This window comes from Kineococcus rugosus (genome assembly GCF_050871975.1).
Taxonomy (GTDB): Bacteria; Actinomycetota; Actinomycetes; order Actinomycetales; family Kineococcaceae; genus Kineococcus.
Genome location: NZ_JBJLSJ010000010.1, coordinates 1 through 114,827, shown reverse-complemented (window position 1 = coordinate 114,827; position 114,827 = coordinate 1). Strand labels below are relative to the sequence as shown.

Annotated in this window: 105 protein-coding genes, 1 pseudogene and 1 riboswitch (1 of these 107 running past the window's edge); of the genes and pseudogenes, 48 read left to right on the top strand and 58 right to left on the bottom strand. The window is 75.7% G+C overall.

What is annotated here, in order from left to right:
* The 4 genes from ACRYM6_RS07745 to ACRYM6_RS07730 form a co-directional block, all read right to left on the bottom strand.
* On the bottom strand, positions 1-263 hold the start of the coding sequence (locus ACRYM6_RS07745) for an ATP-binding cassette domain-containing protein (RefSeq protein WP_432542267.1). It extends 3,190 nt beyond the left edge of the window; only the first 263 of its 3,453 coding nucleotides appear in the window; its start codon is at positions 261-263; its stop codon lies off the left edge, out of view.
* A 129-nt stretch (positions 264-392) separates the two neighbouring features.
* Complete coding sequence (locus tag ACRYM6_RS07740; RefSeq protein WP_432542266.1) at positions 393-887, bottom strand: HNH endonuclease; 495 nt, start codon at positions 885-887, stop codon at positions 393-395.
* Between the two features lie 374 nt (positions 888-1,261).
* A complete protein-coding gene (locus ACRYM6_RS07735) occupies positions 1,262-2,047 on the bottom strand; it encodes a C40 family peptidase (protein ID WP_432542264.1) in 786 nt (261 codons plus the stop codon).
* A gap of 56 nt (positions 2,048-2,103) precedes the next feature.
* Positions 2,104-2,273, bottom strand: a riboswitch (cyclic di-AMP (ydaO/yuaA leader).
* Between the two features lie 278 nt (positions 2,274-2,551).
* Complete coding sequence (locus ACRYM6_RS07730; protein ID WP_432542262.1) at positions 2,552-3,235, bottom strand: metal-dependent transcriptional regulator; 684 nt, start codon at positions 3,233-3,235, stop codon at positions 2,552-2,554.
* Positions 3,236-3,362: 127 nt separating this feature from the next.
* Between ACRYM6_RS07730 and ACRYM6_RS07725 the strand changes: the two genes are divergently transcribed.
* Positions 3,363-4,733, top strand: coding sequence for a cryptochrome/photolyase family protein (locus ACRYM6_RS07725; RefSeq protein ID WP_432542261.1), 1,371 nt, complete (start codon positions 3,363-3,365; stop codon positions 4,731-4,733).
* Positions 4,734-4,755: 22 nt separating this feature from the next.
* Here the strand turns inward: ACRYM6_RS07725 and ACRYM6_RS07720 are convergent, their stop codons facing one another.
* Both ACRYM6_RS07720 and ACRYM6_RS07715 read right to left on the bottom strand, forming a co-directional pair.
* Positions 4,756-6,042 (bottom strand): MFS transporter, encoded by a 1,287-nt coding sequence (locus ACRYM6_RS07720; RefSeq protein ID WP_432542259.1) that lies wholly within the window; start codon positions 6,040-6,042, stop codon positions 4,756-4,758.
* A gap of 313 nt (positions 6,043-6,355) precedes the next feature.
* Complete coding sequence (locus ACRYM6_RS07715) at positions 6,356-6,991, bottom strand: TetR/AcrR family transcriptional regulator (RefSeq protein WP_432542257.1); 636 nt, start codon at positions 6,989-6,991, stop codon at positions 6,356-6,358.
* Between the two features lie 35 nt (positions 6,992-7,026).
* Between ACRYM6_RS07715 and ACRYM6_RS07710 the strand changes: the two genes are divergently transcribed.
* The 7 genes from ACRYM6_RS07710 (at position 7,027) to ACRYM6_RS07680 (ending at position 14,156) form a co-directional block, all read left to right on the top strand.
* Entirely contained in the window at positions 7,027-8,067 is a 1,041-nt protein-coding gene (locus tag ACRYM6_RS07710; protein ID WP_432542255.1) for a saccharopine dehydrogenase family protein, read from the top strand.
* An 81-nt stretch (positions 8,068-8,148) separates the two neighbouring features.
* The gene (locus tag ACRYM6_RS07705; protein WP_432542254.1) at positions 8,149-8,841 is read left to right on the top strand and encodes an NUDIX hydrolase; all 693 of its coding nucleotides are present in this window, start codon (positions 8,149-8,151) and stop codon (positions 8,839-8,841) included.
* 70 nt (positions 8,842-8,911) lie between these two features.
* The gene (gene nadA, locus ACRYM6_RS07700) at positions 8,912-10,204 is read left to right on the top strand and encodes a quinolinate synthase NadA (RefSeq protein ID WP_432542252.1); all 1,293 of its coding nucleotides are present in this window, start codon (positions 8,912-8,914) and stop codon (positions 10,202-10,204) included.
* On the top strand, positions 10,201-11,796 hold the full coding sequence (nadB, locus tag ACRYM6_RS07695; RefSeq protein ID WP_432542251.1) for an L-aspartate oxidase: 1,596 nt from the start codon (positions 10,201-10,203) through the stop codon (positions 11,794-11,796). Before nadA ends, nadB begins: the two co-directional genes overlap by 4 nt.
* Positions 11,793-12,656, top strand: coding sequence for a carboxylating nicotinate-nucleotide diphosphorylase (nadC, locus tag ACRYM6_RS07690; protein WP_432542249.1), 864 nt, complete (start codon positions 11,793-11,795; stop codon positions 12,654-12,656). The genes nadB and nadC overlap by 4 nt, the downstream gene beginning before the upstream one ends.
* On the top strand, positions 12,653-13,795 hold the full coding sequence (locus ACRYM6_RS07685) for a cysteine desulfurase family protein (protein ID WP_432542247.1): 1,143 nt from the start codon (positions 12,653-12,655) through the stop codon (positions 13,793-13,795). Before nadC ends, ACRYM6_RS07685 begins: the two co-directional genes overlap by 4 nt.
* A 10-nt stretch (positions 13,796-13,805) precedes the next feature.
* Positions 13,806-14,156: a DUF6578 domain-containing protein gene (locus ACRYM6_RS07680; protein ID WP_432542246.1), complete on the top strand. Its 351-nt coding sequence runs from the start codon at positions 13,806-13,808 to the stop codon at positions 14,154-14,156.
* A 24-nt stretch (positions 14,157-14,180) separates the two neighbouring features.
* On the opposite strand, the gene ACRYM6_RS07675 is transcribed toward ACRYM6_RS07680, so the two are convergent.
* The 7 genes from ACRYM6_RS07675 to ACRYM6_RS07645 all read right to left on the bottom strand — a co-directional run bounded on the left by ACRYM6_RS07675 (position 14,181) and on the right by ACRYM6_RS07645 (position 21,847).
* Complete coding sequence (locus ACRYM6_RS07675) at positions 14,181-14,786, bottom strand: TlpA family protein disulfide reductase (RefSeq protein ID WP_432542244.1); 606 nt, start codon at positions 14,784-14,786, stop codon at positions 14,181-14,183.
* 298 nt (positions 14,787-15,084) lie between these two features.
* Positions 15,085-16,599 (bottom strand): hypothetical protein, encoded by a 1,515-nt coding sequence (locus ACRYM6_RS07670; protein WP_432542242.1) that lies wholly within the window; start codon positions 16,597-16,599, stop codon positions 15,085-15,087.
* The gene (locus tag ACRYM6_RS07665) at positions 16,596-17,288 is read right to left on the bottom strand and encodes an ABC transporter ATP-binding protein (protein WP_432542241.1); all 693 of its coding nucleotides are present in this window, start codon (positions 17,286-17,288) and stop codon (positions 16,596-16,598) included. The genes ACRYM6_RS07670 and ACRYM6_RS07665 overlap by 4 nt, the downstream gene beginning before the upstream one ends.
* Positions 17,285-17,821 carry a helix-turn-helix transcriptional regulator gene (locus ACRYM6_RS07660; RefSeq protein ID WP_432542240.1) on the bottom strand — a complete coding sequence of 179 codons (537 nt, stop codon included), beginning with the start codon at positions 17,819-17,821 and terminating at the stop codon, positions 17,285-17,287. Before ACRYM6_RS07660 ends, ACRYM6_RS07665 begins: the two co-directional genes overlap by 4 nt.
* Before the next feature lie 107 nt (positions 17,822-17,928).
* Complete coding sequence (locus ACRYM6_RS07655; RefSeq protein ID WP_432542239.1) at positions 17,929-18,447, bottom strand: 2'-5' RNA ligase family protein; 519 nt, start codon at positions 18,445-18,447, stop codon at positions 17,929-17,931.
* Positions 18,444-18,713, bottom strand: a complete 270-nt coding sequence (locus ACRYM6_RS07650; protein ID WP_432542237.1) for a hypothetical protein — start codon at positions 18,711-18,713, stop codon at positions 18,444-18,446. Before ACRYM6_RS07650 ends, ACRYM6_RS07655 begins: the two co-directional genes overlap by 4 nt.
* Before the next feature lie 23 nt (positions 18,714-18,736).
* Positions 18,737-21,847, bottom strand: a complete 3,111-nt coding sequence (locus ACRYM6_RS07645; RefSeq protein WP_432542235.1) for a S8 family peptidase — start codon at positions 21,845-21,847, stop codon at positions 18,737-18,739.
* Between the two features lie 180 nt (positions 21,848-22,027).
* Between ACRYM6_RS07645 and ACRYM6_RS07640 the strand changes: the two genes are divergently transcribed.
* On the top strand, positions 22,028-22,675 hold the full coding sequence (locus ACRYM6_RS07640) for a copper resistance CopC family protein (RefSeq protein WP_432542233.1): 648 nt from the start codon (positions 22,028-22,030) through the stop codon (positions 22,673-22,675).
* Here the strand turns inward: ACRYM6_RS07640 and ACRYM6_RS07635 are convergent.
* A complete protein-coding gene (locus ACRYM6_RS07635; RefSeq protein WP_432542232.1) occupies positions 22,647-23,855 on the bottom strand; it encodes an MFS transporter in 1,209 nt (402 codons plus the stop codon). The genes ACRYM6_RS07640 and ACRYM6_RS07635 overlap by 29 nt on opposite strands.
* Before the next feature lie 85 nt (positions 23,856-23,940).
* Here ACRYM6_RS07635 and ACRYM6_RS07630 point away from each other — a divergent pair, with 85 nt between their 5' ends.
* Positions 23,941-24,822, top strand: a complete 882-nt coding sequence (locus ACRYM6_RS07630) for a LysR family transcriptional regulator (protein WP_432542231.1) — start codon at positions 23,941-23,943, stop codon at positions 24,820-24,822.
* A 61-nt stretch (positions 24,823-24,883) separates the two neighbouring features.
* On the opposite strand, the gene ACRYM6_RS07625 is transcribed toward ACRYM6_RS07630, so the two are convergent.
* Positions 24,884-25,507 carry a superoxide dismutase gene (locus tag ACRYM6_RS07625; RefSeq protein WP_432511232.1) on the bottom strand — a complete coding sequence of 208 codons (624 nt, stop codon included), beginning with the start codon at positions 25,505-25,507 and terminating at the stop codon, positions 24,884-24,886.
* A gap of 167 nt (positions 25,508-25,674) precedes the next feature.
* On the opposite strand from ACRYM6_RS07625, the gene ACRYM6_RS07620 reads away from it, so the two are divergent.
* From ACRYM6_RS07620 to ACRYM6_RS07605, 4 genes are all read left to right on the top strand, one after another.
* Positions 25,675-26,382 (top strand): HAD family hydrolase, encoded by a 708-nt coding sequence (locus ACRYM6_RS07620; protein ID WP_432542230.1) that lies wholly within the window; start codon positions 25,675-25,677, stop codon positions 26,380-26,382.
* Between the two features lie 135 nt (positions 26,383-26,517).
* Positions 26,518-26,901, top strand: coding sequence for a cold-shock protein (locus tag ACRYM6_RS07615; RefSeq protein ID WP_432542228.1), 384 nt, complete (start codon positions 26,518-26,520; stop codon positions 26,899-26,901).
* A 2-nt stretch (positions 26,902-26,903) separates the two neighbouring features.
* Positions 26,904-27,770 carry a DUF3027 domain-containing protein gene (locus tag ACRYM6_RS07610; protein ID WP_432542227.1) on the top strand — a complete coding sequence of 289 codons (867 nt, stop codon included), beginning with the start codon at positions 26,904-26,906 and terminating at the stop codon, positions 27,768-27,770.
* Complete coding sequence (locus ACRYM6_RS07605) at positions 27,767-30,877, top strand: sacsin N-terminal ATP-binding-like domain-containing protein (RefSeq protein WP_432542290.1); 3,111 nt, start codon at positions 27,767-27,769, stop codon at positions 30,875-30,877. The genes ACRYM6_RS07610 and ACRYM6_RS07605 overlap by 4 nt, the downstream gene beginning before the upstream one ends.
* A 78-nt stretch (positions 30,878-30,955) precedes the next feature.
* Here ACRYM6_RS07605 and ACRYM6_RS07600 read toward each other — a convergent pair whose 3' ends face one another.
* A complete protein-coding gene (locus ACRYM6_RS07600; RefSeq protein ID WP_432542225.1) occupies positions 30,956-31,471 on the bottom strand; it encodes a nitroreductase family deazaflavin-dependent oxidoreductase in 516 nt (171 codons plus the stop codon).
* An 89-nt stretch (positions 31,472-31,560) separates the two neighbouring features.
* On the opposite strand from ACRYM6_RS07600, the gene ACRYM6_RS07595 reads away from it, so the two are divergent.
* Complete coding sequence (locus ACRYM6_RS07595) at positions 31,561-32,238, top strand: TetR/AcrR family transcriptional regulator (protein ID WP_432542224.1); 678 nt, start codon at positions 31,561-31,563, stop codon at positions 32,236-32,238.
* A 58-nt stretch (positions 32,239-32,296) separates the two neighbouring features.
* On the opposite strand, the gene ACRYM6_RS07590 is transcribed toward ACRYM6_RS07595, so the two are convergent.
* Positions 32,297-32,536, bottom strand: coding sequence for a DUF2530 domain-containing protein (locus ACRYM6_RS07590; RefSeq protein WP_432542223.1), 240 nt, complete (start codon positions 32,534-32,536; stop codon positions 32,297-32,299).
* Between the two features lie 46 nt (positions 32,537-32,582).
* On the opposite strand from ACRYM6_RS07590, the gene ACRYM6_RS07585 reads away from it, so the two are divergent.
* The gene (locus ACRYM6_RS07585; RefSeq protein ID WP_432542222.1) at positions 32,583-33,326 is read left to right on the top strand and encodes an SDR family NAD(P)-dependent oxidoreductase; all 744 of its coding nucleotides are present in this window, start codon (positions 32,583-32,585) and stop codon (positions 33,324-33,326) included.
* 140 nt (positions 33,327-33,466) lie between these two features.
* On the top strand, positions 33,467-34,657 hold the full coding sequence (locus ACRYM6_RS07580) for an aminotransferase-like domain-containing protein (protein ID WP_432542221.1): 1,191 nt from the start codon (positions 33,467-33,469) through the stop codon (positions 34,655-34,657).
* On the opposite strand, the gene ACRYM6_RS07575 is transcribed toward ACRYM6_RS07580, so the two are convergent.
* Positions 34,646-36,898 carry a putative bifunctional diguanylate cyclase/phosphodiesterase gene (locus tag ACRYM6_RS07575; protein ID WP_432542219.1) on the bottom strand — a complete coding sequence of 751 codons (2,253 nt, stop codon included), beginning with the start codon at positions 36,896-36,898 and terminating at the stop codon, positions 34,646-34,648. The genes ACRYM6_RS07580 and ACRYM6_RS07575 overlap by 12 nt on opposite strands.
* 162 nt (positions 36,899-37,060) lie before the next feature.
* On the opposite strand from ACRYM6_RS07575, the gene ACRYM6_RS07570 reads away from it, so the two are divergent.
* From ACRYM6_RS07570 to ACRYM6_RS07560, 3 genes are read left to right on the top strand one after another with little or no spacing between them, the layout of a single operon-like run.
* On the top strand, positions 37,061-37,546 hold the full coding sequence (locus tag ACRYM6_RS07570) for a MarR family winged helix-turn-helix transcriptional regulator (RefSeq protein ID WP_432542218.1): 486 nt from the start codon (positions 37,061-37,063) through the stop codon (positions 37,544-37,546).
* Positions 37,543-38,850, top strand: a complete 1,308-nt coding sequence (locus ACRYM6_RS07565) for an MFS transporter (protein ID WP_432542216.1) — start codon at positions 37,543-37,545, stop codon at positions 38,848-38,850. The genes ACRYM6_RS07570 and ACRYM6_RS07565 overlap by 4 nt, the downstream gene beginning before the upstream one ends.
* 59 nt (positions 38,851-38,909) lie before the next feature.
* The gene (locus tag ACRYM6_RS07560; protein ID WP_432542215.1) at positions 38,910-40,100 is read left to right on the top strand and encodes a class I SAM-dependent methyltransferase; all 1,191 of its coding nucleotides are present in this window, start codon (positions 38,910-38,912) and stop codon (positions 40,098-40,100) included.
* On the opposite strand, the gene ACRYM6_RS07555 is transcribed toward ACRYM6_RS07560, so the two are convergent.
* Both ACRYM6_RS07555 and serC read right to left on the bottom strand, forming a co-directional pair.
* The gene (locus ACRYM6_RS07555) at positions 40,085-40,384 is read right to left on the bottom strand and encodes a DUF1540 domain-containing protein (protein WP_432542214.1); all 300 of its coding nucleotides are present in this window, start codon (positions 40,382-40,384) and stop codon (positions 40,085-40,087) included. The two genes, ACRYM6_RS07560 and ACRYM6_RS07555, sit on opposite strands and share 16 nt — an antisense overlap.
* A 76-nt stretch (positions 40,385-40,460) precedes the next feature.
* Entirely contained in the window at positions 40,461-41,612 is a 1,152-nt protein-coding gene (serC, locus tag ACRYM6_RS07550) for a phosphoserine transaminase (protein ID WP_432542213.1), read from the bottom strand.
* A 57-nt stretch (positions 41,613-41,669) separates the two neighbouring features.
* Here serC and ACRYM6_RS07545 point away from each other — a divergent pair, with 57 nt between their 5' ends.
* Positions 41,670-42,086, top strand: coding sequence for a DUF1810 domain-containing protein (locus ACRYM6_RS07545; RefSeq protein ID WP_432542212.1), 417 nt, complete (start codon positions 41,670-41,672; stop codon positions 42,084-42,086).
* Between the two features lie 17 nt (positions 42,087-42,103).
* Here ACRYM6_RS07545 and ACRYM6_RS07540 read toward each other — a convergent pair whose 3' ends face one another.
* Positions 42,104-42,787 (bottom strand): cupin domain-containing protein, encoded by a 684-nt coding sequence (locus tag ACRYM6_RS07540; RefSeq protein WP_432542211.1) that lies wholly within the window; start codon positions 42,785-42,787, stop codon positions 42,104-42,106.
* A gap of 17 nt (positions 42,788-42,804) precedes the next feature.
* The gene (locus ACRYM6_RS07535; protein ID WP_432542210.1) at positions 42,805-43,599 is read right to left on the bottom strand and encodes a sugar phosphate isomerase/epimerase family protein; all 795 of its coding nucleotides are present in this window, start codon (positions 43,597-43,599) and stop codon (positions 42,805-42,807) included.
* A 145-nt stretch (positions 43,600-43,744) separates the two neighbouring features.
* On the opposite strand from ACRYM6_RS07535, the gene ACRYM6_RS07530 reads away from it, so the two are divergent.
* Positions 43,745-44,749 (top strand): YeiH family protein, encoded by a 1,005-nt coding sequence (locus ACRYM6_RS07530; RefSeq protein WP_432542209.1) that lies wholly within the window; start codon positions 43,745-43,747, stop codon positions 44,747-44,749.
* Positions 44,750-44,785: 36 nt separating this feature from the next.
* Here ACRYM6_RS07530 and ACRYM6_RS07525 read toward each other — a convergent pair whose 3' ends face one another.
* Positions 44,786-47,803: an alpha-mannosidase gene (locus ACRYM6_RS07525; RefSeq protein ID WP_432542208.1), complete on the bottom strand. Its 3,018-nt coding sequence runs from the start codon at positions 47,801-47,803 to the stop codon at positions 44,786-44,788.
* Between the two features lie 57 nt (positions 47,804-47,860).
* Positions 47,861-48,901 (bottom strand): LacI family DNA-binding transcriptional regulator, encoded by a 1,041-nt coding sequence (locus ACRYM6_RS07520; protein WP_432542207.1) that lies wholly within the window; start codon positions 48,899-48,901, stop codon positions 47,861-47,863.
* 123 nt (positions 48,902-49,024) lie between these two features.
* Here ACRYM6_RS07520 and pdxH point away from each other — a divergent pair, with 123 nt between their 5' ends.
* Positions 49,025-49,696, top strand: coding sequence for a pyridoxamine 5'-phosphate oxidase (pdxH, locus tag ACRYM6_RS07515; RefSeq protein WP_432542205.1), 672 nt, complete (start codon positions 49,025-49,027; stop codon positions 49,694-49,696).
* A 111-nt stretch (positions 49,697-49,807) separates the two neighbouring features.
* Positions 49,808-50,515: a FadR/GntR family transcriptional regulator gene (locus ACRYM6_RS07510; RefSeq protein ID WP_432542204.1), complete on the top strand. Its 708-nt coding sequence runs from the start codon at positions 49,808-49,810 to the stop codon at positions 50,513-50,515.
* 9 nt (positions 50,516-50,524) lie between these two features.
* Here ACRYM6_RS07510 and ACRYM6_RS07505 read toward each other — a convergent pair whose 3' ends face one another.
* The 7 genes from ACRYM6_RS07505 to ACRYM6_RS07475 all read right to left on the bottom strand — a co-directional run bounded on the left by ACRYM6_RS07505 (position 50,525) and on the right by ACRYM6_RS07475 (position 58,482).
* Positions 50,525-51,862, bottom strand: a complete 1,338-nt coding sequence (locus ACRYM6_RS07505) for an alpha-L-fucosidase (protein WP_432542202.1) — start codon at positions 51,860-51,862, stop codon at positions 50,525-50,527.
* A 14-nt stretch (positions 51,863-51,876) separates the two neighbouring features.
* Entirely contained in the window at positions 51,877-52,683 is an 807-nt protein-coding gene (locus ACRYM6_RS07500) for an amidohydrolase family protein (protein ID WP_432542201.1), read from the bottom strand.
* Positions 52,680-53,648 carry an aldo/keto reductase gene (locus tag ACRYM6_RS07495; RefSeq protein ID WP_432542200.1) on the bottom strand — a complete coding sequence of 323 codons (969 nt, stop codon included), beginning with the start codon at positions 53,646-53,648 and terminating at the stop codon, positions 52,680-52,682. Before ACRYM6_RS07495 ends, ACRYM6_RS07500 begins: the two co-directional genes overlap by 4 nt.
* Position 53,649: 1 nt before the next feature.
* Entirely contained in the window at positions 53,650-54,423 is a 774-nt protein-coding gene (locus tag ACRYM6_RS07490; protein ID WP_432542199.1) for an SDR family NAD(P)-dependent oxidoreductase, read from the bottom strand.
* Between the two features lie 35 nt (positions 54,424-54,458).
* The gene (locus ACRYM6_RS07485; protein WP_432542197.1) at positions 54,459-55,796 is read right to left on the bottom strand and encodes an enolase C-terminal domain-like protein; all 1,338 of its coding nucleotides are present in this window, start codon (positions 55,794-55,796) and stop codon (positions 54,459-54,461) included.
* Positions 55,796-56,644, bottom strand: coding sequence for a fumarylacetoacetate hydrolase family protein (locus tag ACRYM6_RS07480; RefSeq protein WP_432542196.1), 849 nt, complete (start codon positions 56,642-56,644; stop codon positions 55,796-55,798). The genes ACRYM6_RS07485 and ACRYM6_RS07480 overlap by 1 nt, the downstream gene beginning before the upstream one ends.
* A gap of 170 nt (positions 56,645-56,814) precedes the next feature.
* Positions 56,815-58,482, bottom strand: a complete 1,668-nt coding sequence (locus tag ACRYM6_RS07475) for a helix-turn-helix domain-containing protein (RefSeq protein WP_432542195.1) — start codon at positions 58,480-58,482, stop codon at positions 56,815-56,817.
* A gap of 148 nt (positions 58,483-58,630) precedes the next feature.
* Between ACRYM6_RS07475 and ACRYM6_RS07470 the strand changes: the two genes are divergently transcribed.
* The 5 genes from ACRYM6_RS07470 (at position 58,631) to ACRYM6_RS07450 (ending at position 64,282) form a co-directional block, all read left to right on the top strand.
* Positions 58,631-60,130: an aldehyde dehydrogenase family protein gene (locus tag ACRYM6_RS07470; protein WP_432542193.1), complete on the top strand. Its 1,500-nt coding sequence runs from the start codon at positions 58,631-58,633 to the stop codon at positions 60,128-60,130.
* Between the two features lie 56 nt (positions 60,131-60,186).
* Positions 60,187-61,551 (top strand): MFS transporter, encoded by a 1,365-nt coding sequence (locus tag ACRYM6_RS07465; RefSeq protein WP_432542192.1) that lies wholly within the window; start codon positions 60,187-60,189, stop codon positions 61,549-61,551.
* Positions 61,548-62,798, top strand: coding sequence for an FAD binding domain-containing protein (locus ACRYM6_RS07460; protein WP_432542190.1), 1,251 nt, complete (start codon positions 61,548-61,550; stop codon positions 62,796-62,798). Before ACRYM6_RS07465 ends, ACRYM6_RS07460 begins: the two co-directional genes overlap by 4 nt.
* An 81-nt stretch (positions 62,799-62,879) precedes the next feature.
* Entirely contained in the window at positions 62,880-63,314 is a 435-nt protein-coding gene (locus ACRYM6_RS07455) for a cupin domain-containing protein (protein WP_432542189.1), read from the top strand.
* Positions 63,311-64,282, top strand: a complete 972-nt coding sequence (locus tag ACRYM6_RS07450) for an amidohydrolase family protein (protein WP_432542188.1) — start codon at positions 63,311-63,313, stop codon at positions 64,280-64,282. Before ACRYM6_RS07455 ends, ACRYM6_RS07450 begins: the two co-directional genes overlap by 4 nt.
* Before the next feature lie 132 nt (positions 64,283-64,414).
* Here ACRYM6_RS07450 and ACRYM6_RS07445 read toward each other — a convergent pair whose 3' ends face one another.
* Together ACRYM6_RS07445 and ACRYM6_RS07440 are read right to left on the bottom strand one after the other, a co-directional pair.
* Positions 64,415-65,071 (bottom strand): YdcF family protein, encoded by a 657-nt coding sequence (locus tag ACRYM6_RS07445; protein ID WP_432542187.1) that lies wholly within the window; start codon positions 65,069-65,071, stop codon positions 64,415-64,417.
* Positions 65,068-65,637, bottom strand: a complete 570-nt coding sequence (locus ACRYM6_RS07440; RefSeq protein WP_432542186.1) for a dihydrofolate reductase family protein — start codon at positions 65,635-65,637, stop codon at positions 65,068-65,070. Before ACRYM6_RS07440 ends, ACRYM6_RS07445 begins: the two co-directional genes overlap by 4 nt.
* 149 nt (positions 65,638-65,786) lie before the next feature.
* Between ACRYM6_RS07440 and ACRYM6_RS07435 the strand changes: the two genes are divergently transcribed.
* Positions 65,787-67,001: a pyridoxal phosphate-dependent aminotransferase gene (locus tag ACRYM6_RS07435; protein WP_432542185.1), complete on the top strand. Its 1,215-nt coding sequence runs from the start codon at positions 65,787-65,789 to the stop codon at positions 66,999-67,001.
* Between the two features lie 22 nt (positions 67,002-67,023).
* Here the strand turns inward: ACRYM6_RS07435 and ACRYM6_RS07430 are convergent, their stop codons facing one another.
* Together ACRYM6_RS07430 and ACRYM6_RS07425 are read right to left on the bottom strand one after the other, a co-directional pair.
* A complete protein-coding gene (locus ACRYM6_RS07430) occupies positions 67,024-67,560 on the bottom strand; it encodes a hypothetical protein (RefSeq protein WP_432542183.1) in 537 nt (178 codons plus the stop codon).
* Between the two features lie 116 nt (positions 67,561-67,676).
* Entirely contained in the window at positions 67,677-67,916 is a 240-nt protein-coding gene (locus ACRYM6_RS07425) for a hypothetical protein (RefSeq protein WP_432542182.1), read from the bottom strand.
* 110 nt (positions 67,917-68,026) lie between these two features.
* Between ACRYM6_RS07425 and ACRYM6_RS07420 the strand changes: the two genes are divergently transcribed.
* Complete coding sequence (locus tag ACRYM6_RS07420) at positions 68,027-68,533, top strand: mycothiol transferase (protein WP_432542181.1); 507 nt, start codon at positions 68,027-68,029, stop codon at positions 68,531-68,533.
* A gap of 65 nt (positions 68,534-68,598) precedes the next feature.
* Here ACRYM6_RS07420 and ACRYM6_RS07415 read toward each other — a convergent pair whose 3' ends face one another.
* Positions 68,599-68,802: a cold-shock protein gene (locus tag ACRYM6_RS07415; protein ID WP_106212702.1), complete on the bottom strand. Its 204-nt coding sequence runs from the start codon at positions 68,800-68,802 to the stop codon at positions 68,599-68,601.
* Between the two features lie 353 nt (positions 68,803-69,155).
* Here ACRYM6_RS07415 and ACRYM6_RS07410 point away from each other — a divergent pair, with 353 nt between their 5' ends.
* Positions 69,156-71,414, top strand: a complete 2,259-nt coding sequence (locus tag ACRYM6_RS07410) for a HelD family protein (protein WP_432542180.1) — start codon at positions 69,156-69,158, stop codon at positions 71,412-71,414.
* Positions 71,415-71,424: 10 nt separating this feature from the next.
* Here the strand turns inward: ACRYM6_RS07410 and ACRYM6_RS07405 are convergent, their stop codons facing one another.
* Together ACRYM6_RS07405 and ACRYM6_RS07400 are read right to left on the bottom strand one after the other, a co-directional pair.
* A complete protein-coding gene (locus tag ACRYM6_RS07405) occupies positions 71,425-72,213 on the bottom strand; it encodes a nitrilase-related carbon-nitrogen hydrolase (RefSeq protein WP_432542179.1) in 789 nt (262 codons plus the stop codon).
* Between the two features lie 49 nt (positions 72,214-72,262).
* Positions 72,263-73,009 carry a sulfite exporter TauE/SafE family protein gene (locus ACRYM6_RS07400; RefSeq protein ID WP_432542178.1) on the bottom strand — a complete coding sequence of 249 codons (747 nt, stop codon included), beginning with the start codon at positions 73,007-73,009 and terminating at the stop codon, positions 72,263-72,265.
* Positions 73,010-73,076: 67 nt separating this feature from the next.
* On the opposite strand from ACRYM6_RS07400, the gene ACRYM6_RS07395 reads away from it, so the two are divergent.
* Together ACRYM6_RS07395 and ACRYM6_RS07390 are read left to right on the top strand one after the other, a co-directional pair.
* On the top strand, positions 73,077-74,096 hold the full coding sequence (locus ACRYM6_RS07395; RefSeq protein ID WP_432542177.1) for a sigma-70 family RNA polymerase sigma factor: 1,020 nt from the start codon (positions 73,077-73,079) through the stop codon (positions 74,094-74,096).
* 203 nt (positions 74,097-74,299) lie between these two features.
* Positions 74,300-75,160: an arginase family protein gene (locus ACRYM6_RS07390; protein ID WP_432542176.1), complete on the top strand. Its 861-nt coding sequence runs from the start codon at positions 74,300-74,302 to the stop codon at positions 75,158-75,160.
* Between the two features lie 220 nt (positions 75,161-75,380).
* Here the strand turns inward: ACRYM6_RS07390 and ACRYM6_RS07385 are convergent, their stop codons facing one another.
* Positions 75,381-75,893: a DinB family protein gene (locus ACRYM6_RS07385; RefSeq protein WP_432542175.1), complete on the bottom strand. Its 513-nt coding sequence runs from the start codon at positions 75,891-75,893 to the stop codon at positions 75,381-75,383.
* Between the two features lie 42 nt (positions 75,894-75,935).
* Here ACRYM6_RS07385 and ACRYM6_RS07380 point away from each other — a divergent pair, with 42 nt between their 5' ends.
* The 3 genes from ACRYM6_RS07380 (at position 75,936) to ACRYM6_RS07370 (ending at position 80,861) form a co-directional block, all read left to right on the top strand.
* The gene (locus ACRYM6_RS07380) at positions 75,936-78,302 is read left to right on the top strand and encodes a helicase-associated domain-containing protein (protein ID WP_432542174.1); all 2,367 of its coding nucleotides are present in this window, start codon (positions 75,936-75,938) and stop codon (positions 78,300-78,302) included.
* Positions 78,303-78,406: 104 nt separating this feature from the next.
* Entirely contained in the window at positions 78,407-79,147 is a 741-nt protein-coding gene (locus ACRYM6_RS07375) for a DUF4190 domain-containing protein (RefSeq protein WP_432542173.1), read from the top strand.
* Between the two features lie 37 nt (positions 79,148-79,184).
* Entirely contained in the window at positions 79,185-80,861 is a 1,677-nt protein-coding gene (locus tag ACRYM6_RS07370) for a DNA repair helicase XPB (protein ID WP_432542172.1), read from the top strand.
* A gap of 21 nt (positions 80,862-80,882) precedes the next feature.
* Here the strand turns inward: ACRYM6_RS07370 and ACRYM6_RS07365 are convergent, their stop codons facing one another.
* Together ACRYM6_RS07365 and ACRYM6_RS07360 are read right to left on the bottom strand one after the other, a co-directional pair.
* The gene (locus ACRYM6_RS07365) at positions 80,883-81,773 is read right to left on the bottom strand and encodes a glycerophosphodiester phosphodiesterase (RefSeq protein WP_432542171.1); all 891 of its coding nucleotides are present in this window, start codon (positions 81,771-81,773) and stop codon (positions 80,883-80,885) included.
* A 103-nt stretch (positions 81,774-81,876) separates the two neighbouring features.
* Positions 81,877-82,914, bottom strand: coding sequence for an NADPH:quinone reductase (locus tag ACRYM6_RS07360; protein ID WP_432542170.1), 1,038 nt, complete (start codon positions 82,912-82,914; stop codon positions 81,877-81,879).
* A gap of 114 nt (positions 82,915-83,028) precedes the next feature.
* On the opposite strand from ACRYM6_RS07360, the gene ACRYM6_RS07355 reads away from it, so the two are divergent.
* Positions 83,029-85,656, top strand: coding sequence for an ExeM/NucH family extracellular endonuclease (locus ACRYM6_RS07355; RefSeq protein ID WP_432542169.1), 2,628 nt, complete (start codon positions 83,029-83,031; stop codon positions 85,654-85,656).
* Between the two features lie 31 nt (positions 85,657-85,687).
* Here ACRYM6_RS07355 and ACRYM6_RS07350 read toward each other — a convergent pair whose 3' ends face one another.
* Positions 85,688-87,733, bottom strand: a complete 2,046-nt coding sequence (locus tag ACRYM6_RS07350; protein WP_432542168.1) for a M3 family metallopeptidase — start codon at positions 87,731-87,733, stop codon at positions 85,688-85,690.
* Positions 87,734-88,034: 301 nt separating this feature from the next.
* Here ACRYM6_RS07350 and ACRYM6_RS07345 point away from each other — a divergent pair, with 301 nt between their 5' ends.
* Positions 88,035-89,972: a PhoX family protein gene (locus ACRYM6_RS07345; protein ID WP_432542289.1), complete on the top strand. Its 1,938-nt coding sequence runs from the start codon at positions 88,035-88,037 to the stop codon at positions 89,970-89,972.
* A gap of 16 nt (positions 89,973-89,988) precedes the next feature.
* On the opposite strand, the gene ACRYM6_RS07340 is transcribed toward ACRYM6_RS07345, so the two are convergent.
* Complete coding sequence (locus ACRYM6_RS07340) at positions 89,989-90,381, bottom strand: DUF3037 domain-containing protein (RefSeq protein WP_432542167.1); 393 nt, start codon at positions 90,379-90,381, stop codon at positions 89,989-89,991.
* A complete protein-coding gene (locus ACRYM6_RS07335; protein WP_432542166.1) occupies positions 90,374-91,165 on the bottom strand; it encodes a HipA family kinase in 792 nt (263 codons plus the stop codon). The genes ACRYM6_RS07340 and ACRYM6_RS07335 overlap by 8 nt, the downstream gene beginning before the upstream one ends.
* Before the next feature lie 125 nt (positions 91,166-91,290).
* Between ACRYM6_RS07335 and ACRYM6_RS07330 the strand changes: the two genes are divergently transcribed.
* From ACRYM6_RS07330 to ACRYM6_RS07320, 3 genes are all read left to right on the top strand, one after another.
* Positions 91,291-92,010 (top strand): response regulator transcription factor, encoded by a 720-nt coding sequence (locus ACRYM6_RS07330; RefSeq protein ID WP_432542165.1) that lies wholly within the window; start codon positions 91,291-91,293, stop codon positions 92,008-92,010.
* Positions 92,007-93,611 carry a sensor histidine kinase gene (locus tag ACRYM6_RS07325; RefSeq protein WP_432542163.1) on the top strand — a complete coding sequence of 535 codons (1,605 nt, stop codon included), beginning with the start codon at positions 92,007-92,009 and terminating at the stop codon, positions 93,609-93,611. The genes ACRYM6_RS07330 and ACRYM6_RS07325 overlap by 4 nt, the downstream gene beginning before the upstream one ends.
* Positions 93,612-93,705: 94 nt before the next feature.
* Positions 93,706-95,160 carry a S1C family serine protease gene (locus tag ACRYM6_RS07320; protein WP_432542162.1) on the top strand — a complete coding sequence of 485 codons (1,455 nt, stop codon included), beginning with the start codon at positions 93,706-93,708 and terminating at the stop codon, positions 95,158-95,160.
* Between the two features lie 95 nt (positions 95,161-95,255).
* Here the strand turns inward: ACRYM6_RS07320 and ACRYM6_RS07315 are convergent, their stop codons facing one another.
* Positions 95,256-95,855: a DUF4031 domain-containing protein gene (locus ACRYM6_RS07315; protein ID WP_432542161.1), complete on the bottom strand. Its 600-nt coding sequence runs from the start codon at positions 95,853-95,855 to the stop codon at positions 95,256-95,258.
* 184 nt (positions 95,856-96,039) lie between these two features.
* Between ACRYM6_RS07315 and ACRYM6_RS07310 the strand changes: the two genes are divergently transcribed.
* Positions 96,040-96,330: a WXG100 family type VII secretion target gene (locus ACRYM6_RS07310; protein ID WP_432542160.1), complete on the top strand. Its 291-nt coding sequence runs from the start codon at positions 96,040-96,042 to the stop codon at positions 96,328-96,330.
* 60 nt (positions 96,331-96,390) lie between these two features.
* Here the strand turns inward: ACRYM6_RS07310 and ACRYM6_RS07305 are convergent, their stop codons facing one another.
* The gene (locus ACRYM6_RS07305) at positions 96,391-96,540 is read right to left on the bottom strand and encodes a hypothetical protein (RefSeq protein WP_432542159.1); all 150 of its coding nucleotides are present in this window, start codon (positions 96,538-96,540) and stop codon (positions 96,391-96,393) included.
* A gap of 216 nt (positions 96,541-96,756) precedes the next feature.
* Between ACRYM6_RS07305 and moaA the strand changes: the two genes are divergently transcribed.
* A complete protein-coding gene (moaA, locus tag ACRYM6_RS07300) occupies positions 96,757-97,812 on the top strand; it encodes a GTP 3',8-cyclase MoaA (RefSeq protein WP_432542287.1) in 1,056 nt (351 codons plus the stop codon).
* A gap of 29 nt (positions 97,813-97,841) precedes the next feature.
* Positions 97,842-98,099, top strand: a complete 258-nt coding sequence (locus tag ACRYM6_RS07295) for a MoaD/ThiS family protein (protein WP_432542158.1) — start codon at positions 97,842-97,844, stop codon at positions 98,097-98,099.
* 13 nt (positions 98,100-98,112) lie between these two features.
* Here ACRYM6_RS07295 and ACRYM6_RS07290 read toward each other — a convergent pair whose 3' ends face one another.
* The 5 genes from ACRYM6_RS07290 to ACRYM6_RS07270 are packed head-to-tail and all read right to left on the bottom strand — an operon-like array spanning position 98,113 to position 102,839.
* The gene (locus ACRYM6_RS07290) at positions 98,113-98,781 is read right to left on the bottom strand and encodes a FadR/GntR family transcriptional regulator (RefSeq protein ID WP_432542157.1); all 669 of its coding nucleotides are present in this window, start codon (positions 98,779-98,781) and stop codon (positions 98,113-98,115) included.
* Positions 98,778-99,908 carry an L-talarate/galactarate dehydratase gene (locus ACRYM6_RS07285; RefSeq protein ID WP_432542156.1) on the bottom strand — a complete coding sequence of 377 codons (1,131 nt, stop codon included), beginning with the start codon at positions 99,906-99,908 and terminating at the stop codon, positions 98,778-98,780. Before ACRYM6_RS07285 ends, ACRYM6_RS07290 begins: the two co-directional genes overlap by 4 nt.
* Before the next feature lie 30 nt (positions 99,909-99,938).
* Entirely contained in the window at positions 99,939-101,378 is a 1,440-nt protein-coding gene (locus ACRYM6_RS07280) for a flavin-containing monooxygenase (protein WP_432542155.1), read from the bottom strand.
* Complete coding sequence (locus ACRYM6_RS07275; RefSeq protein WP_432542154.1) at positions 101,375-102,370, bottom strand: FO synthase; 996 nt, start codon at positions 102,368-102,370, stop codon at positions 101,375-101,377. Before ACRYM6_RS07275 ends, ACRYM6_RS07280 begins: the two co-directional genes overlap by 4 nt.
* Before the next feature lie 16 nt (positions 102,371-102,386).
* Positions 102,387-102,839 carry a molybdenum cofactor biosynthesis protein MoaE gene (locus tag ACRYM6_RS07270; protein WP_432542153.1) on the bottom strand — a complete coding sequence of 151 codons (453 nt, stop codon included), beginning with the start codon at positions 102,837-102,839 and terminating at the stop codon, positions 102,387-102,389.
* Between the two features lie 52 nt (positions 102,840-102,891).
* Between ACRYM6_RS07270 and cofC the strand changes: the two genes are divergently transcribed.
* The 3 genes and pseudogenes from cofC to ACRYM6_RS07255 all read left to right on the top strand — a co-directional run bounded on the left by cofC (position 102,892) and on the right by ACRYM6_RS07255 (position 105,457).
* Complete coding sequence (gene cofC, locus ACRYM6_RS07265) at positions 102,892-103,578, top strand: 2-phospho-L-lactate guanylyltransferase (RefSeq protein ID WP_432542152.1); 687 nt, start codon at positions 102,892-102,894, stop codon at positions 103,576-103,578.
* Positions 103,575-104,855: pseudogene (gene cofG, locus ACRYM6_RS07260) on the top strand (7,8-didemethyl-8-hydroxy-5-deazariboflavin synthase CofG); the annotation flags it as partial. The gene cofC and the pseudogene cofG, both read left to right, overlap by 4 nt.
* Before the next feature lie 11 nt (positions 104,856-104,866).
* Complete coding sequence (locus ACRYM6_RS07255; RefSeq protein WP_432542151.1) at positions 104,867-105,457, top strand: suppressor of fused domain protein; 591 nt, start codon at positions 104,867-104,869, stop codon at positions 105,455-105,457.
* Positions 105,458-105,498: 41 nt separating this feature from the next.
* On the opposite strand, the gene ACRYM6_RS07250 is transcribed toward ACRYM6_RS07255, so the two are convergent.
* From ACRYM6_RS07250 to groL, 7 genes are all read right to left on the bottom strand, one after another.
* Positions 105,499-106,557 (bottom strand): ABC transporter permease subunit, encoded by a 1,059-nt coding sequence (locus tag ACRYM6_RS07250; RefSeq protein WP_432542150.1) that lies wholly within the window; start codon positions 106,555-106,557, stop codon positions 105,499-105,501.
* Complete coding sequence (locus ACRYM6_RS07245; RefSeq protein WP_432542148.1) at positions 106,554-107,624, bottom strand: ABC transporter permease; 1,071 nt, start codon at positions 107,622-107,624, stop codon at positions 106,554-106,556. The genes ACRYM6_RS07250 and ACRYM6_RS07245 overlap by 4 nt, the downstream gene beginning before the upstream one ends.
* Positions 107,621-109,174: a sugar ABC transporter ATP-binding protein gene (locus tag ACRYM6_RS07240; RefSeq protein WP_432542147.1), complete on the bottom strand. Its 1,554-nt coding sequence runs from the start codon at positions 109,172-109,174 to the stop codon at positions 107,621-107,623. The genes ACRYM6_RS07245 and ACRYM6_RS07240 overlap by 4 nt, the downstream gene beginning before the upstream one ends.
* 79 nt (positions 109,175-109,253) lie before the next feature.
* On the bottom strand, positions 109,254-110,225 hold the full coding sequence (locus ACRYM6_RS07235) for an ABC transporter substrate-binding protein (protein WP_432542146.1): 972 nt from the start codon (positions 110,223-110,225) through the stop codon (positions 109,254-109,256).
* Between the two features lie 115 nt (positions 110,226-110,340).
* Positions 110,341-111,423 (bottom strand): LacI family DNA-binding transcriptional regulator, encoded by a 1,083-nt coding sequence (locus ACRYM6_RS07230; RefSeq protein WP_432542145.1) that lies wholly within the window; start codon positions 111,421-111,423, stop codon positions 110,341-110,343.
* Between the two features lie 512 nt (positions 111,424-111,935).
* Positions 111,936-112,718 (bottom strand): ferritin-like domain-containing protein, encoded by a 783-nt coding sequence (locus ACRYM6_RS07225; RefSeq protein ID WP_432542144.1) that lies wholly within the window; start codon positions 112,716-112,718, stop codon positions 111,936-111,938.
* Positions 112,719-112,878: 160 nt separating this feature from the next.
* On the bottom strand, positions 112,879-114,507 hold the full coding sequence (groL, locus tag ACRYM6_RS07220) for a chaperonin GroEL (RefSeq protein WP_432542142.1): 1,629 nt from the start codon (positions 114,505-114,507) through the stop codon (positions 112,879-112,881).
* Positions 114,508-114,827 lie beyond the last annotated feature (320 nt).

Sequence of the window (114,827 nt, the reverse complement as noted above, 5' to 3'; positions counted from 1 at the left end):
GCGGCCAGCAGGTCCGCGCGCAGCCGGCCCTCGGCCTCCCCGACGGCCGTGGCCAGCGCGACGCGGCCGAGGGTGTCCCCGGCGCTGGCCCCCACGACGAGCACGGCGAGCGCGACGAGCAGCCCGGCGCCGGGGTCGGCGGCGAGCCGGCCGGTGACGACGGTGCCCAGCGTCTCGGCGACGGCGGCCAGCACCCCCAGGACCGCCGCTCCCGCCGCCGTCGGGCCGGCCAGGCGCCGCCAGGACAGGGTGGGGCGGGACATGCGGGGGTCCTCCGGGCGGGTCGGGGCGGCGGGGCGCCGCCCGTCGACGCTAGCGACGCGGGGCGCCGCGGGACCTCCCGTTTTCCCGGCACCGTCGCCCGCCGCCGCGCGGGGGCCGGTGCGCCCGGCTCAGGCGGCGGTGGCCAGGAAGGAGTCCCAGCGCGGGTCCGGCTGGTCGGCCCCCCGCACGGCCCACGACGCGCCGCGGGGCGCGGCGGGCCGGAACGGCAGGTGCCAGCCCATCTCCTCGGGGGTGCGGTCCCCCTTGGCGTTGTTGCAGCGCACGCAGCAGGCGACGAGGTTCTCCCAGCTGTCCGGCCCGCGGCGGCTGCGGGGCAGGACGTGGTCGACGGTGGTGGCGTGGCCGCGGCAGTAGGCGCAGCGGGAGTGGTCGCGGCGCAGCACCCCGCGCCGGCTCACCGGGACGGTCCGCCCGCGCGGGACCCGGACGTAGCGCGTCAGGAGGATGACGGAGGGCCGTTCCAGGCTCGTCGTGGCGCCCACGACGGGGTCGGCGTCGGCGAGGACCACCGACGCCTTCCCGGCCAGGACCAGCACCAGGGCGCGCCGGAAGGACACGACCGCGAGGGGTTCGTAGCCGGCGTTCAGCACGAGCGTGCGCACATCCACCTCCTGAGACGACGAGAGGCGCCTCCCCCGACGGGGGGAGGCGCCTCTGAGGGAGCGACGACGGTCACATGGTGGTGGTGCACGCGGTGGTGCCCCGTGACCTGGGCCGTGGACCGGCCGTGCGGTATCGCGATCCCCGCTCGGGGGGTGGCTCCGGGGTGACTCGTGGTCATCGCCCCTCCGCGTCGTGGTCCGGTCCGACGTCCTTGGAGGGAGAGTACGTCGCCGGTGGTGGAGCAGTCAGCAACTTTCCCGTGAATCCCACCCGGCACGGCCGCCGCACGCGTGGCGGGGGCCGGGGACGACGCAGGCGCGGGCCGTCGGTGCGACGGCCCGCGCCTGGCGGGGGGGGTGTGTCCGGGTGCTGCTCAGACGGTCGGCGCGAGGCGGCCGAACGTGACGGCGGAGCTCCAGATCGCCCGCAGCTGGACGGGCTTCCCGGCGCGCGGGGCGTCCCACATCATGTTGTCGCCGGCGTAGATGCCGACGTGGTAGGCGCGGCCGCCGCCGTTGGAGAAGAACACGAGGTCGCCGGGGACGGCGTCGCCGCGGGAGATCCCGGCGGCGGCCTGCTTCTGCGCGTTGGCGGTGCGGGGGATCTCGAAGCCCAGCTGGCGGTACACGTAGCTGGTGTAGCCGGAGCAGTCGAAGCCGCGGGGGGTGGTGCCGCCGTAGACGTAGGGCACGCCGGCGTAGTCGTCGGCGACGGCGAGGATCTGGTGACCCAGCGGGACCGGCGCGGGAGCGGGGGCGGGCGCCGGGGCCGGGGCCGGGGCCGGGGCGGCCACCGGGACGGCGACGGCGCTCTCGGCCACGGAGGAGTGGACGACGGGGGCCGCGTCGCCGGCGCGGACGGCCCGCTCCAGGACCGGGGCGACGACCACGGGGGCCGGGGCCGGCGCCGAGGCGAAGGTCGCGGTGGCCGCGGGGGCGGCGGCGGTGGCCGGGGCGGAGACCACGCCGATCGGGTTGGCCCCGAAGGCGGCGGGCACGGCCGCGGCGACGGAGCTGTCGACCGCGGCCGGGGCGGCGGCGGGGGCCGCGCCGGCGGGCAGGGCGACCGCGAGGAGCAGGCCACCGGCCGCGGCCGCGACGGCGCCGGTGCGAGCGGCCCCTCCGGCGGTGCGGGCGACGCTGTCCGACAGGTCGTTCAAGGGCGTGAGGGGACGGACGGCGGCGCGGTGGCGCGCCTGGACGCGAGTCGTCAAGGAAGTGGCCTCTCCGACGCCTGCGAGGTGAGCTGTCGGGTTCGGGCTGGAGTTGCCCGGCCGGTTCGCACCGGCTTCACCCCTAGGGCTCGGACCGACCGGAGGGTCGGACGTCGCCCGGGAAACGTGGTTCCCCCACCCCTGCCATGAGCTGTCTCGGGGAACCTCGACGTGGTGGCAGGGCTCGGCGTCCACGCGAGGGCGACCACGTGCGCTGTCGTGGTTGCGGGTGGACCATAACCCGTCCTCCGGCGCGATGTCACGACCCGGTGACGAACGGGTGCCGGGAGTGTGACGGGTCGTCGTCACAATCCCAACGGAGAGTGACGAATCGAGACGCTGCGCCGATCTCGTCCGGCGCTGGACGACGAACGGCCCCCGCACGCAGCGTCACCGGGATCACGGTGCGGTGCAGGTGCGGGGGCCGGACGGGTGATGCGGGTCGGCTCCTCAGAGCGGCGCGACGAAGATGTGCCCCGCCTCGGCGGTCGTGAGGTCCACCACACCGTCGCCCACCGCGACCTCCACGCCGCTGCCCACGGACTTCGCGACGACCTCGGCGCCGGGCACCAGCCCCGCGCCGTGGAACCGCGCCAGCAGCGGCACGTCGGTCTGCAGCGGCTCCCCGAGCCGGCGCACGACCACCGGCCGGCCCTCGACGTCGGGAGCCGTCAACGGCTGGACGCCGGAGCGGAACGCCTCGGCGGCCGCGTCCTCCCCCAGCTCGCCCAGACCCGGGATGGGGTTGCCGTACGGGTCGAAGTGCGGGTGGTCCAGGATCGCCACCAGCCGCTTCTCGACCTCCTCGGACACGACGTGCTCCCAGCGGCACGCCTCCTCGTGCACCAGGCTCCACTCCAGCCCGATGACGTCGGTGAGCAGGCGCTCGGTCAGCCGGTGCTTGCGCATCACCCGCATGGCCTTGGCGTTGCCCGCCTCGGTCAGCTCCAGCCGGCGGTCGGTGCCGACGTGCAGCAACCCGTCCCGCTCCATGCGGGCCACGGTCTGGGAGACGGTGGGCCCGGAGTGGTGGAGTCGCTCGGCGATGCGAGCGCGCATCGGCACGATGCCTTCCTCTTCCAGTTCGAAGACCGTCTTGAGGTACATCTCGGTGGTGTCGATGAGATCGCTCACGGGGCCCATCATCCGGCACGGACGGCCGTGGTCGCACCCCTGGCCCGCCCCTCCGGCACCGGGGCCCGGTGACCGGGCGGCCCGCTGCGATCGCGGCCCGGACCCGGCGTGGGTAGCGTCGGCGGCCGTGGCTGCGCGCGAGGAGAGCACGAGCGTCCTGTGGTTCCGGCGGGACCTGCGGCTGGAGGACCACCCGGCGCTGCTGGCCGCCGCCGCCGACGGCGCCGTCGTGCCGCTGTTCGTGGTCGACCCCGCCCTGTGGGGACCCTCCGGCGACGTCCGGCGCACGTACCTGCTGCGGTCCCTGCGCGCCCTGGACGCCGACCTCGGCGGCCGGCTCGTCGTCGAGCGCGGCGACCCCGCCCGCGTCGTCGCGCGGGTCGCCGCCCGCGCCGGCGCCCGCCGCGTCCACGTCACCGCCGACGCCGGCCCCTACGGCCGGCGCCGCGACGACGCCGTCGCCGCGGCCCTGGCCGCCGACGACCGCGAGCTCGTCCGGACCGGCACCCCCTACGCCATCGGCCCCGGCACGATCCTCAACGGCTCCGGCAAGCCCTTCCAGGTCTTCACGCCGTTCTCCCGCGCCTGGGCCCAGCACGGCTGGCCGGACCCGGCCCCGGCGCCCGGCGCGGTCACCTGGACCGGCGACGGCGAGGGCGTCGACGGCCGCCACTGGCCCGCCGAGCCCGACCTGGGCGACCTGACCCTGCCCGAGGCGGGCGAGCGAGCGGCCCACGAGCGGTGGGAGGACTTCCTCGCCCACGGCCTGGCCGGGTACGGCGACGAGCGCGACCGCCCCGACCACGACGGGACCTCCCAGCTCTCGCACGCCCTGAAGTGGGGCGAGCTGCACCCGCGGACGCTGCTGGCCGCGCTGCGCCGCCAGCGCTCGCGCGGCGCCGAGACGTACCGCACCGAGCTGTGCTGGCGCGAGTTCTACGCCGACGTGCTGTGGAACCGGCCCGAGACGGCCCGGGAGTACTACAAGCCGCAGCTCGCCGCGCTGCGGTACGACGAACCCGGCGAGGCGTTCGCCGCCTGGTCCGAGGGGCGGACCGGGTTCCCGATCGTCGACGCCGGGATGCGGCAGATGCGGTCGGTCGGCTGGATCCACAACCGCGTCCGCATGATCGTCGCGAGCTTCCTGGTCAAGGACCTGCACGTCGAGTGGCGGCACGGGGCCCGGGAGTTCATGCACTGGCTGCGCGACGGGGACCTGGCCAGCAACAACCACGGCTGGCAGTGGGTCGCCGGGTCGGGGACGGACGCCTCCCCGTTCTTCCGGGTGTTCAACCCCGTCACCCAGGGGCAGCGGTTCGACCCCGCCGGCGACTACGTCCGGCGCTACGTGCCCGAGCTGCGGCACCTGACCGGCAAGGCCGTGCACACCCCGTGGGAGGCCGCCGACGGGTACGCCCACGGCTACCCCGAGCGCATCGTCGACCACGCCCACGAGCGGAAGGTCGCGCTGGACGACTACGCCCGCCTGCGGTCCTGACCCCCCGCGGCCGGGGCCCCGGTCAGGGGACGGGGTGGCGGGCGTCGTAGCGCAGGAACCCGCGCTGCCGCCCGGCGAGCACCAGCACCGCGACGACGCACGCCGCTCCCCCGGCCACCGCCGCCGACGCCTCCCCGACGGCGCTCGCGGCCGAGCCGAGGACGAGGTCGCCCAGCCGCGGCCCCCCGGCGACGACGACGATGAACACGCCCTGCAACCGGCCGCGCAGCGCGTCGGGGGTGGCGACCTGCAGGATCGTGCCGCGGAACACCGCGCTCACCGCGTCGGCCGCGCCGCTGACCGCGAGCAGCGCGACGCACAGCCACAGCGCCCACCCGGCGCCGTCGGGGGCGAGCACGAGCACCACCCCGAAGGCGGCGACCGCGGCGCCGTAGACGGCGATGCAGCCGACGACGAACGCGCCCTGCCGGCGGACGGCGCCCAGCGGCCCGGAGAACAACCCGGCCAGGACCGACCCCGCGGCGAAACCCGCGCCGAGGACCCCGACGGTGCGGGCCCCGCCGCCGAGCTCGGCGGCCGCGATCGCGGGGTACAGCACGCGCGGCATCGCGAACACCATGGCGCACAGGTCGGCCAGGAACGTCATGCGCACGTTGGGCCGGGTGCCGAGGAACCGGACGCCCTCCAGGACCGAGCGCACCCCCGGCCGGTGGGCGCCGGGCGCGGTCTCCGGCGGCATGGCGGGCAGCCGGTGCAGGCCGACGAGGGCGGCGACGAACGTGACGGCGTCGACGGTGTAGGCGGCCTGGAACCCCCACGTCCCGACGAGCAGACCCGCCAGCAGCGGCCCGAGGGTCAGCGCGAGGGCGTTCGTGGTGCCGGACAGCGCGTTCGCGGCCGGCAGCAGCTCGCGCGGCACGATGCCCGGCACGATCGCGGAGCGGGCGGGGTTGTTGACCGCGAAGGCGGCGCTCTGCAGGGCCACGAGCGCGTAGAGCAGTTCCACGGACCCGACGTGGAACCAGGCCTGGGCGGCGATCGCGACGGCGAGCACCCACAGCGCGAGGGAGGCGATCAGGGCGACCCGCCGCCGGTCGTGCGCGTCGACGAGGGAGCCGCCGTACAGCCCCAGGCCCACGAGCGGCACGAGCGCGAAGATCCCGACCAGGCCGACCGAGAACGTCGAGGAGGTCAGGGCGTAGACCTGCAACCCGACGGTGACGACGGTGAGCTGGGTGCCGATGCCGGCCAGCGACTGCCCGATCCACAGCCACCGGAAGGCCGGGACCTCGCGCAGCGGGGTGGTGTCGGCGAGGAGTCGTCGGCGGGCGGCCGGGGCGGAACTCACGCCGTCGAGGATAGGTGGTTGTCCGGGACAACTTCCCGTGGTCGTCCCCGGACAGGGGAAAGCCCCCGGGCACTTCCACCTCCGCCGGTCGGACGACCTGCGGGGTGGGCCGGCTGGACGGTCCGGCACCCGGGGACCCGGTGACTGCCGTGGATTCGCCGCGCTGCGCGGGGCGACCAGAGCGGTCCGCGTCCTGTCACGCAGCTGCTAGCGGGCAGCCACCTCACGCGTCCGATGAGAAACCATGTGTCGGACCACCTCCTTCCCGTGTCCTTCGACGGTACGACCGGTGGGCCGGGGTTGTCACCCCGAATCACCCGGGAGTTCGCGGGGAGGTTCCCGGAGGGGTTCCCAGGAGGTCGGCGGCGAGCACCCCGGCGCTGAGACCCACCCAGTCCGGCCCGCTCCAGCCGGCCGCCGCGAGCCTTCGCCAGCTGTGGTCGGACAGGACCGTGGTGGCGACGTCGACGGCGCGGTCGAGGTCGCGGCGCAGGGTCGCCTTGCCGGCCAGGGCGGCGAGGAAGGCGCGCTGCACGGTGCGCTGCTGGGCCTCGTTCCGGGTCAGCAGCTCGGCGGCGGCGGGGTCGGCGTCGGCGGCGGCGCGCAGCACCTGCAGGGAGCCGGCGACGCGGGCCAGCACGTCGGCGGCACCGGCGGCCTGCAGGTGCAGCTGTCGCCGGGGGTCGGGTTCGGCCAGCACCGCGCGCGCCCAGGGGCGCTCGAGCGTGGGGACGTCGGCGTCGTCCCCGGCGACGGCGACGTCCAGGACCCCGGCCAGGACCGCGGCCTTGGTCCCGAAGGTGAAGTAGACGGTCTGCTCGGCGACCCCGGCCGCGGCGGCGATCCGCCGGACGCTGGTGGCCCCGTAGCCGCGCTCGGTGAACAGCTGGCAGGCGGCGTCGAGCACCCGACGGCGGGTGGCGCGGGCCTTCTCGGTCCGGGTGGGCACGGGTTCCACCCTACGCTCGCTGTAGCGTCACTACAGTGAATGAGATCCTGGTGGTGGGGGCGTCGGGTGCGGTCGGGTCGCGGGTGGCCGGGGCGCTGGCGCCGGAGTTCGGCCGCGACGTGGTCCTGGTGGGCCGGCGCGAGGGGCCGCTGCGCGAGCTGGCCGCCCGGTTGGGCACCCGGTGGAGCGCGGCCGACCTCGACGACCCCGCGGCCGTGCGCCGCCTCGCGCGCGGGGCCCGGGTGGCGGTGCTGACCGTGGAGGGCCCGGTCGCCGCCGCGCGGGCGCTGCTGGAGGCCGGGGCCGGGTTCGTCGACGTCGGCGCCACACCCGCCCACCTGGCCCGGCTGGCCGGCCTGGACGCGACGGCCCGCGAGCACGGCGCGACCGGCGTCCTGTCGGTGGGCCTGGCTCCCGGGGCGAGCAACCTGCTGGCGCACGAGGCCGCGGCCGCGGTCGGGGGCGCGGTGCGCGTGGAGATCACCGTCCTGCTCGGCGCGGCCGAGCGCCACGGCCCGGCGGCGGTGCGCTGGACCGTGGACTCCCTGCTGGACTCCGCACCCGCCGCCCCGGACGCGACCGTCCACCTGCCCGGTCCCGGCGGGACCGTCCTGGTGCGCCGGGCGCGGGAGTTCGCCTTCGCCGACGCCCCGGCCGTCGCGGCGGCCCTGGGCGCGAGGACGACGAGCCGGCTGGCGTTCGACTCCCGGCCGGCCGCCGCGACGCTGCGCACCCTCGGGCTGCTGCGGCGCACGCCGTGGAGCGGGTCCGGGCGGGTGCGCTCGGCGCTGGCCCGCTCCCTGGGCCGGGTCCACCTCGGCGGGGACGTGTTCACCGTCCGCGCCGACGCCTGGTCGGCCTCCGGCGAGCACGCGGCGCGCGCGGTGACCGGGCGCCGGCAGACGCGGGCCACGGCGGCCGTCACGGCGGAGGTGGCCCGGGCGCTGGCGCACGGGGAGGCCCGCGCGGGCGTCGTGCACCTGCCGGACCTGCCGGTGGCGACGGGGTTGCTCGCCCGGCTCGCCGCGGCGGGCACCTGGCAGCACCTGCGGCTGGGGGCGGCCGACGGCTTGTGACGACGGGGCCAGGGGCCCTACAGTTCTCGGCGACCAGTTGTTGTCAGAACCACCCTTACTGATCCGGGGTCCCGAGTTCCCATGAGCACGTCCCAGCAGGCGATCCTCGTCGCGGTGTCGACGGTGATCTTCGCGCTGCTGCCCGACCGCGACGGCGCCGTGCGCGTGCACCTGCCGCTCGTGCGCCGGACGCGGGACCCGTTCGGGGACCGGTGGGCGCTGCCCGGGGGGTGGGTGCGCACCGACGAGAGCCTCAGCGGCGCGGGCCGGCGCACGCTGGCCGAGACGACCGGGCTGCGCCCCAGCTACCTGGAGCAGCTCTACACGTTCGGCCGCCCGGACCGCTCCCCCGGCCAGCGCGTCGTCTCCGTCGTGTACTCGGCCCTGGTGCGCAACCACGAGGCCGCCGCCGCCGTCGAGGGCGAGAACGTCCGCTGGACCTCCGCGGACGACTGCCACGGGCTGGCGTTCGACCACGACGAGGTCGTGCAGTACGCGCTGTGGCGGCTGCGGACGAAGGTCCAGCACGCCCACGTCGCCCAGCACTTCCTCGACGAGCAGTTCTCCCTCGCGCAGCTGCGCGAGGTGCACGAGGCGGTGCTGCAGCGCCCGCTCGACCCCGCGAACTTCCGCCGCCAGGTGGAGGCTTCGGGCACCGTGGTCGAGACGGGCGAACGCCAGACCGGCGGCCGGCACCGCCCGCCGAAGCTGTACCGGGCCGTGGTCCCCGAGGGGTCCGCCGGTCCGCTGCTGTCCGCCGGTCCGCTCGCCTGAGCCCTCCGGGCACGTCCACCGGGCGTGAGCAGGAACCCCCGCAGAAGAACTCCCGAGAGAAGGCTGCACGATGGCGTCCGTCCCCACCCAGATCGAGCTGCTCACCCGCGCCCCGGGTGGGGCGGACAGCACCTGCGACCCCGACCTGCCCACCGCGCCCTGGCAGTTCGACGCCGTCCCGGGCCGGCCGCTGCCCGAACCCACCTACGGCGCGGGCGCCTCGCGGCAGGACCCCGTCCCGGCCGGGTCGCCGGTGCAGCAGCAGATCCCGGCGCAGTACCGGCTGCTGCCCGCCGACGAGCTCGACCGGCGCATCCGCGCCGCGAAGGAGACCCTCGGCTCCCGCGTCACGATCCTCGGGCACGCCTACCAGCGCGACGAGATCGTCCGGTACGCCGACTTCGTGGGCGACTCCTTCCAGCTGGCCCAGCAGTCCCAGCAGCACCCCGAGGCCGAGTTCGTCGTGTTCTGCGGGGTCCACTTCATGGCCGAGACCGCCGACCTGCTCACCACCGACGACCAGCCCGTCATCCTGCCCAACCTCGCCGCCGGGTGCTCGATGGCCGACATGGCCGACATCGACGCCGTGCAGGCCTGCTGGGAACAGCTCGAGGCGCTGTACGGGACCGAACCCGACGCCGACGGGAAGGTCCCCGTGATCCCCGTGACGTACATGAACTCCGCGGCGGACCTGAAGGGTTTCTGCGGCGAGCACGGCGGGATCGTCTGCACCAGCTCCAACGCCCGCGAGGTGCTGGAGTGGGCCTTCGAGCGCGGGCAGCGCGTCCTGTTCTTCCCCGACCAGCACCTGGGCCGGAACACGGCCAAGGCGATGGGGGTGCCCACCGACGTCATGCCGCTGTGGGACCCGCGCAAACCCCGCGGCGGGAACACCGCCGAGGCCCTGCGCGACGCCCGCGTCGTGCTGTGGCGCGGGTGGTGCTCGGTGCACCAGCGGTTCACCGTCGACCAGATCGCGCAGGCCCGCGCGAAGAACCCCGACGTCCGGGTCGTCGTGCACCCCGAGTGCCCGATGGAGGTCGTCGACGCCGCCGACGAGGCCGGTTCCACCCGGTACATCCAGCTCGCCGTCGACGCCGCGCCCGCCGGGACGGCGTTCGCCATCGGCACCGAGATCAACATGGTCCGCCGGCTGGCCGACACCCGCCCCGACCTCACGATCGAGTGCCTGGACCCCGTCGTCTGCCCGTGCTCGACGATGTACCGCATCCACCCCGCGTACCTGGCCTGGGTGCTGGAGTCGCTCGTCGCCGGCCGCGTCGTGAACCGGGTGAGCGTCCCGGCCGGCGTCGCGGCGCACGCGCGCACGGCGGTGGAGCGGATGCTGGCGGTGGGCGCGTGAAACCCCCGCCCACCCGGGAACTGCGCACCGACGTCCTCGTCGTCGGGGCCGGCGTCGCGGGGATGACCGCGGCGCTGGGGGCGAGCCGGACCGGACGGGTCGTGCTGGCCACCAAGACGGCCCTCGGGGACGGCAGCACCCGCTACGCCCAGGGCGGCGTCGCCGCCGCGGTCGACGCCGCCGACGTCGACGCGCACGTCGCCGACACCCTCGCCGCCGGGGCCGGGCTGTCCTCCCCCGCCGCGGTGCGGGCGCTGTGCGCGGCGGGCCCCGGGGCCGTGCGCGTCCTGGCCGAACGGGGCGTCGACTTCGACCGGGGCCGCACCGGGGAGTGGGCGCTGGGCCTGGAGGCCGCGCACACCACGTCCCGCGTCCTGCACGCCGGCGGGGACCGGACCGGGGCCGCGATCTCCCGGGCGCTCGCCGGCGCCGTGCGGCGCAGCGACGTCTCGGTCCACGAGGACGCGTTCCTGCTCGGGCTGCTCACCGAGCACGGCCGGGTCGTGGGCGCGGAGTTCACCGAGGGCGCCGGAGCGGGCCACCTGCTGCGGGTGCGCGCCGAGGCCGTCGTCCTGGCCACCGGCGGCGCCGGGCAGCTGTACAGCCGCACCACCAACCCGGCCGTCGCCACCGCCGACGGCCTGGCCGCCGCCTTCCGCGCCGGGGCCCTCGTCGCCGACCTGGAGTTCTTCCAGTTCCACCCGACGGTCGCCGCCGTGGCCGAGCCGTTCCTGGTGTCCGAGGCCGTCCGCGGCGAGGGCGCGGTGCTGCTCGACGCGGCCGGGCACCGCTTCATGCCGGCGGTCCACCCGCGCGCCGAGCTCGCCCCCCGCGACGTCGTCGCCCGGGCCATCGCCACCGCCATGTCCGAGCACGGCGGCGAACCGGTCCGGCTGGACGCGACCGGGGTGGCCGCCGCGCTGGGCCGCCCGTTCGCCGAGCGGTTCCCCGGCATCGCGCGGATGTGCGCCCGCGCGGGCCTGGACCCCGGGACCGACCCGGTCCCGGTGACCCCCGCGGCGCACTACTGGATGGGCGGCGTCCGCACCGACGCCGCCGGCCGCACCTCGCTGCCGGGACTGTGGGCCGCCGGTGAGGTCGCCTGCACCGGCGTCCACGGCGCGAACCGGCTCGCCTCGAACTCCCTGCTGGAGGCCCTCGTCGTCGGCGGCCACGTCGTCGCCGACATCGCCCGCGGGCCCGCCGCCGCGCGGTTCGCCGACGAGGAGGCCGTGGAGGAGGTCGCGGAGGAGGTCGTGGAGGTCCCCGGCGCCGCGCTGCCGCTCGCCGCGCACCTCAGCCGCCGGGAGCTGCAGTCGGCGGTCTGGGAGCACGCCGGGCTGGTGCGCGACGAGGCCGGCCTGGCCGTGGCGACCAAGCTCCTCACGCCGCAGGAGGAACCCGTCGAGATCCGGCCCGGCGACCTCGACGTGCCCCGCGCGAACCGGGAGGACGCCAACCTCGTGCTCGCCGGGCAGCTGCTCGTCGCGGCCGCGACCCGCCGCACCGAGAGCCTCGGCGCGCACTCGCGCGGCGACCACCCGCGCACCCCGCACCGCCCCACCCGCCGCAGCTTCCGGAGGACCGCGTGAGGACCGCCGCCGACGTCGTCGCGCTCGCCCTGGCCGAGGACGCCCCCTGGGGGGACGTGACCAGCGAGGCCCTGCTGCCGCGCGGGACCGTCGCCGACGCCCGGCTCGTCGCCCGCGAACCCGGCGTCCTGGCCGGGACGGACGCGGCCCGGGAGGCGTTCACGCAGGCGGCCCGCCTGACCGGCGGGTCGCTGGAGCTGCTCGACCTCGCCGCCGACGGCACCCGGTTCGACACCGGCGACGCCCTCGGCCGCGTCCGCGGGACGGCGCACGCCGTGCTGCGCGCCGAGCGGATCGCCCTGAACCTGCTCCAGCACCTGTCCGGTGTCGCGACCACCACCGCCGCCTTCGTCGAGGCGGTCGCCGGGACCGGCGCCCGGGTCGTCGACACCCGCAAGACGACCCCGGGGCTGCGCGCCCTCGAACGGGCCGCGGTGCGCGCCGGCGGCGGGCACAACCACCGCTGGTCGCTGTCGGACGCCGTGCTCGTCAAGGACAACCACCTCGCCGTCCTGCTGGGCAGCGGGCTGGACGTCACGACGGCGCTGCGGTCGGTGCGCGCCGCGGTGCCGCACACCACGGCGATCGAGGTGGAGGTCGACCGCCTCGACCAGCTCGAGGCCGTGCTCGCCGCCGACGTCGACGTGGTGATGCTCGACAACTTCACCCTCGACGACCTCGCCGAGGGCGTCCGGACCGTCCGGGCCCGCTCGCGCGCCCTGGTCGAGGCCAGCGGCGGGGTGCGCCTGGACACCGTCCGCGCCATCGCCGCGACGGGCGTGGACCTGGTCTCGGTGGGGGCGCTGACGCAGAACTCCCGCACGCTCGACCTCGGGCTCGACACCACCGTGAACCCGTGACGTACCTCGACCACGCCGCGACGTCCCCGCCCCGCCGCGAGGTGCTGGAGGCGGTCTGGCCGTACCTGACGCAGGTCACCGGCAACCCCTCCAGCGCCCACGAGGCCGGCCGGGCCGCGAAGGCCGGGCTCGACGCGGCCCGCGGTGCGATCGCCGAGGTCCTCGGCGCCCGGCCCGGGGAGGTCGTTCTCACCTCCGGCGGCACCGAGGCGGACAACCTCGCGGTCACCGGGATCGCCACCGCGAACCCGCGCGGGCGGCACGTCGTCGTCTCCGCGATCGAGCACCCCGCGGTCCTGGAGACCGCGCACGCGCTGCGCGGCAGCGGTTTCACGGTCGACGTGGTGGGCGTGGACGCCGACGGGGTCCTGGACCTCGACGCCCTGGACGCCGTGCTGCGCCCGGACACGACCCTGGTCTCGGTGATGCACGCGAACAACGAGATCGGCACGGTGCAGCCGCTGGCGGAGGTCTCGGCGCGCTGCCGCGCGCTGGGGGTCCCGTTCCACACCGACGCCGTGCAGACCGCCGGGCACCTCGACCTCGACGTGCAGGCGCTGGGGGTCGACGCGCTGTCGGTCTCGGCGCACAAGTTCGGCGGCCTGCGCGGGGCGGGGTTCCTGTGGGTGCGCGGCGCGGTGCCGCTGGCCCCGCTGCTGCACGGCGGCGGACAGGAACGCGGCCGCCGGTCCGGGACCACGGACGTGGCCTCCGCCGTCGGCACCGCCGTCGCCCTGCACCTGGCGGCCACCACCCGCGACGTCGAGGTCCCCCGGCTGACCGCGCTGCGGGACCGCCTCGTCGACGGCGTCCTGGGGACCGTCCCGGGCGCCCGCCCGACCGGGCACCGGACGCGGCGGCTGCCCGGGCACGCCTCGTTCTGCTTCCCCGGGGTCGGCGGCGAGACCGTCCTGGCCGAGCTGGAGGCGGCCGGGATCGTCTGCTCCAGCGGCTCGGCGTGCGCCGCCGGCTCCGAGGACGCCTCGCACGTCCTGCTCGCGACGGGGATGGACCCCGACCTGGCCCGCACGGCCGTCCGCTTCACCCTCGGCACCGGGTCGGTGGACGCCGACGTCGACGCGGTCCTCGCGGCGCTGCCCGCGGCCGTCGCGGCGGCGCGGCGCGGTCCGGGGCGCTGAGGGAGGACTCGTGAGGATCACCGTCGAGGTGGGTGGCTGGGAGCACGAGTGCTGCGGCCCGACCGTCGAACGCGACGACGTCGTCACCTTCGACTGCAACAGCCACATGGACTCCGAGGGCCAGGTGCGGCTCATCGAAAGCCACCACGACCTGAAGACCAGCCGGCGTGTTCACGGGCGAGTCGTCGACGTCCGAGTCGTCGAGCCGGCTGGAACCAGCCGCCCGGTGCTGCGCCTGCCCAGCGGCCGCGCCCTGCGCGGCTGCGATCCCGAGGACGACGGGCACCTCGAAGATCCTTGGACCGGCGAGGTGGTCGCCGCAGGCAGCACCGACTTCCCGGTCGTCATCCAGACCCGGTGAATCGCCACCGGGTCCACCCACGGACTACGGCCCCGGCGCCGGCGCCGGAGCGATCGAGGTCTCCTCTGCCAGCACGTCCTCGATCAGCCCGTCCAGGACCGAGGCGTCGACCTCACCGGCGACCCGGGCGGCCACCCGTCCCTGCCGGTCCACGACGACGGTGACGGGTGTGGCGCCGGGAGCGAACCCCCGCAGCGCCAGCGCCGCCTGCCCCTCGGTGTCGAGGATGCTGGGGTAGGTCACCCCGTGGCGCTCCTGGAAGTTCGCGACCACCGCCGGGGAGCTGTCGCGGACGTTGATCCCGACGACGTGGACCCCGGCGTCGGCGTACCGCTCGGAGGCGGCCTGCAGGACCGGGGCTTCCCCGCGGCAGGGCGCGCACCCGGCGTACCAGGTGTTCAGCACCACCACGCCCGGACGCAGAGCGGTGACGTCGACCGTGGCTCCGTCAGCGGTGGTGCCGCTCACCGGCGGCAGCTCCTGCCGCTCCTGGACCGGGTGCAGCACCCAGCTCCGCCCCTGCCCCGCCGCGTCCCCAGCTGGTGCGGGCAACTCGTCCGGGGTGCTGCACCCGGCCACCGCGAGCAGCACCACGGCGGTGGCGACCGGTCCGCTCAGCGTCCGCCGCACCGCACCACGCCTCACCCTCGGTTCCGGCCCGCCGCGGGTGGGCCCTCGTCGTCCGACGGCAACGTTCCCCTGAACGTCCACGAGCACCCGCGACGGGCAGCCTCGCGGCGCAGGGCCGTCAGGGCTCGACGGATCCCGGGCGAACTGCGCCGGGTCCGGGTGAGGTCGACGACGACTTCCCCGCGGTGAGCCGCGGCGCGCAACCGGTGGACGACGAGAGCCAGGGCCGGACCGGTCGGGTCGACGGGCAGTTCCACCACGACGGGGGGAACGGTGGGGACCTGCTGCGCGCCGCTGCTCACGGGACCCTCAGGTTCTCCAACGCGGCCGCGGCGCGAACCCGGCCGGACAACGCACGGGCCAGCACGAAGCAGGCGCAGGTCATCGCGGCGGCGACCAGGACGGCGACGGCCAGCGGCAGGAGCGCGGCCCACCACGTGGCGGACTCCCGGACGGGCCACCCGAGCATGAGGGCCGAGTAGGGCAGGGAGGAGACGAGGACGCCGATCGAGGTCACCGGGACCGCGGTGCGCAGCAGCGACAGCGCCTGGACACGCACGAGGCGCGAGGTCGGCACCCCCAGGGCCGCCGTGGAGGCCACGGCTCGCCGGTTCCCCAGGAGCTGGTCGGTGAGGCTCAGCACCAGCGCGGCGATCGCGACGACCGCGGCGACGAGGCCGACCGCTGCGGCCAGGGCCGTTCCCCCGAGGTAGAAGCGGAGATCGTCGGAGGTGTAGTTCTCGTCCATCAGGGTCCCGGCCGCCAACGCCGCCTCGACGCCGAAGGAGAGCCCGCACAAGAACAGGACCCCGGCAACCCCCGTCACAGCGGTGGTGCTGCCCCGCCGTTGAGCGTCGGCCAGCAGGCTCGCTGCGGCGTCACCGCGTCCGCGGACCGCGCGACGGCGGCGCCCGTACGTCTCCGCCGGGGCGTCGCGCGTGCGGAAGATCCCGACCGAGGACCGGGCGACCCCGGCCCCCACCGCGAGCACGAACAGGATCAGGGCCACCACGAGGACGACGGGGAACAGCACGTCGTCGGCCACCTGCCCGCCGACGGCCGGTGAGACCAGCAGGAGGACGGCACCGGACACGGCGGTCAGCAGCACGAACATCCGCGACGGAACCGTGGGAGCCGCGCCGGTGCGTTGCCAGACCAGGACGTCCTGGCGACGGAAGGCGGTGAACCCCAGGACGCGGGCGAGCACCCACAGGACGGCGATGGTGGCCAGCCAGACCAACGGCATCGCCCAGTGGAGGGGAGGCAGCATCCGGTACCCCGCGGGCAGGGCGAACCCCAGCACGAGCCACAGCAGCAGGTACAGCGGGCCGGCGGCCAGTCCACCGCGCAGGAAGGCGGCGGTGGTGCGGGCGGTGCGCAACCGGCGCAGGTCCGCCGCCGTCGCCCCGGCGATCAGCAGTTGCCGGGCTCGGCGGTCCTCGACGACCTGCCCCACCCGCAGGGCCTGCACGGCCAGAGCCAGGAACGGCAGGACCAGCAGGACAGCGGCGACCACGAACCCCGGGCGCAGGCCGGGCTGGGCCAGGAACGGGGCCAGCCCGCCGGCGGCCTCGAACGTGTCCTCGCTGAACTGCCGGCCGTCGGCGTCGGTCCAGTACGAGGTTCCGGTGAAGACGGTGTCCTGCACCGTCGGGACGGACCCGGCGATGAGCAGGGCCACGCCGATGCCGGCCGACGAGGCGGTCGTCGCCCGGGCGCGGACCCGATCGACCCGGGAGCGCACGGTGGTCATCGACCGCACGGCCTCGACGGTGAGGGCCGACCGCCGGGCCGGGGTCTGGACGGCGTTCACCGCAGCACCGATTCGCGCTCGACGTTCCCGTCCCGCAGGCGGATCTCGCGGTCGGCCATCGCGGCGGCGGTGTTGTCGTGGGTCACCAGCACGACCGCGCCCCCGTCGCGCCGCGCGACGCCCAGCAGCAGGTCCAGGACGTCCTGCCCGGTGACCGCGTCGAGGCTCGCGACGGGTTCGTCGGCGAAGACGATGCGCGGTGAGGTGATCAGGGCGCGGGCCACCGCTGCGCGTTGCGCCTCGCCGCCGGAGAGTTCCTGCGGTACGGCCAGCCCGGCCTGCTCGAGCCCGACCGTCGCCAGGGCTGCTCGGGCCGCCGTGCGGGACGCGGCGACCTCCCCTCCGTCGAGCAGCAGGGGCAGGGCGACGTTGTCCTCGAGCGTCATGTCGGGCACGAGCTGGCCGTACTGCAGGACGATGCCGACCTCCCGGCGCCGCAGCACCGCGCGCCGGGACTCGTCGAGCGCGCGCAGGTCCTGGCCCAGCAGGGTGACGTCCCCGGTCTGCGGCACCAGCAGACCGGCGGCGACGTGCAGCAGGGTGGACTTGCCGCACCCGCTGGGGCCGGTGATCGCCACCACTTCCCCGGGTTCGACCTGCAGCGACACCTGCCGCAAGGCGGGTGTTCGCGTGTAGGCGTGCCCGACCCCGCGCAGGGTGAGCGGGATCGTCGCGTCGGTACGGGTCATGACTGCCCTCCGGGGGTGGTCGGTGCGGCCTCGCCGAGGGCGGCGGCCGCCTCGTCGAGCCAGCGCAGGTCGGCGTCGAGGTGCAGGACGGCGTAGCGCCGGGCCAGCCGGGCGCCGAGGTCGCCGCCGTCCGAGGGCGCGGCGGACAGGGCCCGCATCGTCCGCAGGTGGGCGGTGCGCTGCTCGGCCACGACCGAGCTGACGCCGCCGCTGGTGCGCAGAGCGACGATCGCCTTGCGCACCAGGTCTTCCGTGCCCGTCGCCGTGGGCGGTGCGGGCTCTGCGAGCCACGCCTGGAGCCGTTCCCGGCCCGCAACGGTGATCGTGTAGACGGTGCGTTCGGGGCCCCCCTCCGAACGCGTCTCGACCACCTCGACCAGACCGTCACGGGCCAGCCGACCCAGGGTCGAGTACACCTGCCCGAACGGCAGGGGTTTGGCGTCGGGGAACCACGCGTCGTACTCGCGCTTGAGGTCGTACCCGTGCGCCGGCCCCGAGGACAGGAGGGCCAGGTGCAACTCGGCCATGGACATGCGGCGACTGTACACCGGGAGTACGTACTGAGTGAATAGTCGATCGACGGGTAGGTGCCGGACGGCGGGACAGAGTCTGCGCCGGGAGGACCGGTGGACGCCGGGCCTCAGTCGAAGGCGAACTCCTCGAACGGCTCCCACGGCCCGCCGCGGTAGCGGAACACCGCCAGCCCCGTCACCGTGAACGCCCGGGGCGCGAACCCGGCGGTCAGGTCGGCCACGGTGGCGCGGGCGGTGGCCGGGTCGACGAAGTTCTGCACGGTCACGTGCGGCCGGAAACCCTGCTCGTCCTGCCGGGTCAGCCGCCCGGCGAGGGCCCGGGCGATCCGGGCGCGCGCCTCCCCCAGCCCGGGGCACTCCACGACGAGGGCGGCGCCGCGGCCCAGGGACCGCACGGACACCACCTCACCGTGCGGGGCGGGGCGCCGGCAGGCGTCGCGGACGGCGTCGCACACCTCGCCGGCCGCGTCGCCGGGCAGGGCGTGGAACACCGTGAGGTGGGCGGCCAGCTGGTTCCGCTCGGGCGGGAAGAACTCGCGGCGCAACGCGTCCCACCCGGTCTGCGTGGGGCCGTCCACGACCGCGCTGACGATGAGGGGCGCCTCGTCGGTGCCGGGGCCGCTCACGCCAGGGCCGCCTGCAGGCCCACGGCGGTGCCGAACACCCCCGAGGCCAGGCACAGCGCCGCCAGCGCGGTCGCCGCGGTCCACCAGCCGCGGTCGGGGTGCCCGCCGCGCAGGGCGCGCAGCCCCAGCACCAGGACGACGGCCCCGATCACCACCCCGACCGGGGCCAGCGCGAGGGAGACGACCAGCCCGGCGACCGAGGCGATCACCCCGCCGAGGGCGCCGGTGTTCGTGGGCTGCGGTTTCCGCTGCGGGGCCTGCTGCACGGCCCCATGCTCGCACGGACGGGTCAGCCGACCGAGACGACCGTCCGCTCCTCGCCCTCGCCGTACCCGACCGTCCCGAGGTAGCGGGTGCCGGGCTTGAGCCCGGACCAGGACGCCGTGTACGTCGCCGGGCGGCCCTGCGTCAGCGGCAGCGGGTCGGGCTGGACGGTGAACCGCCCGCCGCGGGCCCCCTCGGGCACCACGAACCGGGTGAGGCGGTAGCCGATGGAGGTCGTGCCCGGCGCCCCGGTGAACCCGACGACCTGCAGGACGTGCCGGCCGGGCTGGACGTACCCGTCGATCCGCTCGGTGGCCGTGGTGGAGGTGGAGGCGCCGACGAGCTCACCGAACTCGGTGTACAGGTACAGGTCGAGGTCGGTCCCGGCGTCCCCGGTCAGGTCGAACCGGGTGAACGCGGTGCCCTCGGGGATCGTGACGGGGAACTCCACGACCCGCTGCACGCCGACGCGGCCGGCGTTCACGCGCCCGGCGACCAGGCCGGACGGGCGCAGGTCCAGGGTGCCGTCGGTACCGGCCAGGACGGTGCCGCGCACGCTGCCGGCCCCGTCGTTCGGCGCGGCGAGCTCAGCGGGGACGGGCCCGGTCGCGAGGGGTTTGAGGGCGACCGGGGACCGGACGGTCTGGTTCGCGCCGCCGGTCCAGGTCAGCGCCCCCTGCGCCCACGTCCCGGGTTCGGCGGTGGTGCGGGTGAACGTCACCCGGAACTGCGCGCTCTGGCCGGCCCGCAGGTTCAGCACGCTGGGCTGGACCTGGACGTCGAACCCCGGGACGTCGGCCCGGGCGAGGTAGAAGCCGGCGGTGGTGGCGGTGACGGTGCGGGTCACGGTGCGGGTCGCGACGAGGTCGGCGACGGCGATGGACGGCTGGTTGAGGTCGCTGGGGTCGATCGCGGGCACCCCCGTTCCGGTGGCGACGCCGGCGCCCTCGAGGTAGCTCAGCCACTGGACGGGGGTGGCGTCGTAGACGAGGCCGGGGTCCAGCATCCGGACCGGGTCGACGAACCCGGCGCCGCCGCCGAAGGCGTCGCGGTCGGGGCGGCCGTCGGCGGTCAGGAGGTCCCGGCTGGTCGTCATGAGCGCCGACCTCACCATCGCGGGCGTGAACTCGGGGTGCGCCGCGACGTACAGGGCCGCGAGCCCGGCCACGTGTGGGGCCGACATCGACGTGCCGGACTCGGGGGCGAACAGGTCACCGACCGGGTCGCCGCCGGCGCGGCGGGCCACCGGGGAGTACCCGGCGACGATGCCCGACCCGGGGGCGGTCAGGTCGGGTTTGAGGACGTCGCCGTCCTGCACGATCGCCGGCCCGCGCGAGGAGAACGCCGAGACCTGCGGGGTGACCGTCGCGGTGCCGGAGGTGTTGCCCGGCTGGAAGGAGGCGGTCGGGTTCCGGGTGGAGCGGACGTGGGCCAGGAGGGCCTCGCCCTGGGCGGTGTCGAGGTGCACGGTGGGCACCGCGTGCGCGTCCGGCTCCAGGGAGTTCGGGACCGGGTTGTAGATGATCATCCCGACCCCGCCGGCGCGGGCGACCTCGGCGGACTTCGCGACGCGCGCGGTGAGGGCCCGTTCGCAGACCACGATCCTGCCCCTGACCCTGGCCGGGTCCAGGGAGCCGTCGAGGCACTTGTCCGCGTCGTCGGCGGGGGCCTGGCGGATCCGCGCCGCGGACCCGAGCACGACGGGGGCGGGCGGGAGCGGTTCCTGCGCCAGCCGCGCCCCGACGAGCTTCGTGCCGTCGTCCAGGACCACGGTCCCCTCGCGCAGCACCGACGTGCCGGCGGCGACGGTGGTGACCCACGGGCTCTGGTGGTCGACGGTCGAGACGGCCGGGCCGGAGTTGCCGGCCGAGGCGGCCACGACGATGCCGGCGGAGGCGGCGACGAGGAACGCGGCCTCCACCGGGTCGGCGGGGTCGGCGGAGGGGTCGGTGCCGATGGAGTAGTTGATGACGTCGACGTTGTCCGCGACGGCCTGGTCGATGGCGGCCACGAGGTCGGAGGTCTGGCAGCCGTTGACGCCCTGGTCGTCGGTCCAGCAGACCTTGTAGACGGCCAGCGAGGCGGCGGGCGCGATGCCGCTGACGGTCCCGTAGGACTGCCCGCCGATGGTGGCGGGGACGCCGGTGCGGCCCGCGACGGTGGTCGCGGTGTGGGTGCCGTGGCCGTCGCTGTCGCGGGCGGAGGCGAACTCCTCCTCGCCGAGGGCGTACACCGAGGTGTACCCGGTGCTGAAGGTGCGGGCCCCGACGACCTTCGTGGAGCAGTCCGCGGCGGTCCACTGCTCACCGGTCTCGCAGACCCCGGTGTAGGTGCCGCCGTCGGCCTTGAGCATGCGGATCGTGGACCCCTCGCGGCGGGCGCGCAGCGGGTCGCCGGCGGGGGCCGAGGCGGTGAGCGGGGACGCGGCGGCCACGGAGGGGTGCTGGGGCCACAGGCCGGTGTCGAGGTCGGCGACGACGACGCCCTTGCCGGCGGCGGCGGGGCCGCCGAGCCGTTGCCAGACCCCGCGGGGGCCGGTGAGGCCGAGGTAGGCGGCGGTGGTCCCCGCGGGGGCGGGCGCGGCGGGCGCGGCCAGGGTCGTCGCGGTGCCGGTCCCGGCGGCGGGGGTCCCGGTGGCGGCGGTGGTGGTGGTGGTGGCGGTGTCCGTCGTGGCGAGGTGCCGCGTGGTGTCGCGGGTGACCGAGACGACCCCGGCGGTGGTGGCCAGCTTCGCGGCCTGGGCGGCGGTCAGCTCGGCGCTGAACCCGTTGAGCGCCACGGTGTACCGCTGCTCGACGGTCGCGCCGACGACCTCGGCGGCCTCCGTCTGGGCCTGCACGAGCAGGTCGCGGTAGCGCCGGGTCGTGGAGCGGCCGAGGTCGACGTCACCGGTGGCCGACTTCAGCCGGGGGATGCCGGGCAGCGACCCGTCGTACCGGGCGATGGGGTCCTGGGCGAGCGTGACGACGTAGTGGCCGTCGGCGTAGGCCGCCGGGCCGGTGGCGGGCGCGGCGGCGGGCGCGGCGGGGACGGGGGCGGCGCTCGCGGCGGTCGCGGGCAGGACGGGCGCGACGGCGAGGAGGAGCCCTGCTCCCGTCGCGAGGACCGAGGTGGTGAGCGGACGTCGGGCGACCACGGTGGCCTCCTGGTGGCGAAAGCACGGGCAATGACGAGAAGTGGAACGCCTGTGACTTTCGGTGACGCCCGACGACGGGGTGCAGCCAAGCGGCTACCAGGCGTCGCGTCAAGCGGCGGGTGGGACGTTGCGGAGGCGACCCCCGGAACCGCACCGGCGGCGCTCCGTACCCTGTGGGGCGTGCCGACCTCCCCGCCGACCTCCTCGCCGACCCGCGCGTCCCGTCCCGCCCCCCGCCCCCGGGCCCGCACCCGGAGGGGGTCGCGCACCACCGCCCTCGCGCTGGCCGGGGGCCTGCTGAGCCTCGGCGCCCCGCTGCTGACCGCGGCCCCCGCCGCGGCCCACGACCGCCTGGAATCCACCGACCCCGCCGACGGCGCCGTGGTCGAGGTGGCCCCCGAGCAGGTCGTGATGACGATGTCCTCGACCCCGGTCGCGCTCGGCACGCAGGTCCGGGTGACCGCCCCGGACGGGTCGGTCGTCTCCACCGGCGACCCGCGGATCGTCGACACGGAGATCACCACGGCCCTCACCGGCGAGCGCCCCGCGGGCACCTACGAGGTGCAGTGGCGCGTGACGTCCTCCGACGGGCACCCGATCTCGGGCACCTTCTCCTTCACCGCCTCCGGCGCGGCCACCCCCGCAGCGACCCCCTCGGCGACCGCCTCGCAGTCGACCGACGCCCCCGCGACGACCCCCGCGACGGTCGACCCGGCCACCGCGGTCGACTCCGAGGGCGACCGCACGCTCATCGCGGCCGGGATCGCCGCCGTCCTCGTCGTCGGCGGCGTCGGCGGCGTCATCGGCTACCGGCGACGGCGGGGCTGAGCGGGCGCTCGGCCCGCTCCCGGCGCAGGTCGAGCAGCCACACCAGGACCGTCAGCAGCCCCAGGCCCGCGCCCGCGGCGCTCACCGCGGGCCAGCCGCCCGCCCCCCACGCGGCCGACCCCACGGCCGAGCCGAGCGCCCCGCCGGCGAAGTACGTCGTCATGTACACGGAGTTGATCCGGGCGCGGGCGTCCGGGCGCAGCGGGTAGACGACGTTCTGGTTGGACACGTGCACGGCCTGCAGGAACATGTCGGCCAGGCCGAAGCCGAGGACGAACAGCAGCAGCGACGTCAGCCACGGCGAGCTCGACAGCCCGAGCAGGCCCCAGGTCAGCACGAGGCCGACGGCGCCCAGGCCGGTGGCGAGCTGCCCGCGCCCGGCGTCGGCCATCCGCCCGGCCAGCGTCGCCATCGACGCCCCCGCCACCCCGGCGAGCCCGACCAGCCCGATCGCCAGCTCCGACAGCCCGAAGGCGGGACCGGCCAGCAGGAACGTGGTCGTCGCGAACAGCACCGAGACGCCGGCGAAGCCCAGCCCGCCGAGCAGGGCGCGGGTGCGCAGCCGCGGCAGCTCGCCGACCAGCCGCGCGGTGGAGGCCAGCGTGGCCCGGTAGCCGCCCGCGGCGGTGGGCTCGCTGCGCGGCAGCCGCCGCCGCAGCACGAGGGCGATGACGAGCAGCCCGAGCGCGACCAGGGCGTACGGGGCGTGCCAGTCCACGACCTCGGCCAGGGCCCCGGAGACGCTGCGCGCCAGCAGCGCCCCGATGAGCAGCCCGCTCATGACGGCGCCCACCGCGCGGCCCTCGCGGCCCGGTTCGGCCAGCTCGGCCGCGAACGGGACGAGGATCTGGGCGGCGACCGAGAACGTCCCGGCGACCGCGGTCCCGACCACGAGCACCGGGTAGCTCGGCGCCACGGCGCACACCGCGTGCCCGGCCGCGGCCAGCAGGGCCAGCGTCACCAGCAGCCGGCGGCGTTCGAGCAGGTCCCCCAGCGGCACGACGAGCAGCAGGCCCAGGCCGTAGGAGACCTGCGCGACCGTCACCAGGGCCGCGGCCGCGCCGTCCCCGACGCCGAGGTCGCCGGCGATGGTGTCCAGCAGCGGCTGGTTCACGTAGTTCCCGCCCACGGCGAGCCCGGTGGTCACGGCCATCAGCAGCAGCAGGGGTCGGGTCAGCACCGGGTCATCGTGACCGTCCGCGACCGGACCTGTCCAAGCGATCGAAGCGCCCCGATCGATCGCGGACGGCGATTAGTGTCGGGCCGTGACCCCGTGGCAGCTGCACTGCGTCCTCGCGGTGGCCGACGGCCTGCACTTCACCCGCGCCGCCGCGGACCTCGGCGTCGCGCAGTCCGCCCTGAGCCACCAGGTCGCCACCCTCGAGGCCGAGCTCGGCACCCGGCTGTTCGACCGGACCAGCCGGCGCGTGCGGCTGACGCCCGCCGGGGCGGCCCTGCTGCCGCGCGCCCGCACGGTGCTGGCCGAGCTCGACCGGATGCGCACCGACGTCGTGGCCGCCGGTGGCGCGGTCGCCGGCCGGCTGCGGATCGGGACGATCCCCACGCTGCCGGACCTGCGGCTGCCCGACGTCCTGGCCGGGCTGCGGCGCCGCCACCCCGGCGTGCGGACGACCGTCAGCGTGCGCAGCAGCGACGTCACCCTGGCCGCCGTCGCCGACGGCTCCCTCGACGTCGGCTTCGCCGGGTTCGCGCTGTCCGAGCCCCCCACGGGGGTGGGCAGCCGGCTGCTGGCCGTCGAGCGGCACGTCGCGGTCGTGCGCGCCGACGACCCGTGGTCGGCGCGGCGGCGGGTCCGGCTGCGGGACGTCGCCGCCCGCCCGTGCGTCGACTTCCCCGGCGGGACCGGCGGGCGCCGCCAGACGGACGAGGCGTTCACCGCCGCCAGCCTCACCCGCGACGTCGTCGTCGAGACCGACGACCTGGCCCTGCTGCTGGACCTGGTGCGCGCCGGCGTGGGGACCGCGCTGCTGCCGACCTCGGCGCTGGCCCGCGCCGGGGACCTGCACGCCCTGGCCGTCACCGACGGCCCGGCCCGCCGCACCTACGTGCTGCACGCCGGTGACGGCGCCTCGGCCGCCGCGCGGGCCCTGCTGGCCGAGCTGGAGCACCACCTGCCCGGGCCCTGACGCGCCGGGGGGCGGGACCGGTCCCGGTCCCGCCCCCCGGCTCAGCCGTCCGACCCGCGGGTCAGGGGACGATGAGGCCGTTCGTCTGCGTGCGCGCGCGGTCGAAGCGCGCCTGGGCGTCGGCCCAGTTCACGACGTTCCACCACGCCTTGACGTAGTCCGGCTTCACGTTCTTGTAGTCCAGGTAGAAGGCGTGCTCCCACATGTCGAGCACCACGATCGGGACCAGGCCGAGGGCCAGGTTGCCCTGCTGGTCGTACAGCTGGACGTTGAGCAGCTTCTGCCCGATGGAGTCCCAGGCCAGGATCGACCAGCCGGACCCCTGGATGCCCAGCGCGGTCGCGGCGAAGTGCGCCCGGAACCCGTCGAAGGAGCCGAAGTCCGCGTCGATCGCCGCGGCCAGCTCACCGGTCGGCTTGTCCCCGCCGTCCGGGGACAGGTTCGGCCAGAACACCGAGTGGTTCACGTGGCCGCCGAGGTTGAACGCGAGGTTCTTCTCGTGCAGGTTGACCGTCGCGAGGTCGTTCTTCTCGCGGGCCTCGGCCAGCTTCTCCAGCGCCGTGTTCACCCCCGCCACGTAGGTGGCGTGGTGCTTGTCGTGGTGCAGCTCCATGATCGCCCCGGAGATGTGGGGCTCGAGCGCGGAGTAGTCGTAGGGCAGATCCGGAAGCGTGTAGTCAGCCATGCCTTCTCCTCGTCAGCGATCGTCCGTGCGGGACGTGGACCGGCCTGGCGCCCCCGTACCGCACCCGTGACCTTCGCGCAGCCACCGGGGGCGCGCAACCGGCCCCGGCAGCCTCTCACCGGGAGATCACCGCCGGTCCGCCGGGGTCCGGCACGTAGGGTCGGCCCATGACCCGCGCGTCCGACCCCGCCCCGCCGTCCGCGCCGACCGGGGTCCCGGTCGTGGGCTTCGACCTGGACATGACGCTGGTCGACTCCAGCGAGGGGATCACCGCGACGCTGCGCGCGGTGCTGGCCGAGGTCGGCGTCGCGGTGACGGCCGCCGACACCCGCCCCTACGCCGGGATGCCCCTGGAGCTGATCCTGGCCGGGCTCGCCCCCGGGACCCCGCCGGAGCGGGTGGAGGCGCTGGCGGCCCGCTACCGCGAGCTGTACCCGTCGCTGGGGGTCGACTCGGTGCGCGCCTACCCGGCCGCGGCCGCGGCGCTGGCCGCGCCCGCCGCGCACGGCGGGCGCAGCGTCGTCGTCAGCGCCAAGCACACCCCGAACGTGCACCGCGTCCTGGCGGTGGCGGGCCTGGACGGCGCCGTCGCCGCCGGCGACGTCGCCGGCGACCTGTTCGCCGAGCGCAAGGGGGTGCGGCTGGCCGAGCTGGGGGCCACGGCCTACGTCGGCGACCACCCCGGCGACGTGCGCGCGGCCGCGGTCGCCGGCGCGGTGTCGGTGGCGGTCCCCACCGGCGCGCACGACACCGCCGCCCTGCTCGAGGCCGGCGCCGACGTCGTGCTCAGCGGGCTGGAGGACTTCCCCGAGTGGCTCGCCACGCACGTCGCCGACCTGCGCGAGGGGGAGCGGGCGGTCCCGCTCCCCCGTTAACCTGGACCGACGGCTCCCCGTCCTGGCGACCTCGCGGTCCGCCGGACGCGGACCGGCAGACACCCGAACGCACCCGCCGGTGCGCGCGGCCACCCGGCCGCCGCGCCCGGCGCCCCGCAACTGGAGAAGGTTCCCGTGCCGACTGGCAAGGTCAAGTGGTTCGACGCCGACAAGGGGTTCGGCTTCCTCGCCGCCGAGGACGGCAGCGAGGTGTTCGTGCACGCCTCGGCGCTGCCGACCGGCACCGCGACGCTGTCGAAGGGCACCCGCGTCGACTTCGGCGTGGTGCAGGGCAAGAACGGCAACCAGGCGTTGTCGGTCCGGGTCCTGGACCCCGTGCACTCCGTCGCCCGGGCCACCCGCAAGAAGCCCGAGGACATGGTCCCGATCGTGGAGGACCTCATCAAGCTGCTCGACGGCGTCTCGGGGTCCTTCCGCCGCGGCCGCTACCCCGACAAGGCCGGCGCGAAGAAGATCGCCACCGTGCTGCGGGCCGTCGCCGACGACATCGAGGCGTGAGCGTGACCGAGGAGACCGGCGAGACGACCCCGGGCACCGCGCCGGCGGCCGCCCCCAGGGCCCGTCGCCCCCGCAAGCCGACGCTGGACGCCGCCGCGGCCGGGGCCGTGGACCTGGCCCGCGCCGCGGCCGAGGAGGTCGCCGACGAGGGCACCGTCGGGGAGCACCTCGACGCCGTCGCCGAGGGCGACCGCATCGTCAGCCACACCTTCGCCTGCCTGCTGCCGGGCTACCGCGGCTGGCGCTGGACCGTCACCGTGACCCGCGCCTCGCGGGCCCGCAACGTCACGGTCAACGAGGTCTGCCTGCTGCCCGGCGAGGACGCGCTGCAGCCCCCGCAGTGGCTGCCGTGGGCCGAGCGGCTGTCCCCCGGCGACGTCGGGCCGCAGGACACGCTGCCGCGCAAGGAGCACGACCCGCTGCTGGAGCAGGGCTACGCCGAGACCGGCGACGAGGACGCCGACCGGGTGGCGCTGTTCGAGCTGGGCCTGGGCCGCGAGCGCGTCCTGTCGCCGCTGGGCCGCACCGAGGCCGCCACCCGCTGGTACGACGGCGACCGCGGCCCCCGGGCCGAGATCGCCGAGAACGCCAAGGGGCAGTGCTCCACGTGCGGGTTCTTCGTGCCCCTGGCCGGCTCGCTGCGGCAGGTCTTCGGCGTCTGCGCGAACGAGTGGTCCCCGGAGGACGCGCGCGTCGTGAGCGTCGACCACGGCTGCGGCGCCCACAGCGAGACCGACGTCGAGGTCACCCCCGACGAGCCGGCGACCCCGCTCGTCGTCGACGACCTGTCCCCCGCGGCCCTGGAGCTGTTCCCGGCCGGCGACGCCGACGGCGCGCAGGCCCCCGGGACCGCCGAGGCCGGCCGCTGACCCCCGAGGACCCCTTCGGGACCGGCGCGGTCCGCGACCGCGTCCTGGCGGCCTGGAACGACTCGCCCGCGCGGCTGCGGGAGGACGCCAACGCCGAGGAGGACGCCGCCCTCGGCGCCTACCGCGACCGGCTCGTCGTCGAGCTGGCGCAGAACGCCGCCGACGCGGCCGCGGGCGCCGGGGTGCCGGGCCGGCTGCTGCTGCGCCTGGAGGACGACCCCGCCGGCGGCCCGGGGCGGCTGCTGGCCGCGAACACCGGCGCCCCGCTGACCGCGGCGGGCGTCGAGGGGCTCGCGACGCTGCGGGCCAGCGCCAAGCGGGACGACACCGGGTCCGTGGGGCGGTTCGGGGTGGGGTTCGCCGCCGTCCTGGCCGTCACCGACGAGCCCGCCGTGCGGTCGGCGACCGGCGCGGTCCGGTTCTCCCGCAGCGGTTCGGCCGACCTGGTCCGCTCCCGGGGCGCGGCCGGGGCGGTCGCGGAGCTGGACGCCCGCGACGGGCACGCACCGGTGCTGCGGCTGCCGTTCCCGGCGCCGGGGGCCGCGGCCGTGCCGGCCGGGTACGACACCGTCGTCGAGCTGCCGCTGCGCGACGCGGCCGCCCGCGCGTTCGTGGCCGGCCAGCTGGCGGAGCTGCCGGCGGGCGCGGCGGACGTGCTGCTGCTGGCGCTGCCGGGGCTGGCCGAGGTCGTCGTGGAGGTCCCCGACGGGCCACCGGCCCGGATCGGGGACGTCGGTGAGCGCTGGCGGGTGCTGCACCGCCGCGGGCGGCTGGACCCGGCCGACGTGGCCGGGCGCGGGGTGGAGGACCGGCGGCGGCTGGGGTGGTCGCTGACGTGGGCGCTGCCGCGCACCCCGTCGGTCGCCTCCCCCGGCGTCGTGTGCGCGCCGACGCCCACCGACGAGGACCTGCCGTGGCCGGCGCTGCTGGTGGCGACGTTCCCGCTGGGCCCGGACCGGCGGCGGATCGCGCCGGGGCGGGCCGCCGAGGTGCTGCTGGACGCGGCGGCCGCCGCGTACGGGGACCTGCTGGCCGAGGTCGCGGCCGAGGGCGGCGACGCGCTCGCGCTGGTGCCGTACGGCGCGGCGGCGGGCCGGGTCGACGCCGAGCTGCGCCGCCGGGTGCTGGACCGGGCGCGCGACGTGCCGCTGCTGGTGTGCGTGGAGACCGTCGACGGGCTCCCGCTGCCGGTGCGGCCCGGTTCCGCGGTGGCCCTGACGGGCCCGGGGGCGGACGACCCGTCGCTGCTGGCGGCGCTGGCGCCCGTGCTGGCCGGGCTGGTCCGCGCGCCGCGGCGCGACGACCGGCTGCTCAGCGAGCTGGGCGTGACGCGGATGGGTCTGGCCGAGGTGCTGGACGTGCTGCCCGGCGGGGACGGCCCGACCGCGCAGGCGCTGTTCGCGGCGCTGGCGCCGCTGGCCGCGGCCGACCCGGTGGCCCGGGAGGCGATGACCGGGCTGGCGGTGCCGCTGCTGGACGGCCGCCGGGTGCGCGGGGTGCGCGGCCTGGTGCTGCTGGACGCCGGGTCCGCGACGGACGCGCTGGGGGCCGGCGGGGCGGGGGTGTTCGCGCCGTTCGGGCTGCGGGTGGTGGACCCGGACGTGGCGGTCGGCGCCGCCCGCGACCTGCTGGTGCGGCTGGGCGCCCGCGAGGGCGGGGCGTGGGCGGTCCTGACCGACCCCGCGGTCCGCGCGGCCGTGGCGGCCTCCCCGGACGCCGAGGACCCCGAGGAGGTGGCCGCGGCGGTGCTGTCGCTGGTCGAGGGGGTCGTCTCGCGCGACGAGCCCGCTCCCGGGGCGGTGGACCGGGACGCGGTGGAGCGCGTGCGCCGCACCCTGCCGTGGCTGTCCGACCTGGCCCTGCCCGACGAGGACGGCGAGCTGACCCCGGCGGGTGCCCTCGTGCTGCCCGGGACGCTGGCCGAGCGGGCGCTGGACCCCGACGAGGTGGCCCGCGTCGACCCGGACCTGCTGCGGGGGTGGGGTTCGCCGCTGCTGGAGGCGGTGGGGGTGCTGTCCGGCCCGGCCCTGGTGGACCTGCCCGAGGTCGACCTCACCGACGTCGAGGCGGCCCTGGACCTGGGGCTGGCCGGGTTCGGGGAGTACGTCGAGGACGTCTGGGCGGACGTGCTGGACGACCCGGGGGCCGGGACGTCGGTGGCCGCGGCCGGGGCCGTGCGGGACCTGGACCTCGTCGTCGCGCAGTGGCCGCAGGTGCTCGCCGCGCTGGCCGCCGACCCCGCCGGGGTGCGGGCCCTGACCGAGCCGTGGGTGCTGGGCCCGCACCGCCGCCCCGGCCACACCGCCTGGTGGCTGCGCCGCCACGGCCCGGTGCCCTCGGTGACCCGCGACCCGGCGGGCACCGCACCCGGCTGGCTGCCCGCGGCGCCGGGGTGGGCCGCGCCGCTGCCCGCACCGGTGCGCCGGGTGCTGGGCGTGCTGCCCGACCTGACCGGCGCGGGGGTCGCCGACCTCGACGGCCTGCTCGACCTCAGCGCCCGGCGGGCCCCGGCCGCGGCGGACCTGCTGGTGCTGTGGAGCGTCCTGGGCCGCCTGGCCGGGCAGGCGGGCGCGCTGGCCCCCGAGCGGCTGGCCGCCCTCGACGCCGGCGGGGACCCGGTGGTCGCCGGCGCCGACGACGTGGTGGTGGCCGACGACCCCGCGTGGGCGCAGCGCACCGACCTGGGCCCGCGGCTGCTGGTGCCCGACGCCGAGCGGGTGGCCGACCTGCTCGACGTGGACCTGGCCTCCGACCGCGCCGACGGGCACCTGGAGCACCCGGCGGGGCGGGAACGGGCCGTCCCGGCCGCCGCGCTCGCGCTGGTGCCCGGGCTCGCGCCGGCGTGGACGCACGTCGCGGCGCTGACGTGCGACGGGGTGGACGTGGCGTTCTGGGTGGCCGACGGGCACGTCGTGGCGACCTCGCCGTCGGCGGCGGCCCGGGGCCTGGCGTTGGCGGCCGGGGCCTGGTGGGCCCGCGGCCCGCTGGCGCGGCTGCTGGAGGACCCGGCGGCGGCGGCCGAGGTGCTGGCCGAGGAGCTGCCCGGGCTCGGTCAGGACCCCTCCCCGCCGGTCGGGTCCCCAGGGGCGGCGCGGCCCGCGCCCTGACCGCGGTGCCGCTCGCGGGGCGCCACCGGCGGACGCCCGCGGTCGAGGCGCGGACCCGCGCAGCGACGGGGCGGGTCCTCAGCGCCCGGCGGGGGCGGTCGTGATCCGGAAGACCGGGTGCTTCGGTGCGGCGGCCAGCAGGTCGGCGTCGCTCGCACCGGCGTCGACCCCGTCGAAGAACAGGCCGACCTCCCACGCCCAGCGGCGCAGGTACTCCCGCAGCAGCGGCGGCTTGTCGGCGTCGGGCACCTCCACCGCGGTGAAGGCGTGCGAGCGCCGGCCCGAGCGCAGCTCCCCGGTGCCCGCGGCCCGCAGGTTGCGGACCCACTGCGTGTGGCCGCGGGGGGCCACGAGGTACTGCACCCCGTCGATCGTGAGGGGGTTCACCGGGGTCGTGCGCCACTGCCCGCTGCTGCGCCCGCGCACGGCGAGCACGCGGGACCCGGCCAGCGGCAGCCCCAGGCGCGTCGCGGCGGTGACCAGGGGGTTGAGCAGGCGCCGGGTGAGCAGGTCCGGGGCGACGTAGCGGGGGGCGGGGCCGGAGCCGACGGAGGTGCGAGCGGTGGTCTTCGAAGAGAGCACTGATCTCGTCATGTCGTCCAGCGTGCACCGGTCCGCGCGTTTTGACAAGAGCGGTGCTCTCGAACGTGATCGATGCTCACCGCCGTGGCAGGATCCAGGACGTGCCCACCGTCCCCACCGCCCGTGAACGCGCCCGCCGAGAGCTCACCGCCGACATCCTGGCCGCCGCCCGCCGCCAGCTCGCCGCCTCCGGAGCGGCCGCGCTGTCGGTGCGCGCCGTGGCCCGGGAGCTGGGCCTGGCCTCCTCCGCCCTCTACCGGTACTTCGCCACGCGCGACGAGCTGTTGACGGCGTTGATCGTGGAGGCCTACGACGACGTCGCCGACGCGGTCGAGGCGGCGGTCGCCCCCCGGCGGGGAGCCTCGCGCCGGGCCCGCTTCACCGGGGGCTGCCGCGCGTTCCGCGCGTGGGCCCTGGAGCACCCGCACGAGTACGCCCTCGTCCACGGCTCGCCCGTCCCCGGCTACCGGGGCGACGAGCGGACCACCGCGGCCGGCGCGCGGGCCCCGCTGGCGCTGCTGTCGGTGCTCGAGGGCCTGGACGGCCCCGCGACCTCCCCGCCCCTGGCGCCGCGACTGGCGGAGGGCGCCGCCCGCGTCGCCTCCGCCGGGGCCAGCGAGGTGCCGGCGACCCTCATCGTCCTCGCGGCCCAGTGCTGGACGGCCCTGCTGGGGCTGGTCAGCAGCGAGCTGTTCGGCCAGCTGGCGAACACCTTCGACCCGGCCGACGCCTTCGCCGACGCCACGATCGACGCCCTCGCCGACCGCCTGGGGCTCTGAGGTCGCGCGCTCCGAGGCCGGCGCGCCCCCGGTCCACGGGGTGGGCCCCGCGGACCCGCTACGGCCGGCGGCGCCCGCGACGGTGCAGGTGGGCCAGCCCGACCAGCCCCAGCACGAGCCCCGCGACGCAGGACCCGAGCCAGCGCCCCTCCCCCGTGCTGCGCACCTCGGGGACGGCGATCGCGACCAGCAGCAGCACGGCCCACACCCCCAGGCCCACCAGGACGGCCCGGCGGTCGTCGGTCCGCACCGGCGGCGGCGGGGGTTTGGCCTTCGACGGCGGCAGGAACAGCGGCACGGGGCCAGTGTCCCCCGCCCGGGGCCGGTCTGCTGGGATGAGGCCCATGCCTGCCACCGAGACCCCCCAGCGCACCGCCCTCGTCACCGGCGCCAGCAGCGGCATCGGCGCCGCCACGGTGCGGGCCCTGGCCGCGGCGGGTTTCGCCACCGTCGCCGCCGCCCGCCGGGTGGACCGCCTGGAGGCGCTGGCGCGGGAGGTCGGCGGCCGGGCCGTGGCCCTCGACGTGACCGACGCCGCGTCGGTGGCCGCGATGGCCGAGCAGGTCGGTGACGTCGACGTCGTCGTGCACTCCGCCGGGGGCGCCCTGGGCAGCGACCGGATCGAGCACGGCGACCCCGAGGGCTGGAAGACCATGTACGACACCAACGTCGTGGGCGTCCTGCGGGTGCACCAGGCGCTGCTGCCGGGGATGCGCCGCGGCGGCAACGGGCACGTCGTGGTCCTGGGGTCCATCGCGGGTTTCGAGGTCTACCCCGGCGGGGGCGGGTACACGGCCGTCAAGCACGGCGTGAACGCGCTCGTGCGGACGCTGCGCCAGGAACTGCTGGGCGAGCCGATCCGGGTCACCGAGATCGCCCCGGGGATGGTGGAGACGGAGTTCTCGCTGGTCCGGCTGGGGTCGCAGGAGGCCGCGGACAAGGTGTACGAGGGCCTGACGCCGCTGAGCGCCGAGGACGTCGCGGACGTCATCGCGTTCGCCGTGACGCGCCCGGCGCACGTCGACCTCGACAAGGTGGTGCTGCGGCCGCTCGCGCAGGCCGACGCCGCGCACGTGCACCGGGCCTGAAACCCGGCGGAACCCCTCCGGCGGCGGCGGTAGGGTCGGCGGCGGCGCTCCTCACCCCGGCGGCGTCCCCCCGTCCCGCCCGCCGTCACGAACGGCCGTGGCCGACGACCGTCCACCACCGCCGCCCGAGGGGTCCTGCCGTGCACCGCCCGCCGAACCACCCGCCGCTGTCCACCCGCCTGTCGGGGGTCCGTTCCTCCCCGGTGCGCGACCTGCTCGCGCTGACGCAGGAGCGGGACGTCATCTCGCTCGCCGGGGGCCTGCCCGCCCCGGAACTGTTCGACGTCGAGGGCCTGCGGGCGGCGTACGACCGGGCGCTGTCCGGTCCGGGCGCCCGGCGGAACCTGCAGTACGCGGCGACCGAGGGCGACGTGCGGCTGCGGGAACTGGTGGCGGCGCGGCTGACCCGGCGCGGGTTGCCGACGGCCGCCGACGACCTGCTCGTCACGACCGGCTCGCAGCAGGCGCTGACGCTGCTGACGACGGCCCTGCTGGACCCCGGCGCGGTCGTCGCCGTCGAGGAACCCAGCTACCTCGCTGCGCTGCAGGCGTTCTCGCTGGCGGGAGCGCGGGTCGTGGGGGTCGGCAGCGACGAGGAGGGGGTGCTGCCGGAGGCCGTCGAGGAGGTGTTCGAGACCCACCGGCCCGCGGTGCTGTACCTCGTCCCGAACTTCGCGAACCCCACCGGCCGCACCCTGGCCGCCGACCGCCGGGCCCGCGTCGCCGAGCTCGCCGCCGAGCACGGGGTGTGGGTCGTGGAGGACGACCCGTACGGGGAGCTGCGCTACGCCGGGGAACCCCTGGCGCCGGTCGCGGCGCAGCCGGCCGGGGCGGCCGTGATCCACCTGGGCAGCTTCTCGAAGGTCGGGGCGCCGGGCCTGCGGCTGGGGTGGGCGCGGTTGCCGCGCGCGGTGCGCCCGGCGGTGGTCGTGGCCAAGCAGGCCGCGGACCTGCAGACCTCGACGGTCGACCAGGCCGCGGCGGCGGAGTACCTCGCCGCGACCGACCTCGACGCGCACGTCGCGCGGGTGGTGGCCGCCTACGCCCCGCGCCGCGACGCGCTGCTGGAGGCGCTGGCGGCGGAACTGCCCGCGGGCAGCACGTGGTCGCGGCCCGACGGCGGGATGTTCACGTGGGTGGAGCTGCCGGCGGGGGTGGACGCCGCGTCGCGGTTGCCGGTGGCCCTGGAGCACGGCGTCGCGTTCGTGCCGGGCGAGGCGTTCTTCGCCGGGATCCCGAACCGCTCGACGTTGCGGCTGTCGTTCACCACGCACGCCCCCGACGTGCTCGCCGAGGGGGTGCGCCGGCTGGGCGGGGCGCTACGGGCGTGAGCCGAGGGGCAGCAGGTCGGCCTGCACCGGCCGGCCGAACAGCCAGCCCTGGGCCCGGTCGCAGCCCATGTCCCGCAGCACCCTCGCCTGGAGCTCGGTCTCGACGCCCTCGGCGGTGACGACCATGCCGTGGGCGTGGGCGAGGCTGATGAGGGCCTCGACGACGGCCTCGGCGCGGTCGGAGGACCCCAGCGGCCGGACGAAGCTCATGTCGATCTTCAGGAAGCTGAGCGGGAACCGGTCCAGGTAGGACAGCGAGGAGTAGCCGGTCCCGAAGTCGTCGAGGCCGACGCGCGCGCCGATGCTGCGCAGCTCCCCCAGGCTGGCGCGCGTGGAGGACGACAGGTCGATGAGGGTGCGTTCGGTGACCTCGGCGAGCAGGGAGCTGCCGGCGGCGCCGGTCGACTCGACGCTGTGGGCGAGGCGGTGGGCGAAGGCGGGGTGCTCGAGGGTCTTGCCGGAGACGTTGAAGGAGACCTGCAGCCCGACGCCGTCGCGGCGCCACTCCCGCAGCTGCCGCAGCACCTCCCCCAGCACCCAGGTGTCGACGTCGACGATGAGCCCGGTGTCCTCGGCGGTGTCGACGAAGTGCTTGGGTTCCAAGATGCCCTCGACGGGGTCGTCGAGGCGGACGAGGGCCTCGGCGGCGACGAGCTGGTCGCTGCGCAGGTCCACGATGGGCTGCCAGACGACCCGCAGCCCGTCGGTGCGCAGCGCGCGGCGGACGCGGTGCTCGGCGACGTGCCGGGCCCGGGCCTCCTCGCGCATCGCGGAGTCGTAGACGGCGACGCGGTCGCGGCCGCCGTCCTTGGCGCGGTAGAGGGCCATGTCGGCGCTGCGGAACAGGTCGTCGGCGGTGCCCTCGTGGCCGACGGCGATCCCGGCGCTGGAGGTGCAGACGAACGGCTCGGGCAGCCCGGGCAGCAGCATCGGCGCCCGCAGCCGGCGGATCATGTCGCGGGCCATGAGGGCGGCGGCCTCGACGCGGCCCACGCCGGGGACCATGACGACGAACTCGTCCCCGCCCAGGCGGGCCAGGGTCGCCCCGGGCGGGGCGGCGTCCTCGAGGCGGACGGCGACCTGCCGCAGCAGCGCGTCGCCGATCTGGTGGCCGAGGGTGTCGTTGACGAGCTTGAAGCGGTCGAGGTCGAGCAGGACGAGGGCGACGGCGTCCCCGGGGCCGGCCGCCTCGAGGGCCTCGGCGAGCCGGACGTCGAGCACGGACCGGTTGGCCAGGCCGGTCAGGGAGTCGCACTGGGCGAGCCGGACGAGCTCACCGGTGGACTTCTCCCCGGCCGAGACGTCGAGCACGAGGCCCTGCACGACGCTGGAGCTGGTGGTGGCCAGCGGGACGCTCATGCCGAGGAAGGTGCGTTCGGTCCCGTCGGCGGAGGTGGTGCGGAACGGGTAGGGCGCGGAGGTGCCGGCGTGGGCGGCGGGGTCCTCGACGCCGGTGAAGGGCGCGCGGTCGTCGGGGTGGATGCGCTGCCGCCACGTCTCCAGGTCGGGGTCGGGGTCGGCGGCGCCCATGCCGAGCATCTCCCGCAGCCGGTCGTCGAGGGTGACGACGCCGGTGGCGGGGTTCCACGCCCAGGACCCGAGGCCGGCCAGGCGCAGGGCGCCGGACAGCAGGAGGTTGGCGCCGGTGGACTCGCGGTCGGCGCGGGCGGCCTCGGCGGTGGCGACGAGCGCGCGCCAGGCGGCGCCGGCGGCGGCGGCGAGGACCTCCAGCCGGGGGCCGGCGGTGCCGGCGGTGCCCCACACGGCCAGGCGGGGGGCCCGCGGGTGGCCGGGGACGAGCTCGACGACGGCGGAGGGGCACATGCGGGTCAGGTCGCTGCCGGTGATGCGGCGGCCGGGCACGAGCAGCAGGTCGCCGCGGGCGGCGAGGACCTCCAGCTCGCGGTGCCGGGAGCGGGCGACGGTCTCGAGCAGCAGCACGCGCTGGTAGCCGGCGGCGTGGACCTCGGCGACGAGCTCCTCGCCGAGGACGGCGGTGTCGGCGCACTCGTTGAGCCGCCGCTGGGCCCGCAGGACGGAGCTGGCGGTGTCGTGCTGGGCCTCGGTGCGGGTGGTCACCTCGAGGGTGCCGGGGTCGTCGTGGGTGACGGCGAGGTCGACGTCGGCGAGCCGGGTGCGCCGCTCGTCGACGGCGGCCCCGGCCTCGGCGACCGCCGCGGCGGCTCGTTCGAGCGCCCGTCGGGCCCGACGGGTGGCTGATGTCGCCGGAGATCCACTCACTCGCCCGCTCCACCTCTGCGCCGCAGGCCGTGAACGCACCCGCGAGATCATTACACAACGTGACCGACTCTAACGCGCCGTGTAGCTGCGGGGAAGCTCGTCCGTGTCCTGATCACGTCCTTCGCCCTGGTAATTACCCAGGCTCACGATTATGGTGGCCTCGTGCCACCACTTCCCGCGGAGCCGGCCCCCACCCCGACGCTCCCGCGGGCGGCCCGCCCGGACCAGTCCGCCCAGGACCGCCTCGCCGTCGACCTGCGCGTCTGCGTCCTGCGCACCGCCCGCCGGCTGCGCGCCCAGAAGAGCGTCGACGAGCTCACCGACGCCCAGTTCTCCGTCCTGTCCCAGCTGCACGGCGGCGGACCGCGCACCCCCGGCGAGCTCGCCGAGGCCGAGCACGTCCGGCCCCCCTCCATGACCCGCACCATCGCCGCGCTCGTCGAGTCCGGCCTCATCGAGCGCACCGACCACCCCGACGACGGCCGCCAGGTCCTGGTCTCGGCCACCGAGGCCGGTCACCGCGTCGTGGAGGAGACCCGCGCGCGCCGCTCCGCCTGGCTCAGCCGCCGCCTGGACGGCCTGAGCCCCGGCGACCGCGCCACCCTGGCCGCCGCCGTCACCGTCCTGAACTCGGTGATCAGCGAGTGAGCCAGACCTTCCGCTCGCTGCGCCACCACGACTACCGGCTCTGGTTCGGCGGCGCCCTGGTGTCCAACACCGGCACCTGGATGCAGCGCGTCGCCCAGGACTGGCTGGTCATCCAGGTCCTGACGGACGGGTCGGGCACGGCCGGCGGGATCACCACCGGGCTGCAGTTCGGCCCGATCCTGCTGCTGGCCCCCGTGGCCGGCACCGTCGCCGACCGGTTCCCGCAGCGCCGCACCCTGATGGTCACCCAGGCGGCCATGGGCCTGCTCGGCCTGCTGATGGGCGTGCTGGTGATCAGCGGCGCGGCGCAGCTGTGGCACGTGTACGTGCTGGCCGCCCTGCTGGGCTGCGCCTCGGCGATCGACGGCCCGGTGCGGCAGACGTTCGTGGGCCAGCTCGTCCCGCGCGAGGACCTGCCCAACGCCATCGGCCTGAACTCGGCGTCCTTCAACTCCGCGCGCCTGGTCGGCCCGGCCCTGGCCGGCGTCCTCATCGCCTGGTTCGGCACCGGCCCGGTGTTCGTGCTCAACGCCCTGTCGTTCGTCGCGCCGCTGGTCGTGCTGCACCTGATGCGGCCGGCCGAACCGGTGCCGCGCGCGAAGCCGGCGAAGGGCACCGGCGGCATGCGCGAGGGGCTGGCCTACGTGCGGGCCCGGCCCGACCTGGTGGCGGTCTTCGTCCTGGTCGGGGTCGTGGGGACGTTCGGGCTGAACTTCCAGCTCACCAGCGCCCTGATGACGAGCGTGCGGTACGGCACGGACTCCGCCGGGTACGGGCTGGCCGGGACGGTGCTGGCGGTCGGCTCGCTGGCCGGGGCGCTCGTCGCCGCCCGCCGCGAGCGCCCCCGCTACCGGCTGCTGGTCGGGGCCGCCGTCGCGTTCGGCGTGCTCGCCTCGCTGGCCGCGCTGATGCCGACGTACGCGCTGTACCTGCTGGTGCTGCCGTTCATGGGGCTGGCGTCGCTGACGCTGCTGACGGCCGCGAACGCCACGGTGCAGATGAGCACCGAGCCGGCCGTGCGGGGCCGGGTGATGGCGCTGTACATGTCGCTGATGCAGGGCGGCACCGTCGTGGGCGGGCCGTTCGTCGGCTGGGTGGGGACCGCGTTCGGCCCGTCCTGGTCGATCCTCGTCGGCTCGGTCCCCTCCGCGCTGGTCGGCGTCGGCGTCGGGGTCTTCCTGCTGCACCGGGCGCGGGTGCGGGTCCGCCTCTCCTGGCGCGGCACCCCGCACGTCCGGCTCGTGCCGGCGCCGGGGCGGGCGCCGGAGGGCCTGGGCACCACGCGCGCGGCGGCCGGGGACTGAACCCCGCGGGCGGGGAGCGGTGGTCGGCCCGGCCGCGGGGCGGGCGGAGAATGGAGGGCGTGACCACCGACCTGACCACCGCCCTGGCCGACGTCCGCACCCTGCTGCTGGACACCCCCAACCTGTCCCGGGCGGTCGCGGCGGGGCGGCGCAAGGGGCTGCAGCCGCCCGCGGCGGAGCGGGTGGAGGTCCGCCCGGTGCGGCTGAAGGACGGCCCGCACCTGCAGTTCACGGCCCGCACCGGCCCGGTCGTGTCCACCCGCAACGTCCCGGTCGGCGAGGCCGGGGAGGCCGTGGACGAGCTGCTCGCGCAGGCCTACGGCAACCTGCACGTCGAGACGGCCACCGAGGTCGTGCAGGTGCGGATCACCAAGAAGGGCGACGCCCAGGTGCACCGGGCCCCGGCGCGGCACGAGGCCGGGCCCGGCGCGCACGACCGGGCCAAGCAGCGCCTGGTGGACCCCGACGACCCGGTGTTCCGCGTGCTGGGGGCCGGTGGGGACAAGCGCCGCCAGGTGGAGGCATTCGTCCGCCAGCTCGCCCCGCTGGCCCCGGCGGTCCTGTCCGGCGGCGGCGACCGGGTGCGGGCGGTGGACCTGGGGTGCGGCAACGCGTACCTGACGTTCGCGGCGCACCGCTGGCTGAGCGGGGCCGCCCGCGAGCGCGGCAAGGACCTCGTGACCGTCGGGGTGGACGTGCGCGAGGACGTCGTGGCCACCGGGCGGCGGGCGGCGGCCGAGGCCGGACTGCCGGGGCTGGAGTTCGCGGTCGGGTCGATCGCCGGGGCCGAGCCGTTCGGCGACGCGCGCCCGGACGTCGTGATGGCGCTGCACGCGTGCGACACCGCGACCGACGAGGCGCTGGCCCGCGCGGTGCGCTGGGGCGCGCCGCTGGTGCTGGCCGCGCCCTGCTGCCACCGCGACGTCCAGCGGCAGCTGCACGAGAACCGCGCCCCGCTGGTGCGGCACGCGATCCTGCGCGAGCGGTTCGCCGACGTCCTCACCGACGCGCTGCGCTCGCTGCTGCTGCAGGTCCTCGGCTACCGGGTCGAGGTCGTGGAGTTCATCGACTCCGCGCACACGCCCCGGAACGCGATGATCCGCGCGGTGCGCGCGGGCGCACCGCGCGGGTCACGGACGGCGGGACTGCTGGCGGAGTACGACGAGCTGACGCGGGCGTGGGGCGTGGAGCCGGCGCTGGCGCGGATGCTGACCGCGGAACTGGCGCAGGCCCGTCAGGCGGCGCTGTAGGTCAGGCACCTGGTGCCGCCGGCCGCCTCCACGCCGACCTCCACGCTGTCCGCGTGGCAGGTGAGGTCGGAGTTGTGGGTGCAGTCGGACAGCTGGCAGGCGCCGACGTGGCCGTCGCTGGTCGGCGAGTGCTTGGTCGGGATGCCCAGGAACGTGGCGCAGTGGTTCGCGCCGTGGTCGCCCACGGTGATGGCCGGGGCGTGGCAGGACGTCGCGGCGTTGAAGGTGCAGCCGTCGACGGAGCACTGGTGGATCGGGGTGAGGTCCAGGTTCACGGTCGCCATGAATTCGACGGTAACCAGGGAAGGCGTTCCCCGCTAGACAGGAACGCCTTTCCTGACAAAGCCCACGGAATTCAGGTCAGGCTTTCCTGAGTGCGTCGACGACGTGGTCCACGCAGGCGGTCAGGGCCCGCACGTCGTCGGGTTCGACGGCCGGGAACACCCCGACGCGGATCTGGTTGCGACCCAGGCTGCGGTAGGGGAAGACGTCGACGATCCCGTTGGCACGCAGCACCTCCAGCAGGACGCCGGAGTCGATCGAGGGGTCCAGGTCGATCGTCGCGACGACGTGGGACCGAGCCTGCGGCTCGGCGACGAACGGGGCGGCCCAGTCCCGCGCGCCGGCCCAGTCGTACAGGACGCCGGAACTCTCCGCGGTGCGGGCGGCCGCCCAGTCCAGGCCGCCGCGGGACAGGATCCACTCGACCTGCTCGGCGAGCAGGACCAGCGTCGCGACCGCGGGGGTGTTGTACGTCTGGTCCTTCCGGGAGTTCTCGATCGCGATCCGCAGGTCCAGCGACGCGGGCGTCCAGCGGCCGGTGGCGCCGATCTCGCGGACCCGGTCCAGGGCCGCCGGGGACAGGACCGCGATCCACAGCCCGCCGTCGGAGGCGAACGCCTTCTGCGGGGCGAAGTAGTAGGCGTCGGTCTGGGTGAGGTCGACGGGCAGGCCGCCGGCGGCGGACGTGGCGTCGACGACGACCAGCGGCCCGCCCTCGCGCGGGGCCGGCCCGGCGGGGCGGACGACGGGCGCCATGACGCCGGTGGAGGTCTCGTTGTGCGGCCAGGCCACGACGTCGACGCCGTCGCCGACCTCCCCCAGCCGCGGCAGCGTCCCGGGTTCACCGCGCACGACGACGGGCTCGGCCAGGAACGGCGCCGCGGCGGTGGCCGCGGCGAACTTGGCGGAGAACTCCCCCAGCACCAGGTGCTGGGAGCGCTCGCGCACCAGCCCGAGGGTCGCGACGTCCCAGAACGTCGTGCTGCCGCCGTTGCCGAGGACGACCTCGTACCCGTCGGGCAGCGAGAACAGCTCGGCCAGCCCGGCGCGCACGCGCCGCACGACGTCCTTGACGGGGGCCTGCCGGTGCGAGGTCCCCAGCACGGACCGGCCAGCGGCGGCCAGGGCGGCGACCTGCTCGGGGCGGACCTTGGAGGGGCCGGACCCGAAGCGGCCGTCGGCGGGCAGCAGGTGGGTGGGGATGCGCAGACCGGTCTTCTCGACGCTCACGGGGGGATCCTCCCGCACCGGCGGGCGTGCCCGTGACGGCCGGGCGAGGATGGCGGGGTGGACCTCGAACGCTTCGTGACGGCCTCGGCCGGCACCCACGACCGCGCGCTGGCCGAGCTGCGGGCCGGGCGCAAGACGTCGCACTGGATGTGGTGGGAGTTCCCGCAGCTGCTGCTGGGCAGCTCCCCCACGTCGGTCGCGTACGCGGTGTCCGGGCTCCAGGAGGCGCGCGCGTACCTGGCCCACCCGGTGCTGGGCGCGCGGTTCGCGCAGAACTGCGAGGCGCTGCTGGGGCAGGGGTCGCGCGACGCCGTCGAGGTGCTCGGCGGCGTCGACGCGCAGAAGCTGCGCAGCTCGGCGACGTTGTTCGCCGCCGCGGGCAGCGAGCTCGCGCAGCGGGTGCTGGCGGAGTTCTTCGCCGGGGCGCCCGACCCGGTGACCGCCGCCCGCTGCGGCGGGGGCACCGGGGCGTAGCCCGGTCAGCAGCGCCGTCAGCAGCCGTGGGCGGTCACGTCCCAGACCGTGAGCCGCCCGCACATCCCGAACCGCTCCCCCGGCGCGGGCGCGGTGGAGCGCACCGCCGCCTCAGCCAGGTGCCCGGCTCGGCCCTCGGCCAGCGCCCGCAGCTGCTCGCCGGTCCGGGCGGCCTGCGCGGCCGGCCCGGCGGACCAGACGTCGCGGAAGCCCGGGACGCGCGGGCGCACCAGCGCGGCGGCGGCGGCGTGCAGGTCGGCGAGGGCGGCGGGGCCTTCGCGCCCGACGCGCTCGCGCAGCGCGGCGTACCCCTCCAGGGCCAGGTCGCGCCGGGCGCGGGCGCTCGCCTCGTCGTGCGCGGTGGCGGCCCGGGCGTAGGCGCCGGGGTCGGCGAGCACGTCGGCGGGGAACGTCAGGACGGCGTCCCCGGCCTCGGGCAGGCCGGCGTTCTGCATGAGGACGAGGATCTCCAGGTCCCCGGAGGCGTTGACGAGGCGGTGCACGGTGCCGGGGGTGAACCAGAGCAGCGTCCCGGGGTGCAGCGGGTGCTCGGCGAACCCCTCGGACCCGAGGGTCTGCACCGAGCCCTCGCCGCGCAGCACGACGTAGCCCTCGGCGCAGGCGGTGTGCAGGTGCGGGGAGCCGCCGCGCAGCCCGTCGGCGGCGGGCCAGTCGTAGACCCGCAGGCGGGAGGTCCCCACCGCCCCGGGCAGCCCGGTCAGACGAACTCCTCGAACCGCTTGCGCAGGGTGCGCGCGACGTCGTCGGGGTCCTCGGCCCACCAGCGGGAGGAGAGGAGCTCGACCTCGACGGGGCCGGTGTAGCCGGCGGCCGCGACGGCGGCGGACAGGCGGGGCAGGTCGATGAGCCCGTCGCCCATCATGCCGCGGTCCAGCAGCAGGTCGGAGGTCTGCGGCAGCCAGTCCGAGACGTGGTAGCCGAGGACGCGCTCGCCGGCGCGGGCGATCTGGGTGTCGAGCTCGGGGTCCCACCAGACGTGGTAGGCGTCGACGATCACCCCCGGTTCCCCGTCGAGGGCGTCGGACAGGTCCAGGGCCTGGGCGAGGGTGCTGACGACCGACCGGACGCCGATCATCATGGGGTGCAGCGGTTCGACCGCGAGCCGGACGCCGGCGTCGCGGGCGTGCGGCAGGAGCTCGGCGATGCCGTCCTGCACGCGGGCGCGGGCGGCGGGCAGGTCGCGGTCGAGCAGCGGGCCGCAAACGAGGACGAGGGTGTCGGCCTGCAGGGCGGCGGCCTCGTCGACGGCGCGCCGGTTGTCGTCGCGGACGTCGCGCTCGGGGTCGGTGAACATGCCCCCGCGGCAGACGGAGCTGACGCGCAGCCCGGCGTCGCGGACGAGCCGGGTGGCGCGGTCGAGGCCGACGGCGGCGATCTTGTCCCGCCACAGGGCGATGGCGCCGATCTCGTGGCGCTCGCAGGCCGCGACGGCCGCGGGGAGGTCGAGGGAGTTCAGGGTGATCTGGTTGAGGCTGAGTCGCGCGGCGTCCATCGTCCACTCCGTCGTCATCGCTGGAATGCGCTTTCCAGCGCACTGTGGCACAGCGCCCCGGACCGGTCAAGGTCACAAGTCCCGCTTGTGACCCCACGGTGCGCCCCCGCTTCCGGCCGGGCCCCGCACGGCCCACGCTGGTCCGGTGCTCCGCGCCGTGCCCCGCCCCGCCCCCCTGGCCGCCCTGGTCCCCGGACTGCTCGTCGTGGCCGCCGCCACCGCCCTCGCCCTCGGCGTCGAGACCCTCACCCACGTCCTGACCGCCTCCACCGTCGCCGTCGCGCTCGGGGCGCTCGTGCGCAGCACCGGGGCGTTCCGGCCCTCCTGGAAGCCCGCGACCGGGTTCGCCGCCCGGCGGCTGCTGCGCGTCGCCGTCGTCCTGCTCGGCCTCCAGCTGCCGCTGGCGCAGGTCCGCGACCTCGGCTGGGGCGGGGTCGCCCTCGTCGTCGGCGTCGTCGCCGTCACCTTCACCGGCACCCAGCTCCTGGGCCGCGCCCTGGGGCTCTCGCGCGCGCGGTCCCTGCTGGTCGCCACCGGCTTCTCCATCTGCGGGGCCTCGGCCATCGCCGCGGTCCGCCCCGCCACCGACGCCGACGACGAGGACGTCGCCACCTCCGTCGCCCTCGTCACCCTCTGCGGCTCCCTGGCGATCCTCCTGCTGCCCCTGCTGCGCGCGCCGCTGGGCCTGGACGTCCACGCCTTCGGCGTCTGGGTCGGGGCCAGCGTCCACGACGTCGGGCAGGTCGTCGCCACCGGCGACCGGGTCCCCGGGGCGCTGGAGACCGCCGTGGTCGTCAAGCTGTCCCGGGTGCTGCTGCTGGCCCCCCTCGTCGCGCTCGTCGTGCTGCACCGGCGCCGCACCGGCGGGCCGGGCACCGCCTCCCGCCCGCCGGTGCTGCCGTTCTTCGTCGCGGCCTTCGTCGTCGCGGTGCTCGTGCGGGCCACCGGCGTCCTGCCCCAGAGCGCCCTCGACGGCGTGCAGCACGTGCAGTCGGTCCTGCTCGTCGCGGCCCTGTTCGCCCTCGGGACCGGCATCGACGTCCCGCACCTGGTCCGGACCGGGGGCCGCTCGCTGGCCCTCGGCCTCGGCTCCTGGGTGCTGGTCGCCGGGGTGTCCCTGGCCGGCGTGCACCTGCTGCACGTCGGCTGAGCCCCCCCCCGGCCCACCCCCGGGCTCACCCCGGGCTCACCCCCGGGCCAGGCGCAGCGACAGGATCTGGAACGGGCGCAGCGCGACGCTCACCCCGCCGGCGCGCACGGTCGTCGCGCCCTGCTCCAGCGGCCGCTCCAGCAGGTCGACCTCCGTGACCGAGGCGACGGGGAAACCCCAGTCGACCCGGCTGCGCACCCGCCCGCCGAGGGACTCGTACAGCCGCACGACGACGTCGCCGGACCCGTCCTGCGCCAGCTTGACCGCCTCCACGACGACCGCGGGGTCCTCCACCCGCAGCAGCGGTTCCACCGGCCCGGCGCCCCGCACGTCGCGGCCGCCGAGGTTCTCCCGGTACCCCTCGCGCACCGCGTCGGCGATCTGCGCCCCGACCACCATCGAGTAGGCGAGCACGTGGTGCCCCTGGTCGGCCTCGGGGTCCGGCGACAGCGGCGCCCGCAGCAGCGAGAGCCGCACGGTCGTCCCGGGCCGGCCCCCGTCGACGGCGCTGCGGGTCACGTCGTGCCCGTACGTCGCGGAGTTCGTGACCGCCACCCCGTACCCGGGCTCGCCGACGTGAATCCAGCGGTGGGCGCAGACCTCGAACCGGGACGCGTCCCAGCTGGTGTTCTCGTGGGTGGCGCGGAACACGTGCCCGAACTGGATCTCCGCGGCCGACCGGTCGGCGTGCACGTCCACCCCGAACGACGCCTTGAGCAGCGCCTCCCGCTCGTGCCAGTCGGCCTGGAGGGTGAACCCGATGCGCGACTCCCCCCGCGGCAGCCGGACGACCTGCGTGAGGGTGCTGGCCCCGACCCGGCGGACCACGACGACGGTCGCGCCGTCCCCGGAGTCGGGATTCACGACCACCGACTCCGCCTCGGTCAGGTCCCGCACGACGTGGCGGTAGTGCGCGTCCACGTCCCAGGCGTCCCACCGGTTCGGGGTGTCGCGGTGCAGCTGCAGCAGCCCGGCGCTGGTGCCGGGCAGCAGCACCTCGCGGTCCTCCACGAGGTCGCGCACGGACACGACGTTGCCGCCCGCGTCGACGCGCAGCCGCAGGATCCCGTTGTCCAGCACCGTGCCGTCCCCGTCGGTGCTCACCTGGACGGGGGCGCCGGTGGACTCGGGGACGCCGACGCCCAGGGCCGGCACCCCGCCGCGGTCGTGCGGGGTGGAGTTCACGACCATGTCCGTTGTGCCGTCCCCGGTCACCGCGTCCAGCGCGGCCCGGATCAGGTCCTCCAGCTCGTGGCGCACCCGCTCGTGGGTCTGCTCGGCCTCGCGGTGCACCCACGCGATCGAGGACCCGGGCAGGATGTCGTGGAACTGGTGCAGCAGCACCGTCCGCCACAGCTCCTGCAACCGGGCCGCGGGGTACGGCGCGCCGGTGCGGACCGCGGCCGTGGTGGCCCACAGCTCCGCCTCGCGCAGCAGGTGCTCGTCGCGCCGGTTGCCCTGCTTGGTCCGGGCCTGCGACGTGTACGTCCCGCGGTGCAGCTCCAGGTACAGCTCCCCCGACCACACGGGCCGGTCGGGGTAGTCCGCCTCGGCCGTGGTGAAGAACTCCCGCGGGGAGTGCAGCGACACCCGGGGCGACCCGTCGAGGTCGGCGAGCCGGTCGGCGCGCTGCAGCATCTCCCGGGTGGGGCCGCCGCCACCGTCGCCCCAGCCGAACGGGACGAGCGACCAGTGCGCGCGGCCCTTCTCGGCGAAGTTGCGGGCCGCGTGGGCCAGTTCCTTCGCCGACAGCTCGGAGTTGTAGGTGTCGACGGGCGGGAAGTGGGTGAAGATCCGCGTCCCGTCGATGCCCTCCCAGTCGAACGTGTGGTGCGGGAACCGGTTGTCCGCGTTCCAGGAGATCTTCTGGGTGAGGAACCAGCGCACCCCGGCCAGCTTCATGATCTGCGGCAGCGCCGCGGAGTACCCGAACGAGTCCGGCAGCCACGCCTCCTGGGTGTCGACGCCGTACTCGCGGGCGAAGAACTCCTTGCCCTCGACGAACTGCCGGACCATCGCCTCGGACCCGACCATGTTCGTGTCCGACTCCACCCACGTGCTGCCCACCGGCACGAACCGCCCCTCGGCGATGCGGGCCCGGACCTTCTCGTGGACCTCGGGGCGGTGCTCGGCGAGCCAGGCGAACTGCTGCGCCGAGCTCATCGCGTAGCTGAACGACGGGTGGACGTCCATGAGCTGGGTGACGTTGGCCGTGGTGCGCGCGACCTTGCGGACGGTCTCGCGCAGCGGCCACAACCAGGCCGAGTCGATGTGGGCGTGCCCGACGGCGCTGACGCGGTGCGCCGAGGCCCGCGCCGGTGCCGCGAACAGCGGCGCGAGGACCGCGCGGGCGCGGGCGGCCGTGCCCGCCACGTCGTGCGGGTCGAGCGCGTCGAGCGCGGAGTCGACGCCGCGCAGCAGTTCCCACCGCCGGGCGTCCTCCAGCGGCAGCTCCTGCATGAGCCCGCCGAGGACCTCCAGGTCGGCCAGCAGCTCGGCGACCTCGGTCTCGCGCACGCACACCTCGGCGCGGGCCAGGACGTACAGCGGGTCCCTCGGCGCGGTCAGGACGTCACCGAGCGGGCTGGGCTCGAAGGCGGCGCCGCCGCCGCCGAGGACGTCGGGGTTGGAGGCGGCCTCGACGAAGAACTCGAACGTCGTCGCCCCGGCCGGGACGGGGATCCACGTCGAGAGCGGGTTGATGGCCTTCACCGGTTCCCCGGCCGCGGTGTAGACCAGCCCCTCGGCCTGGAACCCGACGTCGCGGGCCCGGGTGCCGAGGTCGAGCACGACCTCGACCGGCCGGCCGGCCCACGGCGCGGGGACCTGCCCGCGCAGCCGGAACCACGTCGTCGACCACGGCGGGCCCCACGGGGTGCCGACGGCGAACGGGGCGTAGTCCGCGCCGAGGCCGTCGGCCACCGGGACCGGCTCGCCCGGCGCGTGCCAGGCGGCGACCTCCACGGGCAGCGCACCGCTGTGCACGGCCGGGGCGATGCGCTGGGTGAGGGCCCGGGCGAGCCGGGCCTCGGTGACCTCGCGCTGGTCGTGCACGGCGTTCCTCCTCGTCGAGGTGCTGCGGGGTGCTGCGGGGTGCTGCGGGGGGGGTGGTCAGTTCCCGAACTCGGCCAGGTCGACCGGGACGGTGATCCGGCGGGGCACGACGTCCGAGCCGCCCATCCGCTCCACGAGCAGGGTCGCGGCGCGCCGGCCCACGTCGACCGGGTCGTAGGTGACGAGCGCGACGCGGTCGACGAGCACCTCGGCCAGCTCCACGGTGTCGAACCCGCCGATGACGACGTCGGCCCGCGCCCGGTGCACGGCCAGCAGGGCGCCCACCGTCATGCGGTTGTTGTCGCAGAAGATCGCCGTCGGCGGCGCGGGCAGCGCCAGCAGGTCCTCGGTGGCGGTGCGGGCCTCCTCGCTGCTGTGCTGGGAGAACCGCAGGAGCTCGCGGTCCTCGGGGACCCCGGCGGCCTTGAGCGCGGCGCGGTAGCCGGCGAACCGCTTGGCCCCCGTCCCGGACCCGCGGTCGCCGCCGACGTAGGCGATGCGGCGGTGCCCGCGCTCCAGCAGCCACCGGGTCAGGCGCCGGCTGCCGCCGATGTTGTCGAGCAGCACCACGTCCCCGCGCACCCCCTGCGGGAGGCGGTCGACGAAGACCACCGGGGCCCGCTCGGCCAGCGCGGCGTACCGGCCGGCGCGGTCGTCGGCGCCGGGCACCATGAGGACCCCGTCGACGCGCCGCCGCAGCAGCTCGGCGACGATCTCCTGCTCACGGGCCCCGTCCCGGTCCCCCGTCGCGTCGCGGCCGGTGGACAGCAGCAGCACGACGTACCCCGCGGCCGCCGCGACGAGCTCGACGCCGTGGGCGAGCTCGGCGGAGAACGGGTTGGTGAGGTCCTCCACGACGAGCGCGATCGTGGCGGTGCGCTGCCCGGGCCGCAGGGTGCGGGCGCTCTCGTTGCGCAGGAAGCCGAGCGCGGCCACCGCGGCCTCGACCTTCTCCCGGGTGCCCGCGTCGACGTACTTCTCGGCGTTGACGACGCGCGAGACGGTCGAGATGCTGACCCCGGCGTGCTCGGCGACGTCACGCATCGTGGGTGGTCGTCCCAGTGCCACCGCGGCCTCCCCGGCTCCGTGCCCGTCCACCTGCGAACGTTGCCAGCCGCAGGGTAGACGCAGGGTAGACGACGCCCCCGCCCGCGTCACGGCGCCGGCGGCCCTCCGCGCGCCCGGGTGGCCCGGTGGCGCCGGCGTCCCTACGCTGCCCGGGTGGAGGATCCAGCGGGCCGGCGCGTCGACTACGGCGAGCGGCACCTCGTCGAGGAGGACCTCGCCGCCACCCCCCTGGCCCAGTTCGAGGATTGGTACTCCCGGGCCGTGGCCGCCGGGGTCGTCGAGCCCAACGCCATGACGGTCTCCACCTGCGGACCCGACGGCGTCTCGGCCCGCACGGTGCTGCTCAAGGCGGTGGACGCCCGGGGTTTCGTCTTCTACACCAACCTGCGCTCCCGCAAGGCCCGGGCGATCGGCCACGACCCGCGGGTCGCGCTGTTGTTCGGCTGGCACGCCACCCACCGGCAGGTCGCGGTCCGCGGGCGGGCCGAGCCGGTGCCGCGCGCCGAGACCGAGGCGTACTTCCGCAGCCGCCCGCACGGCTCGCGGATCGGGGCCTGGGCCAGCGCCCAGTCCGAGCCGGTGGACTCCGCCGCGGCGCTCGACGTCCGCTACCGCGAGCTCGCCGGCCGCTGGCCCGACACCGGTTCGCCCACCGACGTCCCCGTCCCGGAGCACTGGGGCGGTCTGCTCGTCCGGGCCCACGAGGTCGAGTTCTGGCAGGGGCGCACCTCCCGCCTGCACGACCGGCTGGTGTTCTGCGCCACCGGCGACGGGACCGCGCTGGACGAGCCCGGGAACTGGTCGCGCGAACGCCGTCAACCCTGAGCGGGGAACCGCCCCCGGGGGCTCGCGGACCGCGGTGGGCGGCGGGGCCGGTGGGTATCGTCGGGGCATGGACAGGACGTCGCCCCTCCAGCGCGCGGGGGGCTGAGCGCCGTGGCGGTCACCGACGAGGCGATCGGGAGGATCAAGCGGATGATCCTCGACGGCGAACTGCGACCGGGTGACCGGCTGCCGCGCGAGGCCGAGCTGTCGGCCGCCCTGGGCCTGTCCCGCAACTCGTTGCGCGAGGCGGTGCGCGCGCTGGCCCTCATCAGGGTCCTCGACGTCCGCCACGGCGACGGGACGTACGTCTCCAGCCTGGAACCGGGCGTGATGCTGGACGCCATGACGTTCGTCGTCGACGTCCAGCGCGACGCCTCGCTGCTGGAGTTCTTCGAGGTCCGCCGCCTGCTGGAACCGTCCGCGACGTCGATGGCGACGACCCGGATGAGCGACGAGGAGATCGCCGGGCTGGCCGACCTGCTGGACGAGCTGGGACCGCACCCCAGCGTCGAGGACCTCGTCGCCAACGACCAGGAGTTCCACCGCCGCATCGCCGCCGGGTCGGGGAACGCGGTGCTGGCCTCGCTCATCGAAAGCCTGTCCGGGCCGCTGCACCGGGCGCGGGTGTGGCGCGGGCTCAGCGAGGAGTCCGCGACGACCCGGACCCTGGCCGAGCACCGCGCCATCCAGCGGGCGATGGCCGCCCGCCAGCACGACGTGGCCCGCGCCTGGGCGCAGGTCCACGTCGCGGGCGTGGAGCAGTGGCTGCGCGAGGTCGGCGCGGACGAGCCCGCCGGGGGGCCCGCGCCGTCGGAGTGAGCCCGGGGTTCACCCGCGCAGGTCGAGGTCCACGACGACCGGGCCGGGCACCCTCGCGGCGGGCACGTCGACGACCACGCGGCCGCCCTCCTCGTGCGCCGCGACGGGCGTCCCGTCGGGCAGCCGCGCCGAGGACGCGTCCACGGCGGGCAGGTCGAGGGCGACCGGGCCGGCCGCGTCGACCACCGCGTGCGCGACGGGGCCGGTGCGGGTGCACCGGACCCACGGGTCGTCCGAGGCGGTGGCGCCCTCCAGCGGGGTCGTCCCGTGCACGGCGGAGGAGTTCAGCTCCATCCAGTCCGCGATCCCCTCCAGGCACCGGCGCTGGAGCTCGGGCAGCCGGCCGGCCTCGTCGGGGCCGACGTTGAGCAGGAAGTTGCCGCCGCGGGAGACGACGTCCAGCAGGTGCCGGACGGCGCCGGGGCCGTCGAGGTGGTGCGAGGCGTCCTCGACCTGGTTGTAGCCGAAGGACAACCCGATGCCGCGGCAGTTCTCCCACATCTGCGCCGACTCCGACTCCCTGCCCTGCTGGTACTCGCTGGTGCGGAAGTCCCAGTGGGTCAGGCCCCAGCGGTCGTTGACGACGCCGTCGGGCACGGCGGCGTAGAACCGCTCCAGCAGGCGCGCGAAGCTCCTGGGGCCGTCGGGCTTGCCGGCGTCGGGCCACTCGATGTCACCCCACAGGACGTCCGGGCGGTACCGGTCGATGAGGTCGGCGACGTGGGCGAACGCGTACTCGTTGTACGCCGCGTCGACGGGGCGCTCGGCGGCGAGGTCGTCGCCGCGGTGCGGCGGCAGGTCGGTGACGTGCCAGTCCAGCCCGCCGGAGTAGTACGTCCCGAACCTCATCCCGGCCGCGCGGGCGGCCTCGGCGAAGGCCGCGACGAGGTCGCGGCGCGGGCCGCGGTGGACGGTGTTGCGGGTCCCCGTGCCCGGCGCGTCCCACAGCGTGATGCCGTCGTGGTGCTTGGTGGTGGGCACCAGGTACCCGGCGCCGGCGCGGCGGAACAGCGCGACGAGCGCGGCGGGGTCGAACTCCGAGGCCGTCCACCGGTCGAGGAAGTCGTCGTAGGGGGCGCCGCCGTGCACCTCGCGGTGGTGCTGCTGGGCCGGGCTGCCGTCGATGCGGATGGTGTTCGCGTACCACTCCGCGTACGGGTTGTGCCTCATCCACTCGTGCGGCTCGACGGTGCCGAGCTCGCCGGTGGGCTCGGCCCACGCGGGCACCGAGTACGCCCCCCAGTGCACGAAGACGCCGAACTTCACGTCGCGGTACCACTGCGGCGTCTCGCGCTCGAACCTGCGGTACAGCTCGGGGCGCTGGGGGTCGGACTCGAACATGGCCACGGCGGCGGTTCCCTTCAGGGCAGTCGGTACGTGCGGACGGCGTTGCCGCCCAGGACGGCCGCGCGCTCGGCGGCCGGCAACGGGTCCAGGAACGCCAGGGTGCGTTCGAGGACGGAGGCGTGGTCGAGGGCCAGGGTGCTGACGGGCCAGTCGGTGCCGAAGACCAGCCGGCGCGGGCCGAAGACCGCGAGGAGGTGGTCCACGGCGGGGCCCAGCAGGTCCTGCCGGTCGAGGGTGAACAGGCCGGACAGCTTGCACACGACGTGCGGGCGGGCGGCGAGGGCGGCGACCCCGGCCCGCCAGGCCGGGTAGGCGTCGGTGCCCAGCGGGGGTTTCGCGCCGTGGTCCAGGACGAACCTGCCCCGCGGGACGGCGTCGACGAGCCGCACGGCGGCGGGCAGCTGGTCGGTGCGGACGAGGAGGTCGACGACGAGCCCGGCGGCCGCGGCGGACGCCACGCCCGCGACGACGTCGGGGCGCGCGGGCCAGCCGGGGTCGGGTTCGTCCTCGGCCTGGTGCCGGACCCCCACGAGCAGGTCGCGGTGCGGCAGACCGTCCACCTGCGCGGGCACCGGGCGGGTGTGGTCGGCCCAGCCGACGACCCCGGCGACCAGGCCGCCGGAGGCCGCGGCGGTGGCCAGGAACTCCTCGGTCTCGCCCAGGTCGGAGACGGTCTGCACCAGGACCGTCCGGTCGATCCCGGCCGCGCCGGTGACCGCCCGCAGGTCGGCCGGGGTGAACCGCCGGCGCAGCGCCTCGACCATCCAGGGGTGGTGGCGGGTCGCGGGGTCCCACAGGTGGTGGTGCGCGTCGACGATCACGGCGCCCCCTCCCCCGGCAGCGGCATCGCCTCGGGCAGCAACCCCTGGCGCCGCAACGCCTCCCACGCCGCCGGGGGCACCGGGTCGGCGAGCAGGGCCGCGTTGCGCCGCACCTCCTCGGGCGAGCGCATGCCCAGCACGAGCGAGGCGACGGCGGGGTGCGCGGCGGCGGCCTGGACGGCCACGGCGGGCAGCGAGGTGCCGTGCTCGCGGGCCACGGCCGCCACCCGCCGGGCCCGCTCCAGCAGGTCCGCCGGGGCCGGGCCGTAGGCGTAGGTGGCGTCGGCGGGCGGGTCGTCGTGCGCCAGCAGCCCCGAGGCGAACACCCCGCCGAGGACCACGGCGGTCCCGGCGCGCCGCGCCGCCGGGAACAGGTCCACCAGCGCGCCCGCGTCCAGCAGGTGGTAGCGCCCGGCGACGAGGACGACGTCGAGGTCGAACTCCCGCACGAACCGGGTCAGCAGCCCGGTCTGGTTCATCCCGGCCCCCACGGCGCGCACGAGGCCCTCCTCGCGCATCCGCAGCAGTTCCGGGAACGCCCCCGCGCGGGCCTGCTCGGCGTGGTCGTCGGGGTCGTGCACCAGGACGACGTCGACGCGGTCCAGGCCGAGGCGGGCGAGGCTGTCCTCCACCGAGCGCCGGACCCCGGCGGCGGTGAAGTCCCACACGCGCTCGCGGGTCGCGGGGACGTCGAAGCCGTGCGGGTCCCGGCCGCCGCCGGTCGCGGGCCGCAGCAGCCGCCCCACCTTGGTCTGCAGCACGAACTCCTCGCGCGGGCGGTCGCGCAGCGCGGCGCCGACGCGTTCCTCGCTCAGCCCCAGGCCGTAGTGCGGGGCGGTGTCGACGTAGCGGACCCCGGCGTCCCAGCAGGCGTCGACGGTCGCCCGGGCCGTGGCGTCGTCGACGGCGGTGTAGAGGTTCCCCAGGGCCGCGGCGCCCAGCCCCCAGCGGGGCAGCTCCAGCACCTCAGCCCCGCCGGTCCGGCAGCCGCAGGGAGTGCGTGCCGCCGTCGACGGCCATCGCCACGCCCGTGGTCGCCGAGGACCGCGGGTCGGCCAGGTGCACGACCGCGTGGGCGACCTCCTCGGCGGTGACCAGCCGGCCGCTGGGCTGGCGGGCCCGCAGCGCCGCGCGCTCGGCCTCGGGGTCGGGGCTGGCGTCCAGCAGCCGCTGCACCCAGGGGGTGTCGGCCGTGCCGGGGTTCACGCAGTTGACGCGGATGCCGTCGGGGAGGTGGTCGGCTGCCATCGCCAGCGTCAGGGCCTGCACGGCGCCCTTGGTGGCCGAGTACAGCGCCCGCTGCGGCAGCCCCGTCCAGGCCGCGATCGAGCAGGTGTTGACGATCGCGGCGTGCGAGGAGCGCCGCAGGTGCGGCAGCGCGGCCCGGGTCGCGCGGACGATGCCGAGGACGTTGACGTCGTAGACGCGGTGCCACTCCTCGTCGTCGTTGTCGGCCACCGTCCCGGTCGCGCCGATCCCGGCGTTGTTCACCAGGACGTCCAGCCCGCCGAGCAGCCCGGCGGCCCGCTCCACGGCCGCGCGGACCGCGGCGTCGTCGGACAGGTCGGCCCGGACCGACCCCACCAGCCCCCCGCCCGCACCACCGGCCGCACCGCCGGTCGCCTCCACCGCGTCCCGGTCCAGCACGACGACCCTGGCGCCGTCGGCGGTGAACCGCGCGGCGGTGGCCGCGCCGATGCCCGAGGCGCCGCCGGTCACGAGAACCCGCACACCCTGCACGTCGTCCGTCCTCCCTGTCGGGGTCCGCCGGGCCCTCAGCGGCCGGCGGCGGGGACCGGCGCGGCGGGCGTCGCGCTCGCGCGCCACTCCCGCCCGCCGGGGAACGAGAAGCGCTCGACCGCGGCGGCGTCCATCTGCGCCGAGAACCCCGGGGCGCGGGGGGCGAGGTAGTGCCCGCCGGCGATCCGCACGGGGTCGAGGAAGTGCTCGTGCAGGTGGTCGACGTACTCGATGACCCGGTCCTCGGTGGAACCGGACACGGCGACGAAGTCGAACATCGACAGGTGCTGCACGAGTTCGCACAGCCCGACGCCGCCGGCGTGCGGGCACACCGGGACGCCGAACTTGGCGGCCAGCAACAGGATCGCGACGTTCTCGTTGACCCCGCCGACGCGGGCGGCGTCGATCTGCAGGACGTCGAGGGAACCGGCCTGGAGCATCTGCTTGAACACGACGCGGTTCTGGACGTGCTCCCCCGTCGCGACCTGCACGGGGGCGATGCCCCGGCGGATCGCGGCGTGGCCCAGGACGTCGTCGGGGCTGGTGGGTTCCTCCACCCACCACGGGTCGAACGGGGCGAGGTGCCCCACCCAGTCGATGGCCTGGCCGACGTCCCAGCGCTGGTTGGCGTCGACGGCGATCCGCACGTCCGGGCCGACGGCCTCGCGGGCCAGCCGCATCCGGCGCACGTCGTCGGCGACGTCCCCGCCCACCTTCAGCTTGATCTGGCGGTACCCGTCGCGCACGGCCTCCCGCGCCAGGTGCACGAGCTTGTCGTCGGAGTAGCCGAGCCAGCCGGGCGTCGTCGTGTAGGCGGGGTACCCGCGTTCCAGGAGCAGGTCGCGCCGCTGCGCGCGGCCCGGTTCGGCCGCCTCCAGGATCGCCAGCGCCTCGGCGGGCGTGAGCGCGTCGGAGAGGTAGCGGAAGTCCACGAGGGAGACCAGCTCGGCCGGGGACAGCCCCGCGAGGTGCTCCCACAGCGGCTGTCCGGCCCGCCGGGCCCGCAGGTCCCACAGGGCGTTCACGACGGCCGAGACGGCCATGTGGATGACGCCCTTCTCGGGCCCGAGCCAGCGCAGCTGGGAGTCGTCGACGAAGAGGCGGTACGTCGCGCCCATGTCGGCCAGGGCCGCGTCGACGTCGAGGCCCAGGAGGTGGTCGGCGAGGGCGTCGACGGCGGCGGTCTGCACGTCGTTGCCGCGCCCGATCGTGAAGGCGAACCCGTGCCCGGCGAGGCCGTCGCCGGCGTCGGTGCCGATGACGACGTAGGCCGCCGAGTAGTCGGGGTCCGGGTTCATGGCGTCCGAGCCGTCCAGGTGCCGGGAGGTCGGGAACCGGACGTCGTGGGTGGTGAACGTGGTGAAGACGGCCATCAGGCGTTCCCCACCGGGTGCCGCATCCGGCCCAGACCGTCGATCTCGAGCTCCACGACGTCCCCGGCCCGCAGGTAGGGTTTCGGGTCCGGCCGGCCCAGCGCGACGCCCGCGGGGGTCCCGGTGTTGATGACGTCCCCGGCCTCCAGCACCATGAACCGGCTGAGGTGCAGGACGATCTCGGCGACGCCGAACACCATGTCCCGCGTGTTCCCGTCCTGGCGCAGTTCGCCGTTGACCCACAACCGCAGGCCCAGCGCGCCGGGGTCGGGGACCTCGTCGGCGGTGACGAACCAGGGGCCGAGGGGGTTGAACGTCTCGCAGTTCTTGCCCTTGTCCCACTGCCCGCCGCGGTCGAGCTGGAACTCGCGCTCGGAGACGTCGTGCGAGACGACGTAGCCGGCGATCGCGGCCCGCGCCTCGTCCAGGTCGGCCAGGTAGCGCACGCGGCGGCCCAGGACGACCCCGAGCTCGACCTCGTAGTCGGTCCTGGTGCTGCCGCGCGGGACGAGGACCTCGTCGCCGGGCCCGACCACGGTCGAGGGCATCTTGAGGAACACGACGGGTTCGGCCGGCAGCGCGGCCCCGGTCTCGGCGGCGTGGTCGCGGTAGTTCAGGCCGATGCAGACGACGATCCCGGGCCGCGGCAGCGGCGGCCCGGTCCGCAGGCCCTGCGGGTCGAGCTCGGGCAGGTCCTGCTCGCGCAGGGCCGCGCGCGCCCGGTCCAGGTCCTGCGACGTCCAGGGCCGGTGCGGGTCGAGGTGGTCGCCGAGGTCGCGCAGCCGCCCGGAGTCGTCGAGGGCGGCGGGTCGTTCGCGGCCGGGTGCTCCGACGCGCAGCAGCTTCATCACGGCTCCACTTCGAGGGTGAGTTCCGCGACGACCCTCACAGACCTCCGATGTCTTGTCAACGAGTCTCGGCGAAAGGGGGGAGATCCTCCCGGCGGCGGGCGCAGAGACCCGATGTTTCAGCCGTTTCGACGTGCGTTCCCGGAGTCGCCCCGATCCCGCTCACCGGCTCACGGCGGGGTCATGGTGAGCACGGCCAGGGCGGCGGCGACGTTCGCCAGGTCGCGCGGGTCGGCGAGGTCGACACCGGTGAGCGCCTCCACCCGCCGCAGCCGCTGGTTGACGGTGTTCGGGTGGACCCGCAGGAGACGCCCGGTCACCGTCCGGTCCAGGCCGTTGTCGAGGTGGACGCGCACGGTGCCCACGAGGTCGGAACCGCGGCGGCGGTCGTAGGCGATGACCGCGCCCAGCTGGTGATCGACGAAGTCCTGCAGCGCGGTGACCGGCTCGACCTGCAGGAGCACGCCGATGACCCCCAGGGACGCCGGGGTCACCAGACCCCGGTGCGCCGGGCCGGAGCGGGCGAAGTCGTGAGCGCCCCGGGCGATGCGGACCGCCTCGGCCAGCGTCTTGCGCACCCCGCCGGAGGTGGCGACCAGGACGTCCCTCCCGGGGTGCTGAGCCGCGAGGACGGCGTGGGCCCGGGCACCGACGTCGTCGGCCACGTCGTCGGGCCACAGGGCCACCACCAACCCGCGGTGCAACGCGACGAGGGGGTGGGCCGGTCCCCGGTCGGTGGGCAGGACCAGGCGGGTCAGGGCCGAGACGGCCCCCAGCAGCTTCCGGTCGGCCACCGGGTCGGCCTGCAGCGACGCGACGACGCCCTGGCGCAGGCGGGTCAGGTCGTGCCCGAGGGCGGCGGCCCGCTGCGTGTTGCGGTCGGTGACGCCGAACAGCAGGACGTCCCCCAGCAGGTCCCCGCGGACGCGGTGCTCCGCCTCCAGCGCGGTGCGCCGGCGCAGGAGCTCCAGGGCGAGGACGACGCTCGCGTGCCCGATCGTCAGCGCGTCCGTCTCGTCCGGTTCGCGGCCGGGGTCGACGGCCACGACGAGGGTCCCGACGGTCTCGGCGTCCAGCTGCACGGGGGTCTGGAGCAGGTGGGCGGCGCCCGGGTCCCAGTCCGCGGTCTCGGCCAGGACGTCGGCGCGGGCGTCCACGAGTCGCACCGGGCGGCGGATCGAGGCGCTGAGCGCGGCGACGACGCCGTCGAGGCCGCGGGAGGTGAGGGAGACCTGCAGCAGGTTCTCGTGGATCGCCTGGCTGCGGGCCAGGGCGTCGTGCTGCTGCTGCAACGAGGCGTTGGCCCGCCGCAGGTCCTCGACCCGACCGGCCGAGGTCAGGGCCGCGGCGGCGTGGTTGGCCAGCAGCGTCAGGCGTTCCACCTCCTCCGCCGAGTACCGGTGGACACCGGAGCGGTAGCCGTTCAGCGTGCCCAGGACGCGGTCGGGTCCCCGCAGGGGGACGCTGATCATCGACCGGTAGCCCTGTTCCTGGGCGACACCGCCCCAGGGTTCGAACCCGCTCTCGGCGTCGATGTCGCTGACCGCGACGGGCAGGCCGCCGGAGAAGGCCTTGCTGGAGGGGGCGGTGCTGCCCAGGCCCACCGGACTGCGCCGGTTGACCCCGTCGACGTAGTCGTCGGACAGCCCGCTCCACCCGGCCAGCACCAGGGCGTGCCGCCGCTCGTCGGGGACCAGGACGCCGCAGAAGTCGAACGACAGCAGTTCCCGGGCGGTCTCCGCGACCAGCGTCAGCGCCTGCGGCAGGGGCCGCGCGGCGAGCGCGACGTCGCTGACGTCGCGCAGCCGGTCCAGCCACATCACGAGGTCCGACGCCACCGGGGTATGCCAGCAGACACCCCGGCGCCCGTCAATGTGTCCGCCCAGACATTGTTCGCGGCGTGAGGGCTGACGAGACTGGCCCTGTTGCGAGGGCCCCGGAGCAGCGGCCCACCCGCAGGACGCGCAGACGAAGGAGTTGACCGCGATGACCATCACCGAACCCGTCCGGCCCGCAGGCACCCAGCCGCACCCCTCCCCGGACGGCCACCTGGTGCGCGACGTCCTCGACCCCGCGTCGGGGCGCCCGATCACCAGCGTGCGGGAATTCTCCGCGAGCGACGTCGACACCGCCGTCGCGGCGGCCCGGGAAGCCTTCGAACACGGTCCCTGGCCCGCGATGACCCCCACCCGGCGCGGGCGCGTCCTGCTGGCCATCGCCGACGAGATCGAGGCGGCCGCCGAGGACCTGTACCGGCTCGAGGCCGCCAACAACGGCCGCCCGGTCACCGAGACCCGCGCCCAGCTGTCCCGGGTACCCGAGTGGTTCCGCTACAACGCGGGGCTGCTGGCCGCCCAGCGCACGGCCGTGCTGCCCAGCGACGGCCCCTACCTGACCTACCAGCGCCGCGCCCCGCTGGGGGTGTGCGGGATCATCACGCCGTTCAACCACCCGCTGCTGATCCTCGCGCGCAGCCTGTCGGCCGCCCTGGCCAACGGGAACACGGTGGTGGTCAAACCCTCCGAGCTGACCCCGCTCACCACCCTGGCCCTGCTGCCCGTCCTGGAACGTGCGGGCCTGCCGCGTGGCGTGGTGCAGGTGGTCACCGGGGCCGCCGAGGCCGGCCGCCGACTGACCGAGCACCCCGACGTCGCCAAGATCACCCTCACCGGGGGGACCGAGACGGGCCGGGCCGCGGCGGTCGCCACCGCGCGCCGCTTCGCCCGCATGACCGCGGAACTGGGCGGCAAGACCCCCGTCGTCGTCTTCGACGACGTCGACGTGCAGGAGGCCGCGCGGGGGGCCGCGTTCGCCGCCTTCATCGCCGCCGGCCAGTCCTGCGTGGCCGGTTCACGCTTCCTGGTCCAGCGCGGCGTGCACGACGAGTTCGTCGCCGCGCTCACCGAGGTCGCCGGGGACATCCGGGTCGGCGACCCGCGCTCGGCCGACACGCAGATGGGCCCGCTGATCAGCGCCCGGCAGCGGGACAGGGTCGCGGACCTGGTCGACTCCGCCCGCCGGGAGGGCGCGCGGATCGCCACCGGCGGCGGGGTGCCGGACCTGCCCGCGGAACTGGCCGGAGGTTTCTTCTACGCCCCCACGGTGGTGTGCGGGGGGACGATGGGGATGCGGGTCGCCCGCGAGGAGATCTTCGGACCGGTCGCGGTGGTCGTCCCCTTCGACGACGAGGCCGACGCCGTAGCGATGGCCAACGACAACCCCTACGGCCTGGGAGCCGGGATCTGGACCCGTGACCTGGCCCGCGGGCACCGCGTGGCCGAGGCGGTCCGGGCGGGCATGGTCTGGATCAACGACCACCACCGCCTGGAACCCTCCCTGCCCTGGGGAGGGATCAAGGAGTCGGGCATCGGGAAGGACGCGGGCTCGGAGTCCTTCGAGGAGTTCTCCTGGCTCAAGACCGTCGTGACCCGCCTGGCTCCCGGCGGCGTCGACTGGTACGGCGGCACCGACCGGCGGCTCAACTGACGCCCGCCCGGCGGACGACCACCTGGCACCGACCACGCTTCGAAGGGAACACGTCGATGGAGACGCGCACCACGGACCGGCCGGGCTGGCGCGGTGAGATCACCCGGGCCCAGTGGCTCGTGCTCGCCGGCACGATGCTCGGCTGGGGACTGGACGGTTTCGCCGGCAGCCTCTACACGCTCGTCCTCGGACCGGCGATGACCGAACTGCTGCCGCACAGCGGCCTGGAGGTGAGCGCGGCGACGATCGGGCTGTACGGCGGTCTGACCGTGGCCCTCTTCCTCATCGGGTGGGCGGTCGGCGGGATCGTCTTCGGCGTCCTGGCCGACCACTTCGGCCGGACGCGCATCCTGGCGGTGGGCGTCCTCACCTACGCCGTGTTCACCGCCCTGGCCGCCGTCGCCGACACCTGGTGGCAGCTGGGCGTCCTGCGGTTCGTCGCCGGCCTGGGCTCGGGGGTCGAGGCACCGGTGGGTGCAGCGCTCATCGCCGAGTCGTGGCGCAACCGCTACCGGGCCCGCGCAGGAGGGGTCATGATGGCCGGCTACGCGGCGGGTTTCTTCGCCGCCGCCCTCGCCTTCGCCGTCCTGGGTGACCTCGGCTGGCGCTTCATGATGGGTCTGGCGGTGCTGCCCGCGGTCCTGGTCTGGTTCATCCGCCGCTTCGTCCCCGAGCCGGCGGAGTCGCGCGAGGCCATCCGCGCCCGCCGGGAGCGCAAGCGCTCCGGCGACGGGGACACCTCCACGCTGGCTCGCCTGTTCCGCCGCCCCCTGCTGCGCCCGACGCTGGTGTGCACCGGGATCGCCACCGGCGCCCTCATCGCCTTCTGGAGCGTCAGCACCTGGTACCCCCAGATCATCCGGCAGATGGGCGAGAGCGCCCAGTGGACGGCGGCCCAGACCGCCCACAACGTGGCGCTGGCCTCCATGCTGTTCAACGCCGGCGGCGTCGTCGGGTACGCCGCCTGGGGCTTCATCGCCGACAGGATCGGGCGCCGGCCCACCTTCGTGCTCACCTTCGCCGTCTCAGGGGTCGCGATCGCCTTCCTCTTCCCCTCCACGCACTCGTTCACGACCTACGCCCTCACCATGCCCGTGCTCGGTCTCGCGCTGTTCGGATCGCTGTCGGGGGCGTTCATCTACAGCCCCGAGGTGTTCCCCACCAGCGTCCGGGCCACCGCCATCGCCTTCTGCAACAGCGTGGGCCGCATCGTGACCGCCACCGGCCCCCTGGTGGCCGGGGTCATGGCGACCTCCTGGTTCGCCGGGGACCTGGGGCTGGCCACCACCGTCATCGCGGCGCTGGGGCTCATCGGCCTGGTCGGCGTCGCCTTCGCCCGCGAGACGCGGGGCCGGGCGCTGCCCACCGACGACCCGGCGCGGCTCCCCGACGCCCCGCTCTACGAGAGGACGGAATCATGACTCCCACCAGCGACGCCTACCGCGGTTCGCGCGCCACCGTCGTCGGCGGTTCCATCGGCGGCCTCACCGCTGCCCTGCTGCTGCGCGACATCGGCTTCTCGGTGGAGGTCCTCGAACGCTCGAGCCGTCCCCTGCACGGCCGGGGCAGCGGGATCGTGCTGCAACCCGACACCCTGCGGTGGTTCAGCGAACGCAGCGGCACCTCACCCGACGCCCTGGCCACCTCCACGCGGTGGGTGCAGTACCTCGACCGTCAGGACCGGACGATCTCCCGCGAGGAACGGACCTGGCAGTACACCTCGTGGGGCACGTTCTACCGGGCGCTGCTCGCCGACTTCGGCACCGAGGACTACCACCTCGGGCACGGGGTCGAGCAGGTGTCGGTCGACGGCGACCGCGGCGTCATCACCCTGGCCGACGGATCCACCCGCACCGCCGACCTGCTCGTCTTCGCCGACGGCATCGGGTCCACGGCCCGGCCGGTGTTCGACCCCGACGCCCTGCACCGGTACTCCGGGTACGTCGGGTGGCGCGGCACCGTCCCGGTGACCCGGCTCAGCAACCGGACCCGGGAACTGCTGGGCGACGCCATCAGCTACTGCGTCGTGGAGAACTCCCACATCACCCTGTACCCGATCCCCGGGGAGGACGGGGTCGGGTCGGACCAGCAGCTCGTGAACTACGTCTGGTACCGCAACGTCCCCCCGGGAGCGGCTCTGACCGAACTCCTCACCGGACGCGACGGGCGGACGGGCGTGGTGTCGCTGCCCCCCGGGCAGGTCCAGGAACGGTTCACGACCCGGCTCAGGCAGGACGCCCTCGCGCAGCTGGCCCCCGCGGCCGCTGAGGTCGTCACCCGCACCGAGCAACCGTACGTGCAGGTCGTGCTCGACACCCGTTCGGACCGCATGGCGCGCGGCAACTGCGCCCTGATCGGCGACGCGGCGTGCAGCGCCCGCCCGCACGCCGCGGCAGGCACCGCCAAGGCCGCCGCCGACGCCTGGGCGCTGCGCGACGCCCTCCTGGCCGGCGGCGGTGACGTCCCCGCGGCGTTGCGGGCGTGGGAACCCGGGCAGCTCGCCCTCAGCCGGGCCCTGCTGCACCGCGTGGTAGAGATGGGCGAGCGCTCGCAGTTCCTGGGCACCTGGTACCCCGGTGACCCCGCCCTCCGCTTCGGCCTGTACGGCTCGGGCGTCACCCGTCCCCCGGTCCCCTCCGGCGCGGCCGCCCTGGCTGCGCCGGTCTGAGGGACCCGGACCTCCAGCCACCACCGATCCCGGGAAACCCCCGACGAACCCCGACGAACCCCGACGAACCGAGGACCTGCGATGACGAACTTCCTGACCGACCTGCCCCTCGCCGGCACGCTCATCGGCACCGACTTCGAGGGGTGGTCCCCCGAACTGGAGGCCGAGTTCGAGCGGCACGCCTTCGACGGTGCCGTCGGGTCGCGCCTGCTCAGCACGACCCCCCGCGCGCGCGTCTGGGAGATCCGCCTGTCCCCGGGGGAACGCTGGCACGCCCACCGCCACGTGCTCGACTACTTCTGGACCGCCGTCAACGCCGGCACCAGCCGCCAGCACACCTTCGACGGCACGACGCGGGAGGTCTCCTACGAAGCCGGCGAGACCCGTTTCTTCCACTTCGGTCCCGGCGAGTACCTCCTGCACGACATCGAGAACGTCGGCACCACGGACCTGGTGTTCACGACCGTCGAGCACCTCGACAGCGACAACTCCCCGCTCCCGCTGGACGTGCCGTGACCTTCGACCTGCGCCGGGGCCCCGTCGACGTCCACGCCCACTGGCTCCCTCAGGAGTTGTTCCCGCTACCCCCGGGAGCGCCCTTCGGCGCCCTGAACGACCGCGACGGGCGACTGTTCCTGGGTTCGACGCCACTGTCCATCGAGACGCGGCTCATGAGCGACGTGGCGGCCGTGCGAGCCGACATGGACGCGGTGGGCATCGGCGCCCGCGTGCTGTCCGCGCCACCCTTCGCCTTCGCCCGTGACGACCTGCCGGGTTCCCAGGAGTACGTCGAGGCGTACAACGACGCCCTCACCGCGGTCGTCGCCGACGGTGGCGGCGCCTTCGCCGGCCTGGGCTGCGTGAGCCTGCGCGACCCCGGCGCGGCCGAGAAGCAGATGGCGCGACTGGCCGAGACCGACGGGATGGTCGGCATCGCGATCCCCCCGGTCCTGGGCGACACCTCGCTGGACGCCGAACCGCTGCGCTCGGTGCTGGCCGCAGCCCAGCGCCACGACCTGGCGGTCCTGGTCCACCCGATGCAACTGCCGTCCCCCACCCTGGCCGGGCACTACCTGGCCAACCTCATCGGCAACCCGGTGGAGACCGCCACCGCCGTCGCCGCCGCCACGCTGGGAGGGGTGCAGGAGGCGCTGCCGGACCTGCGCCTGTGCTTCGTCCACGGCGGCGGTTGCGCTCCGGCGCTCCTGGGGCGGTGGGACCACGCGTGGCACCGCCGGCCCGACGTCCGCGCGGACTCGGCCCGGCCCCCCGGCGAGGTGTTCCGCTCCCTGCACTTCGACACCGTCACCCACGACGGGGACGTCTTGACCCTGCTGCGCGGGAGAGCAGGTGCCCACCGCGTCCTGCTCGGCAGCGACTACCCCTTCGACATGGCCGACGACGACCCGGTGACCCACGCCCTGGCGACGGGCCTGGACCGCGAGGAGCTCGAGTCCGCCGCGCGGCGCTTCCTGCGCCTGTGAAGAGCACCCGTCCGGCCGCGGCCGACGCGACGGACGGGCCGCCCACGCGCCGGGTGGCTCCTCGACGCGGCGCTGCGGGCTCCACCGGCGGGGGTGCCGCAAGTCCTCCCCGGTGGGCGGCCCCACCCGCCCTCACCCCGGTCGGTCGCCGGGCGCGCCGTGCCGGGGCACCGGCCCACCGGGCCACCGCAACCCCAGCGACCGCCCCCCGTCGTACAGGACGGTCAGCGCCTTCAGCCCCCACCGCTCCCCGAACCGGTAGTCGTCGGCCGGCACGAGCCGCGCCACCAGGTCCGGCCGCTGCCGGGCCAGGTAGCGGCGGGCCCGCCACGCGTGCACCGGCGACGACGCGATCGCCAGCCGCTGCCCCGGGCCCACCTGCCCGACCGTGAACTCCACGTTCTGCCACGTCGAGCGCGCCGACTCCTCGCACCGCACCCGGCGCGGGTCGCACCCCAGGACGTCGACGGCGTGCGCGGCCATCACCGCGGCCTCGCTCGGCAACCCTTCCCGGGCGTACCCGGAGAACACCAGCCGCGCCCGGGCGGAGGTGCGGACCGCGATGAGCGTGCGCCAGCGCTGCATCGCACCGGCCGACCCGTCCGGGCGCGGCGGGCAGCCCAGCACCACCACGACGTCGGGGTCGTGACCGGCGCGGCGGGCCCCGGGGGGCAGTCCCCGGCGCGCGGCCACCGCGTGCACCGCCTCCACACCCAGCCACGCACCCAGCCACGCGCCCGACGCCACCACCAGCGCGACGGCCGGCACCGCCCGGCCCACCCGGCTCACCGGCGGCGGACGTAGGACAGGACCACCGCCCCGCTGCTGAACGCGCGCGAACCGGTCAGCGTGAACGCCCGCGGGTGGAAGGGGCCGCCGAAGGCGGGGACCCCCTGCCCCTGCAGCACCGGGTACACCTTCACGACGAGCTCGTCGATCTCGTCGGCCAGCGAGGCCGCCAGCCGCCCCCCGCCGGCCAGGTACAGGCCCGCCCCGTCCTGCTCCTTCAGCTCCCGGACCGTGCGCAGCGCGTCGGCCGTGTGCTCCACCGCGGGGTCGGACGGGGTGCGGGTCCGCGACGCCACCACCTGCCGCAGGTGCGGGTACGGGCTGCCGATGCCCGCCTCCAGCGCCGGGCGGTAGGTGTCCCAGCCCATCACGACCGTGTCGAACCGGACGTTGGGCCGGTCGTCGGCCCCGACCGCGCGGCGCACGTGCCCGGGCAGGACCTCGGGGTGGTCCTCGACCACCTGCGCCAGGTGGTCCTCGCCGAAGGGGTAGTGCTCGATCTCACCGCCCGGGCCGGCGATGAAACCGTCGAGGCTGGAACCGACGTAGTAGGTCAGCGGGCGCACCACCCCACCCTGTCGGCCCTCCCCGGCGACGGCAACCGAGTAGTGCTACCCGACGACACTCCGGGGCGCTACCCCCCTCGACCTCCTCGGCGCGCGCGGGGGCCTCGTGCCAAGCTGAGCGGGCCCAGCAGACCTCGAGAAGGCCGGTCATGAACTTCGAGCAGTCGGACAAACTCGCCAACGTCCTCTACGACGTCCGGGGACCCGCCCTGCGGCGGGCCCAGCAGCTCGAAGAGGCCGGCAACCGGATCCTGAAGCTGAACATCGGCAACCCCGCGCCGTTCGGTTTCGAGGCCCCGGACGAACTGCTGCAGGACATGATCGCCAACCTGCCCGTGGCGCAGGGCTACAGCGACAGCAAGGGCATCCCGTCGGCCCGCCGCGCCGTCGTGCAGTCCAGCCAGCTCAAGGGCGTCACCGACGTCGGCGTCGCCGACGTCTACATGGGCAACGGCGTCAGCGAACTCATCGTCATGGCGATGCAGGCGCTGCTCAACGACGGCGACGAGGTCCTCGTCCCCGCGCCGGACTACCCGCTGTGGACCGCCGCGGTCAGCCTGGCCGGCGGGCGCGCCGTGCACTACCTGTGCGACGAGTCGGCCGGCTGGGAACCGGACCTGGAGCACCTGCGCTCCCAGGTCTCCCCCCGCACCAAGGCCGTCGTCGTCATCAACCCCAACAACCCCACCGGCGCGGTGTACGGCACCGAGGTGCTCGAGGGGATCCTCCAGGTCGCGCGCGAGCACGGCCTGCTGGTCCTGTCCGACGAGATCTACGACAAGATCCTCTACGACGGCGCCGTGCACGTCTCGACCGCCTCGCTGGCCCCGGACCTGCTGTGCCTGACGTTCAACGGGCTGTCCAAGGCGTACCGGGTGGCCGGGTTCCGCTCGGGCTGGATGTACCTGTCCGGCCCCAAGGCCCACGCCAGCGGTTTCATCGAGGGCCTGGACCTGCTGGCGAACATGCGGCTGTGCGCCAACGTGCCCGCGCAGCACGTCGTGCAGGCCGCCCTGTCGGGCCACCAGTCGATCAACGACCTCGTGCTGCCCGGCGGGCGGCTGTCCGAGCAGTCGCACCGCACGTGGGAGCTGCTCAACGCCATCCCCGGCGTCAGCTGCGTCAAACCCCGCGGCGCCCTCTACTGCTTCCCGCGCCTGGACCCGGAGGTCCACGCGGTCTCCGACGACTACCAGCTGATCGTGGACCTGCTGGAGGACCAGCACGTCCTCGTGGTGCAGGGCACCGGGTTCAACTGGCCGCGGCCGGACCACTTCCGGATCGTCACGCTGCCGCGGGTGGAGGACCTGGAGAACGCGGTCGGCCGGATCGGCACCTTCCTGCGGGCCCGCGCCCGCCTCTGACCCCCCGGGACCGTCCCGGGCCTCACAGGTCCGGGACGGTCCCGGCGCGGTCGGCGTCGGAGACCACGAACGGCGTCGCGGCGGCCGCGTCGGGCGAGGTCGTCAGCCCACCGTCGGCCGCGGCCACCACGAACCCGGACGGCGAGCGCAGCACGTGGGCCGCCGGGCCCCGCGCGGCCAGCTCGAACCGCTGGTCGGTGGACGGGCCGCACGTCCCGCTGGAGACGGTCCCCTCCGCGGGCACCTGCAGGCACACGTCCCGGTCGTCGGTGGTCGCCGCGTTGCGCAGCACGTACGTCCCCGGGGCGCCCCCGGGCTCGGCGTACCAGCGCAGCATCGGCGGCGAGGAGCCCGTCGCGGCGGGGTCCTCCAGCGACGCCCCTCCCTCCACGGTCGTGGCCAGCACCAGGCCGCCGGCCGTGGTCAGGGTCAGCGCCGTCGCGGCCGGCGCCCCACCGGTGGGGACCGGGCCGGTCGCGGCGGTCGGGGTCGCGGGGGTGGTCGGCGGGGGCAGCGGGGCCCGGGGCGCCGCGCACCCCGCGACGGCACCGGCCAGCACGGCGGACGCGACCGCCGCCCACGCACGTCCCCAGGATCGGCATCGGGATCGGCATCGGGATCGGCTCACGGGGAGGTGACGCGCGCGAGCGCCCGCCGGTTGCCTCCCGGCGCGGATCAGCGGACGGCGACGAGGAAGTCGGTGAGCTCGCGGGGCTGGACGTGCACGACGCCGCGGCGCACGTCACCGGCGACGTCGACGGCGAGCGCCACGCCCGGCACGTGCACGCCGGAGCGCTGCAGGTCCCGGGCCACCGCCTCGTCGAGGAAGTCGCCGGGCCGGACCCGGAGCACGTCGCGGCGCACCGGCGCGTCCAGGGTGGACCACCAGCGTTCGAGGAGCTCGCGTTGCGTCACGAGGGGTCCATCGCGGCGCGGGGGCCGGCGTTGCACCCCGGCGCCGATGATCGCCCGTCCGGAGCAACCCCGCGGGTGCGGCGGGCCCTCCGTCCGCCGAGGCTGGGGGCATGGACACCAAGGACCTGCTGCTGGACCTCTACGGCCGCATCCCCGACGCCGTGCACGCCGTGGTCGACGGTCTGGACGAGGACGCGCTGAGCGCGCGGCTGGACCCCGGCGCCAACAGCATCGCCTGGCTGGTGTGGCACCTGGCCCGGGTGCAGGACGACCACGTCAGCGAGGTCGCGGGCCGGGAGCAGACGTGGACGGCGGACGGCTGGGCGGACCGGTTCGGGCTGCCGTTCGAGGCGGCCGAGACCGGCTACGGCCACGACGCCGGGCAGGTGGGGCGGGTGCGGGCCTCCGCGGAGCTGCTGACCGGGTACCTCGACGCCGTCCACGCCCGGACGGTCGGGTACCTGCGCGGGCTCACCGACGCCGACCTGGACCGCGTCGTCGACGAGGCGTGGGACCCGCCGGTCACCCTCGGGGTGCGGCTGGTGAGCGTCGCGGACGACGACCTGGAGCACGCGGCGCAGGCCGCCTACGTCCGCGGGGTCCTGGAACGGCGCTGAACGCACCGCGACCCCCGTCCCACGAGGGGGCGGGGGTCGCGGCGGCGTTCGTCAGATCGCGAGGATCAGAGACGCACGACGTTGGCGGCCTGGGGGCCCTTGGCGCCCTGGGTCACCTCGAACTCGACGGTGTCGTTCTCCTCGAGGTTGCGGTACCCGTTGCCGGAGATCGCGGAGTAGTGGACGAAGACGTCCGGACCACCGTCGGTGGGGGCGATGAAGCCGAAGCCCTTCTCACCGTTGAACCACTTGACAGTTCCCTGAGCCATGAGGCCTCCTCGGGTCTTGCGCCCCACACGAGGTGGGACTCGCCGCCGAGGGTGCTGACCTTTGTGGTGAGCGTGCTTGCCCCTCGGTGATCCCCCGGGCGCTGCTAGCACGACGAGAAACTGCGACTACCGGGAAACCTAGCACGTCCGGCCCCGTTCGTCAGCGGGAGGGGCCGCGCGCGCCCCGGATCCGCGGACGGCGAACACGGGCGCCCTCCCCGGGCCGGGGCGCGCGGGCGCCGCCGGACGGGTGGACCCGCGGGTCCGCCCGCCGGGTGCCCCGGACCCGGCTCTACTCTTCTTCGGTGCCGTTTCGACGGCACGCACGAGGACCTGCGCGAGGAGCCGCCCGAGTGAGCCAGTCCACCGAGCCGAGCGTCACCCCTGCGACCGAGCAGGAGGTCGCACGCGAGGACGAGCACGTCGGCACGCTGTACGCCCGCCTGGACGTCCTGCGCGAGCAGACGGCCGACCAGCTCGCCGAGGTGCGCCGCACCACCGCCACCGGCACCCACCAGAGCCGCTTCGAGCGGGACGCCTTCGCGACCCTGTACGAGGACCGGCTCGCGCAGCTGTGGTCGGTGGAGAACCGGCTGTGCTTCGGGCGGCTGGACCTGCGCCCGGGCACCGAGGACCCGCGCCGCTACGTGGGCCGCCTCGGCCTGGCCGACGACCGCGGCACCCAGATCCTCGTCGACTGGCGGGCCCCGGCGGCCCAGGACTTCTACCAGGCCACCGCCGCCTCCCCCCGCGACGTCGTGCGCCGCCGGCACCTGCTGACCTCCGGGCGCCGGGTCACCGGCCTCGACGACGAGGTGCTGGTCGCCGCCGAGGGCGAGCGCACCACCGGCGACGCGGCCCTGCTCGCGGCCGTCACCGCCCCCCGCACCGGCCGCATGGGCGACATCGTCGCCACCATCCAGGCCGAGCAGGACCGGGTGATCCGCGCCTCCGAGCGCGGCGTGCTCGTCGTGCAGGGCGGGCCGGGGACCGGCAAGACGGCCGTCGCGCTGCACCGCACCGCCTACCTGCTCTACACCCACCGCGACCGGCTGGCCCGCAGCGGCGTCCTCCTGCTGGGCCCCAGCCCGGTGTTCCTGCGCTACGTGGAGCAGGTGCTGCCGGCGCTCGGGGAGACCGGCGTGGTGACCCTGACGCTGGGCGAGATGTACCCCGGCGTCGTCGCGCGCGGCGAGGACTCCCCCGACGCGGCCCGCGTCAAGGGCTCGCTGCGGATGGTCGACGTGCTGGAGGCGGCCGTCGCCGCCCGGCAGCGGGTGCCCGCCCGGCCGCTGCGCTTCGACCTGGACGGCACCCGGGTCCAGCTGCGGCCCGACGCGGTCGCCGCGGCCCGCACCCGGGCCCGCCGCAGCCGCAAGCCGCACAACCTGGCCCGCGTCACGTTCGTGCGCGAGGTGCTGAACACGATGGTGAACTCGCTGGCCCGCGCCCGCGGCGTCGACCTCGGCGAGGAGCGCGACGACCTGGTCGCCGAGCTGCGCGAGCACGTCGACGTCCGCCGCGAGGTCAACCTGTGCTGGATGCCGCTGACGCCGGAGAAGGTGCTCTCGGCCCTGTACCGGAACCCGGCGCTGCTGGCCGAGGTCGCCCCGCAGCTGTCCGCGCGCGACCGCGAGGCGCTGCACCGCGAGGACCCGGCGGCCTGGTCGGAGGCCGACGTGCCGCTGCTGGACGAGCTCGCCGAGCTGCTCGGGCCGCTGGAGGAGAGCGTCACCTCCGCGCGCGCGGCCGCCGAGCGCGAGGAGCAGCTCGCCTACGCCCGCAAGGTGCTGGAGGACTTCGAGGCGTCCGGGGTGGGGAACCCCCTGGTCAGCCCCGAGCTGCTGGCCGACCGCTTCTCCGGGTCCGGCCCCACCGGGACCGTCGCCGAGCGCGCCGCCGTGGACCGCACCTGGGCCTACGGGCACGTGGTCGTCGACGAGGCGCAGGAGCTGTCCGCGATGGCCTGGCGGCTCGTGGAGCGGCGCTGCCCGTCGCGGTCGATGACGCTCGTGGGGGACGTCGCGCAGACGTCGAACCCGGCGGGCGCGCGCAGCTGGGCGCAGGCGCTCAAGCCCGTCGTCGACGACCGCTGGCGGCTGGAGGAGCTGACCGTCAACTACCGCACGCCCGCCCGGATCTCCCGCGTCGCGGCCGACGTGCTGCGCGCGGCGGGGATCTCCGCGAACCCGCCCACGCCGGTGCGCGAGGGCGAGCACGACCCCCTGGCCCTGCCGCTGACCGGCGCGTCCTCGGTCGTCGAGCACGTCCGGGACCGCTTCGCGACGCTGGACGAGGGCCGCATCGCGGTCCTGACCGCCGAGCAGGACGGCCCGCTGGGCTCGGACGCGCTGCGCGCGGCCGTGGCGGCCGCGCTGCCGCCGGGGTCGGTGGCCGCCTCCCCCGACGACCTCGACGCCGGGGTCTCGGTGCTGGACGTGCACCGGGCCAAGGGCCTGGAGTTCGACGTCGTCGTGGTCGTCGAGCCGGCCGCGGTGCTGCGCCGCCCGCGCGGGGCGAACGACCTCTACGTGGCGCTGACCCGCGCGACGCAGGAGCTGCACGTCCTGCACGCCGAGCCGCTGCCGGAGGGCATGGCCTCGCTGGCGTGAACGGTGCCGGTCACACCCGGCGGCCGGTGAGCACCGGCACCGCGGCCCGGGCCGCGGCGACCTCACCGAGGTCGAGGTCGACGACGAGGCGCCCCGGCGCGGCCCCGAGGGCGGCCACGACCCGCCCGAGCGGCCCGACGACCCGGCTGTGCCCCACCCCGGTCGGGGCCGACCCGTCGGGCTCGTCGGCCCCGTCGGGCTCGGCCTGGCCGCAGGCGACGACGAAGCTGGTGCAGTCCAGGGCGCGGGCCCGGGTCAGCAGGTCCCACTGCTCGACCTTGCCGGGGCCGGCGCCCCAGGAGGCCGCCACGACCACGACCTGCGCGCCCGCGCCGGCCAGGGCCGTGAACAGGCCGGGGAACCGCACGTCGTAGCAGGTCGCCAGCCCGACCCCGACGCCGTCGACGTCCAGGACGACGGGACGGGTCCCGGCCTCCACGGTGTCGGACTCGGCGAACCCGAACGCGTCGTAGAGGTGGACCTTGTCGTAGTGGTCGCGCACCCCGGCGCCGCGAGCCAGCAGGGTGTTGCGGACCCGGCCGTCGCGCCCGGGCGAGAAGGCCCCGGCGACGACGGTGATCCCGGCGGCGTCGGCGGCCTCGGCCAGCCCCGCCGCCCACGGCCCGTCGACGGGTTCGGCCACCGGGCCCAGCGGGACGCCGAACCGGCAGGAGAACGCCTCGGGCAGCACCAGCAGCCGGGCCCCGGCCCCGGCGGCGGCGGTGATCTCCGCGCGGGCGAGGTCGAGGTTGGCGGCGGGGTCGGTGCCGCTGTTCAGCTGCGAGAGGGCGATGCGCACGCGCCCTGCCTACCACGCGACGCGGCGCGCGGACCCGGTCGTCGCGCGGTCAGCGCGCCAGCAGCAACCGCACCGCCAGCGCGAACCCGGCGACCGCGACGACGACCCGCAGGACGCGCGGGTCGACGCGGCGCACGATCGGCGGCCCGATCCGGCCCCCGACGACGCACCCGGCGCCCAGGGCGAGCGCGGCCCACCAGTCGACGGGCCCGAACACCGCGAACCCCACGGCGGCGACCGTGTTCGCGGCCCCCGTCAGCATGTTCTTCAGCGCGTTGTTGCGGGCCAGGGACTGGGCGTGCAGGACCTCGGCGAGGGCCAGCATGAGCACGCCGGCGGCCGCGCCGAAGTAGCCGCCGTAGACGCCGACGGCGAAGATCGCGGCCAGCACGAGGGGGTTGCGCGGGGAGAACCGGCCCGGCTGCAGCTGCTTGACCCGCGGCTGCAGCAGCAGCGTCACCGACGCCCCCGCGACGAGGAAGGGGACGACGAGCTCGAACGCCCCCGGCGGCAGCGCCAGCAGCAGCAGGCACCCCACGGCCCCGCCGGCCGCCGCGATCGGCAGCAGCCGCAGCATCCGCGCCCCCTGCCCGCGCAGCTCGGGGCGCGACCCGGCGGCGGTGCCCGCGGTCACCCCCAGCAGCGCGACGCTGTTGGTGACGTTGGCGGCCAGCGGCGACAGGCCCGTCAGCAGCAGCGCCGGGTACGACACCAGGGACGCCAGCCCGGCGGTCGCGCCGACCAGGCCGGACAGCACGCCGGCCAGCAGCAGCAGGGGGACCTCGATCGGCGGCACGGGCGACCATCCAACCAGGGGCCGCGGGTACTCCCGTCGTGTCGGTGCCCTGTGCTCTGCTGAAGCCGTGACCACCTCCGACACGAGGACCACCAGCGGCCCGGCGACCTCCCGGACCTTCACCCACGACGAGCTCGAACCGGAACTGGCCGCCCACCGGGCCGAGCTGACCGGCTACTGCTACCGGATGCTCGGGTCGGCGTTCGACGCCGAGGACGCCGTGCAGGACACGATGGTGCGGGCCTGGCGCAGCATCGACGGGTTCGAGGGGCGGTCGGGGCTGCGGTCCTGGCTGTACCGGATCGCCACCAACGTGTGCCTGACGATGATCGAGGGCCGCAAGAAGCGGGCCCGCCCGATGGACCTGTCCGCCACGGCGTGGGAGCCGGTGGAGGCGTCGCTGGCCCGCAGCCGCCCCGAGGACACCTGGCTGGAACCGATGGTCGACGAGCGGGTCCTGCCCGAGGCCGGCGACCCGGCCGACATCGCGGTCGCCCGCGAGTCGATCCGGCTGGCGTTCGTCGCCGCGCTGCAGCACCTGCCCCCGCGGCAGCGCTCGGTCCTCATCCTGCGCGACGTGCTGCGCTGGCGGGCCGAGGAGGTCGCCACCCTGCTGGACACCACGACGGCGTCGGTGAACAGCGCCCTGCAGCGGGCCCGCGCGACCCTGGCCGAGCGGCCCGACGTCGACCGCACCGAACCGCTCGACGACGGCCACCGGGCCCTGCTGGAGGAGTACGTCCGCGCCTTCGAGGCGTACGACATCGACGCGTTCGTGCGGCTGCTGGCGGCCGACGTCACCCAGAACATGCCGCCGTTCGAGCTGTGGCTGGCCGGGGCCGACGACATCGCCGCGTGGATGGTCGGCCCCGGTCACCGGTGCCGCGGCTCGAAGCTGGTGCCGGTGACGATGAACGGCTCCCCCGCCTACGCGCACTACAAGCCCGTGGGCGAGCACGGCGAGCTGGTGCCGTTCGCGATCCAGGCCCTCGAACTGGCCGACGGCCGGATCAGCCGCATCACCTCGTTCCTGGACACCCGGTTGTTCGACCTGTTCGGGTTCCCGCAGGAGGCGCCCACGACCTGACCCGCTGCCGGGGCGCAGGACGCCGGCGAGGCTCCCAGCGGTCGCGGTGGCGCTCCCCGGGTCCCGACCCCGAGTCGGAGGTGTGCCCGACCGCAGGCCCGACGCTGACGACTCCACGCTCCTGCCGATGACCGCGGGATCAGCACCGACGGGGTCCGCGCTCCCTGCCCGGCCCACCAGGGGACGGGAACGACACTGAGCGCATGGTTCGCATCCAGGTCCTCGAGGTGCCCTACGACTCAGGACACCGGTCAGCCCGCCACGGCGCCGGACCGTCGGCACTGGTGCGCGCGGGAGCCGCCGCCCGCCTGGCGTCCTCGGGCGCGCGCGTCGAGACCGCTGAGATCACGATCCCCGGGCGCTTCGTCACGGAGGTGGGGGGTGGGATCGAGGTCATGCGTCGCACCGCTGGTGCGGTGGGGGGTGCAGGTGGCGCGGCCCCGGTGGTCCTGGCCGGAAACTGCGGCGCGAGCGTCGGCGTCATGGCCGCGCACGCGCGTGCCGGCAGGCGCGTGGGTGTGCTGTGGCTCGATGCGCACGGCGACCTGCAGGTGCCCGGGACCACGACGAGCGGCTTCTTCGACGGCATGGCCCTCGCACTCCTGACCGGCCGCTGCTGGCAGAACCTGGCCTCGACGATCCCGGGGTTCCTCCCCGTGCGCGACGAGGCCGTCGCGCTGGTCGGGGGTCACGCCCTCGAACCGGCGGAGGAGTCGTCGCTGCAGTCCTCGGCCATGACGTGGGTGCCTCCCGCACGACTGCGCGCCGGTGACGGGGTGGTGCAGGAGGTCGTCGCACGTCTCGCTGCGCACGTCGAGGCCCTGCACGTCCACGTCGACCTCGACGTGGTGGACACCTCCGTCGGGCGGGCGAACGGCTACGCGGTGCCCGGTGGGCTCGACGGCGACGAGGTCCGTGCCGTCATCCGCGGCGCGACGAGCCGGTTGCCGCTCGTCTCGGCGACGCTCGCCTCGTGGGACCCGGCGTACGACGTCGACGGTCGCGTGCTCGACGTCGCGATGGACGTGCTGCAGGAGGTCGGGGGCGCCCTGGCCGGGAGCTGAGGACGTCCCGAGTGGCGCCTGATCACGCACGTGTCGGGAGCGCCGCCGAGCGGTGGTCGTTCGTCAGCGCCCAGGCGTGGCGCACCCCACGCCGGGGCGGGCGAACGTCATCGACGGGCGGCCGACCTCCGGTGTCGCGGTCGAGGCGCGTCGTGCGCCGCTGCTCCGGCTCGCCCCCGCGACCGTCGCTGACGTCCTGCGACACCGCCGCCCCGGCGAGTCACCCCATCGACTTGCGCCCGTCGATCGCCTCGCGCAGCAGGTCGGCGTGCCCGGCGTGCTGGGCGATCTCGGCGACCAGGTGCAGCAGGACCCGCCGCACGCTCCACCGCTCCCGCTCGAACCAGGGCGCCTGCGGCAGGTCGTGGGCCAGGTCGAGGTCGGCGGTGCGGACGAGGTCGTCGGTGCGGGCCGCGACGGCGGCGTAGTCGGCGAGCACCTCGGCGACGGTCTCCCCCGGCAGCAGCCGGAAGGAGTCGGCGCGGGCCTGCCAGTCGGTGTCCTCGAAGGCGGGGAACGCCGCGGCGCCCTCGCGGGCGAAGGCCGCCCACCGCGCCTCGGTCCGGCCGACGTGCTTGACCAGACCGCCCAGGCACAGCTCGCTGACGGTGGTGCGGGCGGCGGCCTGCTCGTCGGTCAGGCCGGTCAGGGTCGCGGTGAACAGCAGCCGGTGCTTGCCCAGCGCGGACAGGAACTCGCGTCGTTCGGCGGGCAGCCCCTCGTCGGTGGTCATGCCGGGACGGTAGGGCCGGGTTCCGACACTAAGCTCGCTGCGATGCCCCCGGCCCCAGCTCCGCGCACCCTCGCCGAGGACCTGCGCGCCCGCGCGGACGAGGACCTGCAGGCCCTGTTCGCCGCGCGGCCCGACCTCGCCTCCCCGTTGCCGACGTCCTCGACGGCCCTGGCCACCCGCGCCACGACGCGGGCCAGCACCCAGCGCGCGCTCGAACGGCTCGACACCCCCTCGGTGCAGGTCGCCGAGGTGCTGGCCGTGCTGCCCGACCCCACGAGCGTGACCGCCGTGTCGAAGGCGTGGGGCGCGCGGGCCGGGGACGTGGTGGCCGACCTGCGCCGGCGGGCGCTGGTGTGGGGCCCGGACCGCCGGCTGCGGCTGGTCGCGGCGGTGCGGGAGCTGCTGGGCCCCCACCCGGGTGGGTTGGGCCCGACGCTGGCCGACGCGCTGGGGCGCCGCTCCCCGCAGCGGCTGGCCGAGCTGCTGGAGGACCTGGGGCTGGAGGTCAGCCACGACCCCGAGGTCGCGCTGCAGCGGCTGACCGCGCACCTGGCGGTCCCCGCGACCGTCCAGGACCTGCTGGCCGGGGCCCCCGAGGGGGTCCGGGCGGTGCTGGACAAGCTGACGTGGGGCCCCCCGACGGGTGCCGTGGAGCGCGCCGACCGGCAGGTGCGGGCCGCCTCGGCCACCGGTCCCGTCGAGTGGCTGCTCTCGCACGGGCTGCTCGCCGTCTCCGGGCCCGGCACGGTCGTGCTGCCCCGCGAGGTCGCGCTGGCGCTGCGCGGGGGCCGGGTCCACCGCGCGCCCGACCGGGTGCCCCCGGCGCTGCCGGTGACCGAGCACCCCGCGGCCCGGGTGCTGGGCGCCTCCGCCGAGGCCGCCGCGGAGGCGTGCCGGCTGGTCGCCGAGCTGGGCCGGGCGTGGGGGCAGGCCGGTCCGGGGGTGCTGCGCGCCGGCGGGCTGGGGGTGCGCGACCTGCGGCGCGCGGCGGCGGCCCTGGAGGTCGACGAGGCCACCGCGGCGCTGGTCGTGGAGACCGCCTGGGTGGCCGGGCTGGTCGCCGACGACGGTGAGGTCGAGCCGCGCTGGCTGCCCACGCCCGCGTTCGACACCTGGCTGGAGGCGGACCTGCCCGAGCGCTGGCTGACGCTGGTCACGGCGTGGCTGCCCTCGACGCGGGTGCCCGCGATGGTCGGGTCCCGCGACGCGAAGGACGCCGCCCGCAACGCCCTGGGCCCGGACCTGGACCGCGCCTCGGCGCCGGCGGTCCGGCACGCCGTCCTGACCGAGCTGGCGCAGCTGCCCGCGCACGCCGCGGCCCCGGTGCCCGACCTGGCCGCCCGGCTGCGGTGGGCGGCGCCCCGGCGCGCGAGCCGGCTGCGCGACGACCTCGTCGGCTGGACGGTGCGCGACGCGTCGTGGCTGGGGGTGCTGGGCGCCGGGGCGCTGACGCCCGCGGGCCGCGCGCTGCTGGCCGGGGACGAGGACGGCGCCCGGGAGGCGCTGGCCGCGACGCTGCCCACCCCGGTGCGGGAGGTGCTGCTGCAGGCCGACCTGACGGCCGTGGCGCCCGGCCCGCTGGAGGCGTCCGCGGCGCGCCGGCTGGAGTCGCTGGCCCGGGTGGAGAGCCGCGGCGGGGCGACGGTGTACCGCTTCGACCCCGCGACGGTGCGCCGCGGGCTGGACGAGGGGCTGACCGCCGACGAGGCCCTGGCGTTCCTCGCCGACCTGTCCGCCACGGGCGTCCCGCAGCCGCTGGAGTACCTGGTGCGGGACATGGCCCGCCGCCACGGCCGGGTCCGGGTGGGCCGGGCGGCGGCGTACGTGCGGGCCGAGGACCCGGCCCTGCTCGCCGAGCTGGTGGCCGACAAGCGCTGCGCCCCGCTGGGTCTGCGCGCGCTGGCCCCGACGGTGCTGGCGAGCGCGGCCGAGCCGGACGAGGTGCTGGCGGTGCTGGGGGAGGTCGGGGCCGCCCCGGCCGCGGAGGGCCCGGCCGGGGAGCTGCTGGTGCGGCGCCCCGCGGCGCACCGCACGACGGCGCGCCCGGCGCCCCGGCCGGTCACCGGTGAGCCGCCGGCGCCGGGGCCCTCGCTGGTCGCGGCGGCGGTGCAGACGGTGCGCGGCGGCGACGACGACCTCGCCGAGCGCGAACGGCGGCGCGACCGGCAGAAGGACGCGCCGGCGCTGCCGACCATGGACCCCTCGACGTCGCTGTCGGTGCTGCGCGAGGCCGCCGGGCGGCGGCGGCCGGTGTGGATCGGGTACGTCGACGCGACCGGGACGGCGGGGCGGTTCCTGGTGGACCCGCTGGGCGTCGACGGCGGGCGCATCACGGCCTTCGACCACGCCGAGCGCACCGTCCGGTCGTTCTCGGTGCACCGCGTCACCGGGGTGGTCGACGCGGACTGAGCAGTCGGGTGAGCGGCGGGAGGCCCGCGTCGGGACCGTGGGCTAGCGTCGAGCCGGACAGGTCACGACCCCGACGACCCACGACGATTGCGAGCACGGCCACCATGAGCGACAACGGGCAGGGCGACGGACAGCGGTCCTGGTGGGAGAAGCCGGACGCCGAGCCGACCCCGGACCCCTACGCCGGTGCGGGTGGGACGCCCGCGGGTGACGCGCACGACCCGTACCGCGCCGCCGGGTCGTCCGGGGGGACGGGCGGCTCGCACGCGGCGGGGCCGACGGAGAGCCTGCCGCGGTACGGCGACCCCTCCGCCGCGGGCGGGCAGCGCGGCGACCAGCCGTACCCGGACCCGTCGTCCGGGAACGAGCAGTACGGGAACCCGTCGTACGGCGACCAGCCCTACGGGAACCAGCCCTACGGCAGTCAGCCGTACGGCAGTCAGCCGTACGGCAGCCAGCCGTACGCGAACCAGCCGTACGGCAACCAGCCCTTCCCCGACCAGCAGTACGGCTACGGCCAGCCCCCCGTGACCGGCATGGCGCACGCCGTGTGCTGGACGGCCGTCGGCGGCCTGCTGCTGTCCTTCACGCTCCTGGGCTGGATCGCCTCGATCGTCGCGCTGGCGCTGGCCCCGGGGGCCCGCCGCGAGATCCTCGCCTCCCAGGGCACCAAGCGGGGCCTGGGGTTCGTCCTGGCCGGGAAGATCTGCGCCTGGGTCAACCTGGGGCTGTCCCTGCTGGCGGTGGTGCTGTTCGTGCTGTTCATCCTCATCGGGATCGGCGGGGGCTGGGACCAGACCTCGACCTTCGACACCAACTCGGTGAACGTCCTGTTCGCCCGGTGACCGGAAGCAGACGCGCCCGCGCGGGGTTGGACCTCAGGTGACCGACGGACCCCTCATCGTCCAGAGCGACAAGACCCTGCTCCTGGAGGTCGACCACCCCCGGGCGGGCGCGTGCCGGGCGGCGATCGCGCCGTTCGCCGAGCTCGAGCGCGCCCCCGAGCACGTCCACACCTACCGGCTGACGCCGCTGGGGCTGTGGAACGCCCGCGCGGCCGGGCACGACGCCGAGCAGGTCGTGGACACGCTGCTGGAGTTCTCCCGCTACTCGGTGCCGCACGCGCTGCTGGTCGACGTGGCCGAGACCATGGCCCGGTACGGCCGGCTGCAGCTGGTCAAGGACGAGGAGCGGGGCCTGCTCCTGCACGCCCTCGACGCCCCGGTCCTGGAGGAGGTGCTGCGCAGCAAGAAGGTCGCGCCGCTGCTGGGTGAGCGGATCACGCCGGACACCGTCCTGGTGCACCCCAGCGAGCGCGGGAACCTCAAGCAGGTCCTGCTCAAGCTCGGCTGGCCCGCGGAGGACCTCGCCGGGTACGTCGACGGCGAGGCGCACCCCATCGACCTCGCGCAGGACGGCTGGACGCTGCGGCCCTACCAGGACGAGGCCGTGGAGGGCTTCTGGCACGGCGGGTCCGGGGTGGTCGTCCTGCCGTGCGGGGCGGGCAAGACGGTCGTGGGCGCCGCGGCGATGGCCCGGGCCCGCGCGACGACGTTGATCCTGGTGACGAACACCGTCTCGGCCCGGCAGTGGCGCGACGAGCTGCTGAAGCGGACCTCGCTGACCGAGGACGAGATCGGCGAGTACTCCGGGGCCCGCAAGGAGATCCGCCCGGTGACGATCGCCACGTACCAGGTGGTGACGACGAAGCGGAAGGGCGTCTACCCGCACCTGGAGCTGTTCGACGCCCGCGACTGGGGCCTCATCGTCTACGACGAGGTGCACCTGCTGCCCGCGCCGATCTTCCGGATGACCGCCGACCTGCAGGCGCGCCGCCGGCTGGGGCTGACGGCGACGCTGGTGCGCGAGGACGGCCGCGAGGGCGACGTGTTCTCCCTCATCGGGCCCAAGCGGTACGACGCGCCGTGGAAGGACATCGAGGCGCAGGGCTACATCGCGCCCGCGGACTGCGTCGAGGTGCGGGTGACTCTGCCGGACTCCGAGCGCCTGGCGTACGCCACGGCCGAGGACGACGAGCGGTACCGGCTGTGCTCGACGTCGCCGGAGAAGTCGCGGGTGGTGGAGAAGCTCGTGGCCCAGCACGCGGGGCAGCCGACGCTGGTGATCGGGCAGTACATCGACCAGCTCGACGACCTCGCGGCGCGGCTGGACGCGCCCGTCATCAAGGGCGAGACGTCGGTGAAGGAGCGTCAGCGGCTGTTCGACGCGTTCCGGCACGGGGAGATCAGCACCCTGGTCGTGAGCAAGGTCGCGAACTTCTCCATCGACCTGCCCGAGGCGAAGGTCGCCATCCAGGTGTCGGGCTCGTTCGGGTCCCGGCAGGAGGAGGCGCAGCGGCTGGGCCGGGTGCTGCGACCCAAGGGCGACCACGGGGCGGCGCGGTTCTACACGGTCGTCTCCCGCGACACCAAGGACCAGGACTTCGCCGCGCACCGGCAGCGGTTCCTGGCCGAGCAGGGGTACGCGTACCGGATCGTGGACGCCGACGACATCGACGGCGGCGTCCCGGACGCCGACGGGGTGCTGCCGGGGAACTGAGGCGGGACGCGCGGCGCGGGCTCAGCGTGCGGCCACGCGCTGCGGCGCCGCCGCAGGGCCCGGCTCGGAGCGCCCGCGCTGGGCGAGGGCGGCCAGCAGGAGGTCGGCGGGTTCGGGACGGGCGTCCTCGCGCGCCTCGAGCCAGCCGAGGAGGCCGTCGGGGCGGTTGGTGATGACGCCGTCGACGCCGGCCTCGACCAGCGCGCGCCAGAGCGCGGCCTCGTCCACGGTCCACGGCCACACCTGCAGCCCGGCCGCGTGCAGCTCGGCGACCGCGGCGGGCCGCGCCGCCAGGGCGGCCACGGAGGGGTTGCAGGCGATGACGCCGAGGTCGCGGCGCAGGGCGCGGCCCTGGGCGAGGGCGTCGTCGTCGAGCTCGTCGAGCAGCACGGCGCGGCGCACGCCCGGGGCCAGCCGTTGCACGGCGGTCAGCGTGCCCACCTCGAAGCTCTGCAGGACGACCTGGTCCAGGGCGCCGGTGCGGCGCAGGTCCCGCAGCACCCCCTCGACCTCCGCGCGGCCCCAGACGCCCTTCAGCTCCAGCAGCAGCTGGGCGCCGGGGTGCTCGGTGAGCAGGTCCAGCAGGTCCACCAGCAGCGGGACGCGCTGGCCGCGGTAGGCGGGGGAGAACCACGAACCGGCGTCGAGGCGGGTGAGCTCGGCGGGCCCGAGGTCGGCGACCAGGCCGCTGCCGCCGGTGGTGGCGTCGACCTCGGCGTCGTGGATGAGGACCGCGGAGCCGTCGGCGGCGGGGTGCAGGTCGGTCTCGACCATGTGCGCGCCGCAGCGCAGCGCCGCCTCGAACGCGGCGAGGGTGTTCTCCGGGGCCACGGCGGAGTACCCGCGGTGGGCGATGACGAGGGGCGGACCCACCGCGGGGGTGCCGGTCGTGGGGCTGCTGCCGATGGTCACCAGGGGCCTCCGCCCTGCTCGGATCGAGTGCCGGTGACGTGCCCGGCCCGTGCTCCGAGGAGCCTTCGGCACGTCCCGGGACGGCCTGAAGCCCCGCGGGGGCTCAGGCGGGGGCGGAGCCCGGGTCGGCGACGTCGACGAGCACCTTGCCGACGACGCCGCCCTCGACGGCGTCGTGGGCGGCGGCGGTCCGCTCCAGCGGGAACCGCGTCAGCGGCAGGCCGTGCTCCTCCCCCACGGGCAGGGCCCCGTCGCGCAGGGCGGCGGTGACGTCCTCGGCGGCGGCGCGCAGCGCCTGCGCACCCATCGTGTACATGAGGATGAACTGCAGCCGGGTGTTGAGGACCATGTTGGCCCGCACGTCGAGGCGGGCCTCGCCACCGCCGTCGTCGGCGTAGCTGGCGATGGAGGCGCGCGGGCGGATCACGGCCTGGTCCAGCGCCAGGTTCTGCCCGAGGGCGACCTCGACGACGAGGTCGACGCCGTCGGGGGCCTTGGCGCGGATCGCGGCGGCGGGGTCGGGCTCGCGGTAGTTGACGACGTGGTGGGCGCCGGCGGCGGTGGCCAGCCGGGCCTTCTCCGGGCCGGAGACGGTGGCGATCACGGTGGCGCCGGCCCAGCGGGCGAGCTGGATCGCGGCGTGGCCGACGGCCCCGGCGCCACCGGCGACGAGGACGGTGCGCCCGGCCAGGGCACCGGGGGCCAGGCGGCGGGGGCCGTCCTCGGCGACGGTGAGGGCGCGGTGGGCGGTGACGGCGGGCACGCCGAGGGAGGCGCCGACGTCGAAGGACACCCCGTCGGGCAGCCGCGTCACCCGCTCGACCGGCAGGACGGTGTACTCCTGCGCGGTGCCGGTGGGGCGGCCCTGGGCGGCCATGCACGTCCACACGCGGTCCCCGACGGCGAGGTCCTCGACCCCGGGCCCGACGGCGTCGACGACGCCCGCGCCGTCCTGGTTCGGGGTGGCCTCGGCGGCGGGGAGGGCGCCGGTGGCGCCGCTGCGGGACTTCCAGTCGGTGGGGTTGACCCCGGAGACGATGACGCGCACGCGCACCTCCCCGGCGCCGGGCTCGGGCCGCGGGCGGTCCTCCAGGCGCAGGACGGAGCTCGGACCGGTCTCGGAGTACACGATCGTCTTCACGTCGGCGCCAACCGCGGGGGGCCGTCCCGGATTCCGGTTCACCTCCCGGCCACGGTCGTGTCACACGCCGCACCTAACGTGCGACCGTCCGTGACCCACCTCGGAAGGACCCGCATGTTCCTCCACCCCGGCTGCCGGGGCGCCCGCGCCCGGCGCGCCGCCGTCGGTGCCGCCGCCGTCTCGCTGACGGCGCTCGGCCTGCCCGTGATCGCCGCCGGTCCCGCCGCGGCCGCCCCGCCGGCGACGCCGTTCGTCTCGGAGATCCACTACGACAACGCCGGCACCGACACCGGGGAGTTCGTGGAGGTGCAGCTGCCCGCGGGCACCAGCTCCGCGGGGCTGTCGCTGGTGCGCTACAACGGCAACGGCGGCGCCCCATACGGCACCACGGCCGTCCCGGAGGTCACCGCCCCGGCCGGCGCCCCCGCGGTGGCGGTGGTCGAGTTCCCCGTCGACGGCCTGCAGAACGGCGCCCCGGACGCCGTGGCCCTCGTCGCCGCCGACGGGACGGTGCTGGAGCTGCTCAGCTACGAGGGCACCCTCACCGCGGTCGGCGGCCCGGCCGACGGCCTCACGAGCACCGACGTCGGCGTCGCGGAGTCCAGCACCACGCCCGCCGGGCAGTCGCTGCAGCGCACCCCCGACGCCTCCGGCGCGCTGGTGTGGTCCGGGCCGGCCGCCGCCACCCCCGGCGCGCTGAACGCCGCCGCGCCCGCCGACCCGGACCCGCAGCCCCCGGCCGGGACCGTCGAGATCGGCGCCGTGCAGGGCCCCGGCGCGACGACGCCGCTGGCCGGCCGGCAGGTCACCGTCACCGGTGTCGTCGTCGGCGACACCCCGGGCCTGTCCGGGTTCTCCCTCCAGGACCGCGACGGCGACGGCGACCCCGCCACCTCCGACGGCGTCTTCGTCGTCAGCACCGCCGCCGTGGACCTCGGCGACACCGTCACCGTCACCGGGCGGGCCGAGGAGGGCTTCGGGCAGACGCAGGTCCGCGCCTCCGGCGTGACGGTCGTCGCCGAGGGCACCGCGGCGGACCTGCCCGTGCCGGCCGCGCTGGACCTGCCCGCCGACGACGCCGCCCGCGAGCGGCTGGAGGGGATGCTCGTCGCCCCCGCCGACCGCCTCACCGTCAGCGAGGTCTACGACCTGACGAGCTTCGGCGAGCTGACCCTGTCCGAGGGCGGGGTCCTCGTGCAGCCCACCGAGCTGGCCCGCCCCGGCGCCGGGGCGGACGCGGTCGCCGCGCAGAACGCGCTGCGCAGCGTCGTGCTCGACGACGCGAGCAGCGCCCGCACGTCGGTCACCACCCGCCCGTACCTGAGCCCGGCCACCCCGGTGCGCGTGGGCGACGAGCTGAGCTTCACCGAGCCGCTGGTGCTCGGCTACGGGTTCGACGCGTGGCGGCTGCAGCCGGCCGACGGCAGCGCCGACGGCGTCTTCGCCGCGCAGGACACCCGCCCGCGGGCCCCCGAGGCCGTCGGCGGGGACGTGCAGGTCGGCGCGTTCAACGTGCTGAACTACTTCCTCACCCTCAGCGGCGACGACGCCCGCGGGGCCACGAGCCCGGCCGAGCTGGAGGAGCAGGCCGGGAAGATCGTGCCCGCGATCCGCGCGCTGGGCGCCGACGTGGTGACCCTCATGGAGATCGAGGACACCGACTCCACCGGCCTGACCCCCGGGAACGCGGACACCGCGCTGGCGGACCTGGTGCGGCGGCTGAACGCCGCGGCCGGGTCCGACGAGTGGGCGTACGTGCCGATGCCGCAGGAGCTGTACGCGGTGGACCGCGACGTCATCCGCAACGCGGTCATCTACAAGCCGGGCGTCGTGCAGCCGGTCGGCGACCCCGTCGGCCTGGTCGACGAGACCGTCTGGTCCAACGCCCGCGAGCCGATCGCGCAGACGTTCACCGCGGACGGCGACGCGTTCACCGTGGTGGCCAACCACTTCAAGTCCAAGGGCGGCACCGGCACCGGCGACAACGCCGACACCGGGCAGGGTTCCTTCAACGGCGACCGCGTCCGGCAGGCGCAGTCGCTGGCCGGGTTCTTGGCCGACCTGCGCGAGAGCACCGGCGACCCCGACGTGGTGGCCCTCGGCGACTTCAACGCCTACACGCAGGAGGACCCGATCGAGGTCCTGCGCACCACCGCGGGCCTGGTCGACCTGGGTTCGGAGTTCGACCCGGGCCGCTACAGCTACGTCTTCGACGCGCTGTCCGGCTCCCTGGACCACGCCCTGGCCAGCGCGGAACTGACCGCGAAGGTCACCGGCGTCACCCACTGGAACGTCAACTCGGTGGAGTCCTCCGCCTACCAGTACACCGGCGACCCGGCCCTGTACGCGGCGGACCCCTACCGCTCCAGCGACCACGACCCGGTGCTGCTCGGCCTGGACCTGCAGACCCCCGCCCCGGCCACCTGCGGTGGCCTGACCCCGACGATCGTCGGGACCCCCGGCGACGACGTGCTGACGGGCACGAACGGGCGCGACGTCATCGCCGGGCTCGGTGGGGACGACGTCGTCACCGGCGGCAACGGCGACGACGTGCTGTGCGGCGGTGACGGCGACGACGTGCTGCGCGGGGGCAACGGCGACGACGTGCTGCTCGGCGGGGCCGGGGACGACGCCCTGCACGGCGAGAACGGCTCGGACCGCCTGTCCGGCGGTGCGGGCGACGACGTCCTGGACCAGGGCCGGGGGAAGGGCGCCGAGGACCCGGAGGGCCCCGCCGCCTGAGCCCGCCCCGGGCCGGGAGGGGTTCCGGGGCTCAGGCGCCGTCGAGGCCGCGCCGCCGCAGCAGCGGCGCGAGGTCGGCGTCGCGGCCCCGGAACTCCCGGTAGGCGGCCAGCGGGTCGACGCTGCCGCCACGGGCCAGGACGGTGCGGCGGAACCGCTCGCCGTTCTCCCGGCGCAGGCCGCCGTTCTCGGCGAACCACTCGACGGTGTCGGCGTCGAGGACCTCGCTCCACACGTAGGAGTAGTAGGCCGCGGCGTACCCGCCGCCGAAGACGTGGTGGAAGTAGGTGCTGCGGTAGCGCGGCGGCACGGTGTCCAGCGCGACCCCGGCCTCGGCCAGCGCGGCGGCCTCGAACCGCTGCACGTCCTCGGGCGCGGAACCGTCGAGGGCGCCGGGGGCCAGGCGGTGCCAGGCCAGGTCCAGCAGCGCGGCGGCCAGGTACTCGGTGGTGGAGAACCCCTGCCCGTACCGGCGGGCGGCCCGCAGCCCCTCCACGGCCCCGGCGGGCAGCGGTTCGCCGGTCTCGACGTGGCGGGCGTAGCGGGCCAGCACGTCGGGCTCGAAACCCCAGAACTCGTTGACCTGGGAGGGGAACTCCACGAAGTCGCGCGGGACGCTCGTGCCGGAGAACCGGGGGAAGTGCACGTCGGACAGCAGCCCGTGCAGGGTGTGGCCGAACTCGTGGAACAGCGTCTCCACCTCGTCGACGGTCAGCAGCGCCGGGTCCCCCGCGGCGGGCTTCGGCACGTTGAGGCAGTTCACGACGACGGGCCGGGCGCCCAGGAGCCGGGACTGCTCCACGAAGGAGCTCATCCACGCCCCGCCGCGCTTGGCCTGGCGCGCGTAGGGGTCGAACAGGTACAGGCCGACCGGCCCGGACTCGTCGGCCACCTCGAACGCGCGGACGTCGGCGGAGAACACCGGGACGTCGGTGCGCTCGGTGAACGTCAGCCCGTACAGCGCGGTCGCGGTCGCGAACACCCCGTCGACGAGGACGCGCTCGAGCTCGAACCAGGGCTTGAGGGCCTCGGCGTCGACGGCGAACCGTTCCCGGCGCAGCCGTTCGGCGTAGTACGCCCAGTCCCACGGCTCCAGCGGCCCGTCGAAGCCGTCGGCGTGCAGCAGGCCGGTGAGCTCAGCCTCCTCGCGGCGGGCGTTGGCGACGGCGGCGGGCGCGAGGCGGCGCAGCATCGCGGCGGCGGCGGCCACGTCGCCGGCGGTCTCGTCGGCGATCACCCAGGAGGCGTGGTCGGGGTGGCCGAGCAGCGCGGCCCGCTCGGCCCGCAGCGCCGCGATCCGCAGCAGGACCTCCCGGGTGTCGTGCTCCCCGCCGCGGCCGCCGCGCGCCACCGACGCCTCGTGGACCCGCTGCCGGGTCGCCCGGCGGCGCAGCGTCTCCAGCACGGGCTGCCCGGTGGGCAGGACGAGCGGCAGGAGGTACCCGCCGCGCTCGCCGGCCGCGGCCGCGGCCCGCGCGAGCTCGGCCGCACCCAGCCCCTCCAGGTCCCCGGCGTCGGTGACGTGGACGGCGAGGGCGTTGGTGTCGGCGAGCAGGTCGACGTCGAAGCGGGTGGTGAGCCGCGCCAGCTCGTCGTTCAGCTCCCGCAGCCGGGCGGCGGCGGCCTCGTCCAGCAGGGCCCCGGAGCGGACGGCGTCGCGGTGGCGCTCGGCGACGAGGCGGCGCTGCTCGGGGTCGAGGTCGGCGGTGGGGTCCTCGTGCAGCTCCCGGACGCGCGCGACCAGGCGCGGGTCGAGGCGGACGGCGTCGTGGTGGGCGGACAGGCGCGGGGCGTACTCGGCCTGCACGGCGCGCAGGGCGTCGTCGGCGTCGGTGCCGACGAGGTTGTGGAAGACCGCCTCGACCCGCCCGAGGAGCTGCCCGGCCGACTCCAGCGCGTCGAGGAACCGCGCGGGGGTCAGGTCGGCGGCCAGCAGCGCGTCGACCTCGGCGAGGTGCTGGGCGATGCCGGCCTCGAAGGCGGGGGCGTAGTGCTCGACGCGGATCCGGTCGAACGGCGGCACCGCGAACGGCAGGTCGCTGGGGGCGGCGAACGGGTTCGACGGGTCGAGGGTCATGGCCCGATCCTGCCGCACGGCGCCGCCGGCGGGGGCCCGGAGCTCCTACACCCGCAGGGAAGGTGAGGCTACCCGTGCTCGCGGATGCTCAGCGAGCGTTCACCGGGCGGTCACCTCCCCGTGGCCCCAGGCACCTCACAGCCTCCCTAACGTCCGTCGCGCAGGACCGCCGCCCCCGGCGGTCGTCGGCCGTCCCCCGGCCGCAGCCCCACCCCACCCTGGAGACCTCGCCGTGACGACGGAAGCCTGCCGCCCGACGCTGGAACTGCTGCCCTACTCCCCCGCCGGGCGCCGCAGCCCGATGACCTGCCACTACCGCTGCGCGACGTCCTGCGCGGTGCCCGCGCCCAACGGTTCCGGCAACGCCTACTTCGGCGACGTCGTGCGCTCGGCGGTGTCCCGCCGCGGCGTCCTGGCCGGTCTCGTCGGCCTCGGGGTGGCCGGGGCCGCCGTGGGCCAGGCCCAGCCCGCCAGCGCGTTCGGCGGTGGCGGCGACGTGAACCTGCTCGCCGCGCCGTTCGACCCCGGTCACGCCGTGGACTTCGGCGTCATCGCCCCCGTCCCGGCGGAGGTCGACTCCTTCGACGTGCCCGAGGGCTGGACCTGGGCGCCGCTGATCTCCTGGGGCGACCCGATCCTGCCCGGCGCCCCCGACTTCGACTTCGAGAACCAGACCGCCGAGGCGCAGCTGGGGCAGTTCGGCTACAACAACGACTACACCACCATCGTCCCGCTGCAGGACCCGAACCGGGCCCTGCTGGTGTGCAACAACGAGTACACCAACGAGGAACTCATGTTCCGCGACTGGGTCGACGCCGAGAGCGCCACCGACGAGCAGCTGCGCATCTCGCTGGCCGCCCACGGCATGTCCGTCGTGGAGCTGCGCCGGGCGGACGCGGACTCCCCGTGGGGCTACGTGCGCGGCTCGGAGTTCAACCGCCGCATCACCCCCATGACGCCGATGGCGTTCACCGGTCCCGCCGCGGGCGCGAAGTCGCTGCGCACCAGCGCCGACCCCAAGGGCCGCACCCCCGTCGGCACCTTCGGCAACTGCGCCGGCGGCACGACCCCGTGGGGCACCGTCCTGTCCGGCGAGGAGAACTTCAACGGCTACTTCTCCTCCCCCGAGGTCGAGGGCGGCCAGAGCGACCGCTACAGCGTCTACGGCAGCAGCGGCCGCTCGTGGGAGCGCATCGAGGAGCGGTTCAGCGCCGAGAAGGAGCCCAACGAGGCCAACCGCTTCGGCTGGATCGTCGAGGTCGACCCCTCCGACCCGGCCTCGACCCCCCGCAAGCACACCGCCATGGGCCGCATGAAGCACGAGGGGGCGACCGTCTCCCTCGCCGCCGACGGCCGCGTCGTGGCCTACATGGGCGACGACGAGCGGTTCGAGTACCTGTACAAGTTCATCTCCAAGCGGGCCTACCGCGAGGGCGACCGCAAGCACAACCTGCGGCTGCTGGAGGACGGCGACCTGTACGTGGCCGTCTTCGAGGGCGACGGCGCCGACGACGACCGCTTCGACGGCCGCGGCCGCTGGGTGCAGCTCACCCGCGACGGCCGCTCCGTCGTGCCGGGCATGTCGATCGACCAGGTGCTCGTCAACACCCGCGCCGCCGCCGACGTCGTGGGCGCCACCAAGATGGACCGCCCCGAGGACGTCGAGCGCAACCCCGTCAACGGCCGCGTCTACGTCGCGTGCACCAACAACACCCAGCGCGGCACCCTGGGCAAGGCCGGTGTCGACGAGGCGAACCCGCGCCCGCTGAACAAGGACGGGCACGTCGTCGAGATCGTCGAGGCGCGCGACGACGCGGCGGCCACGGAGTTCCTCTGGAACCTCGTGCTCGTCTGCGGCGACCCGGAGGACCAGAGCACCTACTTCGGCGGTTTCGACCCCGCGCAGGTCTCCCCGATCTCCTGCCCGGACAACGTGGCCTTCGACGCCACCGGCAACCTGTGGATCTCCACCGACGGCAACACCCTCGGCAGCAACGACGGGCTGTACGAGGTGGTCGTCGACGGCCCGAACCGCGGCCAGGTCCGGCAGTTCCTGTCGGTGCCGACCGGCGCGGAGACCTGCGGGCCCGTCATCGCCGACGACGGGCGCACCGTGTTCGTCGCCGTGCAGCACCCCGGTGAGGTCGACGGCGCCACCATCGACGACCCGGCCTCGACGTTCCCCTACGACGGGACCGGCCAGCCGCGCCCCTCGGTCGTGCAGGTCCGCCGCGCCTGACCCGCGCGCCGACCTCTCAGCCGCCGGGCCGGACCAGCCGCGTCAGCAGCCGGTCCAGCTCGGCGGCCGGGTCGGCCGTCAGCCCGCAGTGCACCGGGGAGGTCTGCAGGACCGTCGAGCGCGGCGCGACGAGCCAGCGGAACCGGGCGCCCTTCGCCTCCCCCGTGGGGGCGCCGCCGCGGGGGTCGCCGGAGCACACGGCCTCCAGCGCCCGCAGGTGCCGCTCGACGGCGTCGACGTCGAGGTCGGGCGCCAGGGCCAGCGCGCGGCCGGCGTCCAGGGCGGTGCGGGCGGCCAGGTGCTCCAGCGCCCGGCACCACAGCACGACCCCGGCGTTGACGAACTCCGCGCGCTCGACGTGCGGCACGACCCGCACGACGGCGTACTCGAAGACCTCCAGCTCAGCCACGGCGGGCCTCCCCCCGGGTGGACTGCACGCGGGCCAGGTCCGCGACCCAGCCGGTCGCGGCCCGGCGGGCGGTGAACCAGTCGAGGTAGGCGGCGCGGACGTCGTCGGCGGAGGCGAACCCCGGCTCGCCGTCCAGCCAGCCGTCGGGGACGTCGGCGACGGCGGCGTGCAGGACGTCGTCGGTCAGGGTCGCGGCGCACGCGGCGGCGACGTCGGCGACGGGCGCCGCGACGGGCAGCAGCAGGTGGTCCTCGGCGTGCCGCAGCGGCCGGTCGGTGCTGCCGGCCGCGCGGGACCAGTCGTGGTGGAAGTACAGCGCGGCCCCGTGGTCGATGAGCCAGGGCCGGGCCCCCCACCACAGCGAGTTCGGGTTCCGCCAGGAGCGGTCGACGTTGAGGGCGAAGGCGTCGAACCACAGCACCCGCGCCGCCCACGCCGGGTCGGCGGGGTCGACGGCGGGGTCGAAGGACAGCGCCCCGGGCAGGAAGTCCATCCCCAGGTTGTCCCCGGGCGAGCGCAGCAGCAGGTCCTGGACCTCCTCGTCGGGCTCGCCGCGGCCGATGACGGGGTCGACGCGGGCCACGACGAGCTCGGGGACGTCCAGGTCCAGCGCCGCGGCGAGCCGGGCGGCGAGGACCTCGGCCACCAGCACCCGCCGGCCCTGCCCGGCGCCGTGGAACTTCACGACGTAGGTCCCGGAGTCGTCGGCCTCGCACAGCCCCGGCAGGCTCCCGCCCTCCCGCAGCGGCGCGACGTAGCGGGTCGCGGTCACCGTCCTCAGCACCCGGCGATCCTGCCACCCCGCCCGGGCGGCGGCCGCGGCGCACCGGGTCGGCACCGGGTCAGCACCGCGGCGGCACCGGGCGCGTCCCCAGCCGCCTCCCAGGCTCGCGGGGCAGACTGGCCCGCGTGAGATCCGCAGGCTCGCCCCCCGAAGCCCGACTGCTCGTGGTCGACGACGAGCCGAGCATCCGCGAACTGCTGGCCACCAGCCTGCGCTTCGCCGGTTTCGAGGTCGCCTCCGCCGCCGACGGCGCCGAGGCCCTCAAGCTCGCCGAGGAGTTCCGGCCCGACCTCGTGGTGCTCGACGTGATGCTCCCCGACCTCGACGGGTTCACGGTGACGCGCAAGCTGCGCGAGCGGGGCCGCCCGGTGCCGGTGCTGTTCCTCACCGCCCGCGACGACACGGCCGACAAGGTCGCCGGGCTGACCGTCGGCGGCGACGACTACGTGACGAAGCCCTTCAGCCTGGAGGAGGTCGTGGCCCGCATCCGCGCGGTGCTGCGCCGCACCGGCGCGGTCGCCGGTCCCGACACCGGCCGGCTCGTGTTCCACGACCTGGAGCTGGAGGAGGACTCCCACGAGGTGCGCCGCGCCGGGCGGGAGGTGGAGCTGTCCCCCACCGAGTTCAAGCTCCTGCGGTACCTGATGCTCAACCCGAACCGGGTCCTGTCGAAGGCGCAGATCCTCGACCACGTGTGGGACTACGACTTCAACGGCGAGGCGGGGATCGTGGAGTCGTACATCTCCTACCTGCGCCGCAAGCTGGACACCGACGGCCTGGACCCCCTGATCCACACCAAGCGCGGCGTCGGGTACGTCCTGCGCGTCCCGCAGACGGCGGGATGAACCGGCTGCGGGACCGGTGGCGGGCGGCGCGCTCGCGCGCCCGGGCCGCGGAGGCCCGCCTGCCGCTGCGGACCCGGCTGCTCGCGGTCGTCGTGGTGCTGCTGATGGCGGCGATGGGCGTCACGAGCGTCGTCTCGCTGCACCTGCTGCAGGGCAACCTGCAGCAGCAGGTCGACGACCAGCTGGCGCAGGAGGGGAAGGCGGCGATCTACAGCGCCTTCCCGGCGCTGAACCAGCCGTCGGCGCAGTCGCTGTTCCTGTCGGACTACTACGTGCAGTTCTCCGCCGCCGACGGGTCCGACGCGCGGCGGGTCTGCGCCCTGGACGGGCAGCGCCGCTGCGAGGACTCCCCCGAGCTGCCCGCCCTGACGACCGCGTTCGTGCGGGACCACCCGCAGGTGTTCACCGCCGACGACACCGGCGGCGGCGACCCGTGGCGGGTGCTGGTCTTCAGCGCGACCGTCGGCGGCAGCCCCGAGACGGTGAACATCGCGGTGGCGCTGCCGCTGACGGGGGCGACCCGCACGCTGTCGGACTTCCGCACCGTGGCGCTCGCGGTCGCCGCGGGGGTGCTGGTGCTGGGGGCGTTCTCCGCCGCGCTGGCGATCCGCCGCAGCTTCCGGCCGCTGGACGACATCGAGCGCACGGCCTCGGCGATCGCGGGCGGGGACCTGTCGCGCCGGGTGCCCGACGCCCCGGCGGGCACCGAGATCGGCCGGTTGTCGAACGCGCTGAACGCGATGCTCGCGCAGATCGAGAGCTCCTTCCGCGCCCAGCAGCGGTCCGAGGAGCAGATGCGCCGGTTCGTCGCCGACGCCAGCCACGAGCTGCGGACGCCGCTGGCCGCGATCCGCGGGTTCGCCGAGCTGTACCGGCAGGGCGCGGTGCGCGAACCGGACGACGTCGCGCACGTGATGGGGCGCATCGAGGGCGAGTCGACCCGGCTGGGCCGGCTGGTGGAGGACCTGCTGGCGCTGGCCCGCCTGGACGAGGCGCAGCGCGCCCGCAGCACCCGGCGCGAGCCGGTCGACCTCGTCGTCGTCGCCTCCGACGCGGTGCACGACGCCCGGGCGCTGGCCCCCGACCGCGCGGTGCGGCTGGTGGGGGTGCAGGAGGGGTCGGGGCCCTCGTCGGCGGTCGTGCTGGCCGACGAGGCGGGCGTGCGGCAGGTCCTGACGAACCTGCTGGCCAACGCGGTGCACCACACCCCCGCCGGCACGCCGGTGGAGGTGGCGGTGGGCCGGGTCCAGGGCCCGTCGGGTCCCGAGGCCGTCGTGGAGGTGCGCGACCACGGGCCCGGGCTCACCCCGGACCAGGCCGAGAAGGTCTTCGAGCGCTTCTACCGCGTCGACTCCTCGCGCCGGCGCGGGACGGGGGGCGGGTCGGGGCTGGGGCTGGCCATCGTCGCCACGATCGTCGAGGTGCACGGCGGCACCGTCTCGGTGCTGCCCACCCCCGGTGGCGGGGCGACCTTCCGCGTCCGGTTCCGCGCCGACGAGCAGCCCGCCGTCCCGTCCGACGACGACTTCGAGGACGAGCCGGAGGACGAGCCGGAGGACGAGCCGGAGGACGAGGACGGTCCCGGGGGCATTCACAGCTAGGTTCCAGCCGGCTCCGGGCCGGTCTGCAGCGCGGTGGCCGTAGATGGAGGGGTAGAGCTCCAGACCCGCTCCCGACCCGCAGAGGTGAACGAGGATGAACGGCCCCGACGAACGCGACGTCCACGACGGCTTCGGCCACCCCGCGTCCGGGGCGGTCTCCACCACCGCCCGCGGCGACCAGGGCGGGGGCGCCGGTGACCAGGACGCGACCCGGCCCCAGCAGGCCTGGGACTGGAACCGCGGCCCGTACGGGCAGAGCGGGGTCCCCGGCCACGGCCAGCCCGCCCGCCACGACCCGTGGGCCGTCCCCGGCGGCCCCGTCCCGCCCGGCGGTGACGGCGGCGGTCACGGCGGCGGGGGTGGCGGCGGGGGCCGTCGCGGGCCGCGCCGCTCCCCCGGCTGGCTGGGCACGGCGGGGGTCGCGGTCGCCAGCGCCCTGCTGGCCAGCGTCGCGACGGTCGGCGCGGTGGGCGCCTTCGGGCAGGACACGTCGGGGTCCCCGGCGTCCTCCTCGTCGTCGTCCTCCAGCAGCGCCCCGGTCCAGGGCGTCAGCGAGACGACGGTGAACTGGCAGGGCGTGGTGAGCGCCGTCGCCCCGAGCGTGGTGTCGGTGACGGTGACCGGGCAGAGCGGTGAGGCCGAGGGCTCCGGCGTCGTCTACGACTCCGCCGGGTACGTGGTGACGAACAACCACGTCGTGTCGGGGCTGGGCACCGGGGCGACGATCACGGTGACGCTGTCGGACGGGCGCGAGTACGCGGCGACCATCAAGGGCACGGACGCGGCGACCGACCTCGCGGTGATCCAGCTGACCGACCCGCCGAGCGACCTGCGGGCGGCGACGTTCGCCGACTCCGACGACGTCGTGGCCGGACAGGCCGTGATGGCGCTGGGCAACCCGCTGGGCCTGTCGGGCAGCGCGACGACGGGCATCGTGTCGGCGCTGGACCGCCCGGTGCTGACGAGCACGGAGAGCCAGCCCTCGCAGCAGGACCCGTTCGGGATGCAGCAGCAGACGACCGGGGAGACGGCGGCGACGAACGCGATCCAGACGGACGCGGCGATCAACCCGGGCAACTCCGGTGGGGCGCTGCTGAACTCCTCCGGGGAGGTGATCGGCGTCAACTCCTCGATCGCCTCGCTGAGCTCGGCGTCGTCCTCCAGCCAGTCCGGCAGCATCGGCCTGGGGTTCGCGATCCCCTCGAACGAGGTGAAGATGATCGCCGACCAGCTGATCGCGACCGGTTCGGCGCAGCACGCCTGGCTGGGAGTGAGCATGTCGCAGCAGGCCGCGACCGCGACGGTCGGGGACGTGCGGCGGCAGGGCGCGCAGGTCGCGGACGTGACGGCCGGTTCGCCGGCCGCCGCGGCCGGGCTCCGGGCCGGCGACGTCATCACGGACGTGGACGGGGTGGCGATCGACGGGTACGAGTCGCTGACCGCCACGGTCCGCGGCAAGGCCGTGGGCAGCACCGTGCAGGTGACGGTGGTGCGCGACGGCGCGGAGCAGACGCTTGACGTGACGCTGACCGCGCGCGCCGAGGGCTGACCGGCTGATCGTCCCCCGCCCCCGGTGGCCGCTGCGCGCGGCCGCCGGGGGCGTCGTCGTCCCGGCCGGGGTCGGCTACGCGGTCGGCCGGGCGGTCAGCCGGGGGTCAGCAGCGGCACCCACCACCGGTCGGTCGCGGGGACGGGCGCGCCGGGTCCGGCGTCGAGGCCCGCGCCGGGTCCGACGAGGAGCCCGTCGTGCCGCAGGTCGTAGCCGGCGGGGGTCCGCAGCCACCAGCGGCGGAACCCGGCGACGCCGGCGCCGGGAGTCGCGTGCAGGTGGGGGGTGACGGGCAGGTCGCCGTCGGCGGTCAGGACGAGCCGTCCGGCGCGCAGGTGCGCGAGGCGGTGGGTGCCGTGGGGCGCCGGGACGGTCGCGGCGCGCACGACGTCGACGCGGTGCCCGTCGACGACGGTGGAGCTCAGGACCTTCTCACCGCGGCGCTTGGGGGTGCGCAGCCCGGCGGCGCGCAGCCGCGCGAGCAGTTCGCGGGTGGTGACGAGCTCGGCGCCGAGGGCGACGGCTTCGGGGACGCGCTCGACGGGGACGTCGTAGTGGTCGCCCTCGCAGGCGCGCGGCGGGATGCCGAGGAGCCGGGCGAAGCGGTGCAGCTCGGCGGCGGAGGTGTCGCTGGCCAGGTGGGCCCACGTCCGTCCGTGGGCGGGGATCGCCGCGGTGTCGACCATGACGCTCATCGGACGCTCACCGGACGCTCATCGGGCTGCTCACGGCCGGGGCGTCGGCGTCCGCACAGGCGCCGGGTGGGCGCGGGGACCGGCCGCGCTGTGGACGGGCGCGCCGCGGGGGTGGGGTCACGGGCCTACGTTCCTCCGCACCAGCAGTCGGGTCCGCGGTCGTCGCGGGAGTGAGGAGCATGCCATGAGCCGGTTCGAGGTCGACAGCGCGCGCGTGGAGCAGGCGGGGACGGCGGTGGCGGCCTCGGCGGGCAACCTCGCGGCCGAGGTGGAGGCCATGACGCGGCACCTGCTGGACCTGGAGTCGTGCTGGAAGGGGCAGGCGGCCAGCGGTTTCCAGGCGCTGTCGGCGCAGTGGCGCGTCACGCAGGACCGGGTGCGGGCGTCGCTGGAGGACATCCAGCGGGCGCTGGCGCAGGCCGGCCGGCAGTACGCCGAGGTCGAGAGCGCGAACGCCCGGATGTTCGGGTCCTGACGGGCGGGACGCACGAGGACCCCGCACGGTGGGTGCGGGGTCCTCGTGGTCGTGACCGGGTCAGGCGGCTCGGGCGAGCGGCGCGTGCGCCCCGGGGATGCTCCAGCGCATCTCCAGGTGCGGGCGGCCCGACGTGTCGCGGACCGTCACCCAGTGCATGGCGGGCGCGGTGCTCGTCTGCTGACTGGCCTTCGTGGCGATGTCGTTCATGTGCCACCTCCTGTTCATCTGGTGTTTACCTTAACCCATCGGCGCGGTCGTGACCAACCTGTGGCGCGCTTCACTAGACGTGACGAAGGCCACACGGAGGATCACCGAGCGTCGGCGGCGTCGGGACCGCGGCGGTGCGCGACTTACGCTGGGCGCGTGAGCACGGTCGATCTGGGCGTCCCCCGCGTGCGGCCCCCGGCAGCGGACGGGGGCGCCGTGGCGCTCCCACCGGCCGAGGACCCGCGCTTCCGGACCGGCGACCTCCTGGACCGGCACGGGCGCACGGCGCGGGACCTGCGGGTCTCCCTGACCGACCGCTGCACGCTGCGCTGCCACTACTGCATGCCGCCCGAGGGCCTGCCGTGGCTCGAGGACTCCGCCGTCCTCACCGACGGCGAGATCATCCGCCTGGTCCGCCTCGCCGTCACCGACCTGGGCATCCGCGAGGTGCGCTTCACCGGCGGGGAACCGCTGCTGCGCAAGGGGTTGGAGGACATCGTGGCCGCCACGGCGCGACTGCGGACCCCGGACGGCCGGCCCGTGCGGACCTCGCTGACGACCAACGGGCTGGGCCTGGCCCGCCGCGCGCGGGCCCTGGCGGCGGCCGGGCTGACCCGGGTGAACGTCTCCCTGGACACCCTGCGGGCCGACCGCTTCGCGCGCATCACGCGGCGCGACCGGCACGCCGACGTCCTCGCCGGCCTGGCCGCGGCCGCCGAGGCGGGCCTGGCCCCGGTGAAGGTGAACGCCGTCCTGCTGCGCGGCACCAACGACGACGAGGCCGCCGACCTGCTGCGCTGGGCGCTGGAGCACGGGTACCGGCTGCGCTTCATCGAGCAGATGCCGCTGGACCCGCACGGCAGCTGGCAGCGCTCGGACATGGTGACCGCCGACGAGATCCTCGCTGCGCTGCAACGGGAGTTCACCCTCGCCGCGCAGCCGGGGTCGGCCCGCGGAGCCGCACCGGCCCAGACCTGGGACGTCCTGGACGCGGCCGGGGCGCGCGTGGGCGACGTCGGGGTGATCGCCTCGGTGACGCGGCCCTTCTGCGGCGACTGCGACCGCACCCGCCTGACCGCCGACGGGCAGGTCCGCACCTGCCTGTTCTCCACCACCGAGACCGACCTGCGGACGGCGCTGCGCGCGGGCGCCGACGACGCGGCCCTCGGCGCGGCGTGGCGGGCGGCGATGTGGGGCAAGCTGCCGGGCCACGCCATCGACGACCCGTCGTTCCTGCACCCCACGCGCCCGATGAGCGCGATCGGCGGATGACCCGCACCCCCCGGGAAGGTGAACGGAAGGTGAACGACGCGATGACCCTGTCGGTCCGGTATTTCGCCGGCGCCGCCGAGGCCGCCGGCCGCGAGGCCGAGGAGGTCGCGCTGGGGCCGGCCTCGACCCTGGGCGACCTCGTCGCCGCCCTCGGTGCCCGCGGCCCCGCCCTGGCCCGCGTGCTGGCCGCGTCCAGCTTCCTGCTCGACGGGGTCAGCGCCCGCGCCGAGGACCGGCTGGAGCCCGGCGCCACCCTCGACGTGCTGCCGCCCTTCGCCGGCGGCTGAGCCCCCGGGCCGGTCAGCCGCCCGCGAGGCGGACCGCGGAGTTGACCAGGTGCACCCGCATCGCCGCCCGCGCCGTCTCGGCGTCCCCGCGCTCGAGCGCGGCCACGATGGAGCGGTGCTCGGCCTCGACCGGCGGGGTGCCGTCGGAGCCGGGTCGCAGCCGTGCGGAGGGCATGGCGATCATCGGCTCGCCGAGGGTCTCCAGCAGCCGGCCGAGGTAGCGGTTGCCCGAGGCGGCCGCGACCGCCAGGTGGAAGCGGAAGTCGGCGTCCACGGCCTCGGCCGGGCGCGCCGCGGCCGCCTCGAACGCGCTCGCCGCCCGGCCGATCGCGGCGAGGTCGTCGTCGGTGCGCCGCCGCGCGGCCAGCGCCGCGGCCTCGGTCTCCACGGCCGTGCGGAACTCCAGGAGCTCGGCCCGCTCGGCCGCCGAGCGCAGCCCCCCGACGTCGACCCCGAAGGACCGCCCGCTGGGCCGGGCCAGGACGAAGGACCCCCGCCCCCGCAGCGTCTCCACGAGCCCGGCGGCCTGCAGCCGGGAGACGGCCTCGCGCACGACGGTGCGCGAGACCCCGAACTCGGCGACCAGCTCGCTCTCGGACCCGATCGCCTGCCCCGGCACCAGCGCACCCTCCTCGATGCGGGTGCGCAGGGCGTCCACGAGGGTCTGGGTGCGGGTCGTCACGCGCGGCCGAACCCGACGCGGTCGGTGGTCCAGGCGCGGGCCTGCTCGCTGAGGGTGAACCCCAGCCCGGGGCGGTCCGGGACGAGCATCCGGCCCTCGACCGTCTCCAGCCGCTCCTCGAACAGCGGGTTCAGCCACTCGAAGTGCTCGACCCACGGTTCGCGCGGGTAGGCCGCGGCCAGGTGCAGGTGGATCTCCATGGCGAAGTGCGGGGCGAGGTCCAGACCGGCCTGGTCGGCCAGGGCCTCCAGCCGCAGGAACGGGGTGATGCCCCCGATGCGCGGGGCGTCGGGCTGGACCACGTCGGCCGAGCGGTGCTCGACGAGGGCCAGGTGCTCCCCGACGCTGGACAGCATCTCGCCGGTGGCGATCGGGGTGTCCAGCGCCCGCGCGAGGTCGGCGTGCCCCACCGCGTCGTAGGCGTCGAGGGGTTCCTCGATCCACACCAGGTCGAACTCCTCCAGGGCCCGGCCCATCCGCAGCGCGGAGGTGCGGTCCCACTGCTGGTTCGCGTCGACCATGAGCGGGACGTCGGGGCCGAGGTGCTCGCGCACGGCGGTCACCCGGCGCAGGTCCTCGCGCCGGTCCGGCTGCCCGACCTTGATCTTGATGCCGCCGATCCCGGCGGCCAGCGACTCGTCGGCGCGGGCCAGGACCTCCTCCAGCGGGGCGTGCAGGAAACCCCCGGAGGTGTTGTAGGTGCGGACCGAGTCGCGGTGGGCGCCGAGGAACTTCGCCAGCGGCAGCCCGGCCCGCTTGGACTTCAGGTCGTACAGCGCGATGTCGATCGCGGCCAGCGCCTGCGTGGCGACGCCGCTGCGCCCGACGGAGGCCCCCGACCACAGCAGCTTGGTGTAGATCTTCGCGATGTCGTTGGGGTCCTCCCCCAGCACGTCGGCCGCGACCTCGCGGGCGTGGGCGTACTGGGCCGGGCCGCCGGCGCGCTTGGAGTAGCTGAAACCGGTGCCGGACAGGCCCTGCTCGGTGCTGACCGTGGCGACGAGGAACACGATCTCGGTCATGGGCCGCTGCCGGCCGGTGAGGACCTTGGCGTCGCTGATCGGACGCTCCAGCGGCAGGGTCAGGGTGGACAGCTCGACGTGGCGGATGCGATCGACGGTGGTCACTCACTCATCGTACAAGTCGAGTTACTTGTCCTACAAGAAGGGCGCGGGGTCGAACGTGCCGTTGCGGCGGCGGAACTCCGTGGCCGTGTCCGGCCACAGCAGCGTCAGCCGGCCGCTGCGCTCGTCGACGTACCAGCTGCGGCACCCGCCCCGCAGCCACACCGACTCCCCCGCCATCGCGTCGATCCGCGCCGTGTACTCCTGCTGCGCCGCCAGGCTCACCTCCAGCGGCCGCCCCGAGGCGGCGAGGTGGTCCAGCGCCCCCAGCAGGTACCCGATCTGGCTCTCGATGACGTGCACCGCCGAGTTGTGCCCCAGGCTCGCGTTCGGCCCGTCCAGCACGAACAGGTTCGGGAAACCGTGCACGACCGTCGAGGCGTGCGACACCATGCCGTCCGCCCACGCCTGCGCCAGCGACGTCCCGCCGCGCCCGGTCACCCGCCGCGCGTACGGCTGCACCGTCGAGTGGAAACCCGTCGCCAGCACCAGCGCGTCCAGCCGGTGCCGCGCACCGTCGGCCGTCAGCACCGCACCGGGCCCGGCCGACCGCACCGCCGACGGCACCAGCGTCACGTCCGGACGGGTCAGCGCCGGGTAGAAGTCGTCCGACAGCAGCACCCGCTTGCAGCCGATCTCGTAGTCCGGGGTCAGCGCCGCCCGCAGCCCCGGGTCGGCCACCGACGCCCGCAGGTGCTCGCTCGCCCTGCGCCGCAACGCCTCCAGCGCGACCGGTTCCAGCCGGCGCGCCCCCAGCCCGCGTTCCATCTCCGCGAACGTCGCCTCCCGCACCTCCCGCGCGCGCCGCGGGTCCCCCGCGAAACCCGCCCGCTCGGCCGCGCTGAACGGCCGGTCCCCGCGCGGGACGATCCACGCCGGGCTGCGCTGGAACACGCTCACGTGCCCGGCGACGCCCGCCAGCTCCGGCACCACCTGCACCGCCGAGGCACCCGTCCCCACCACCCCGACCCGCCGGCCGGCCAGGTCGGCCGAGTGGTCCCAGCGCGACGTGTGGAACACCGGCCCGGCGAAGGAGTCCAGCCCCTCCACGTCGGGGACCCGCGGCTCGGTCAGCCGCCCGGCCGCCATCACCAGCACCCGGGCCCGCACCGTCCCCGTCGTGGTCGTCAGCACCCAGCACCCCGCCCGGTCCCACCGCGCCCGCAGCACCTCGCACCCCAGCCGCAGGGCCCCCGCGACCTCCGCCGCCCGCGCCCGCAGGTACCGCTGCACCTCCGCGCCGGGGGCGAACACCCGCGACCAGCCCGGCTCGGGGGCGAAGGAGAACGAGTACAGGTGCGACGGGACGTCGCACGCCACGCCCGGGTAGGTGTTGTCCCGCCAGGTCCCGCCGACCTGCGCGGCGCGCTCGAGGACGACGAAGCTCTCCCGGCCGCGCCGGGCCAGGCGGATCGCCGTCCCCAGCCCGGCGAACCCCGCCCCGACCACCGCGACGTCGAGGACCCCGCTCACGCGGGGACGGGTTCGCCGTACCGGGTGCTGCGCTGCCGCAGCGGCCGCCCCGCGCGGCCCGCGAGCGCCGCGGCGCCCTCGCGCGACAACGTGGTGCCGGCCTCCTGCCCGGCCGCGGGGTCGCGCTCGCCGTCGAGCAGCAGACCGCCCAGGTCGTCGGCCCCGCCGCGCAGCAGCTGCACGACGAGGTCCGCGTCGTGCTTGGGCCAGGCCGCCTGCACGTGGTCGACGGCCCCGTCCAGCAGCAGCCGGGCCACCGCGTGCAGCGCCCGGGTCGCGCGCGCCGACGGGGGCCGCAGCGGGGAGGGCATCGCGATGAACTCGGTGATGCCTCCGGTCCCGCGGCCGATCGCGGCCAGCAGCCGCAGGTGCCGCACCTGCTGGGCCGCGGACTCCGGGCCGCCGTGCACGAGCGTGGACGTGGAGGTCAGCCCGGCGGCGTGAGCGGCGCGCAGCACCTCGACCCACCGGGCGACCGGCAGGTCGGGGACGCCGCCGTTGAGGACCGTCCGCACGTCGTCGTCGAGGACCTTCGCCGCCGTCCCCGGCACCGACCCCAGCCCGGCGTCGCGGGCCGCGCGCAGGAACGCCTCGACGGTGCTGCCGCGACGGTCGGCGGCCTCCAGCAGCTCGGGGACCCGGAAGGCGTGCAGGTGGACGTCGTGCTCGCGCACCGCGCGGACCAGGTCCAGGTACCCCTCGGGACCGGCCGCGGCCGGCACCGGGCCCTGGACGCAGACCTCGGTGGCGCCCAGCGCGACCGCCTCGGCGACCAGCTCGCGCACCAGCGGCAGGTCCGCGCCCACCCGGGTCCCGTCGAGGTTGCGGTTCACCACGAACGTGACGTCCTCGCCGACCCGCTCGCGGCGCAGGGCGTCGGCGACCGCGGCCAGCTCCTCCAGGTCCTCGCCGTCGGCGCCCAGCAGCGCGACCGCCTGCTCGTCGGTCAGCGCGCGGGGGGAGGTGGCGGCCACGGCGAGAGCTTCGAGCACCGCCCGAGGCTAACCCTCAGGGGCAGGCCACCCACTCGGAGGTGCCGTCGGTGAAGTGCTGGTGCTTCCACACCGGCAGCTCGTCCTTGACCTCGTCGACCAGCCGGGCGCACGCGGCGAACGCCTCGGCGCGGTGGGCCGCCGAGACCGCCACGGCCAGGGCCACGTCCCCGACCGCCAGGTGCCCCAGCCGGTGGCTGACCGCGACGGCGTCCACGTCGGCCCCCGCGCACACCCGCGCCACGACGCGGGCCAGGACGTCCGCGGCGGTGGGGTGCCCCACGTACTCCAGCTCCCGCACGCCGCGGCCGTGGTCGTGGTCGCGCACGACGCCGGCGAAGGTGACGACGGCGCCCGCGGCGGCGTCGCCCACCAGGGCGGCGTGCTCGGCGACGTCGAGGGGGTCGGCGCCCACCCGGGTGCGCACGACGCGGCGCGCGGGCGCGGTCAACCGCGCGGGGATCTCCACACGCGCCAGGGTAGGTGTTCCCCCGGCCGGGCCCGTGGGGGAGACTCCCCCGGTGACCCACGTGAGCGGCTGGCGGGTCGTCGTCCCGGTCAAGGGCGGTGACGAGGCGAAGTCCCGGCTCGCGCTGCCCCCCGGCGACCGCCGCGACCTGGCCCTGGCCATGGCGCTGGACTGCCTGGCGGCGTGCCTGGTCACGCCCGGCGTCGGGCTCGTGGTGTGCGTCAGCGACGACCCCGGGGTCCTGCGGGCGGCCCGCGCGGCCGGGACGGCCACCGTCTGCCCCGGCCGCCCCGGGCTGGACCGGGCGCTGGAGGCGGGCCTGGCGAGCCTGGAGCGGGGCCCGACGGCGGTGCTGCTGGGCGACGTGCCCGCGCTGCGCCCCGACGACCTCGCCGCCGCGCTGGCCGAGGCGCTGCGCGTGCCCGGTCCCGCCCTGGTCACCGACGCCGACGGCACCGGCAGCGTCCTGCTCGCCGACCGCGACGGCGACGTCCCGCACCGGTTCGGCCCCGGTTCGGCCGAGCGCCACGTGCGGGCCGGAGCGCGCCCGCTGACGGCGGCCCTGCCCTCGCTGCGCCGCGACGTCGACACCCTGGCCGACCTCGCGCAGGCCCTGGCCCTCGGCGTCGGCGCCCGCACCCGGCGCGCCCTGCCCCCCGGGCTGCACCCGCACGACCCCCCGCGCGCCGGCCACCCCGTCCGTGCCGACTGCCTGACCCCCGGAGAGAACCCGTCGTGAGCACCAGCCTCCCCGCCCCGCGCCGCCGGCACGCCGCCCCGCCCGAACCCGCTCCCGCGCCGTCGGCGGTCGCGGACGCCCTCGGGCGAGCCCGCGACGGGGCCCTGGACCGCGAGGGCGCGCAGGCCCTGCTGCACGCCCGCGGCGACGACCTCGACGCGCTGTGCGCGCTGGCCCGCCCGGTCCGCGACCAGACCCTCGCCCGCGCCGGGCACCCCGGGGTGATCACCTACTCCCGCAAGGTGTTCGTCCCCGTCACCCGGTTGTGCCGGGACCGCTGCCACTACTGCACGTTCGCCACCGTCCCGGGCCGGCTGCCCGTGGCGTACCTGTCCGAGGACGACGTCCTGGCCATCGCCCGCGACGGCGCCGCCGCCGGCTGCAAGGAGGCGCTGTTCACCCTCGGCGACGCCCCCGAGGACCGCTGGCCCGCGGCCCGCGACTGGCTGACCCGGCACGGCTTCGCCTCCACCCTGGAGTACGTCCAGCACCTGGCCCGCCGCGTCCTGGACGAGACCGGCCTGCTGCCGCACCTGAACCCCGGCGTCATGACGCACGAGGCGCTGCTGTCCTCCCGCCCGCTGGCCCCCTCGATGGGCATGATGCTGGAGACGACCTCGCGCCGGCTGTGGCTGGAACCGGGGCAGGTCCACCACGGCTCCCCCGACAAGGACCCCGACCTGCGGATGCGGGTCCTGCGCGACGCCGGCCGCGCCCGCGTCCCCTTCACCAGCGGCGTCCTGGTCGGCATCGGGGAGACCTACGCCGAGCGCGTCGACTCGATCCTCGCGCTCCGCGACGTCGCCGAGGAGTTCGACGGCCTCCAGGAGGTCATCGTGCAGAACTTCCGCGCCAAGGACGACACCGCGATGCGCGGCGAGGCCGACCTGGAGCACCCCGAGTACATCGCCACCCTCGCCGTCGCGCGGCTGCTGCTGGGCGCGGGGGTGTCGCTGCAGGCACCGCCGAACCTGTCCGACGCCGGCCAGCGCGAGCAGCTGCTCGCCGCCGGCGTCGACGACTGGGGCGGGGTCTCCCCGCTGACCCCCGACCACGTCAACCCCGAGCGGCCCTGGCCGCAGATCGACGACCTCGCCGCGACGACCCGGGCCGCCGGGTTCGAGCTCGCCGAACGGCTCACCGCCCACCCGCGGTTCGTGCTCGACGCCCTCGCCGGGCGCGACACCTGGATCGACGCGGGCCTGCACGGCGCCGTCGCGGCGCTCGCGGACCCGGCGACGGGCCTGGCCCGGGCCGCGGCCCGCCCCGTGGGACGGGTGGCCGCCTGATGCCGGAGGTCCCCCCGCCCACCGACGCCGAGGTGCGGATGGCGCGCTTCGTCGGTGAGCAGCTCATCCCCGACGGCCGCCCGGAGATCGAGGAGTTCCTCAGCCGCGACGAGTCGCTGTCGCTGGACGTGCTGACCGCCGCGGACGCCCCGTCGCCGGGTTTCACGTCCGTCTCGACGGTGTCGATGCACCGGTACCCCAACCTCGTCGGCAGCACCGACGTGCGGGTGGAGCTGGTGACCGTCCTGCAGGACGTGGAGCGGCGGCTGGCGACGGGCCTGCTGGTCGCCTCGGCGTTCGCCGCGGTGGGTGAGCCGTGGCCGCTGTCGCCGGGGACGGTGTTCCCCGGGATCGTGGCCGACCTGCTGGGCGGGCGCACCGAGCACCTGCTGTTCACCGCGCCGGGCAACTTCGCGCACCTGTCGCGCTACCCGCTGGAACCGGGGCTGGACGTGCACTGGCTGCAGGCGGTCCCGGTGCACGAGAGCGAGCGCCGGTTCCTGCTGGAGCGGGGGCTGGACGCCCTGGAGGAGGCGTTCGTGGCGGCCGAGGTGCCGTTCTACGACGTGCAGCGCGACGCGGTGGTCTGAGCCGCGGGGCGGCCCCCCGGGTGGGGGACCGCCCTCGCGGGTCACCGTCGCCGGCGGGCGGTGACGACCTTCTGCAGCACCACGAAGGCGAGCAGGACCGCGCCGATGAACACGCGGGTGTACCAGGAGTCCAGGCCCTCGCGGGCGATGAGGACCTGGATGAGCCCGTACACCACGACGCCCGCGCCGGTGCCCAGGACGAACCCGACCCCGCCGGACAGCAGCGTCCCGCCGATGACGACGGCGGCGATGGCGTCGAGCTCCATGCCGATCCCGGTGAGGTTGAACCCGGACTTGGTGTACAGCGAGAAGAGGATCCCGGCGATGCCGGCGCAGGTGCCGGAGATGACGTAGACCCCGATGCGGGTCCGCGCCGGGCGCAGGCCCATGAGTTCCACCGCGAGGCCCCGGTCCCCCGCCCCCAGGCCGTACACGCTGCGCCCGAAGCGGGTGTAGTGCAGCACGTACACGGCCAGCAGCAGCACGGCCACGGCGATGACCATGCTGGCGTTGATGCGCCACGTCTCCCGGCCCTGCCCGAACTTCAGGCTCCAGGACGCCAGCGCGGAGAACGACGGGTCGTCGATCTTCAGCGACTCCGTGCTGACGACGTTGGCCAGGCCCCGCGCCAGGAACATCACCGCCAGGGAGGCGATGAACGGCTGGATGTCGAAGACCTGCACCATCACGCCGATGAGCAGCCCGCAGCAGGTCCCGATGAGGACCCCCAGGACGAGCACCACCGGCAGCGGGACCCCGGCGGTGAACAGCTTCGCGGTGACGAGGCCGACGAGCGCCACCACCGCCCCCACGGACAGGTCGATGCCGCCGGCGAGGACGACGAAGGTCATGCCCACGGCCAGGACGAGCAGGTAGGAGTTGTCCAGGAGCAGGTTGGAGAACAGGCGCATGCTGAGGAAGTCGGCCCGGGAGGTGCTGTAGCGCTGCTGCCCCACCCCCAGCATGACGACGAGGGTCAGCAGCGTGCCGACGACCGGCAGGAACCGGCGGTCGAGGCGGTCGAGGAACCCGCGGACGCGCGTGTCGCGCCGGCGGACGGGGGCGCCCGAGGGGGCGGCCGGGGACAGTCCGGTGCTCACGCCGCCACCTCCACGGGGGCCGGTCGCTGGGGTCTGGGCGCGGGCCGGCGCCACCGCGCCCGCAGTCGCGGCGACGCCGCGACGCACACCGCGATGAGGACGAGGGCCTTGAACAGCGGGGTCGTCTGGCTGGGCAGCTCGAAGATGATGACGGCGCGTTCGAGGGTCGACAGCAGCAGCGCCCCGACGACGAGGCCACCGAGGTGGAACCGCCCGCCGTCCAGGCGGGTGCCGCCCAGGACGACCACCATGATCGCGTCGAGTTCCTTGAGGAGGCCGATGTTGTTGGCGTCGGCGGCCATCGTGGGTGCGCCGTAGACGATGCCGGCCAGCGCGGCCAGCACCCCGGCCAGGACGTAGACGGTCCAGGTGGTCGAGCGCGCCTTCACCCCGGCCAGCCGGCTCGCCTCGCGGTTGATGCCGATGGACTCCAGGAACATCCCCAGCGCGGTGCGGCGCACGGCGAGGGCGACGAGGACGAACACGACCCCGGCGATGACGACGGGCACCGGGACGCCCAGGACGAAACCGGAGCCGAGGAACTTGAAGGGCGGGCTGGTGACCGTGGTGATCTGCCCCTTGGTGATGAGCATCGCGATGCCGCGCCCGGCCACCATGAGGATCATCGTGGCGATGAAGGGCTGGATCCCCAGCGAGGTCACCATGAACCCGTTGAAGGCCCCGATGACCACCCCCAGGGCCAGGCCCAGCAGGACCGCGACCGCGACGGTCGACGGCGAGGTCGGGTCGGCGGCGCCGTCGAGGTAGGTCAGGGACACCGCCAGGGAGATGGCCATCACGGCGCCGACGGAGAGGTCGATGCCGCCGGTGGCGATGACCAGGCACATGCCCAGGGCCAGCAGCAGGGGCGTCGCGCTGTTGCGCAGCAGGTCCACCAGCTGGCCGTAGAGGTTGCCGTCGCGGGTGGCGACGTCGAGGAAGCCCGGGCTCTTCAGGCCGCAGGCCAGGAGCAGGACGACCAGGGCCAGCACCGGCCACAGCAGGCCGTGCTGGGAGACCCGCTGCAGCAGCGCGGACGGGTTCCCACGTGTCGGGGTGCCGCTCACGACGCCCTCACCTCCGTGTTCGCGATGGTTTCCAGGACGGTGTCGGTGGTGACCGTGGCGTCGTTGGCGATCTCGGCGATCTTCTGCCGGTCGCGCATGACGACGATGCGCTGGCTCAGGCGCAGCACCTCCTCCAGCTCGGAGGAGATGAACACGATGGACATGCCGTCGGCGGCCAGTTCGGCCACCAGGCGCTGGATCTCGGTCTTGGCGCCGATGTCGATGCCCCGGGTGGGTTCGTCCAGGACCATGAGGCGGGGGGCGGTGGCCAGCCACCGGGCCAGCAGCACCTTCTGCTGGTTCCCCCCGGAGAGGTTGCGGATGAGCGCGTTGGGGTTCGGCGGGTTGATGTTCAGGACGACCATGTACTTCTGGACGACCTCGTCGAGTTCCCGCTTGGGGATGCGCCGCCAGGTCCCGCGGCCGGCCTGCAGGGCCAGGGCGATGTTCTCCCGGACCGTGAGGTCGCCGATGATCCCCTCCTTCTTGCGGTCCTCGCTCGACATGGCGATGTGCCGGCGCAGGGCCGCGAGCGGGGTGGGCAGCTTCACGGGGCGCCCGCCCAGCGTGAGCGTCCCCCGGTCGGGGCGGTCGGCCCCCACCAGCAGCCGCGCCGCCTCGGAGCGGCCGGACCCCAGCAGGCCCGCGAACCCCACGATCTCCCCCGGGTACAGGTCGAGGTCGAACGGTTCCACCGCCCCCGAGCGCCCGATCCCCAGGCCCGTCAGCAGCGGGGTCTCGCGGGAGGAGTGGGTGGTGACGGCTGCGCGGGCCTGTTCCTCGATGCCGGCCAGGGCTTCCCCCGACCGCCCGATCATGTGGGAGATGAGTTCGCGCCGGGGCAGTTCGGAGGTCGGGAACTCCCCGACGAAGCGCCCGTTGCGCAGCACCGTCATGCGGTCGGAGAGCTCGTAGACCTGTTCCAGGAAGTGCGAGACGAACAGGATCGCGACCCCGGCGTCGCGCAGCTGGCGGATGACGCGGAACAGCTCGGCGACCTCGGCGCGGTCCAGGCTGGAGGTGGGCTCGTCGAGGATGAGGACCTTGGAGTCCACGACCAGCGCCCGGGCGATGGCGCACAGCTGCTGCACGGCGATGCTGTGCGAGGACAGCTGCGAGCGGACGTCGACGTCGAGGTTGAGGCGCTGCAGGTACCCGCGCGCGGCCCGGCGGGTGGCGGGCCAGTCGATGAACGGCCCGCGCCGGACCTCGTGGCCGAGCATGACGTTCTCGGCCACCGTGAGGTTCGCGCAGAGGTTCACCTCCTGGTAGACCGTGCTGATCCCGGCGGCCTGGGCCTGGCTCGGCCCGGAGAACCGGACCTCGCGGCCCTCCACGGTCATCCCGCCGTGGTCGATCCGGTTGACCCCGGTGAGCGCCTTGATGAGGGTGGACTTGCCGGCGCCGTTCTCCCCCATGAGTGCGTGCACCTCGCCCCGGCGCAGGACGAGGTCCACCCCGTCGAGGGCCTTCACCCCGGGGAAGGTGATGGTGATCCCGGTCATCCGCACGACGGCGTCACCCGTCGTGCCGTGCGTGTTCGTCGACATCTTCGGCCTTTCCGAGGTCGGGGTTCCCGAGGTCCGGGCGGCGTCGCGGGCGGTGCCGGAGACGCCGCGCCGGGGACCCTCAGTAGGCCCGGGCGTCCACGTCGGCCTGGGTGGTGGTCTGGTCGAACGCCTCGTCCTCGACGATGGTCTCCTTCGGGACGTCCTCGCCGGCGGCGACCTTCTTCACGAGGTCGGCGAGCTGGTCGCCGAACACCGGGTTGCACTCGACGACGTAGTTGAACTTCTTGTCCACCAGGGCCTGCAGGCCGTCGCGGACGCCGTCGACCGAGACGATCCTGACGTCCTCGCCGGGGGTCTTGCCGGCGGCCTCGATGGCCTCGACGGCGCCCAGGCCCATGTCGTCGTTGTGGGTGAAGATGAGGTCGGTCTCGGGGTAGGTCTGCAGCGCGGCCTCGACGGCCGTCTTGCCCTCGGCCCGGGTGAAGTTCCCGCTGGCCTTGCCGACGACCTGGTCGCCCACGACCGCGTCGAACCCCTTCTCGCGGTCGACCTGCGCCCCGGACCCGAGGGTGCCCTGGAGCTCGAAGACCTTGGCGTCGGGGGCGTTCTCCGCGACCCACTCCCCCGCGGTCCTGCCCTCCTGCTCGAAGTCGGCGCCGATCCAGGTGACGTAGGGGTCCTCGACGGTGGTGTCGACGGTGCGGTCGACCAGGACGACGGGGATCCCGGCGTCCTTGATCTCCTGCAGGACCTCGTCCCAGCCGGTCTCGATGACCGGGGAGAAGGCGATGACGTCGACGTCCTGGGCGACGAAGTCGCGCAGGGCCTTGATCTGGTTCTCCTGCTTCTGCTGGGCGTCGACGAAGTTCAGGTCGAACCCCGCGGCCTCGGTGAGGCTGGCCTTGACCGACTCGGTGTTGGCGGTGCGCCAGCCGCTCTCGGCCCCCAGCTGGGAGAAGCCGACGCTGATGGCGTCGTCGCCGGTGGCGGTGCCGGCCGCGTCCCCCCCGCCGCAGGCGGTGAGCCCGCACAGGGTGGCCAGGCTGACGGCGGCGATCAGGGAACGACGGGTGGGGCGGGGTGCGCGCATGAGCTCCTCCTAGAGCGGGGGCCGACTGCGATGTCTGGCCGCACTGGATTGTGAGCGCTCACAACACTCAGGGTCAAGCGGCTCGCGGTAACGGCGCCGTCACGGTGCCCCGGGGTCAGCGGCGGGGCGGCCCGCTGCTGGCCCGCACCGTGATCCGGGCGCCGACCAGCACCCCCTCGGCGGGCAGGTGGTCGATGGCCGCGGTCATGCGCTCCAGGCACCGCGCCCCCAGCGCGGCCCAGTCCGGCGTCACCGTGGTCAGGGGCGGGAAGAAGTGCTCCGAGCCCTCCACGTCGTCGAAGCCCACCACCGACACCTCGCGGGGGACGCTGACGCCGGCGTCGGCGAAGGCGTGCAGCAGACCCAGCGCGAGCTGGTCGTTCGCCGTGAAGATGGCGGTGGGCAGCGGCCGCACGTCCCGTTCCCCGAGCAGGCGGCGACCGATGGCGAACCCGGTCGAGGCCGTCCAGTCCCCCGGCACCGGGTCGCGCGGCACCGCTCCAGCCTGCAGCATCGCGTCCAGCCAGCCCCGCTCGCGGGCCCGGGCGTCCAGCCACTTCGGGGGCCCGCTGACGTGCAGGATGTCGGTGTGCCCCAGGTCGAGCAGGTGCCCGACCGCGAGCCCGGCGCCGGCGTACTGGTTGACCGCCACGGTGTGGATGTCGCCGTTGACCCGGGTGGGACCCACCATGACCACGGGCAGGCGCCGGCTGTAGTCCCGCACCGCCCGCACGGCCTCGTCGTGGGAGGCGATGACCACGACCCCGTCCACGCCCTGGTCCAGGAAGTGCTCCAGGGTCGCCTGGACCGAGGAGACCTCCCAGCGCGTGACGGTCGCGACCGAGACGTAGGTGCCCTGGCTGCGGGCCGCGTTCTCGACGGCGATCAGCGTCATGGTCGGCCCGAACAGCGGCGAGTCCTCGGTGATGACCCCGATCGCCCCCGTGCGGCGCGTCACCAGGGCGCGGGCCGCCTCATTGCGCCGGTAGCCGAGCTCGGCGATCGCCGCGCGCACCCGTTCCCGGGTGGCCTCCTTGACGTTGGGGTGGTCGTTGAGGACCCGGGAGACGGTCTGGTGCGAGACCCCGGCCAGCTTCGCCACGTCGCTCATCGCCGGCGGCCGGGACCCGCCGGTCTCGAACCCCGCGGGCTCGCGCTCCCGCTCGTCCCCGCCCACGCCGCGCAGCGTCTCAGACACGCCGGACGTCCTGGACGGTGCGCATGCGACTCCTTCGCCGTTGAGAGCGTTCACATCCTAGGGCGACCGGCGAGGAGAGGGAAGGAACGGGCGCTGCGGCAGGACGGACGGGGCGTCGGTGCGGTCGGAGGGGCGGGTCTCCCGCCGGACGGGGAGCCCCCGCGTCGACGACGTGCACCTCGGCGGTCGGGGCCGGCCCGGGCGGCGGCAGGAGCCTCGGCGGCTCCGCCTGCTCGTCCACCGAGTCAGCCGACCGGGCCCCAGTGCGCGAGGTCCCCGGCGGCCGACCCCGACACCCGCTGCACCGCGCACACCGAGGTCGACGGGCAGGCGCGGGTGTTCCCGGGGTCCCCGCCGGCACCGGAGGGGTGGGCGGACTCCGGCCGGGCGGACGCCCCCCGCCGATCTCGCAGCGGGGAGGGCTCCACGGCCACCGGGCGCCGCCCCCGCCCGCCCGTGACGCACCGGGGCCCCCCTCGAGCGCCCGCTCCGGCTCCCCCTGCCCGGGCCGCCTACTGGCGGTCGCTCTGGGCCCGGGTGCGGCTCTCGCTCTCCGCGATGCGCTCCTCGAGCGCGTCGTCGTTGAACTCCTCGGCCTGGACGGCCCCCGCGTCACCGGCGACCGGAGCGGTGCCGGTCGGGACGGTGCGCTCGCGCTCCAGGGAGTCCGCCGCCGCGGCCACGGCTTCCCCCTCCGCCCTGCGCTCGCCGACCTTGGCCGCCGCCGCGGCGGCCACTCCGACCGTCGCGGCGACCCCGGCGGCGATGCCGGCCTTGACCCCGCCGCTCATGCCCTCGACGGGCACGGCGATCCCGGTGGTGGCGATGCGCTCGGCCATGGCCTTGACCTTCGAGCCCGCGCTCTGCTCCGTGGCGAGGTTGGTCTCCAGCAGCGCCGCGACGGGGGCGGCGCCGCGGGCGCGGGCGTGGATCAGCAGCGTCTCGTAGACGGCCTGCTCGTGGTACTCGGTCTCCAGGGCGCCGGCGAGGATCACGGCGTCGACGAGGGAGTCGTCGGTCTTCTTGAGGTTGGCCTTCGCCTCGGCCGCGAGGGCCTTGGTCACCGGGCACGGGGAGTCGTCGACCTCCTCGCCCAGCAGGGCGAAGCACTGCTCGATCACCGTGATCTGCTGACGGGTCTCCTCGGCGTGCTCGGCCAGCAGCTGCTTGAGCTCGGGGCGGCGGGCGGAGTCCTGGAGGTCACCCAGCATGGCGAGGGTGTCCTTCTCCATGGTGAGTGCGGCTCCCAGCTTGTAGCTGAAGATCTCCTCGGGGGTGTTCAGGCGTTCGAACATCGTGCGCTCCTCCACGTCGGCCGTCCTGGTGCTGGCCAACCTGGCACGACGCGGACGACCTCGCCCGTCCGAACGGGCCCCGGGGAACGCCACGAGGGCGGCCCTCCGGCTGGAGGACCGCCCTCGCGGGTGGTTCAGGTGGTGCGGGGTGCGGCGGGACTCAGAAGTCCATGCCGCCCATGCCGCCGTCGCCACCGGCGGGGGCCGCAGCGGCCTTCTCCGGCTTGTCGGCGATGACGGCCTCGGTGGTGAGGAAGAGCGCCGCGATGGAGGCGGCGTTCTGCAGCGCAGAGCGCGTCACCTTGACCGGGTCGTTGATGCCGGCCTCGAGCAGGTCGACGTACTCGCCGTTCGCGGCGTTGAGGCCGTGACCGGTGGGCAGGTTGCTGACCTTCTCGGCCACGACGCCGCCCTCGAGACCGGCGTTGACGGCGATCTGCTTCAGCGGGGCCTGGATGGCGACCTTGACGATGTTCGCCCCGGTGGCCTCGTCCCCGGTGAGCTCGAGCTTGTCGAAGGCCAGCACGCCGGCCTGGATGAGGGCCACGCCACCACCGGCGACGATGCCCTCCTCGACGGCGGCCTTCGCGTTGCGGACGGCGTCCTCGATGCGGTGCTTGCGCTCCTTGAGCTCGACCTCGGTCGCCGCGCCGGCCTTGATGACGGCCACGCCGCCGGCCAGCTTGGCGAGGCGCTCCTGGAGCTTCTCGCGGTCGTAGTCGGAGTCGCTGCGCTCGATCTCGGCGCGGATCTGGCCCACGCGGCCGGCGATGGCGTCGGCGTCGCCGGCACCCTCGACGATGGTGGTCTCGTCCTTGGTGACGACGACCTTGCGGGCGCGGCCCAGCAGGTCGAGGTCAGCGGTGTCGAGCTTGAGGCCGACCTCCTCGGAGATGACCTGGCCACCGGTGAGGATGGCGATGTCGCCGAGCATGGCCTTGCGGCGGTCGCCGAAGCCCGGGGCCTTGACGGCGACGGACTTGAAGGTGCCGCGGATCTTGTTGACGACCAGGGTCGCGAGGGCTTCGCCCTCGACGTCCTCGGCGACGATGACGAGCGGCTTGCCCGACTGCATGACCTTCTCCAGCAGCGGGAGCAGGTCCTTCACCGTGGAGATCTTGGAGTTGAGGATGAGGATGTAGGGGTCCTCGAGCTCGGTCTCCTGACGCTCCGCATCGGTGACGAAGTAGGGCGAGATGTAGCCCTTGTCGAAGCGCATGCCCTCGGTGAGCTCGAGCTCGAGGCCGAAGGTGTTGCTCTCCTCGACGGTGATGACACCTTCCTTGCCGACCTTGTCGAGCGCCTCGGCGATGAGCTCGCCGATGGAGGCGTCACCGGCGGAGATCCCGGCGGTGGCCGCGATCTGCTCCTTGGTGGTGACCTCCTTGGCCGCGGCGAGCAGCTGCTCGGTCACGGCCTCGACGGCCTTCTCGATGCCGCGCTTGAGGCCCATCGGGTTCGCACCCGCGGCCACGTTGCGCAGACCCTCGCGGACGAGCGCCTGGGCGAGGACGGTGGCGGTGGTGGTGCCGTCGCCGGCGACGTCGTCCGTCTTCTTGGCGACTTCCTTGACGAGCTCGGCCCCGATCTTCTCGTAGGGGTCCTCGAGCTCGATCTCCTTGGCGATGGAGACACCGTCGTTGGTGATGGTGGGGGCGCCCCACTTCTTCTCCAGGACGACGTTGCGGCCCTTGGGGCCGAGCGTCACCTTGACCGCGTCGGCGAGCTGGTTCATCCCGCGCTCGAGGCCGCGACGAGCCTCTTCGTCGAAGGCGATGATCTTGCTCATGCCTGGTGTTCCTCCCAGAAGACGGGCGGTGGGTGGTCGGAACGGCGCCCGCGACGGACGGCCGGGGGCACCGGGGTCACGTCCCCCGGAGCCCGCAGGCCTCACCGGACCGGCCGGGGAGCTTCGCTCCCGGGTCGAGTGCAGTTGTCACTCTCGACTCGAGAGTGCCAACGCCAATGTTGGCACTCTCGGGGTGCGAGTGCAAACCCCCTCACCCGGGTCACGCCCCGGCGGACCACCCGCCCCGAGGAGCGGGACCGGGGCGGGGGGGGGTCCCCCCCCGGGCGCGCCGGGGGCGCTTTCGCGGACCCTATTCGCGA

Bases quoted from the DNA above. Each gene is read 5' to 3' on its own strand.
- ACRYM6_RS07705 (WP_432542254.1), top strand. From the start codon at position 8,149: ATGAGCACGTCCCAGCAGGCGATCCTCGTCGCGGTGTCGACGGTGATC.
- nadA (WP_432542252.1), top strand. From the start codon at position 8,912: ATGGCGTCCGTCCCCACCCAGATCGAGCTGCTCACCCGCGCCCCGGGT.
- ACRYM6_RS07665 (WP_432542241.1), bottom strand. From the start codon at position 17,288: ATGACCCGTACCGACGCGACGATCCCGCTCACCCTGCGCGGGGTCGGG.
- ACRYM6_RS07660 (WP_432542240.1), bottom strand. From the start codon at position 17,821: ATGTCCATGGCCGAGTTGCACCTGGCCCTCCTGTCCTCGGGGCCGGCG.
- ACRYM6_RS07625 (WP_432511232.1), bottom strand. From the start codon at position 25,507: ATGGCTGACTACACGCTTCCGGATCTGCCCTACGACTACTCCGCGCTC.
- ACRYM6_RS07620 (WP_432542230.1), top strand. From the start codon at position 25,675: ATGACCCGCGCGTCCGACCCCGCCCCGCCGTCCGCGCCGACCGGGGTC.
- ACRYM6_RS07600 (WP_432542225.1), bottom strand. From the start codon at position 31,471: ATGACGAGATCAGTGCTCTCTTCGAAGACCACCGCTCGCACCTCCGTC.
- ACRYM6_RS07585 (WP_432542222.1), top strand. From the start codon at position 32,583: ATGCCTGCCACCGAGACCCCCCAGCGCACCGCCCTCGTCACCGGCGCC.
- ACRYM6_RS07555 (WP_432542214.1), bottom strand. From the start codon at position 40,384: ATGGCGACCGTGAACCTGGACCTCACCCCGATCCACCAGTGCTCCGTC.
- ACRYM6_RS07535 (WP_432542210.1), bottom strand. From the start codon at position 43,599: ATGGACGCCGCGCGACTCAGCCTCAACCAGATCACCCTGAACTCCCTC.
- ACRYM6_RS07485 (WP_432542197.1), bottom strand. From the start codon at position 55,796: ATGGCCGTCTTCACCACGTTCACCACCCACGACGTCCGGTTCCCGACC.
- ACRYM6_RS07480 (WP_432542196.1), bottom strand. From the start codon at position 56,644: ATGAAGCTGCTGCGCGTCGGAGCACCCGGCCGCGAACGACCCGCCGCC.
- ACRYM6_RS07470 (WP_432542193.1), top strand. From the start codon at position 58,631: ATGACCATCACCGAACCCGTCCGGCCCGCAGGCACCCAGCCGCACCCC.
- ACRYM6_RS07465 (WP_432542192.1), top strand. From the start codon at position 60,187: ATGGAGACGCGCACCACGGACCGGCCGGGCTGGCGCGGTGAGATCACC.
- ACRYM6_RS07460 (WP_432542190.1), top strand. From the start codon at position 61,548: ATGACTCCCACCAGCGACGCCTACCGCGGTTCGCGCGCCACCGTCGTC.
- ACRYM6_RS07455 (WP_432542189.1), top strand. From the start codon at position 62,880: ATGACGAACTTCCTGACCGACCTGCCCCTCGCCGGCACGCTCATCGGC.
- ACRYM6_RS07435 (WP_432542185.1), top strand. From the start codon at position 65,787: ATGAACTTCGAGCAGTCGGACAAACTCGCCAACGTCCTCTACGACGTC.
- ACRYM6_RS07420 (WP_432542181.1), top strand. From the start codon at position 68,027: ATGGACACCAAGGACCTGCTGCTGGACCTCTACGGCCGCATCCCCGAC.
- ACRYM6_RS07415 (WP_106212702.1), bottom strand. From the start codon at position 68,802: ATGGCTCAGGGAACTGTCAAGTGGTTCAACGGTGAGAAGGGCTTCGGC.
- ACRYM6_RS07390 (WP_432542176.1), top strand. From the start codon at position 74,300: ATGGTTCGCATCCAGGTCCTCGAGGTGCCCTACGACTCAGGACACCGG.
- ACRYM6_RS07385 (WP_432542175.1), bottom strand. From the start codon at position 75,893: ATGACCACCGACGAGGGGCTGCCCGCCGAACGACGCGAGTTCCTGTCC.
- ACRYM6_RS07380 (WP_432542174.1), top strand. From the start codon at position 75,936: ATGCCCCCGGCCCCAGCTCCGCGCACCCTCGCCGAGGACCTGCGCGCC.
- ACRYM6_RS07375 (WP_432542173.1), top strand. From the start codon at position 78,407: ATGAGCGACAACGGGCAGGGCGACGGACAGCGGTCCTGGTGGGAGAAG.
- ACRYM6_RS07355 (WP_432542169.1), top strand. From the start codon at position 83,029: ATGTTCCTCCACCCCGGCTGCCGGGGCGCCCGCGCCCGGCGCGCCGCC.
- ACRYM6_RS07350 (WP_432542168.1), bottom strand. From the start codon at position 87,733: ATGACCCTCGACCCGTCGAACCCGTTCGCCGCCCCCAGCGACCTGCCG.
- ACRYM6_RS07345 (WP_432542289.1), top strand. From the start codon at position 88,035: ATGACCTGCCACTACCGCTGCGCGACGTCCTGCGCGGTGCCCGCGCCC.
- ACRYM6_RS07325 (WP_432542163.1), top strand. From the start codon at position 92,007: ATGAACCGGCTGCGGGACCGGTGGCGGGCGGCGCGCTCGCGCGCCCGG.
- ACRYM6_RS07320 (WP_432542162.1), top strand. From the start codon at position 93,706: ATGAACGGCCCCGACGAACGCGACGTCCACGACGGCTTCGGCCACCCC.
- ACRYM6_RS07315 (WP_432542161.1), bottom strand. From the start codon at position 95,855: ATGAGCGTCATGGTCGACACCGCGGCGATCCCCGCCCACGGACGGACG.
- ACRYM6_RS07310 (WP_432542160.1), top strand. From the start codon at position 96,040: ATGAGCCGGTTCGAGGTCGACAGCGCGCGCGTGGAGCAGGCGGGGACG.
- ACRYM6_RS07305 (WP_432542159.1), bottom strand. From the start codon at position 96,540: ATGAACGACATCGCCACGAAGGCCAGTCAGCAGACGAGCACCGCGCCC.
- ACRYM6_RS07255 (WP_432542151.1), top strand. From the start codon at position 104,867: ATGCCGGAGGTCCCCCCGCCCACCGACGCCGAGGTGCGGATGGCGCGC.
- ACRYM6_RS07240 (WP_432542147.1), bottom strand. From the start codon at position 109,174: ATGTCGACGAACACGCACGGCACGACGGGTGACGCCGTCGTGCGGATG.
- ACRYM6_RS07235 (WP_432542146.1), bottom strand. From the start codon at position 110,225: ATGCGCGCACCCCGCCCCACCCGTCGTTCCCTGATCGCCGCCGTCAGC.
- ACRYM6_RS07225 (WP_432542144.1), bottom strand. From the start codon at position 112,718: ATGTTCGAACGCCTGAACACCCCCGAGGAGATCTTCAGCTACAAGCTG.
- groL (WP_432542142.1), bottom strand. From the start codon at position 114,507: ATGAGCAAGATCATCGCCTTCGACGAAGAGGCTCGTCGCGGCCTCGAG.